This window comes from Micromonospora sp. NPDC049274, from assembly GCF_040678875.1.
Taxonomy (GTDB): domain Bacteria; phylum Actinomycetota; class Actinomycetes; order Mycobacteriales; family Micromonosporaceae; genus Micromonospora.
On sequence record NZ_JBFAQS010000015.1, the window covers coordinates 1 to 114183 of the forward strand.

The 114183-nt window shown below is 71.4% G+C and carries 99 protein-coding genes, 3 pseudogenes and 2 riboswitches (1 of these 104 only partly in view); of the genes and pseudogenes, 39 read left to right on the forward strand and 63 right to left on the reverse strand.

Annotation, left to right across the window (positions count from 1 at the left end):
• Nucleotides 1–343 precede the first annotated feature (343 nt).
• Complete coding sequence (locus AB0K10_RS24665; RefSeq protein ID WP_363687406.1) at nt 344–730, reverse strand: helix-turn-helix domain-containing protein; 387 nt, start codon at nt 728–730, stop codon at nt 344–346.
• A 96-nt stretch (nt 731–826) separates the two neighbouring features.
• Here AB0K10_RS24665 and AB0K10_RS24670 point away from each other — a divergent pair, with 96 nt between their 5' ends.
• From AB0K10_RS24670 to AB0K10_RS24685, 4 genes are all read left to right on the forward strand, one after another.
• The gene (locus AB0K10_RS24670; protein ID WP_363687119.1) at nt 827–1684 is read left to right on the forward strand and encodes an SDR family oxidoreductase; all 858 of its coding nucleotides are present in this window, start codon (nt 827–829) and stop codon (nt 1682–1684) included.
• A 328-nt stretch (nt 1685–2012) separates the two neighbouring features.
• On the forward strand, nt 2013–2954 hold the full coding sequence (locus AB0K10_RS24675) for an ion transporter (protein ID WP_363687121.1): 942 nt from the start codon (nt 2013–2015) through the stop codon (nt 2952–2954).
• Between the two features lie 78 nt (nt 2955–3032).
• Nucleotides 3033–3239 (forward strand): hypothetical protein, encoded by a 207-nt coding sequence (locus AB0K10_RS24680; RefSeq protein ID WP_363687123.1) that lies wholly within the window; start codon nt 3033–3035, stop codon nt 3237–3239.
• 6 nt (nt 3240–3245) lie between these two features.
• Complete coding sequence (locus AB0K10_RS24685) at nt 3246–3599, forward strand: TraR/DksA C4-type zinc finger protein (RefSeq protein WP_363687125.1); 354 nt, start codon at nt 3246–3248, stop codon at nt 3597–3599.
• A gap of 44 nt (nt 3600–3643) precedes the next feature.
• Here the strand turns inward: AB0K10_RS24685 and AB0K10_RS24690 are convergent, their stop codons facing one another.
• Nucleotides 3644–5038 (reverse strand): FAD-dependent oxidoreductase, encoded by a 1395-nt coding sequence (locus AB0K10_RS24690; RefSeq protein ID WP_363687127.1) that lies wholly within the window; start codon nt 5036–5038, stop codon nt 3644–3646.
• Nucleotides 5039–5052: 14 nt separating this feature from the next.
• Nucleotides 5053–5550 (reverse strand): N-acetyltransferase family protein, encoded by a 498-nt coding sequence (locus AB0K10_RS24695; RefSeq protein ID WP_363687129.1) that lies wholly within the window; start codon nt 5548–5550, stop codon nt 5053–5055.
• 98 nt (nt 5551–5648) lie between these two features.
• On the opposite strand from AB0K10_RS24695, the gene AB0K10_RS24700 reads away from it, so the two are divergent.
• The 5 genes from AB0K10_RS24700 to AB0K10_RS24720 all read left to right on the forward strand — a co-directional run bounded on the left by AB0K10_RS24700 (nt 5649) and on the right by AB0K10_RS24720 (nt 10149).
• A complete protein-coding gene (locus AB0K10_RS24700) occupies nt 5649–6032 on the forward strand; it encodes a metalloregulator ArsR/SmtB family transcription factor (RefSeq protein ID WP_363687131.1) in 384 nt (127 codons plus the stop codon).
• On the forward strand, nt 6029–7129 hold the full coding sequence (arsB, locus tag AB0K10_RS24705; RefSeq protein ID WP_363687133.1) for an ACR3 family arsenite efflux transporter: 1101 nt from the start codon (nt 6029–6031) through the stop codon (nt 7127–7129). The genes AB0K10_RS24700 and arsB overlap by 4 nt, the downstream gene beginning before the upstream one ends.
• Entirely contained in the window at nt 7126–7533 is a 408-nt protein-coding gene (locus AB0K10_RS24710) for an arsenate reductase ArsC (RefSeq protein WP_363687135.1), read from the forward strand. Before arsB ends, AB0K10_RS24710 begins: the two co-directional genes overlap by 4 nt.
• Before the next feature lie 490 nt (nt 7534–8023).
• Nucleotides 8024–9418 carry an L-fuconate dehydratase gene (locus AB0K10_RS24715; RefSeq protein ID WP_363687137.1) on the forward strand — a complete coding sequence of 465 codons (1395 nt, stop codon included), beginning with the start codon at nt 8024–8026 and terminating at the stop codon, nt 9416–9418.
• Between the two features lie 8 nt (nt 9419–9426).
• Nucleotides 9427–10149, forward strand: coding sequence for a FadR/GntR family transcriptional regulator (locus AB0K10_RS24720; protein WP_363687139.1), 723 nt, complete (start codon nt 9427–9429; stop codon nt 10147–10149).
• A gap of 286 nt (nt 10150–10435) precedes the next feature.
• Here the strand turns inward: AB0K10_RS24720 and AB0K10_RS24725 are convergent, their stop codons facing one another.
• Nucleotides 10436–10957 (reverse strand): hypothetical protein, encoded by a 522-nt coding sequence (locus tag AB0K10_RS24725; RefSeq protein WP_363687141.1) that lies wholly within the window; start codon nt 10955–10957, stop codon nt 10436–10438.
• Nucleotides 10958–10964: 7 nt separating this feature from the next.
• Entirely contained in the window at nt 10965–11672 is a 708-nt protein-coding gene (locus tag AB0K10_RS24730) for a DUF899 family protein (protein ID WP_363687143.1), read from the reverse strand.
• Between the two features lie 137 nt (nt 11673–11809).
• On the opposite strand from AB0K10_RS24730, the gene AB0K10_RS24735 reads away from it, so the two are divergent.
• Nucleotides 11810–12730 (forward strand): RNA polymerase subunit sigma-70, encoded by a 921-nt coding sequence (locus tag AB0K10_RS24735; protein ID WP_363687145.1) that lies wholly within the window; start codon nt 11810–11812, stop codon nt 12728–12730.
• 11 nt (nt 12731–12741) lie between these two features.
• On the opposite strand, the gene AB0K10_RS24740 is transcribed toward AB0K10_RS24735, so the two are convergent.
• From AB0K10_RS24740 to AB0K10_RS24755, 4 genes are all read right to left on the reverse strand, one after another.
• Nucleotides 12742–13080, reverse strand: a complete 339-nt coding sequence (locus tag AB0K10_RS24740; protein WP_363687147.1) for a hypothetical protein — start codon at nt 13078–13080, stop codon at nt 12742–12744.
• A 102-nt stretch (nt 13081–13182) separates the two neighbouring features.
• Nucleotides 13183–13992, reverse strand: coding sequence for an ATP-binding cassette domain-containing protein (locus AB0K10_RS24745; protein WP_363687149.1), 810 nt, complete (start codon nt 13990–13992; stop codon nt 13183–13185).
• Entirely contained in the window at nt 13992–15044 is a 1053-nt protein-coding gene (locus tag AB0K10_RS24750; RefSeq protein WP_363687151.1) for an ABC transporter substrate-binding protein, read from the reverse strand. Before AB0K10_RS24750 ends, AB0K10_RS24745 begins: the two co-directional genes overlap by 1 nt.
• Nucleotides 15045–15084: 40 nt before the next feature.
• The gene (locus AB0K10_RS24755) at nt 15085–16092 is read right to left on the reverse strand and encodes an ABC transporter permease (protein ID WP_363687153.1); all 1008 of its coding nucleotides are present in this window, start codon (nt 16090–16092) and stop codon (nt 15085–15087) included.
• A gap of 728 nt (nt 16093–16820) precedes the next feature.
• Here AB0K10_RS24755 and AB0K10_RS24760 point away from each other — a divergent pair.
• Nucleotides 16821–18248, forward strand: a complete 1428-nt coding sequence (locus AB0K10_RS24760) for an endo-1,4-beta-xylanase (RefSeq protein ID WP_363687155.1) — start codon at nt 16821–16823, stop codon at nt 18246–18248.
• Between the two features lie 166 nt (nt 18249–18414).
• Here the strand turns inward: AB0K10_RS24760 and AB0K10_RS24765 are convergent, their stop codons facing one another.
• From AB0K10_RS24765 to AB0K10_RS24810, 10 genes and pseudogenes are all read right to left on the reverse strand, one after another.
• Nucleotides 18415–19149, reverse strand: a complete 735-nt coding sequence (locus AB0K10_RS24765; RefSeq protein WP_363687157.1) for a GAF and ANTAR domain-containing protein — start codon at nt 19147–19149, stop codon at nt 18415–18417.
• 2 nt (nt 19150–19151) lie between these two features.
• The gene (locus AB0K10_RS24770; protein ID WP_363687159.1) at nt 19152–19865 is read right to left on the reverse strand and encodes a GAF and ANTAR domain-containing protein; all 714 of its coding nucleotides are present in this window, start codon (nt 19863–19865) and stop codon (nt 19152–19154) included.
• Between the two features lie 320 nt (nt 19866–20185).
• Complete coding sequence (locus tag AB0K10_RS24775; protein ID WP_363687161.1) at nt 20186–21850, reverse strand: ricin-type beta-trefoil lectin domain protein; 1665 nt, start codon at nt 21848–21850, stop codon at nt 20186–20188.
• A 293-nt stretch (nt 21851–22143) separates the two neighbouring features.
• A pseudogene (locus AB0K10_RS24780) lies at nt 22144–22476 on the reverse strand (glycosyl hydrolase); the annotation flags it as partial.
• Nucleotides 22477–22628: 152 nt separating this feature from the next.
• Complete coding sequence (locus tag AB0K10_RS24785; protein ID WP_363687163.1) at nt 22629–25025, reverse strand: RICIN domain-containing protein; 2397 nt, start codon at nt 25023–25025, stop codon at nt 22629–22631.
• A gap of 96 nt (nt 25026–25121) precedes the next feature.
• Complete coding sequence (locus AB0K10_RS24790; RefSeq protein WP_363687165.1) at nt 25122–25973, reverse strand: sugar phosphate isomerase/epimerase family protein; 852 nt, start codon at nt 25971–25973, stop codon at nt 25122–25124.
• Between the two features lie 8 nt (nt 25974–25981).
• Nucleotides 25982–27166, reverse strand: a complete 1185-nt coding sequence (locus AB0K10_RS24795; RefSeq protein ID WP_363687167.1) for a substrate-binding domain-containing protein — start codon at nt 27164–27166, stop codon at nt 25982–25984.
• A gap of 10 nt (nt 27167–27176) precedes the next feature.
• A complete protein-coding gene (locus AB0K10_RS24800; protein ID WP_363687169.1) occupies nt 27177–28154 on the reverse strand; it encodes an ABC transporter permease in 978 nt (325 codons plus the stop codon).
• 1 nt (nt 28155) lies between these two features.
• Nucleotides 28156–29130, reverse strand: coding sequence for an ABC transporter permease (locus AB0K10_RS24805; protein WP_363687170.1), 975 nt, complete (start codon nt 29128–29130; stop codon nt 28156–28158).
• A 118-nt stretch (nt 29131–29248) separates the two neighbouring features.
• Entirely contained in the window at nt 29249–30760 is a 1512-nt protein-coding gene (locus AB0K10_RS24810; protein WP_363687172.1) for a sugar ABC transporter ATP-binding protein, read from the reverse strand.
• 523 nt (nt 30761–31283) lie between these two features.
• On the opposite strand from AB0K10_RS24810, the gene AB0K10_RS24815 reads away from it, so the two are divergent.
• Complete coding sequence (locus tag AB0K10_RS24815; RefSeq protein WP_363687174.1) at nt 31284–34832, forward strand: ThuA domain-containing protein; 3549 nt, start codon at nt 31284–31286, stop codon at nt 34830–34832.
• A gap of 86 nt (nt 34833–34918) precedes the next feature.
• On the opposite strand, the gene AB0K10_RS24820 is transcribed toward AB0K10_RS24815, so the two are convergent.
• The 8 genes from AB0K10_RS24820 to AB0K10_RS24855 all read right to left on the reverse strand — a co-directional run bounded on the left by AB0K10_RS24820 (nt 34919) and on the right by AB0K10_RS24855 (nt 43130).
• Nucleotides 34919–35893 carry an aldo/keto reductase gene (locus AB0K10_RS24820; protein ID WP_363687176.1) on the reverse strand — a complete coding sequence of 325 codons (975 nt, stop codon included), beginning with the start codon at nt 35891–35893 and terminating at the stop codon, nt 34919–34921.
• Nucleotides 35890–36768 (reverse strand): amidohydrolase family protein, encoded by an 879-nt coding sequence (locus AB0K10_RS24825; RefSeq protein ID WP_363687178.1) that lies wholly within the window; start codon nt 36766–36768, stop codon nt 35890–35892. The genes AB0K10_RS24820 and AB0K10_RS24825 overlap by 4 nt, the downstream gene beginning before the upstream one ends.
• Nucleotides 36765–37526: an SDR family NAD(P)-dependent oxidoreductase gene (locus tag AB0K10_RS24830; RefSeq protein WP_363687180.1), complete on the reverse strand. Its 762-nt coding sequence runs from the start codon at nt 37524–37526 to the stop codon at nt 36765–36767. Before AB0K10_RS24830 ends, AB0K10_RS24825 begins: the two co-directional genes overlap by 4 nt.
• Nucleotides 37523–38551, reverse strand: a complete 1029-nt coding sequence (locus AB0K10_RS24835; protein WP_363687182.1) for an alcohol dehydrogenase catalytic domain-containing protein — start codon at nt 38549–38551, stop codon at nt 37523–37525. The genes AB0K10_RS24830 and AB0K10_RS24835 overlap by 4 nt, the downstream gene beginning before the upstream one ends.
• Before the next feature lie 263 nt (nt 38552–38814).
• Entirely contained in the window at nt 38815–40050 is a 1236-nt protein-coding gene (locus tag AB0K10_RS24840; RefSeq protein WP_363687184.1) for a mandelate racemase/muconate lactonizing enzyme family protein, read from the reverse strand.
• A 1-nt stretch (nt 40051) separates the two neighbouring features.
• A complete protein-coding gene (locus AB0K10_RS24845) occupies nt 40052–40879 on the reverse strand; it encodes a carbohydrate ABC transporter permease (protein ID WP_363687186.1) in 828 nt (275 codons plus the stop codon).
• A complete protein-coding gene (locus AB0K10_RS24850) occupies nt 40879–41727 on the reverse strand; it encodes a sugar ABC transporter permease (RefSeq protein WP_363687188.1) in 849 nt (282 codons plus the stop codon). Before AB0K10_RS24850 ends, AB0K10_RS24845 begins: the two co-directional genes overlap by 1 nt.
• A gap of 134 nt (nt 41728–41861) precedes the next feature.
• The gene (locus tag AB0K10_RS24855; protein WP_363687190.1) at nt 41862–43130 is read right to left on the reverse strand and encodes an extracellular solute-binding protein; all 1269 of its coding nucleotides are present in this window, start codon (nt 43128–43130) and stop codon (nt 41862–41864) included.
• Nucleotides 43131–43280: 150 nt separating this feature from the next.
• Between AB0K10_RS24855 and AB0K10_RS24860 the strand changes: the two genes are divergently transcribed.
• Together AB0K10_RS24860 and AB0K10_RS24865 are read left to right on the forward strand one after the other, a co-directional pair.
• The gene (locus tag AB0K10_RS24860) at nt 43281–44051 is read left to right on the forward strand and encodes a FadR/GntR family transcriptional regulator (RefSeq protein ID WP_363687192.1); all 771 of its coding nucleotides are present in this window, start codon (nt 43281–43283) and stop codon (nt 44049–44051) included.
• Nucleotides 44052–44470: 419 nt separating this feature from the next.
• The gene (locus AB0K10_RS24865) at nt 44471–46288 is read left to right on the forward strand and encodes a family 43 glycosylhydrolase (RefSeq protein ID WP_363687194.1); all 1818 of its coding nucleotides are present in this window, start codon (nt 44471–44473) and stop codon (nt 46286–46288) included.
• 144 nt (nt 46289–46432) lie between these two features.
• On the opposite strand, the gene AB0K10_RS24870 is transcribed toward AB0K10_RS24865, so the two are convergent.
• Together AB0K10_RS24870 and AB0K10_RS24875 are read right to left on the reverse strand one after the other, a co-directional pair.
• The gene (locus AB0K10_RS24870) at nt 46433–47428 is read right to left on the reverse strand and encodes a ribonucleotide-diphosphate reductase subunit beta (RefSeq protein ID WP_363687408.1); all 996 of its coding nucleotides are present in this window, start codon (nt 47426–47428) and stop codon (nt 46433–46435) included.
• A gap of 38 nt (nt 47429–47466) precedes the next feature.
• Entirely contained in the window at nt 47467–49839 is a 2373-nt protein-coding gene (locus tag AB0K10_RS24875) for a ribonucleoside-diphosphate reductase subunit alpha (protein WP_363687410.1), read from the reverse strand.
• 154 nt (nt 49840–49993) lie between these two features.
• Nucleotides 49994–50213, reverse strand: a riboswitch (cobalamin riboswitch).
• A 197-nt stretch (nt 50214–50410) separates the two neighbouring features.
• A riboswitch (cobalamin riboswitch) is annotated at nt 50411–50485 on the forward strand.
• 58 nt (nt 50486–50543) lie between these two features.
• Here AB0K10_RS24875 and AB0K10_RS24880 point away from each other — a divergent pair.
• The 3 genes from AB0K10_RS24880 to AB0K10_RS24890 are packed head-to-tail and all read left to right on the forward strand — an operon-like array spanning nt 50544 to nt 52080.
• A complete protein-coding gene (locus AB0K10_RS24880) occupies nt 50544–50747 on the forward strand; it encodes a CbtB domain-containing protein (RefSeq protein WP_363687196.1) in 204 nt (67 codons plus the stop codon).
• Nucleotides 50738–51502: a CbtA family protein gene (locus AB0K10_RS24885; protein ID WP_363687198.1), complete on the forward strand. Its 765-nt coding sequence runs from the start codon at nt 50738–50740 to the stop codon at nt 51500–51502. The genes AB0K10_RS24880 and AB0K10_RS24885 overlap by 10 nt, the downstream gene beginning before the upstream one ends.
• Nucleotides 51499–52080: a histidine phosphatase family protein gene (locus AB0K10_RS24890; protein ID WP_363687200.1), complete on the forward strand. Its 582-nt coding sequence runs from the start codon at nt 51499–51501 to the stop codon at nt 52078–52080. Before AB0K10_RS24885 ends, AB0K10_RS24890 begins: the two co-directional genes overlap by 4 nt.
• Nucleotides 52081–52222: 142 nt before the next feature.
• On the opposite strand, the gene AB0K10_RS24895 is transcribed toward AB0K10_RS24890, so the two are convergent.
• The 3 genes from AB0K10_RS24895 to AB0K10_RS24905 all read right to left on the reverse strand — a co-directional run bounded on the left by AB0K10_RS24895 (nt 52223) and on the right by AB0K10_RS24905 (nt 56539).
• Nucleotides 52223–53683, reverse strand: coding sequence for a GTP-binding protein (locus AB0K10_RS24895; RefSeq protein WP_363687202.1), 1461 nt, complete (start codon nt 53681–53683; stop codon nt 52223–52225).
• The gene (locus AB0K10_RS24900; protein WP_363687412.1) at nt 53680–55533 is read right to left on the reverse strand and encodes a dynamin family protein; all 1854 of its coding nucleotides are present in this window, start codon (nt 55531–55533) and stop codon (nt 53680–53682) included. The genes AB0K10_RS24895 and AB0K10_RS24900 overlap by 4 nt, the downstream gene beginning before the upstream one ends.
• A 115-nt stretch (nt 55534–55648) precedes the next feature.
• The gene (locus tag AB0K10_RS24905; protein WP_363687204.1) at nt 55649–56539 is read right to left on the reverse strand and encodes an IniB N-terminal domain-containing protein; all 891 of its coding nucleotides are present in this window, start codon (nt 56537–56539) and stop codon (nt 55649–55651) included.
• 297 nt (nt 56540–56836) lie between these two features.
• Between AB0K10_RS24905 and AB0K10_RS24910 the strand changes: the two genes are divergently transcribed.
• The 8 genes from AB0K10_RS24910 to AB0K10_RS24945 all read left to right on the forward strand — a co-directional run bounded on the left by AB0K10_RS24910 (nt 56837) and on the right by AB0K10_RS24945 (nt 65802).
• The gene (locus AB0K10_RS24910) at nt 56837–58102 is read left to right on the forward strand and encodes an Hsp70 family protein (protein WP_363687206.1); all 1266 of its coding nucleotides are present in this window, start codon (nt 56837–56839) and stop codon (nt 58100–58102) included.
• A 5-nt stretch (nt 58103–58107) separates the two neighbouring features.
• Nucleotides 58108–60681 carry a LuxR C-terminal-related transcriptional regulator gene (locus AB0K10_RS24915; RefSeq protein ID WP_363687208.1) on the forward strand — a complete coding sequence of 858 codons (2574 nt, stop codon included), beginning with the start codon at nt 58108–58110 and terminating at the stop codon, nt 60679–60681.
• Between the two features lie 43 nt (nt 60682–60724).
• A complete protein-coding gene (locus AB0K10_RS24920; RefSeq protein WP_363687210.1) occupies nt 60725–62857 on the forward strand; it encodes a nitrate- and nitrite sensing domain-containing protein in 2133 nt (710 codons plus the stop codon).
• On the forward strand, nt 62854–63303 hold the full coding sequence (locus AB0K10_RS24925) for a roadblock/LC7 domain-containing protein (RefSeq protein ID WP_363687212.1): 450 nt from the start codon (nt 62854–62856) through the stop codon (nt 63301–63303). The genes AB0K10_RS24920 and AB0K10_RS24925 overlap by 4 nt, the downstream gene beginning before the upstream one ends.
• Nucleotides 63281–63661 carry a DUF742 domain-containing protein gene (locus AB0K10_RS24930; protein WP_363687214.1) on the forward strand — a complete coding sequence of 127 codons (381 nt, stop codon included), beginning with the start codon at nt 63281–63283 and terminating at the stop codon, nt 63659–63661. The genes AB0K10_RS24925 and AB0K10_RS24930 overlap by 23 nt, the downstream gene beginning before the upstream one ends.
• A 102-nt stretch (nt 63662–63763) precedes the next feature.
• Nucleotides 63764–64465, forward strand: coding sequence for a cellulose binding domain-containing protein (locus AB0K10_RS24935; protein ID WP_363687216.1), 702 nt, complete (start codon nt 63764–63766; stop codon nt 64463–64465).
• A gap of 44 nt (nt 64466–64509) precedes the next feature.
• Nucleotides 64510–64890 carry a YccF domain-containing protein gene (locus AB0K10_RS24940; protein ID WP_363687218.1) on the forward strand — a complete coding sequence of 127 codons (381 nt, stop codon included), beginning with the start codon at nt 64510–64512 and terminating at the stop codon, nt 64888–64890.
• A 114-nt stretch (nt 64891–65004) separates the two neighbouring features.
• The gene (locus AB0K10_RS24945) at nt 65005–65802 is read left to right on the forward strand and encodes an SAM-dependent methyltransferase (protein WP_363687220.1); all 798 of its coding nucleotides are present in this window, start codon (nt 65005–65007) and stop codon (nt 65800–65802) included.
• Nucleotides 65803–65830: 28 nt separating this feature from the next.
• On the opposite strand, the gene AB0K10_RS24950 is transcribed toward AB0K10_RS24945, so the two are convergent.
• Nucleotides 65831–66577: a cellulose binding domain-containing protein gene (locus tag AB0K10_RS24950; protein WP_363687222.1), complete on the reverse strand. Its 747-nt coding sequence runs from the start codon at nt 66575–66577 to the stop codon at nt 65831–65833.
• Between the two features lie 384 nt (nt 66578–66961).
• On the opposite strand from AB0K10_RS24950, the gene AB0K10_RS24955 reads away from it, so the two are divergent.
• Together AB0K10_RS24955 and AB0K10_RS24960 are read left to right on the forward strand one after the other, a co-directional pair.
• Nucleotides 66962–68041 carry a hypothetical protein gene (locus AB0K10_RS24955; RefSeq protein ID WP_363687224.1) on the forward strand — a complete coding sequence of 360 codons (1080 nt, stop codon included), beginning with the start codon at nt 66962–66964 and terminating at the stop codon, nt 68039–68041.
• 118 nt (nt 68042–68159) lie between these two features.
• Entirely contained in the window at nt 68160–69086 is a 927-nt protein-coding gene (locus AB0K10_RS24960; protein ID WP_363687225.1) for an acetamidase/formamidase family protein, read from the forward strand.
• Nucleotides 69087–69093: 7 nt separating this feature from the next.
• Here the strand turns inward: AB0K10_RS24960 and pdxY are convergent, their stop codons facing one another.
• The 12 genes from pdxY to AB0K10_RS25020 all read right to left on the reverse strand — a co-directional run bounded on the left by pdxY (nt 69094) and on the right by AB0K10_RS25020 (nt 81663).
• Nucleotides 69094–69945 carry a pyridoxal kinase PdxY gene (gene pdxY / locus AB0K10_RS24965; protein WP_363687227.1) on the reverse strand — a complete coding sequence of 284 codons (852 nt, stop codon included), beginning with the start codon at nt 69943–69945 and terminating at the stop codon, nt 69094–69096.
• Nucleotides 69946–70038: 93 nt separating this feature from the next.
• Nucleotides 70039–70203, reverse strand: coding sequence for a hypothetical protein (locus tag AB0K10_RS24970; RefSeq protein WP_363687229.1), 165 nt, complete (start codon nt 70201–70203; stop codon nt 70039–70041).
• A 141-nt stretch (nt 70204–70344) separates the two neighbouring features.
• Nucleotides 70345–71472, reverse strand: a complete 1128-nt coding sequence (locus AB0K10_RS24975; RefSeq protein WP_363687231.1) for an LLM class flavin-dependent oxidoreductase — start codon at nt 71470–71472, stop codon at nt 70345–70347.
• A gap of 18 nt (nt 71473–71490) precedes the next feature.
• The gene (locus AB0K10_RS24980) at nt 71491–72558 is read right to left on the reverse strand and encodes an LLM class flavin-dependent oxidoreductase (RefSeq protein WP_363687233.1); all 1068 of its coding nucleotides are present in this window, start codon (nt 72556–72558) and stop codon (nt 71491–71493) included.
• A 29-nt stretch (nt 72559–72587) separates the two neighbouring features.
• Nucleotides 72588–73922 carry an NtaA/DmoA family FMN-dependent monooxygenase gene (locus tag AB0K10_RS24985; protein ID WP_363687235.1) on the reverse strand — a complete coding sequence of 445 codons (1335 nt, stop codon included), beginning with the start codon at nt 73920–73922 and terminating at the stop codon, nt 72588–72590.
• A gap of 14 nt (nt 73923–73936) precedes the next feature.
• A complete protein-coding gene (locus AB0K10_RS24990; RefSeq protein WP_363687237.1) occupies nt 73937–75151 on the reverse strand; it encodes an LLM class flavin-dependent oxidoreductase in 1215 nt (404 codons plus the stop codon).
• Complete coding sequence (locus AB0K10_RS24995; RefSeq protein WP_363687239.1) at nt 75148–76803, reverse strand: ABC transporter ATP-binding protein; 1656 nt, start codon at nt 76801–76803, stop codon at nt 75148–75150. Before AB0K10_RS24995 ends, AB0K10_RS24990 begins: the two co-directional genes overlap by 4 nt.
• A complete protein-coding gene (locus AB0K10_RS25000) occupies nt 76803–77690 on the reverse strand; it encodes an ABC transporter permease (protein WP_363687241.1) in 888 nt (295 codons plus the stop codon). The genes AB0K10_RS24995 and AB0K10_RS25000 overlap by 1 nt, the downstream gene beginning before the upstream one ends.
• Nucleotides 77691–77694: 4 nt before the next feature.
• Entirely contained in the window at nt 77695–78630 is a 936-nt protein-coding gene (locus AB0K10_RS25005; RefSeq protein ID WP_363687243.1) for an ABC transporter permease, read from the reverse strand.
• A gap of 1 nt (nt 78631) precedes the next feature.
• Nucleotides 78632–80275: an ABC transporter substrate-binding protein gene (locus AB0K10_RS25010; protein WP_363687245.1), complete on the reverse strand. Its 1644-nt coding sequence runs from the start codon at nt 80273–80275 to the stop codon at nt 78632–78634.
• Between the two features lie 459 nt (nt 80276–80734).
• Nucleotides 80735–80929 carry a DUF397 domain-containing protein gene (locus AB0K10_RS25015; RefSeq protein WP_358105771.1) on the reverse strand — a complete coding sequence of 65 codons (195 nt, stop codon included), beginning with the start codon at nt 80927–80929 and terminating at the stop codon, nt 80735–80737.
• A complete protein-coding gene (locus tag AB0K10_RS25020) occupies nt 80917–81663 on the reverse strand; it encodes a DUF5753 domain-containing protein (protein WP_358105768.1) in 747 nt (248 codons plus the stop codon). Before AB0K10_RS25020 ends, AB0K10_RS25015 begins: the two co-directional genes overlap by 13 nt.
• Before the next feature lie 222 nt (nt 81664–81885).
• Here AB0K10_RS25020 and AB0K10_RS25025 point away from each other — a divergent pair, with 222 nt between their 5' ends.
• Both AB0K10_RS25025 and AB0K10_RS25030 read left to right on the forward strand, forming a co-directional pair.
• Nucleotides 81886–82158, forward strand: a complete 273-nt coding sequence (locus AB0K10_RS25025; RefSeq protein WP_363687414.1) for a hypothetical protein — start codon at nt 81886–81888, stop codon at nt 82156–82158.
• A gap of 23 nt (nt 82159–82181) precedes the next feature.
• A complete protein-coding gene (locus tag AB0K10_RS25030) occupies nt 82182–82427 on the forward strand; it encodes a hypothetical protein (protein ID WP_363687247.1) in 246 nt (81 codons plus the stop codon).
• Nucleotides 82428–82570: 143 nt separating this feature from the next.
• Here the strand turns inward: AB0K10_RS25030 and AB0K10_RS25035 are convergent, their stop codons facing one another.
• On the reverse strand, nt 82571–83104 hold the full coding sequence (locus AB0K10_RS25035; RefSeq protein WP_363687249.1) for a flavin reductase family protein: 534 nt from the start codon (nt 83102–83104) through the stop codon (nt 82571–82573).
• A 211-nt stretch (nt 83105–83315) separates the two neighbouring features.
• Entirely contained in the window at nt 83316–84257 is a 942-nt protein-coding gene (locus AB0K10_RS25040; RefSeq protein WP_363687251.1) for a hypothetical protein, read from the reverse strand.
• A gap of 284 nt (nt 84258–84541) precedes the next feature.
• Here AB0K10_RS25040 and AB0K10_RS25045 point away from each other — a divergent pair, with 284 nt between their 5' ends.
• Together AB0K10_RS25045 and AB0K10_RS25050 are read left to right on the forward strand one after the other, a co-directional pair.
• Entirely contained in the window at nt 84542–85522 is a 981-nt protein-coding gene (locus AB0K10_RS25045; RefSeq protein ID WP_363687252.1) for an ATP-binding cassette domain-containing protein, read from the forward strand.
• Complete coding sequence (locus AB0K10_RS25050) at nt 85519–86346, forward strand: ABC transporter permease (RefSeq protein WP_363687254.1); 828 nt, start codon at nt 85519–85521, stop codon at nt 86344–86346. Before AB0K10_RS25045 ends, AB0K10_RS25050 begins: the two co-directional genes overlap by 4 nt.
• Here the strand turns inward: AB0K10_RS25050 and AB0K10_RS25055 are convergent.
• Nucleotides 86343–89522 (reverse strand): BTAD domain-containing putative transcriptional regulator, encoded by a 3180-nt coding sequence (locus tag AB0K10_RS25055; protein WP_363687256.1) that lies wholly within the window; start codon nt 89520–89522, stop codon nt 86343–86345. The genes AB0K10_RS25050 and AB0K10_RS25055 overlap by 4 nt on opposite strands.
• 181 nt (nt 89523–89703) lie before the next feature.
• Here AB0K10_RS25055 and AB0K10_RS25060 point away from each other — a divergent pair, with 181 nt between their 5' ends.
• Together AB0K10_RS25060 and AB0K10_RS25065 are read left to right on the forward strand one after the other, a co-directional pair.
• Nucleotides 89704–91164: an SDR family NAD(P)-dependent oxidoreductase gene (locus AB0K10_RS25060; RefSeq protein WP_363687258.1), complete on the forward strand. Its 1461-nt coding sequence runs from the start codon at nt 89704–89706 to the stop codon at nt 91162–91164.
• A gap of 35 nt (nt 91165–91199) precedes the next feature.
• Nucleotides 91200–91676 (forward strand): heme-degrading domain-containing protein, encoded by a 477-nt coding sequence (locus AB0K10_RS25065; RefSeq protein WP_363687260.1) that lies wholly within the window; start codon nt 91200–91202, stop codon nt 91674–91676.
• A gap of 13 nt (nt 91677–91689) precedes the next feature.
• Here AB0K10_RS25065 and AB0K10_RS25070 read toward each other — a convergent pair whose 3' ends face one another.
• Nucleotides 91690–93066 carry an FAD-dependent monooxygenase gene (locus AB0K10_RS25070; RefSeq protein ID WP_363687262.1) on the reverse strand — a complete coding sequence of 459 codons (1377 nt, stop codon included), beginning with the start codon at nt 93064–93066 and terminating at the stop codon, nt 91690–91692.
• 167 nt (nt 93067–93233) lie between these two features.
• Here AB0K10_RS25070 and AB0K10_RS25075 point away from each other — a divergent pair, with 167 nt between their 5' ends.
• The gene (locus AB0K10_RS25075; protein ID WP_363687264.1) at nt 93234–94616 is read left to right on the forward strand and encodes a serine hydrolase domain-containing protein; all 1383 of its coding nucleotides are present in this window, start codon (nt 93234–93236) and stop codon (nt 94614–94616) included.
• 16 nt (nt 94617–94632) lie between these two features.
• Here AB0K10_RS25075 and AB0K10_RS25080 read toward each other — a convergent pair whose 3' ends face one another.
• Complete coding sequence (locus tag AB0K10_RS25080) at nt 94633–95856, reverse strand: MFS transporter (protein WP_363687266.1); 1224 nt, start codon at nt 95854–95856, stop codon at nt 94633–94635.
• Nucleotides 95857–95897: 41 nt separating this feature from the next.
• On the opposite strand from AB0K10_RS25080, the gene AB0K10_RS25085 reads away from it, so the two are divergent.
• The gene (locus AB0K10_RS25085) at nt 95898–97034 is read left to right on the forward strand and encodes an ROK family protein (protein ID WP_363687268.1); all 1137 of its coding nucleotides are present in this window, start codon (nt 95898–95900) and stop codon (nt 97032–97034) included.
• A 12-nt stretch (nt 97035–97046) separates the two neighbouring features.
• Here AB0K10_RS25085 and AB0K10_RS25090 read toward each other — a convergent pair whose 3' ends face one another.
• Nucleotides 97047–97424, reverse strand: a complete 378-nt coding sequence (locus tag AB0K10_RS25090; protein WP_363687270.1) for a MerR family transcriptional regulator — start codon at nt 97422–97424, stop codon at nt 97047–97049.
• A 113-nt stretch (nt 97425–97537) separates the two neighbouring features.
• On the opposite strand from AB0K10_RS25090, the pseudogene AB0K10_RS25095 reads away from it, so the two are divergent.
• Nucleotides 97538–97690: pseudogene (locus AB0K10_RS25095) on the forward strand (SDR family NAD(P)-dependent oxidoreductase); the annotation flags it as partial.
• 208 nt (nt 97691–97898) lie between these two features.
• Here the strand turns inward: AB0K10_RS25095 and AB0K10_RS25100 are convergent.
• The 7 genes from AB0K10_RS25100 to AB0K10_RS25130 all read right to left on the reverse strand — a co-directional run bounded on the left by AB0K10_RS25100 (nt 97899) and on the right by AB0K10_RS25130 (nt 108186).
• Entirely contained in the window at nt 97899–98876 is a 978-nt protein-coding gene (locus AB0K10_RS25100; protein ID WP_363687272.1) for a hypothetical protein, read from the reverse strand.
• A gap of 32 nt (nt 98877–98908) precedes the next feature.
• The gene (locus tag AB0K10_RS25105; RefSeq protein ID WP_363687274.1) at nt 98909–100438 is read right to left on the reverse strand and encodes a plastocyanin/azurin family copper-binding protein; all 1530 of its coding nucleotides are present in this window, start codon (nt 100436–100438) and stop codon (nt 98909–98911) included.
• 8 nt (nt 100439–100446) lie between these two features.
• Entirely contained in the window at nt 100447–104394 is a 3948-nt protein-coding gene (locus tag AB0K10_RS25110; protein ID WP_363687276.1) for a ThuA domain-containing protein, read from the reverse strand.
• 18 nt (nt 104395–104412) lie between these two features.
• Nucleotides 104413–105417: a multicopper oxidase domain-containing protein gene (locus tag AB0K10_RS25115; protein ID WP_363687278.1), complete on the reverse strand. Its 1005-nt coding sequence runs from the start codon at nt 105415–105417 to the stop codon at nt 104413–104415.
• A gap of 234 nt (nt 105418–105651) precedes the next feature.
• On the reverse strand, nt 105652–106491 hold the full coding sequence (locus AB0K10_RS25120) for an amino acid ABC transporter ATP-binding protein (RefSeq protein WP_363687280.1): 840 nt from the start codon (nt 106489–106491) through the stop codon (nt 105652–105654).
• A 5-nt stretch (nt 106492–106496) separates the two neighbouring features.
• Nucleotides 106497–107291 (reverse strand): amino acid ABC transporter permease, encoded by a 795-nt coding sequence (locus AB0K10_RS25125; protein WP_266241319.1) that lies wholly within the window; start codon nt 107289–107291, stop codon nt 106497–106499.
• A gap of 76 nt (nt 107292–107367) precedes the next feature.
• The gene (locus tag AB0K10_RS25130; protein ID WP_363687282.1) at nt 107368–108186 is read right to left on the reverse strand and encodes a basic amino acid ABC transporter substrate-binding protein; all 819 of its coding nucleotides are present in this window, start codon (nt 108184–108186) and stop codon (nt 107368–107370) included.
• Nucleotides 108187–108539: 353 nt separating this feature from the next.
• Between AB0K10_RS25130 and AB0K10_RS25135 the strand changes: the two are divergent.
• A pseudogene (locus AB0K10_RS25135) lies at nt 108540–108926 on the forward strand (helix-turn-helix domain-containing protein); the annotation flags it as partial.
• Nucleotides 108927–109032: 106 nt separating this feature from the next.
• Here AB0K10_RS25135 and AB0K10_RS25140 read toward each other — a convergent pair.
• The 3 genes from AB0K10_RS25140 to AB0K10_RS25150 all read right to left on the reverse strand — a co-directional run bounded on the left by AB0K10_RS25140 (nt 109033) and on the right by AB0K10_RS25150 (nt 111796).
• A complete protein-coding gene (locus AB0K10_RS25140) occupies nt 109033–109941 on the reverse strand; it encodes a hypothetical protein (protein ID WP_363687284.1) in 909 nt (302 codons plus the stop codon).
• A 77-nt stretch (nt 109942–110018) separates the two neighbouring features.
• Nucleotides 110019–110681, reverse strand: coding sequence for a response regulator transcription factor (locus tag AB0K10_RS25145; RefSeq protein ID WP_363687286.1), 663 nt, complete (start codon nt 110679–110681; stop codon nt 110019–110021).
• Entirely contained in the window at nt 110678–111796 is a 1119-nt protein-coding gene (locus tag AB0K10_RS25150; protein WP_363687288.1) for a histidine kinase, read from the reverse strand. Before AB0K10_RS25150 ends, AB0K10_RS25145 begins: the two co-directional genes overlap by 4 nt.
• A 218-nt stretch (nt 111797–112014) precedes the next feature.
• Here AB0K10_RS25150 and AB0K10_RS25155 point away from each other — a divergent pair, with 218 nt between their 5' ends.
• Nucleotides 112015–112452, forward strand: coding sequence for a DUF6223 family protein (locus AB0K10_RS25155; protein WP_363687290.1), 438 nt, complete (start codon nt 112015–112017; stop codon nt 112450–112452).
• 7 nt (nt 112453–112459) lie between these two features.
• Here AB0K10_RS25155 and AB0K10_RS25160 read toward each other — a convergent pair whose 3' ends face one another.
• A complete protein-coding gene (locus AB0K10_RS25160; protein WP_363687292.1) occupies nt 112460–112837 on the reverse strand; it encodes a hypothetical protein in 378 nt (125 codons plus the stop codon).
• A gap of 297 nt (nt 112838–113134) precedes the next feature.
• Nucleotides 113135–113560: a DUF6069 family protein gene (locus AB0K10_RS25165; RefSeq protein WP_363687294.1), complete on the reverse strand. Its 426-nt coding sequence runs from the start codon at nt 113558–113560 to the stop codon at nt 113135–113137.
• A 153-nt stretch (nt 113561–113713) separates the two neighbouring features.
• Here AB0K10_RS25165 and AB0K10_RS25170 point away from each other — a divergent pair, with 153 nt between their 5' ends.
• Nucleotides 113714–114183, forward strand: partial view of a MarR family transcriptional regulator gene (locus AB0K10_RS25170; RefSeq protein ID WP_363687296.1) — the 5' portion only. It continues 25 nt past the right edge of the window; the window shows 470 of its 495 coding nt (coding positions 1–470); the start codon lies at nt 113714–113716; its stop codon lies beyond the right edge, outside the window.

Here is a 114183-nt window from a genome sequence, read left to right on the forward strand (position 1 = left end):
TCCCGCCAACGCACCGAAACCCTCCCGGCCAGGACCCGGACGACCACCAGGACGCCGCAACTCACATCCCGCCACCCGCCACGACGTCCACATCGCCACCAGGACAAACCAGCCGAACAGCACAACCAGAAAGAAGACCCCGACCACCCCACGACCCCGCCGCACGGGTTAAAACTCAAGCTAGGGCCTGTTTCGTAAGGGCGGTCGAGCCGAGGCGGAGTCCGGGCGGCGATCGAGCTAGGTGCGGTGTGGTCCGGATACCGGTGTTGCATCCGGACCACACCGCAACGCCGCCGGTCGTCGTCGGGGCCCGCCGCAGGCCGGCCAGTTCATGAAGCAGGCTCTAGTTCCGCTCGCGTGCGCGGGCGGTCTGCAACTCGGGCACCGAGGCTTCCAGCAGGTCGGCGAGGCCGCGCAACTGCTCGGCGACCCGGGCGCCGAGGGGAGTCAGCGAGTATTCCACGCGCGGTGGGATCGCCGTGAGCACCTCGCGGGTGAGCATGCCGTCGCGTTCGAGGGTCTGCAGGGTCTGGGAGAGCATCCGCTCGCTGACCCCGTCGACGCGCCGTCGCAGGGCGTTGAACCGGTAACCGCCCTCACCGAGCGCGAGCAGGACGAGCGAGGCCCACTTCGAGGTGACGTCCTCGAAGGCCGCCCGGGAGGTGCAGCCGCGCGCGAAGACATCGCTGACGAGGTCCTGGGTAGGCCCCTCCAGGCCCGGGGCCGGCATGTCGCTCACCTCACCAGCCTACCCGACGCTTACCTGAACGCTTGTGCTGTAGATTCGTAAGTGCTTACGATTTGTCATCGACGCTCGGAGGTCCCCATGCCCACGTACGCCGTCACCGGTGCCACCGGCCGGCTGGGCCGCCTGGTGATCGAGCAGCTGCTCGACACCGGCGTGCCCGCCACCGAGATCGCCGCCATCGTCCGCAGCCCGGATAAGGCCGCCGACCTCGCGGCACGCGGGGTCGAGATCCGCCGGGCCGACTACGACGACCCGTCGACGCTGCCCGGCGCCGTGGCCGGCGTCCGCCGCCTGCTGCTCATCTCCGGCGACACCCCCGGGCAGCGGACCGCCCAGCACACCGCCGTCATCGATGCCGCCAAGCTCGCCGGGGTCGAGCGCCTCGTCTACACCAGCATCCTCAAGGCGGACACGACCACGAACCCGCTCGCCCCGGAGCACAGGGCCACCGAGGAGGTCCTGGCCGCGTCGGGCCTGCCCCACACGGTGCTGCGCAACGGGTGGTACACCGAGAACTACACCGACCAGCTGCCGCAGTACCTGCAGAGCGGCACCATCCTCGGCGCCACCGGCGGCAGCAAGGTCTCCGCCGCCGCACGGATCGACTACGCGGCCGCCGCCGCGGCGGCACTGACCCGGGACGAGGACGGCAACGCCGTCTACGAGTTGGGCGGCACCGCGTTCACCTTCGACGAGCTGGCCGACGCCGTCACCGAGGTGACCGGCACGACCGTGATCCACCGCGATCTGTCGGCGGCCGAGCTGGCCTCCACGCTGGAGACCATCGGGCTCGACGCCGGCACCGCCGGGTTCGTCGCCGCGCTCGACCACTCGATCGCCATCGGCGAGCTGGCCACCGACAGCGACGACCTCAGCCGGTTGATCGGCCGGCCGAGCACGCCGCTACGCGACGCGCTCCGGGCCGCGCGGGCCTGACCGGCCGCGACCGATCGGGCGGGTGACGAGGGTACGTCCGCGTCGCCCGCCCGGCCGAACGCCGCGACTCGGGACCACCTCGGGGTACGCCCCGGGTCAGCCCATCTCGGGCGGCGTGGCTCGCAGACCGCGCAGCGTCCGCTCGAAGAGGTCCGTCCGGGGCGCCGGCGGCGCGGGCTGGCGGAACGCGGCGACCAGATGCGGGTACGCGGCGAGATCGCAACCTTGATCTTGGTTAGGGTGGTGTCATGCCGCCGCGCCGCCACCACGACGACCGGAGACGGGCCACCGCGACGGCCTCGGCGCGCGCCGGCGGGATGGCCGCCGGATGAGCGGACCGCCCGCGCAGCGAGGCGCACCGTCCACCCGCGAACGCGGCCGGCCCGCACTGGCCGACGCCTGCGCGCGCCTCGCCCGGTCCCGTCCCTTCGAGATCGGCATCGTCGTCGTCATCCTCGCCAACGGGATCGTCCTCGGCCTGGAGACGTACGACGGTCTGGTCCCCGCGACCCGGGCGCTGCACGGGCTGGAACTGCTCTTCCGCGCCGTCTTCGTCGTCGAGATCGGCATCCGACTGGCGGCCTACGGCCGGCGTCCGCAGGACTTCTTCCGGCACGGCTGGAACGTCTTCGACTTCGTGGTGATCGCGGCCATCTTCGTTCCGGGCCTGCACGGCGACTCGGCGCTGCTGCGCGTGGTGCGGGTTGCCCGGATGGTCCGGCTGGTGCGCTTCTCGCCGGGCCTGCGGACCATCGTGTCCGCGCTGTGGCGCAGTCTGCCCGGAGTCGCCGGGTTCCTCGCCCTGGCCGTGGTGACCCTCTACGTGTACGGGATGGCCGGCTGGCTGATCTTCGGCGACAGGTATCCGGACGAGTACGGCGACATCGGCCGGTCGCTACTGACGTTGTTCGTGCTGCTCTCGCTGGAGACACTGCCGGACCTCATCGAGCAGGGCCTGACCATCTCGCCGTGGACGCTGCTCTACTACGTCAGCTACGTGGTGATCACCGTCAACCTGCTGCTCAACATCCTCATCGCGGTCATCGTCAACTCCATGGAGGAGGCCCGTCGCCTGGAGATGACCGAACGGTTGGCCCCCGGCTACGACGCCGACGGCGACGGCGTACCCGACGAGGTGGACCGCATCGCGCTCACCCAGCGACTGGACGACCTGCGGGCGGTCATCGGCGAGTTGGAGCGGGAGCTGCGCATCGACCGGGACGACACGAACGGCCGCACGCGCCGCGAGGACACGCACTCGCGACGGTGACAGCACGGTCTCGATCACCGCCGTCACGACGCCCTGGCCGACACCGCGGGCCTCAGCGCGGACGTCTTCGACGCGCTGGTGGTGCTCGCGGCGGGCGGGTGGAACCCCGACGACGTGGCCGCCGGCTTCGAGCATGTGCGCGCGCGGCAACAGGCGATGGACCAGGGCCGCCAGCGCCGCCTCGTCCGGCTGGGTTTCCGACCGGACGAGGCGACCGCGCTGTCCGCCCTGCACACCCGCAACTTCATGGAGACGCGGCCGGGTCCGCGGGCCGCGTACCGTTGAATCATCATGCCCACCGATTCCCGCGCGGTCCGTGCGGACCTGCTGCGCCGACGCGACGAGACCGCCGCCGAGGCCGCCGCGCTGGAGGGTGACCTGCGGAGCCTCTTCGAGGCCTCCCGGTCGTCGAATGCCGACGACGAACACGACCCCGAGGGCAGCACCATCGCGTTCGAACGGGCGCAGCTCAGCGCCGTTCTGGACGCGGCACGTCGACGCCTCGCGGAGCTGGACGAGGCGGTGGGCCGCGTCGACGCCGGCACCTACGGCGTCTGCGAACGGTGCTCGCGCCCGATTCCGGCCGAGCGGCTCGCCGCCCGCCCGTCGGCGCGTACCTGTGTCGCCTGCGCCAGCCGACGGTGACGACGGCGGCGCTGGGGGTCGGCGGGTGTCCCACCGCAATGCCGTCAGCCGGCGCAGCAGCCATCGGCGGACGCGGTGTCGACGGCGACGAGGCTGAGCAGCCCGCCGGGAACGCCGGTGGCCAGCCCACGGTGGACCGGCTCGGCGGGCGGCGTCGGGCCGCAGCAGCCGTCGCCGCTCACCGAGTCGCCGACGTTGCTGCTGCACACGCCGGTCTCGGGCAGGTCGAGCTGGACGTCGCGGGCGCCGGCCCAGTCTCCGGCAAGGGCGGCGACGACCGAGCGGACCTGCTCGTAGCCGGTGGCCATGAGGAACGTCGGCGCCCGTCCGTACGACTTCATCCCGACGGCGTAGTAGCCCGCCTCCGGGTGGCCGAGCTCGTCGACGCCGTGCGGAGGTACGGTGCCACAGGAGTGCTCGTTCGGGTCGATCAGCGGGGCGAGCGCGCGGGTCGCGCCCAGCACCGGGTCCAGGTCCAGCCGGAGCTCGGCGGTGATCGAGTGGTCCGGGCGGAAGCCGGTGGCCGCGACGACGCGGTCCACGAGCACCGACTCCTCGCCGCCGTCGGCGTGCCGGACGACCACCCGGACGCGCCCGTCGACAGGTGTGAGGGCGTGCACCCAGAAGCCGGTGAGCAGCCGGACCCGGCCGGCGTCGACGTGCCCCCGTAGCCGAACGCCGAGAGCGCCGCGCGCCGGCAGGGCGTCGGCGTCTCCACCGCCGTACGTCCGCGCGGGTGAGGCGGTGCGGATCGCCCAGGTCACCTCGGTGCCGGGCTCGGTGGCGGCCAGTTCCGCCAGGGACAGCAGGGTGTTCGCCGCGGAGTGACCGGCGCCCACGACGAGCGTGTGGCGCCCGGCGAAGCGGTCCCGGTCGGCGCCGAGCACGTCGGGCAGCGCGTGTTCGAGGTACGCGGCGACGTTGACCTCGCCCCGGGCGGGCAGGCCGGACGCGCCGAGGACGTTCGGGGTGCCCCAGGTGCCGGAGGCGTCGATCACGGCACGGGCCAGCAGCTCGTCGCCGTCGGCGAGGCGGACCAGGAAGGGCGTGGTGTCGCGGCCGGCGGTGCGCAGCCGGTCGAGGCCGAGGCGGCTGATCGCCTGGACGCGGGCACCGTAGCGGACGTGCGGCGTGAGCGGGGGCAGCTCCGCGAGCGGCTGGAGGTACGCGCGGACCAGCTCCGCTCCGGTCGGCAGGGCCTCCGGGTCGGGGGCGACCCAGCCGGCGTCGTCGAGGATCCGGCGGGCGGCCGGGTCGATGTTGTAGCGCCAGGGCGAGAAGACCCGTACGTGCCCCCACTGGGCGACGGCGGCGCCCGGGGTGTCGCCGGCTTCGAGGACGACGAAGGGCAGGCCGCGTTCGTGCAGGTGGGCGGCGGCGGCCAGGCCTGTCGGGCCAGCGCCGACGACCACGACGGGAAGGCTGTGCAGGGCGTTCATCGGGTGACTCCTCGTCAGGTGATGGTGGGGCTGCGGCGTTCGAGCAGGACGACGTCGCGCCAGCGGTCGTGGTGGCGGCCGATCCGCTCCCGGACGCCTATGACACGGAATCCGGCCCTCCGGTGCAGGGCCAGGCTGCCGGTGTTCTCCGGGAAGATGCCGGACTGGATGGTCCAGATGCCTGCGGCCTCGGTCGAGGTGATCAGCGCGTCGAGCAACACCCGGCCGACGCCGCGCCCCTGGGCCGCCGGGTCGACGTAGACGGAGTGCTCGACCACCCCGGCGTAGACCGGGCGACTCGATGTCGGTGTGACCGCGACCCAGCCGAGGATGGCGCCGCCGTCGTCCACGGCCACGAAGCGGTGCGCGGGCAACCGGGTGGCGTCGAACGCCTCCCAGGTCGGCGCGGTGATCTCGAAGCTGGCGTCACCGCCGTCGAGGCCCGCCTGGTAGATCGTCAGGACGCGGTCGGCGTCGGTGGCGGTCATCGGGCGCGTGGTCAGGTCGGTCATCGGCGGGCTCCGTTCCGGTCTCGGACCGCGAGACACTGTCTCGACGTCTGTCGAATCAGACAGTTGCACGCTGATTAGATGTCTGTCAACCTAGACGAATGTCGAAACAAGCGGCCGTCGACGTGCGGTGCTGCCCACCCCTGTCCGAGCGGCGCGTGCCGGCCGAGACCGCCGCCGCGCTCGCCCCCGCGTTCAAGGCCCTTGGCGACCCGGTCCGCCTGCAGCTCATGTCGATGATCGCCTCCGCCGAGGGCGGCGAAATCTGCGTCTGCGACCTCACCCCCGCATTCGACCTGACCGGCCCGACCATTTCGCACCACCTGAAGACGCTGCGCGAGGCCGGGCTCGTCGACGCCGACCGTCGCGGCACCTGGGTCTACTACCGCGCCCGGCCGACGGTGCTGGGCCAACTCGCCGCGCTGCTCACCGTCGTACCGACCGGTGCCGACGCCGCTCCCGCCGCCCGGCCGGAGTGCTCGTGAGCACCCTCACCCGCCAGACCGACACAGCCGCGAGCGCCGTCGTCGGTCGCCTCTCCCGACTCGACCGGTTCCTGCCGATCTGGATCGGGCTGGCCATGGCCGTCGGACTGCTCCTCGGCCGCCTGATCCCCGGGCTCGGCGACGCGCTGGACGCGGTGGCGGTCGGCGGGGTCTCACTGCCGATCGCGCTCGGCCTGTTGGTCATGATGTACCCGGTGCTGGCGAAGGTCCGCTACGACCGACTCGACACCGTGACCGGCGATCGCCGCCTGCTGGTCTCGTCGCTGGTCCTCAACTGGCTTGTCGGCCCGGCCGTGATGTTCGCCCTGGCCTGGGTCTTCCTGGCCGACCAGCCCGCGTACCGCACCGGGTTGATCATCGTCGGCCTCGCCCGCTGCATCGCCATGGTCGTCATCTGGAACGACCTCGCGTGCGGCGACCGCGAGGCCGCGGCCGTCCTGGTCGCGCTCAACTCGGTCTTCCAGGTCCTCGCCTTCGGCCTGCTCGGCTGGTTCTACCTGTCGGTGCTGCCCGGGTGGCTCGGGTTGCCGGGTGCCGAGCTGCGCGTCTCGGCCTGGGAGATCGCCCGCAACGTGCTCGTCTTCCTCGGCATCCCATTGCTGGCCGGTTACCTCACCCGCCGCCTCGGCGAGCGTGCCAGGGGTCGTGACTGGTACGAATCCCGCCTCCTGCCGCGCATCGGCCCGGTGGCCCTGTACGGGCTGCTGTTCACCATCGTGATTCTGTTCGCCCTGCAGGGCGACGCCATCACCGGCCGGCCATTCGACGTCGCCCGCATCGCCCTGCCGCTGCTTGTGTACTTCGCGCTGATGTGGGCCGGCTCCTACGCTCTCGGCCGGGCCCTCGGCCTCGGGTACGCGCGCACGACCACCCTCGCGTTCACCGCCGCCGGCAACAACTTCGAACTCGCCATCGCCATCGCGATCGGCACCTTCGGCGTGGCCTCCGGCCAGGCGCTCGCCGGGGTCGTCGGGCCGCTGATCGAGGTGCCCGTGCTGGTCGGCCTCGTCCACGTCTCGCTCTGGGCGCGCCGCCACTTCTTTCCCCCACCCCTCCACCGAGAGGCGTCACGATGAGCGACAAACCCAGCGTACTGTTCGTTTGCGTCCACAACGCCGGCCGTTCCCAGATGGCCGCCGGCTGGCTGCGACACCTCGCCGGCGACACCGTCGAGGTCCGCTCGGCCGGCTCCGCTCCGGCCGAGACGATCAACCCCGCCGCCGTCGAAGCCATGCGCGAGGTCGGCATCGACATCACCGACCAGACCCCAGAGCTCCTGACGTACGCCACAGCGGAGTCCTCCGACGTCATCGTGACCATGGGCTGCGGCGACGCCTGCCCGGTCTTCCCCGGCAAGCGCTACGAGGACTGGAAGCTCGACGACCCGGCCGGCAAGGACGTCGAGGCAGTGCGTGGAATCCGCGACGACATCCGCACCCGGGTGGAGCAGCTCCTCGCCGGCCTGGCCGCGCGCGTCTGATCCGGGACGAGGCCGACATACGCCACCACTGACCGAGACCCACCGACGGCACCCGGTGGCCACAAAGATGCGATGTATCAACTGGGCTGCACCTGCAACACCTCCCGGAGCCGCCGTCGACAGTAGCGGTGAACATCTAATCTTCATCGGGCCTCATCGACGTCTTCGGCACCGCCCGGCTCCGACCGGGGCAATGCCCGCCTGCCCAGCCCACGACGCGGCGGAGCAGGCCGGTGACCGCGCGAGAGGGTCAGCAAGCAGCATCGGCACCCTCTGGCATGGTCGCGACTTCCCCCGCACGGGGTCGCCCTGCGGGTACGGCGGACGCTCCGCCGGCAGGAGAACGGAAGCGGTCATCGGACGCCGCCGGAGCGCACAAAACGTTGGATCTATATTGGCACAGGTCGATCGATGTCGTTGACGCACCCGATCGGGCCTCCGTATACTCCAAATGATCATCAGATCTTTAGCCTAGTCGGGCGAGGAGCGCATGCCGCAGATCACTGGCGTCACCGTCGAGGACGTCCGCTTCCCCACCTCGCTGACCGCTGACGGGTCCGACGCCATGAACAAGGACGGCGACTACTCGGCGGCCTATGTCATCCTGCACACCGACGGCGTCGACAGCACCGGGGCGCCGCTGGCGGGCCACGGCCTCACCTTCACCATCGGCCGGGGCAACGACATCGTCGTCGCGGCGGCGGTGCACCAGGCCCACCGCCTGGTGGGCCTGGACGTCACGACGATGGCCGGCGACATGGGTGCTGTCTACCGGCTGCTCACCTCCGACTCCCAGCTGCGCTGGCTCGGTCCGGAGAAGGGCGTCATCCACCTGTCGTTGGCCGCCGTGCTGAACGCGGCGTGGGATCTGGCCGCCCGACTCGCGGCCAAGCCGCTGTGGCGGCTGCTCACCGACATGTCCCCCGAGCAACTCGTCGACATCGCCGACCTGCGCTACCTGTCCGACGCGCTGACCCGGGACGAGGCACTGGCCATCCTGCGCGCCAAGCAGAGCACGAAGGCCGACCGCCTCGCCGAGTTGGCGCGCACCGGCTACCCGGCGTACACCACCTCGGCGGGTTGGCTCGGCTACGGCGACGACAAGCTGCGCCGGCTGTGCCAGGAGGCCGTCGACTCCGGCTACGGCTACGTCAAGCTCAAGGTCGGCGCGGACCTCGAGGACGACATCCGGCGGTGCCGGATCGCCCGCGAGATCCTGGGCCCGCACCGCAACCTGATGATCGACGCCAACCAGGTGTGGGACGTCGACCAGGCCATCGAGTGGGTCAAGGCCCTCGCCCAGTTCTCGCCACTGTGGATAGAGGAACCGACCAGTCCGGACGACATCCTGGGCCACGCTGCCGTGCGCCGTGCCGTCGCTCCCGTCGGCGTCGCCACCGGCGAGCACTGCCACAACCGGGTGATGTTCAAGCAGCTTTTCCAGGCCGAGGCCATCGACTTCTGCCAGTTGGACACCGGCCGGCTGGCCAGCATCAACGAGATCGTCGCCGTGCTGCTGCTCGCCGCGAAGTTCGACGTCCCGGTGTGCCCGCACGCCGGCGGTGTCGGGCTCTGCGAGATGGTCCAACACGTGTCGGTGCTCGACTACGTCGCGATCTCGGGGGATCTCACCGGCCGTGTGACCGAGTTCGTCGACCACCTGCATGAGCACTTCACCGATCCGTGTGTCGTCCGGGACGCCGGCTGGGGCAGCGGTTACGTGCTGCCCAGTACGCCCGGCTACTCCACCCGGATGCACCCCGAGTCGATCGCGCGGTACCGGTTTCCCGACGGCCTCTACTGGGCCGAGGCGGAGCCGGCTACGGTGTCATCTCCGGAGCCGTACGTCATCGCGGGTGGGACGGCCACCCCCGCCGGCCGCTAGGAGGTGTCATGTCCCGCACCGACGAAGTGGTAAACGGCATCAAGCGGATGATCCTCGAAGGGACGTTCAAACCCGGGGACCGGCTGCCCATCGAGAAGGATCTCGCCGAGTCTCTCGGCGTCTCGCGGGGATCGCTGCGCGAGGGGATGTCGGCGCTGTCCATCCTCGGCATCGTCAACATCCGCCAGGGCGACGGCACGTACGTCACCAACCTCGACGCGCCGCAACTGCTGGCCCCGATGGGCTTCGTCGTCGACTTCCAGGGCCAGGGCGACGGGCGGCACATCCACACCGTTCGCCGTCTCCTGGAGTGCGAGGCCGCCTGCCTGGCGGCGACCAGGATCACCGACGAGGCACTGGCCCAGGCGGGCGAACTGCTCGAGGAGGCGGCCCGGCTGGTCGGCCAGTCACCGCCGGATCACGAGCGGATCATGGAGATCGACATCGCCTTCCACCGGATCATCGCCGTGCACGCGGAGAACCCGGTTCTCGTCGGCCTCATCGAAGCCTTCGCCGGACGCACCATCCGCGGCCGGCTCTGGCGGAGCCTGCACGAGGAGGGCGCGGACCTGCGCACCCATCACGAACACGTGGCGATCCTGAAGGCCCTCGTGGCGCGCGACCCGGAACGGGCCCGCACCCGGATGGCCAACCACCTGATCGGTGTGGAGGAGTCGTTACAGGGGCTGCCCGACGAAGCGGAGACAGGCGTCGACGCGCAGGCGCAATGATCGCCCGCCCGCTCCGGGCGCCAGCGGAAACGATGCCGATCAATCGCGCCCGGTCACGGGCGGGCGACCGCCGTCACCGCTAGGGCCTGTTTCATAAGGGCTGGCCGGCCTGCGGCGGGCCCGGACGACGACCGGCGGCGTTGCGGTTTCGTCCGGATACCGGTGTTGTATCCGGACGAAACCGCGCCTTGCCGGATCGCCGCCCGGACTCGCCTCGGCTCGACCGCCCTTATGAAACAGGCCCAAGTACTCCAACGTCACTTGATCTGCCGGCTGGCTTACTCGGCTAGCTCATGAAGAAGATCATGGCCGCGAGGCTTGCCCCCATGGCCAGGTGCTCCCAACGGAGCAGGTCCGTGATCGGTCGATTGCGCAGCCGGACGAGTGCGGCCGCCATCCAGCAGAGGTAAGCCGCCGTGGCGGCGCGTAGCAACACGAGCGCCGCGTCATGGCCGGTGACGGTGCCGTGGTCCATCCGGGGCCCGGCGGCCATGTGGTGGATAGCCATCGACCCGCCGTGTTGATGCATCAGCACGGCGAGCGCCATGAGCACGGCCCCGGCCGTACGGTGCCACTGCACCTCCGGGCCGCGTTCGGTCGGACCGCTGGTGACGAGTGCCACCGCGAAGGCGAGGAGCAGCAGCGCGCCCGCGTACTGCACAACCGGTGCGGCGTCGAGGGTCACCGCGACCATGACAGCCACCATCGCGCCCGCGAGCATCCGGGCTCCGCGGGACGCGCCCGCCCGCGGCACGACGCAGCAGCAGGCCGACACCGCGGCCGACCCGAGCATGATCACCTCGATCATCAGGACGTCATCGCGGTGCGACGCCGGGGCGTGACCATTGCGCGGTGGGGCGGCCGTTGAGCCGCCACGGGTGCCCGGGGACCCGCGGCCAGCCTTCAGGCGAGTTTTCCCAGTTTTCCTGCCGGCCGTACACCGTGAGGTCCAGGGCGTGGTAGCTGGTCGTCAGCGCCTCCACGCCCCGCCCGGTGGTCCAGTAGGTCTCGTAGACCTGGTCGCCGTCGCGCAGGTAGCAGGCGATGAATCCGAAGTCACGACCGTCGGCCAGAGCCGGGTCGGAGTCTTTCGCCGAATACCAGGGGAACGGGTAGCCCATGAACTCCGCGAATGGGGCACTTTCGTCGTAGGGGCCCTGGCAGAACACGGCGTAGGTGACGTCCCGGGCGTGCAGGTAGTCCAGCATCTGCATGTGACAGGTCGAGAAGGTGCACCCCTCACACTGATGCTCGTGCGGCTTGCCGTCGTGCCACATGTGGAAGTAGGCGATGAGCATCCGGCGGCCCTCGAAAACCTCCACCAGCGGGGTGTCCCCGCCGGGGCCCTGGACCGTCACCGTCGGCATCAAGGTCATCGGCAGCTGACGACGAGCGGCTGCGATGGCGTCTCCTTCGCGGGTATGGGCCTTCTCCCGGGCCAGCAGTTCGTTGCGCTCGCGCAGCCAGGTCTCCCGGTCGACGACCGGGGGCGTGGCGGCGCTGGACGCGGGGGTTGCCGTCATGGCTGTCTCCTTCGTGGGGTGGGGATTGGTCACAGGTACAGACGACCGAGTCGGCGATCGTCATCGGTGACCGATGACGGATGGGGTCCGCGGTCGTCAGTACGGTTGTGAGGACCACTCAGCCCCGGGGAGATCACATGTCCGACTCGCCTGACGAGCAGGCGGTCTGGCTGCAGCGCGCCTTCGACGAGCACCGGCGCGAGCTACACGTGCACTGCTACCGCCTCGCAGGGAACGTCACCGACGCGGACGACCTGGTGCAGGAGGCCTTCCTGCGTGCCTGGCGGGCTCGCGACCGCTTCGAGGGTCGGGCGTCGGCGCGCACCTGGTTCTACCGGATCGCCACGAACGTCTTCCTCGACAGCCGCAAGGCGGCCGGTCACCGGACGGTTCCGTATGGTGACCCGCTGGAGTGGTCCACCGAGCTCGGTCCCTATCCAGACGCCCTGTTGGCCGACGATCCGCAGACCGGTCTCGCCGCTCGGGAGACCGTCGAGCTGGCCGTGATCGCAGCGCTCATGTACCTGCCGCCGCGGCAGCGGGCGGCCTTCGTGCTGCGCGACGTCCACGGCTGGACGCCGCAGGAGATCGCCGGCGCGCTCGACACCGCCGTAGCGGCCGTCAACAGCCTCCTTCAGCGGGCCCGCCACACCCTCCGGCAGCGCGCTCCGTCGGACCCACAGGACTGGCGCCGCCCGCAGCTCACCAGCGAGGACGAAGAGATCCTGCGCCGCTACGCCAACGCGAAGGACCCGCAGACGGTCCGGGCACTGCTCGCCGAGGACGTACGGATCACGATGCCGCCCGAGCCGCCGGTCGTCGGGATCGACGCGGTCGCGGAGTTCCTCGGTCGACCGCTCGACTGGCGCACCTTCCCCACCTCGGCCAACGGGCGCCCGGCACTGATCAACTATCTCCGCCGGCCCGGTAGCCCGCACTATGAGGCGCTGGTCGTCGACGTACTCCGGATCGAGAACGGGAAGATCGTAGAGAGCAACGCCTTCATCGGTGCCCGTCACGTCGCCGCCTTCAGCATGCCCGCCACGCTCGAGCCCTAGACGAGTAAGTCTCAAGCTAAGTGGCCGAGTCTGCGCTGGTAGTGGGACCGCCGGGCTCGGGCTTGGGATGTTCGTCGCCAGGTGGACCAGTGCAGGGTGTGCGCTGGGGGTAATGGCAGGGCGAGGACGAAGGCGTTGAGGAGTCGGCGGATCTCGGCGACGGTCAACGCGATGATCTCCGGGTCGGGGTCGGGGTCGGGCTTACGTTCCACGCCCGACAGCAGCCATTCCACGAACTGCCCGGCGGTCCGACGTGGCTCCGCCCGCACGAACCGGTCCGCGACACGTGTCACCGCCTCGTCCAGGATGACCCGCCACCCGGTCGGGTCTGCGCTGTGGCACACGGCCACCGCACGATCTTCGATTGTCCTCACAAACCATCGATGATCAACGCGGTGGCCGTCCTCATGCCCACGCCACGCCCAACGCCGAAGCCAAGTGACGTTGGAGTACTAGTCCCGCTCCGCGCCCGTGCTTCCGGTCATCGCCGCGACCAGGTCGTCGGTGGTGACCTCGTCCGCGCGCAGCCGGGCCGCCCGCCGGCCGAGGCGCAGCACCTCCACGCGGTCGGCGATCTCGAGCACCTGCGGCATGTTGTGGCTGACCAGCACCACCGACATGCCGGCATCCCGGGCACGCCGGACGACGTCGAGCACCCGCCCGGTCTGCACGACGCCGAGCGCGGCGGTCGGCTCGTCGAGGATCACCACGTTGGTCGCCCAGATGATGGCACGGGCCACCGCGACGCACTGTCGCTGCCCACCGGACAACATCGCGATCGGGGTGGTGACCCGGGGAATCCGCACACCCAGCTCGTCGAGGGCCGCGGCGGCGCCCTGACGCATGGCGCGCTTGTCGAGCAGCCCCAGCCGGCCGAGCGGCCCGGAGCGCAGGATCTCCCGCCCGAGGTAGAGGTTGGCGGCCACGCTGAGGTCGTCGGCGACGGCGAGATCCTGGTAGACGGTCTCCACCCCCGCGCGCCGGGCGTCGACAGGCGTGGCGAACTGGACCGGACGACCATCCACCCGGATCTCGCCCTCGTCGGGCGGGTGCACACCGGACAGGGTCTTGATCAGCGTGCTCTTTCCGGCGCCGTTGTCGCCGATGAGCGCGACGACCTCGCCCCGGTGGACGGTGAAGTCCGCGCCACGCAGCGCTTCGACGTGGCCGAACCGCTTGACGATGCCACGGGCTTCGAGGACAGGCTGCCTGTCGGCGGCCGGCTGGCCGTTCTCGGCGGTGGCCGTTGCGGCGGTGGCCATCACTGCACCGGGGGGTTGGCGCAGCTGGGCTCGAGCACCGCCTTGATCTCCGCGGAGTCGATGTTCTTCTTGGTGACGAACGTGACCCCGGTGTCAGCCGACGCCAGCGGCGCCTTGTCCCGCAGGTGCTTGACCATCTTGTCGACGCCGAAGTAGCCCATCTTGAACGGGTTCTGCACGACAAGCGCGGAGATCTGGCCGCTACGCAGCCCGGCGACCTCGTCCGGGGCGGCGTCCCAACCGATGATGACCACCTTGCCGGATTTGCCCGCCGCCTGGATGGCCTGCGCGGCGCCGAGCACGCTCGGTTCGTTGGCCGCGAAGATGCCGGCGAGGTTCGGGTTCGCGGTGAGGATGTTCTCGGTGACCCGCCGGGCCTCGTTGACGTCGCTGCGGCTGGGCTGCTGGCCGACAAGCTTCAGGTTGGGGAACTGGGCGAGGCCGGCCTTGAAGCCGTCCACCCGCTCGGTGTTGGTCTGCGAGCCGGGCTGGAACTCGACGAGAGCCACCTGGTGGTTGCCGGGGCCGAGTTCGGTGGCGAGCAACTTCGCCGCCTCGGTGGCCGACGCACGGTTGTCGGTGGCGAAGAGGGGCACCCCCGACGGCTGCGGGCTGGTGCCGGAGTCGATCATCGCGACCGGGATCTTCGCGGCGAGCGCCTGGTCGGTGGCGGGTGCCAACGCGCTGGAGTCGGTCGCCGCGTAGACGATGCCGTCGACCTTCTTGGTGACGAAGTTCTGGATCAGGTTGACCTGGCCCTCGACATCGGTCTCGGTGGTCACGCCGTCCCACTGGACGGTGACGTCCCCGGCGCGCTGCGCGGCGCACTCCGCGCCCGCCTTCACCGTGTTCCAGTAGTCGGCGCCGACGGCCTTCGGCACGACGGCGAGCTTCAACGGACCGCTCGCGTTCTTCGTCGCCCCGTCGCCCCCGTCGCGGACCTCGACCCCGCTACAGGCGCTGAGCAGGGCGGTCGCCGCGGCTGCGGCCAGAACGGCCCGTACACCCAGGATCGACCGTCGCGTCCGCCGGCTGGTGGTGGTGTGCGCCATGGTGTGTGTCCTTCCTCGTTCGGACTCTCGGAATGGCATGTCAACCCCGTGATTCCAGCCGCCGACGGCGGTACTGGTCGAAGTAGACGGCGGCCCAGATGATCAGGCCGACGATCACCTGCTGGTAGTGGATGCTGATGTCGAGCAGGACGGCGCCGTTGCGGACCAGGGCGATGAGGAAGGCGCCGATGATGGTCCCGACGATCCGGCCCTGCCCTCCGAACAGGCTGGCGCCGCCGATGACCGCGGCGGCGATGACGTCGAGCTCCAACGAGATGCCGTAGTTCGGCTGGCCGGAGTTGACCCGGGAAGCGGCGATCATGCCGCCCAGACCGACAAGCACACCCGCCAGGACGTACACGTAGGTCAGGTTCCGGCCCACCGCGATGCCCGAGCGGCGGGCGGCCTCCAGGTTGGACCCCATCGCGTACGTGTACTGGCCGAAGCGGGTCTGCGAGAGCAGGAACGCCACCCCGACGGCGACCACCGCGGTGATCACCACGGCGAACGGGATGCCGATGATCTCCCCGTTACCGAGCAGTTGGAACGACCGGGGCAGACCGTAGACGCCGACCGCCCCGGTCATGATGAAGACCAGACCCCGGCCGACCGACATCGTGCCCAGCGTCGCGATGAACGGGGGAATCCGGGCGACTGTCACCAGCAGCCCGTTGAGCAGCCCGGCCAGGGCACCGACGCCGATCGCGACCGCCGTCGCGGCCAGGAGCGGGAAGCCCAGGTCGCGGACGACCATCGCTCCCGCCACACCGGCGAGCGCGGCGACCGAACCGACCGACAGGTCGATGCCCCGGGTGATGATGACCATCGTCTGCGCGGCGGCGATGATGGCGATCACCGCGGTCTGCGCGCCGATGTTGAACAGGTTGTCCGCCGTCAGGAAATAAGGACTGGCGAAGCTCAACGCGATGAACAGGACGACGAGCGCGGTGGCCGCGGTGAACTCGGAGAGCGCGTGGGAGATGCGCTCCCGCAACCAGTCGTTGAGCGCGCCACCCGGGGCGTCCGTCGTTGCCTCGACCGCACTCATCGTCGGACCCGACCTTCCTCCACTGTGTTCCCGGCACGACCCGCGTCTGCGCCGGCGAACAACACACTCCTCAGCAACCGGACCTCCCCAGGAAGTCACCCACGGGCCACACCCGCAGCGCCTCGCGCGATAGATCGGATGTTTCCCGCGATCAGGCGTTACCTTGCCATGGTCACACTCATGTTGCCAAGGTCTTACCGCCATGTTTTGGCATCGTTGTGGCCCACTTCGGACGGCATACGTCGGACCAAACATGACCACCTGCGACCGGCCGCCGCATGCGCCCTGCCGGGAGCCGGCCGTCCCGCCGTCGTGCCGTTCCCCGATGGCGACGACCACCCCGCGTGGGCGCCAGCGCCGCAGACCCGCGCCGCCGGGCCGCCGCTCATCTTGAGCATGTTATCGATAACATGCTATGTTCCGCCAAGGAGTCGAGGGCACGTCCCTCCCGTTCGGAGTTACCGACACCTCGAAGGGCATCGGGTCCCGCGACCCGGTCGACGGTCGGTGACCTGTCCGAACCACACCTGTCCGGCGTACGCCTGATCCCGCGTCCCGCGGTCGCTCGCTTCGTGACGTCCGCTCTCAGGTCATCGCTGTTGGCAACCTGTCCGGTCGCACCCGGGTCCCTGCACGCAGCCCGAACAGATCGCGACGGGCAGCCCACCACCGGTCGAGCAGGTCGACCCCTCGCCTCCGGCCGCCACCATCTCGAAAGGCAGAACCCCATGGACAAGATCCCCGACGACGACGCGCCACGACCCCGGTTCCGGGGTCGTCGGGTGCTGGTGCCGCTCGCGGCCACCCTCGCGGCCGCCGCCGCGACGGTGGCGATGACCTCCGCCGCCAACGCCGGCACCACCCTTGGCGCCTCGGCAGCCGAGAAGGGCCGTTACTACGGCGCAGCGGTACCCGCCTTCAAGCTGTCGGACAGCCAGTTCGCCAGCATCGTGAACCGGGAGTTCAACCAGCTCACTCCCGAGAACGAGATGAAGTGGGACGCCACCGAGCCGCAGCAGGGCCGGTTCACCTACGGCGGCGGGGACCAGATCGTCGCTCACGCCCAGTCGCACGGCATGCTTGTCCGCGGTCACACACTGCTGTGGTACCAGCAGCAGCCGGGCTGGGCGCAGGGCATGTCCGGCACCGCCCTGCGCAACGCCGCGATCAACCACGTCACCCAGGTCGCCACCCACTACCGGGGCAAGATCTACGCCTGGGACGTGGTGAACGAGGCGTTCGCCGACGGCGGCAGCGGCGGACGCCGCGACTCCAACCTGCAGCGCACCGGCAACGACTGGATCGAGGTCGCGTTCCGTGCCGCCCGCGCCGCCGACCCGGGCGCGAAGCTCTGCTACAACGACTACAACACCGACGGAATCAACGCGAAGTCCACGGGCATCTACAACATGGTGCGCGACTTCAAGTCCCGCGGCGTCCCGATCGACTGCGTCGGCTTCCAGTCCCACCTGGGCACGTCGGTGCCCAGCGACTACCAGGCCAACCTGCAGCGCTTCGCCGACCTCGGCGTCGACGTGCAGATCACCGAGCTGGACATCACCCAGGGCTCCAACCAGGCCAACGCGTACGCCCAGGTCACGCGGGCATGCATGGCCATCGCTCGGTGCACCGGGATCACCGTGTGGGGCGTGCGGGACAGCGACTCGTGGCGCGGTAACGACAACCCGCTGCTGTTCGACCGCTCGGGCAACAAGAAGGCCGCGTACACCTCGGTCCTCAACGCCCTGAACTCCGGAACGCCCATTCCGACCACCGCGCCGCCGACGACCCCGCCGCCGACGACCCCGCCGCCGACGACTCCGCCGCCCACCACCCCGCCGCCGACGACCCCGCCGCCAACGGGTAACGGCTGCACGGCCTCGGTGTCGCTGAACTCCTGGAACGGCGGCTTCGTCGCCACCGTCAAGGTCACCGCCGGGTCGACGGCCCTGCGGGGTTGGACGGTCCGGGTCACGCTGCCCTCGGGTGCCGCCGTCACCAACACCTGGAGCGCGCAGGCCAGCGGCTCGTCGGGCGCGGTGGACTTCCGCAACGTCGACTACAACGGCCAGGTCGGCGCGGGAGCCAGCACCGAGTTCGGCTTCCAGGGCACTGGCGCAAGCCCGTCCGGCACCCCCACCTGCACCGCGAGCTGATCCGTCCCCTCTCAGCTCACTCCGGCACCCCCGGGGCGTCGCGGACGTACCGCGCGCCCCGGGGGTGCCGCCCCTTGTCGGCCGTCGATCACCTCGGATGTCTTGCACGCCCCGGTGTCGACACCCGTGCCCGAGGCGCGATCCCGACGGGGCCCGACGTCAGCCGTCAGTTCAGGTGTTGACGGAGGATGGCCGAAGCCGTGCCGGTCAACGAGCTGCCGGAGGTGGTCGCGTCGACCAGCCGCCGGTAGGCCGGCCCGACGGCCACGTTCTCCCGGTCCATCAGCACACCGAGCGCCCGTTGGACGAGGTCGCGGCAGCGCAGCGCCTCCGCGAGCCCCGCGAGAAGCTGCTCGCTGCCCGCGTCCAGCCGAGTGGTCGACGCGGAGTCGCCGGCGTAGCAGGATTCGACCCGCTGGATCAGCTGTCGCATGGCACTGACGTCGCGGGCGTAGAGGTTCAGCCCGGCGACCGGTGCGCCGCTGCCGGCGAAGAGCGGGATCGACAGCGACGCCCGCACCCCGTACCGCCAGGCCACGTCCCGGAAGCCGGGCCAGACCACCACGCCGGCCAGGTCGGGCACGCCGACAGTCGTTGCCGAACGCAGTGCCGTGAGGCAGGGCCCGGCGTCCTCCGCGTACTGGGCGAGGTCGATCTCCTCGGCGGCGTCGGCGCTGGACGCCTCGGTGCGCGGACCCTCCGCTGCCGACACGGTCACCGAGGCGAAGTCGACAGGGCCCACCACCGCGGCGCTCAGCGCGACGATCGTGCGCAGGTGCGCCGGCAGCGCCGGAGATTCGTCGGGCAGGCCGGCGAGGGCGAGCAACGCCCGTCGCAGTGCCTCGGGCGACTGCTCAGGCGTCGGCGACAACACATCGTCTCCCTGGTCGGTGGAACCCACGATCACACCCGAGCACTCTGCGCCGCCCTGGCGACGAGGGCCTCGGCCACGTCACGCACCTTGCGGTTGGTGTCCTGGGAGATCTTCGACAGCAGCGCGAACGCCTCGTCCGGCGTGCACCGCCGCTCCCCCATGATGATCCCCTTGGCCTGCTCGATCACCGCGCGGCTACGCATCGCCTCCTGCATCTGCTCCGCCAGGGTGGCGGCGCTGTCGTACAGGTGGGCGTTGGCGAGCGCCACCGCCGCGTACGCGGCGAATTGTTCCGCGACCGCGACCGCCGGGGGATCGAAGGCGTTCGCCGGGCCGCCGTAGACGTTGAGGGCCCCCACCACCGACTCCTGGATGGGCAGCCCGATCGACAACGAGCTGCCCACGCCCGCGGCGCGCGCCCGCTGCGCCCACTGCGGCCAGCGCTGCTCGACCGTCATGTCCGGCAGGGAGAGGGTGTCGCCGCTGGCGGAGGCGTCCAGGCACGGACCCCGTTGCTGCTCGTACTGCCACTCGTCCAGCTCGCGGGCCAGGTCGCCGGTGAACGCGGCGGTCCAACCGAGCTGAGCCCGGACGAGGGTGACCGAGACCTCCCTGGCGCCGGGCACGCTCCGGCTGGCCAGCGTGGCCACTCGGAGCAGCATGTCGTCGAGGCTGACCTCGTCGAGTCGGATCCGGCTCAACTCGGCCAAGGCGTGGGTGGGGTCCGCTGTCGGCTCGCTCATCGCCGACGTCCGTGTCGGCCGGCGCCTGCCGGCAGGTGAGAGTCGCGCACAGCTGGTCACCCCGTCGGATCGTGGCAGCATCTCGTTGCATGGCCGCCGTCGACGTCCCCCTACCCCGTAGGGCGGCGACTCACACCGCTGAGGCCGACTCACACCGCTGAGGCCGGCTCGGGCGTCGAGGCAGGCGCGGATCGCAGCGGTGAGCCGATTGGCGCGCTCGACGCCCGCCCCACGCAGGTCCGGGCCGGGGCGACTTCGCCCCGGCCCGGACCTGTCGGCACTGCCGCGAGGGCCTGTGCCGCACGTGTGAGAACTGACCTCTAGCGCTGGGTCCAGCGCTGGTTGGTGGCCCCCGTGCAGGACCAGAGGAGCACCGTGGTGCCGTTGGCGGTCCCGTTGTTGTTGACATCGAGGCAGAGGCCGGACTGCGCCCCGCTGATCGTGCCGTTCGAGTTGAGGGTCCACCGCTGGTTGGCCCCGCCGTTGCAGTCCCAGATCTGGACCTTGCTGCCCGCCGTGGCGTTGGTGGGCGCGTCCAGGCACTTGCCGAGCGACTGGAGGTTCTGCCCGTTGGCCGTCCAGCGCTGGTTGGCGGCCCCGTTGCAGTCCCAGATCACCGGCTGGGTGCCGTTGGTGGTGTTGCTCGCCGGGATGTCCAGGCAGCGGTTCGAGGCCACACTGGCGAGCGCGAAGGACGTGCTCGGCGGCGGGGTGGTGGTGGGCGGCGGGGTGGTGTTGCCGCCACCGCTGACCCGGTACACCACCGTGCCGTGTCCCGGAACGCTGGCGGAGATGGCGCCGGTGCTGGTGGTGGTGGCGTTGCTCCAGGCCTCCACAAGGGTGAAGGAGCTGCCGGACTTGCCGACGGCGGCGGCCGTGGTCGAGATCGTCGTCGTGGAGCCGCCCTGGTTGAACAGGGCGACGGCGACGTCACCGTTGGCCAGCCTCTTGGCGAGCACGCGGCGGGTGCCGTCGAACGAGACCTGGCTGCCCTGCAACCCGAGGGTGTCCTGGTTGATGGCGATCAGGTTGGCGTTCTTGAGGATGGTCTGCGTCGCGGAGTTCATGTTGCGCACGTCGTTGCCGGCGATCAGCGGCGAGGCCATGATTGCCCACATCGCGAAGTGGCTGCGCATCTCGGTGTCGGTCATTCCGCCCCGGCCCACCTCCATCATGTCCGGGTCGGCGAAGGCGCCCGGACGCGCGTACGGCGCCAGGGGGACGGTGACGTTGATGATGTTCTGGATGCCCATCGGGTAGCCGTTGGTCTGCCCGGTGTCCCACGCGTTGGTGATGTCCTCGGTGGTCCGCCACATGTTCGACACGTCACCCCAGTCGCGCTGCGGGCCGGTCTTGGCGTGGATGCTGTTGGGGTTGATGCTGTAGACGATCTGCCGGCCGCTCGCGGCCAGTGCGTCACGCATCTTGGCGAACGTGGTGACCTGCTCGCTGATGCTGCCGCTCGGCGAGCACCAGTCGTACTTGAGGAAGTCGACGCCCCAAGCGGCGAACTGCCGGGCGTCCTGCGCCTCGTGGCCCCGGCTGCCGGTCGCGCCGGGGTAGCTGTTGAAGTACTGGGCGCAGGTCTTGTCGACGGGCACCTGGTAGAGGCCGAACTTCAGCCCGCGGGCGTGCAGATAGTCGCCGAGCGCCTTCATCCCGCTGGGGAAGCGGGTCGGGTCGCCCTGGAGGTTGCCGGAGCTGTCGCGGTTCGGGTTGAACCAGCAGTCGTCGACCACGACGTACTGGTAGCCGAGGTCGCGCATGCCGTTGCTGACCATCGCGTCGGCCGTCTGCCGGATCAGCCCCTCGTTGATGTTGCACCCGAAGGAGTTCCAACTGTTCCAGCCCATCGGGGGCGTCCGTGCGACGCCGTTCTCCAGTGCCTGTGCCCCCGGGGCGCGCAGGCCCACGAGGGCGGCAGCCACGAGCAGTCCGGCCGCCGCTGCCCGCCCCCAGTGCCGGGCTCGGACGTTTCGCTTCATACGGGAGCATCCCTTCGTGATGCCGTCCACCAGGGACAGCGGCCCGGATGAGGCGGGCGCCATGATGTCTACGAGCCCACTGTTAGCGTTAACAGCCGACGCCGGTCATATTACGGAGCCGTTACGTTGAATTCAACTACTTCCATGTCTTGCCGCACGGCTCCCCGACGCCACAGGGGCGGCACCCGGTCGCGTGACCGGACACCGCCCCTGCCCGCGAACTGTCAACCGGCCACCGCGCGTCGACGCTCAGACATCGACGCGACGGTGTCGCGGTCGGCGAGCGGAATCGCTCAGAACTGCGCGAAGAACCGCCACACCTCACCCTTGGCCCAGGTCGTGATGCCGCTCTCGGCGTACGTGCCGTCCACCGGCCCCGGCAGGTGGCCGTTGTCGAACGCCGCCCACTGCACCGGATATCCGGCCCGGCAGCCGGAGTAGGCGGTGGTGACGTGGGTGCGGCTGCCCGAGGCCGGCTCGCGCGGGCTCCGCGCGGTGCGGCCGTTGTTGCGCACGAACGTGTCCCGCAACGACCGCCCCGAGGAGATGTTGAGCACCGAGTCGGTGATGCCGTGCAGACCGAAGTACGCGCTGGGCCAGGTGCCGCCGCCGCACCCGCTGAGCTGGGGTACACCCGCGGGGACGTGGGTGACCTGTGCGGGTTAGCGTTAACACAGCCGCTGGTCGATGACCGGCGGCAATGGGTGGGCCCTGCCGGTCGGCGGCCCGCCGCCGGGACGCCCCGGCCGGGGTGCGGCCGGCCGGGGCGAACCAGATGTCAGCTGCGCAACTGCCACTGCTGGTTGGTGCCGCCGCTGCAGGCCCAGAGGATGAGCTTGGTGCCGTTCGCCGTCGCGGCGCCGTTGGCGTCCAGGCAGAGGCCCGACTGCACACCGGTGATCGTGCCGTTGGAGTTGACGTTCCACTGCTGGTTGGTGCCGCCGTTGCAGTCCCAGATCACGACCTTCGTGCCGTTGACGGTGCCCTGGCCGGAAGCGTCCAGACACTTGGTGCCGTAGACCATCAGCTGCCGGCTCGCGGTCTGGGTCCACCGCTGGTTGGCGGCGCCACTGATGCAGTCCCAGAGCTGGGCCTGCGTGCCGTTGGTGGTGCTGGAGTTGCCGATCTCGGCGCAGCGACCCGACTGGACGCCGACGAGCTGCGCGCCCTGCGGGTTGGGGTTGCCGCCGCTCTGCACGCCGGCGGAGTTGATGACCGTCTGCGCGCCGGACGGCCAGTTGCCGTTCGAGACCGTGGTGTTGCTGTTGACCACGTTGCCGCGGTCGCCGTTCGTCACGTTCGTGCCGCTGCTGGTCGACCAGTTGTTGGTGACCGTGAAGTTGCCCATGTTCTCCGCGTAGAAGTAGTTGGCGGTGGCCCAGGTGCCGACGGAGGAGAACACGTTGTTGCGGGCGGTGTAGTAGCGCGAGCCCTCGTCGAAGTAGAGCCCGAACCAGCCGTTGGTCCGCAGGCAGTAGTTCTCGGAGATCAACCCGCCCGGGTTCGCCGACAGCGTGTAGATGCACCCGCCGTCGGTCATCTGCTGCATGACGTCGTGCACGTAGTTGCCGATGACCTGGTTGTTGGCCGCGGTGGTCGCCGTCGAGTAGCGGGGCTGGTAGTTGTACAGGCCCCGGTTCGCGTAGTGCTGGCTACCGCCGGCGTCGTTGGCGCCCCAGCCGTAGCCGACCGACATGCCGGTGTACGGCATGTTGTAGACCTCGTTGTGCGAAACCAGCGAGGTGTTCACGTAGGTGGTCAGGATCGAGACGACGCCCCGGTACTCCAGACCGAGATCGTGCACCTTGTTGTTGCTGATCGTGACATTGCGGTTGACCATCCGCTGGTCGCTGGGGTGGTGGGCGTCGGCGCGCACGCCGCCGACCACGACGCCGCCGGCCGAGTTGCGGGCGATCTCGGAGCGGGTGACGGTGATGTTGTTGACACCGAGACCGACGCCGCTGGCGTGGGCGTTGGCGTCGTTGCCGATACCGATGGCCGTCTGCCCCAGGTTGACGAACTGGGAGTCACTGAAGGCGATGGTGTTGGCGGCGGAGACCTGCACGGCGGCCGGCATCTGCGCCCAGCTCGGGCGGGTGGCCTCGAACAGCGGGCAGCCCTCCTGGCAGGAGGTCAACGCATCCGACGGACGGGCCCAGGTGCCGACGATGTGCGCGCCGGTCTGCTGGTCGGCGAAACCGTTGCTGCCGCTCGGGCCGAGCCAGCTGGTGCCGGTGAAGGTGATGCCGCTGAACGAGATGTGGTGCGCCGGCGCGTCGTAGGTGCCGCCGACGTTGACCAGGGACTGCAGCTGCGGCAGCTCCACGCTCACGGAGCTCATGTTCTGCCCGGAGAGGGGGATGTAGTTGAGCTGACCGCTGCCCGGGTTGAGGTACCACTCTCCCGGGGAGTCGAGGAACTCGTACGCGTTGGCCAGGTAGAACGGTCCGGCCCGGTGCGGGCGGGACAGGGTGTCGAAGCCGAACGTGTTGTTGTTCCAGGCCGGCTGCTGCATGGTCAGGAAGTTGCCGCTGATGCTCTGCACCGGCGAGTACCGGTCGGTGAACGAGCCGACGCTCTCCACCTCGACCCGGTTCTGGTTGCCGACGTTGTTGAGGTAGCTCAGCGCGCTGTTGCTGAACCGCATGCCCGACGTGGTGAAGGTGAAGTCGGACCGGTTCACGGCCGTGCGCGCCCGGGTGGCGATGGCGCCGTTGACGTAGAGCTGACGGCTGTCGAGCCCGGCCGGGACGCTGGCCCGCCAGATGTTCTTGCCGGAGTCGACGAGGGACCAGCCGGTGACCGCCCGGGCGCCGCTGATCGTCGGGCGGGCCGAGGCCGCGGCCCGCCAGATCACCTGGTAACCGTTGTTGCCGGAGTCGGCTGCGGTCAGCCGGAACGGCGCCGCGAGCCGATACACGCCGTCGGCCAGCTCCACCACGATGTCGCCGGACATCGTGCTGTTGAGCGACCGCACGGCGGTCTGCGCGCCGGTCAACGAGCACGGCTGGGCCGACGTGCAGGTGGTGCCGGTGCCGGTGGGGGACGCGTAGAGGGTGGTGGTCGCCGCGAGGGCCGGGGACGCCGAGGCGGTCACGGCGACCAGAGCGGTCACCGCCGCCGCGGCGCCGCCGGCCAAAAGCCTGCGGGCTGCGGGAAGGAAGCGAACGGACACGGGACGGTCTCCTGACACTGTGGGGGTGGTGGGGGACGCCTCAACGAGGCGGGCTTGGTGGGGCGGCGTTAGCGCTAACACCACTGTCGAGCCGGCTCATGCGACGACCTTCCGCAGATGGTGCAGGCCGTCGAGGGCGAGGCGGTCCTGCGTGGGCGCCAGGGGACGCCAGATCGACGCAGCGGTGGCGATGGTCTCGTTGTCGGCCGTGAACGACTCGATGCAGACCGCACCCTGGTAACCAGTGCCCCGCAGGGCGGTGAAGAAGCGGGGCCAGTCGAAGTGATCCGTGCCCGGGGCACCACGGTCGGTGCCGCTGACCTGGACGTGCTTGATGTGCGGGCCGGCCAGCGCGAGGGCGGCGTAGGGATCGGCCTCCTCGATGTTCATGTGATATGTGTCGATCATGATGCCGACGTTCGCCGGAAGACCGTCGATCAGATCGATGGTCTGCTCGATGGTGTTGACCACGCTCGTCTCGTAGCGGTTCAACGCCTCGACACCGATGCTCACGCCGCACTCCCCGGCCCGCTCGGCCACCGGCGTCAGGGCCCGCCGAAAGTCGGCGTAGCACGCCGCGCGCGCCGCCGGCGACATCCGCCAGGTGCGGCCGACCGCGGCGTACACCGGACCGCCGACACACGGCGCGCCCACGGCCGCCGCGCTCGCCACACACCCCATGAGGTACGCGACTGTCGACTCGACAACTGCCGGCGGGGCGTCCACCAGATCCCGGCCGGGCGGGGTGACCGCGCAGACGCCGGCCGCGACGAGACCGTGCGCGGCCAGCAGGTCCCGGGTGCGTGCCGGGTCCCAGTCGCCGGGCTGCTCGATCGGCAGTTCGACCGCGTCGAAGCCGAACGAGGCGATCCGCGGGATCAGCTCGGCGAGGGCCTCGTCGTCGACCGGCGAGGCCCACACCCAGGGGTTGACGCCGATGGCGTACACCGCGAACCCTACTTCCAGCGCTGCGGGTAGCCGGGCAGGTCGGTGCAGCCGCACATCGCGTAGTGCAGCGGCGGCATGCTCGCGTCGAGGTACTGGTCCAGGTTGTCCTGGGTGATCGTCGGCTGCGGCAGCTTCCACGGGTTGGACACCTGGGCACCGTCGAGAATGCTCAGCGCGGCGATGATCGGGGTCCGCCACTGGTACGTCGGGTACGTCGGCGCGATGGCGGTGAGCTTCTTGTCCTTCCACAGCTTCAGGAAGTCGAGCTGGTCCTCGCCGTTCATCGGCGGGACGGGCTTGCCGGCGTCCTGGAACGCCTCGACCGCCGCGACGGCTACCGCTCCGGCGTCCATCCAGACCCCGTCGATCGTGCCGTACCGCTGGATGTAGTCGTTCACGATCTTCTTGGTCTTGGCGGGGTCGCCGTCGGTGAACTCGACCCCGACGACGTCGACCTTCGCCTTGTCCAGGGCGATCTTCGCAGCCGACCAGCGGGTCTCCAGCACGTCGACGCCGGGCAGGATGCGCAGGGCCAGCAGCTTGCCGCCGGGCTTCATCTTCTGGCTGACGAACTCAGCGCCCACATGGCCGAAGCCGTAGCCGCCGACCGGGTTGATGAACGTAACCGGGCAGGTGGTGTTGACCCCCCGGTCGAAGACGACCACCGGAAGACCCGCCTGGCAGGCGGCCTCGACCGCCGGGGTGAGCGTGGCGGTGGTGTTCGGCGAGACGATGAGGGCGTCGCACTTCTTGCCGAGCAGGTCGTTGATGTCGGCGATCTGCTTCTGGTCCTTGCCCTCGGCGTCGACGTGCACGAACTCGCTGATCCGGCTCTTCTGCGCCTCGACCTCGGCCTGCATCGTCTTGAACCCGACCTGCCGCCAGGGGTTGTTCAGCGCCGCGTTGGAGAAGCAGATCTTGTGCTTGCCGGACTTCTTGAACTTCGCGGTGTCCACCATCTTCGGGTTGAGCACCTGCTCCCACGGCTTGTCGGCCGGGCCCGTCGGGGCGGCGTCGAGCAGCGCCAGCTCGTTGTCGTAATCGGCCTGCACGAAGAACTTGGACTGCTCCCCGGTGCCCGATCCGGCCTGCGCGGAGGCGCTGCCGGAGGGGGACGCGGTCGGCTCGTCGGTGGCGCATCCCGCAAGCACCAGGACACTCACCGCGGCCAGGGCGGTCATGGATCGTCTCATCGAATCACCTTTATCGGGAGGAGGAGGAACGCAGGGACGAGACCGCCACGGCGAGCAGGATGATCACGCCCTGGACGGTGGATCTGAGGGCGCCGGAGACGCCTGTGAAGTTCATCAGCGCGAAGAGCGTCTCGAGGGACAGCGCGCCGAGCATCGCCCCGACGACCGAGCCGCGACCACCACCGAGGGCGACCCCACCGAGCACGACCGCGGTGATCGCCCCGAACTCCAGGCCGACACCGGCCTGGAACGACACGCCGCTGTACCCGCCCAGGAGGATCGCCGCGACCGCCGCCGCGAGACCGCTGAGCATGAAGGCGATCGTCTTGGTGCGCGCGACCCGTACACCGCTCAGCTCGGCGGTGCGCGGATTGTCGCCGACGGCGACAAGCGTGCGGCCGAAGTCGGAGCGCGTCAGCACGACGGCGATCGCGGCGACGACCACCAGAACGAGCAGCGCGTACGGAATCCGACCCAGCAGCGGCACGTCCTCGATGGCCCGCCGACCGAAGCGGCGGAACTCCTCGGAGAGCCCACCCTTCGGAGCGCCGTCGGACCACAGGTACACCGCGCCGACGAGGATCAGGAACATGCCGAGAGTGGTGATGAAGGACGGCACCCGCAGCAGCGTGGTGACCAGGCCGTTGACCAACCCGACGAGCGCACCACCGGCGAGCAGCAGCACGACCACCGGCCAGGTGCGTGACGGGTCGCCGTCGATGAGCCGCGCGGCGACGACCACCTGCGCCGTGACCAGGGAACCCACGGAGAGGTCGAACTCCCCGCAGACGATCACGAAGTACTGACCGGCGGCGAGCAGGATGATCGGTGCGGAGCGCCCGAGGAACGACATCAGCGACGGTGGCGCGAGGAAGTCGGGCTGGACGAACGCGACGAGGATCAGCAGAACCGCCAGGAGCGCCACGATCGGCGCGATCCCGTCGGTGCGGATCCGCAGCGGCAGCGGACGACGTTCGGCGACCCGCATGTCAGGACCCCGCCTTTCGCATGGCCCGTCGGGCGTAGACGGCGACGGCGGCGATGATGATCACGCCGCGGATCACCTGCTTGAAGAACGCGTCCACCTCGAGCTGGTTGAAGACCGCGTCGATGCTGGCGAGCAGCAGCACGCCGCCGACCGTGCCGAGGACTCCCCCGCGTCCGCCGGCGAGAGCGGTGCCGCCGAGGACCACCGCGGCGATGGACTCCAGGTCGTAGAGCCCCTCGGTGCCCACCCGCGGGGCGCCGGAGCCGAGTCGGCTGGCCAGGTAGACACCGGCCAGGCCGGCGCAGAGGGAACACAGCATGTGCGCCGTGATGAGGACCCGGTCGTTACGGACGCCGGAGAGCCTGGCGACCTCCGGATCACCGCCGACGGCGACCAGATGGTGGCCGAAGCGGGTACGCGACAAGGCAAACCAGGCCGCCGCGGTCACCGCGAGCAGCAGCAGGAAGGACACTGGGACCGGGCCGATCCGCTGGTAGCCGAGAATCCGCACGAGAACCGGAGCGCTCTCACCGGCCGGGCCGTCGTAGCCGTTGTCGAGGTAGCCCTTGAGCAGCAGCCCGACCCCGAGGGTCGCGATGAACGCGTTGATCCGCAGCTTGGTGACGAGAAGCCCGTTGAGCAGCCCGACGGCCGCGCTGACCGCGAGCGCCAGCCCGATCGCCGGGAGCACCGCGCCGTCGCTGCCGTTCATCGCCTCGGCCGCCACGAGGGTGCTCAGGCTGATCACGAACGCCACCGACAGGTCGAGCGAACCGCCGAGGATGACCAGGGTCTGCCCGACGGCCACGAGCCCGAGGCCTGCGGCGACGTGCAGCAGGCTCACCGTCGTCGACTGGTTGAAGAGCTGGCCGCCGTCGAGCAGAACGACCAGCCAGCCGATGACGAGAGTGAGGGCCAGGGCCACGAACACACCCGGTACGGCGCGTCTGGCCGGCCGAAGCGACAGGGCGGTCATGCTGAACCCTCTTTCGTTCGCGACTGCGGGGCTCGCAAAACCGGCTCACTCCTCGCGCTCACCGAACCCTCTTTCGTTCGCGACTGCGGGGCTCGCAAAACCGGCTCACTCCTCGCGCTCACGCGGCGGCCTCCCGGACGGCGCCGACGGCGAGGGCGACGACGTCCTCCTCGGTCGCGCCGGCGGGCAGCTCGCCCGCGATCCGGCCGTCGCGCAGAACGACGATCCGATCGCTCATGCCGAGCAGCTCCGGCAACTCCGACGAGATCATCAGGACGGCCGCGCCATCGCTGGCGAGGCGGCGGACCAGATCGTGGATGGCCGACTTCGCGCCCACGTCGATGCCGCGGGTCGGCTCGTCGAAGAGCAGGATCCGTGGTGTCAGCGCGAGCCACCGGGCCAGGACGACCTTCTGCTGGTTGCCGCCGGAGAGGAAGCGGATCTCCTGGTCGTCGCCGGCGGCGCGGACCTCCACGGCGTCGAGCAGTTCACGCACCCGTGCGGTGCGGGCGGCACGACCGGACCGCGCCGCGAACACCGCCCGGCTGGCGAGCAGCGCGTTGTCCAACACCGACTGCCGAGCCACGATGCCCTCACCCTTGCGGTCCTCGGTGACGTACGCGATGCCGGCCCGCATCGCGGCGCGCGGCGAGCGCAGCCGCACCGGTTCGCCGTCGACCTCGACGTCGCCGGTCGTGAACGGGGCCACCCCGAAGAGCGCACGGGCCAGCGCCGATCGGCCGGAACCCTGCAGGCCGCCGACGCCGAGCACCTCACCGGCGCGCAACTCGAGATCCACCGCGCGCAGCTTCCGGTTGCCCCCACCCCGGACGGTGAGGCGCACCGGCCCACGGTCGTCGGGGCCCGCCCGCTCGGGGTAGTAGCTGGAGAGCTCGCGGCCGACCATGTGCCGCACCAGCTCGTCCGAGTTGGTCTGCGCGGTGTCCACGGTGGTCACCCGGCGCCCATCCTTGAGGACCGTGATCCTGCTGGACAGGTCGAAGACCTCGGTGAGCCGGTGCGAGACGTAGAGCAGGCCGATGCCGCGTTCCTGCAGCCGGCGCACCAGCCCGTAGAGCAGCTCGACCTCCTGGTCCGCAAGCGCGGCGGTCGGCTCGTCCATGATGAGCAGCCGCGCGTCCAGGGCGAGCGCCTTGGCGATCTCGACGACCTGTTGCTGGGCGACACCGAGCCGCCCCACCCGGGAGTCGGCCGGCAGCGCGGTCTCCCCGATCGAGGCCAGCAGGCGCCGGGTGCGCTCCAGCATCTCGCGGCGGTCGACCAGCCCGCGCCGGACCGGCTCGTGGCCCAGGTAGACGTTCTCCGCGACGGTGCGCTCGGGCAGCAGGTTGAACTCCTGGTGGATGATGCCGACGCCGGCTCGCTGCGCGTCGCGGGGGCCGTGGAACGCGCGGGGTTGACCGGCGAACTCGACGGTGCCCTCGTCCGGGGTGTACGCACCCGAAACGATCTTCATGAGGGTCGACTTCCCGGCGCCGTTCTCACCGACGACGGCGTGCACCTCGCCCGGCGCCACATCGAGGTCGACATCGCCGAGGACGCGTACGCCCAGAAAGGACTTGCCGATGCCCCGCAGGGCCAGCAGCGGTGCCGGTTGTGGATCTGCCATCCCGATAGCCCTTACACATAGTAGTCATCGACAAGATCCGTACACCGGCCGGTAGGCCGTCGAACGCGCTGAGCGACGCACTTTCGCAGGTCCCTGCGGAACTTGCGTTTTTATGGTGCAAACATTTCCTTGACATCGAGGAAACATCACACGTATGAAGATAGATGTTTGGATCCGGCTCCGCAATCCTCGATCTGCGGTGACTGCCAGGCCCGGCACTCGATCGGCTCGGGTGGCGGCTTGGCCGAGTGGAGCCGGTCACCCCTACTGGGGGGTAACATCAGGCGTTCCACCGTTACATTGACACCGATCGATGGATAGCCCATCCTGACCTCGCAGACCATGGACGAACACACAGCCCACGTCACGCTGCGTGACGTCCTGCGGGGCTGACTGCCGTTTCGGCGGACGGCATGACGACCGCGACCAGCACACCCGTGGCCCCCGCGCGTCCAGGCACAACCTGGCGCGTGTCGGACCCGTGCTCGCAAACGGAGTTGCCCGCCCAGACCTAGGAGACGGCATGCGTCGCCCCACCATGATCGTAGGAATCATCGTCGGCCTGTTAGTGGCCCTCGGCCTGGCCCCACCGGCGTCCGCCGCCCCGGCCTTCCGTGCCCTGCTGTTCACCAAGACCGTCGGCTACCGGCACGACTCGATCCCGGCCGGAATCTCGATGGTGCAGCAGCAGGCGGCCGCGAACAACTTCGAGGTGGTGGCGACCGAGGACGCGAGCGTCTTCACGCCCGCCAACCTCGCCACCTTCGACGTCATCATCATGCTCCAGACCTCCGGCATGGTCTGGACCTCGGCCGCCCAACGCCAGGCCGTGGAGGGTTACCTCGCCAGCGGCAAGGGCATCGTCGGCATCCACAACGCCCTGGACATGGGCATCGAGGGCGAGTACCCCTGGTGGGACCAGACCCTCAACGGCGGTGCCCACATGCCCGAGCACTCCCCCGGCGTGCTGCCCGGCACCGCCATCGTCGCCGACAAGCAGCACCCGTCGACGACCGGTCTGCCGGATCGCTGGAACCGCAGCGAGGAGTGGTACAACTTCGACTCCAACCCGCGCGGCAACGTGCACGTCCTGGTGACCGCCGACGAGCGCACGTACAACCCAGGCTCGCGGGCGATGGGCCCGGACCACCCGATCTCGTGGTGCCGTAACGCCGGCGGGGGCCGGGTGTGGGCCACCGCGATGGGCCACGCGAGCGAGTCGTACAGCGAGACGAACTTCCGCAACCACGTCCTCGGTGGCATCAAGTGGGCCGCCGGCAACCAGCCCGGCGACTGTGGCGGGACCGTCTGGAGCAACTTCGAGAAGCGCACCCTGGACGACAACACCGCCGACCCGATGGCGCTGGCCGTGCTGCCCGACGGCCGCGTGCTCTACGTCCAGCGCGGCGGCCAGGTCAAGATCTTCAAGCCGAGCACGAACAGCACCGTCACCGCCGCCACGCTGAGCGTCTACACCGGCGGTGAGGACGGCCTCACCGGCGTCGCGATAGACCCGGCGTTCGCCAGCAACGGATACGTGTACGTCTACCACTCGCCGGCGAGCAGCACTACCGACGTCAACCGGGTCTCCCGCTACACGCTCACCGGGGACACCCTGAACCTGTCCACCGAGGCCCGGATCATCGACATCCCGGCGTACCGCGACCGGACCTTCGCCGAGCCCGGCCACACCGGCGGCTACATCGAGTTCGGCCCGGACGGCAACCTCTACATCGGCACCGGCGACGACACCCCGCCCAACCTCGACCCCAACTGGCAGGGCTACGCCCCGCTGGACTGGCGGTCGGGCAAGGCCAACCTGGACGCCGCCCGATCGGCCGGCAACACCAACGACCTGCGCGGCAAGCTGCTGCGCATCACGCCGTCGGCCACCGGTGGTTACACCATCCCGACGGGCAACCTCTACCCCCAGGGGACCGCGCAGACCCGACCCGAGGTCTACGCCATGGGCTTCCGCAACCCGTTCCGCTTCTCGATCGACGCGGCCACCGGCTGGGTCTACCTGGCCGACTACGGCCCCGACCGCAACCCGCCGACCACCAACCGGGGTCCCGAGGGGCTCGTCGAGCTCAACGTGATCAAGGCGGCCGGCAACTACGGCTGGCCGTTCTGCCACGGCAACAACCAACCGTACGCGCCGTTCAACCCGGACACCGGCGTCGTCGGGGCGAAGTTCAACTGCAACGCCCCGGTCAACAACTCGCCCAACAACACCGGTCTGGTCAACCTCAAGCCGATCGTCTCGCCCAACATCTGGTACGGCTACCCCGCGTCGACGACCTTCCCGGAGCTGGGCTCCGGCGGATCGGCGCCGATGGGTGGGCCGGTCTACCGCTACAACGCGGCGAACCCGTCGGCGACGAAGTTTCCGGCCTACTACGACGGCGTGCACTTCTTCTACGAGTGGTCGCGCAACTACATCAAGGAGACGCACTTCGACTCCTCGACGGCGGTCACCCGGACCAACTCGTTCATGCCCGGCGGCAACTTCAACAAGCCGATGGACATGGAGTTCGGCCCGGACGGCTCGCTCTACCTGCTGGAGTGGGGCTCCAACTTCGGCGGCGGCAACAACGACTCCGGGCTCTACCGCATCGACTACATCCAGGGTGGACGCTCACCGATCGCGAAGGCCGTCGGCACGCCCACCAGCGGCAGCTCCCCGCTGACCGTCCAGTTCAGCAGCGCCGGCACGGCGGACCCGGACGCCGGCAACACCCTCAGCTACCAGTGGACCTTCGGTGACGGCGGCACGTCCACGGCAGCCAACCCGGCACACACTTACACCACCAACGGCAACTACACGGCGCAGCTGAAGGTCACCGACAACACCGGCAGGACCGGCTTCGCCAACGTGCAGATCACCGTCGGCAACACCGCCCCGGTCGTCACCATCAACGTGCCGCCCAACGGCGGCATGCTGAACTTCGGCGACAAGGTCTCGTACACGGTCAGTGTCTCCGACCCCGGCGGCGCGGCCATCGACTGCTCGAAGGTGCTCGTCAACCCGGCTCTCGGCCACGACGACCACGCGCACGAGACCACCGAGTACCCGGGCTGCTCGGGCACCATCTCCACCGACCTGCTCGGCGGACACCCCGAAGGCGCGAACCTGTACTACGTGCTCAACGCCCGCTACACCGACGACGGTGGCTCGGGTGGGGCGGCGCCGCTGACCGGCTACGCGACGGCGATCCTGCAGCCCAAGCACAAGCAGGCCGAGTACTTCAGCAGCCAGTCCGGCATCCGGGTCGTCGACCAGACCGCCGCCGAGAGCGGCAAGCGCGTCGGCGACATCTCCAACAACGACTGGGTGGCGTTCAACCCGATGAGCCTGTCGGGCATCAGCAACGTCAGCTACCGACTGTCGTCGCCGAGCGGTGGAGGTTCCATCGAGCTGCGGGCCGACTCGCCGACCGGCACCCTGCTGGCCACCACGACGGTGCCCAGCACCGGTGGCTGGGACAACTACCAGTCCACGTCCCCGGTGTCCGTGGCGGCCCTGTCCGGGACGCACACGCTCTACATGGTGTTCAAGGGCTCCACGACGAACTGGTTCGACCTCGACTCGTTCACCTTCGGTGGCAACGGCGTGGGGGTCCCCAGCAGCGGCGGCGGGATCGCCGGCCGGACCTGGACCGTCGCGGCGCAGCACAGCGGCAAGCTGATGGACGTCAGCGGCAACTCCACCGCCGACGGCGCCCAGGTCGTGCAGTGGGCGGCCACCGGCGGTAACAACCAGAAGTGGCAGGCGGTGGACGCCGGCAACGGCGCCGTCTACCTCAAGGCGGTGCACAGCGGCAAGTGCCTCGACGTCGTCGGCGGCTCCACCGCGCAGGGCGCCTTCCTGCAACACAGCACCTGCACCAACTCCAACCAGCAGAAGTTCACCGTGACGGCGACCGGCACCACGGGGGTCTACACGGTCAAGAGCGCGCTCAGCGGGCTCTGCGTGGATGTCAACGGCGCCTCGACCGCCGACGGGGCCCGACTGTTGCAGTGGGGCTGCCACAGCGCCACCAACCAGCAGTGGCGGTTCACCGCGGTCTAGCGATGAGGCCGTAGCTCCGAAAAGGGCGCCGGCCACCCGATCGAAGACGATCGGGTGGCCGGCGCACCGCGTTCAGCTGTGTGTCGTCATCCGCCGAGCAGCCCGGCGTCGCGCAGCGCCGCCCAGAGCTGGTCCGGCACCTCCACGTCCGACCGGCGCAGGGTCTCGGTCACCTGGGCGGCGTCGCGCAGGCCGACCACCGTCGAGACCACTGTCGGATGCCGACGGACGAACGCCAGCGCCGCCTGCGGCAGCGTGACGCCGTACGCCGCACAGATCGCGGCGATCCGCCGGGCCCGCTCGATCAGCTCCGGTGGCGCCTGCTCATAGTTGTAGACCGCGTCGGCCGGCGGCTGGTCACGCGCCAGCAGGCCCGAGTTGTAGACCCCGGCGATCACCACGCCGACGCCACGGGCCTGCGCGGCGGGCAACAGGTCGTCGAGCGCGCCCTGTTCGAGAAGGGTGTACCGGCCGGCGCACATGACCACGTCGACGTCGGTCTCCTCGACGAACCGGGCCAGCATCGCCGACTGGTTCATGCCGGCCCCGATCGCGCCGATGACGCCCTGGTCGCGGAGCTCCACCAGCGCGGGTACCGCCTCGGTCGCCGCCTGCTCCCAGTGCTCGTCCGGGTCGTGCAGGTACACCACGTCCACCCGGTCCAGGCCGGTACGTTCCAGGCTGGCGTCCAACGACCGACGTACACCGTCGCGGCTGAAGTCCCAGACCCGCCGGTGGTCGGCCGGCACGTCGAAGCCCTCCGAGTCACGCTCCCCCGCGGTCTCCGGCGAGGGTACGAGCAGCCGCCCGACCTTCGTCGACACCACGTACTCGTCGCGGGGCCGGGACCGCAGCGCGGCGCCCAACCGCCGTTCGGACAGGCCGAGGCCGTAGTGCGGCGCGGTGTCGAAGTACCGCATGCCGGCGTCCCAGGCGGTGTCGACGGCGGCGGCGAACTCGTCATCCGACGTCGCCCGGTACAGGCTGCCGCCCTGCGCGGCGCCGAAGCCCAGCGCGGTGAGGCGGACCTCCGGCCGGCGGGGCAGCGCCCGGCCCATCATGATGCCTCCAGCCGGTACGCACGGTGGACGGTTCCCCGCCAGATCGCCGCCTGCTCCGCGTCGCCGAGTGACTCCACCAGGTCGGCGAGCACCCTGACCCACCGGGTGTAGGAGCTGGCGAGCAGGCACACCGGCCAGTCCGAGCCGAACATGAGCCGGTCCGGACCGAAGACGGCGAGCGCGTGGTCGACGGCAGGCCGCAGGTCGTCGGCCGTCCAGGACGACCCGTCCACCTCGGTCACCAGACCGGAGAGCTTCGCGGTGACGTTCGGCTCGGCGGCGAGCGCCCGCAGATGGGCCGGCCAGTCGCCGAGGCCCCCCGTGCCGAGCGCCGGTTTGCCGAGGTGGTCGAGGACGAACGACACCTCGGGCAGGTCGCGGACGAGCCGGGTGGCCGCCGGCAGTTGGTGGTCGCGGACCAGCAGGTCGTAGGCGAGACCAGCCGCGCCGACGGCCGCGATGCCCCGCCGGACGTCGCGACGGTCGAGGTACGCCGGGTCGGGTTCGGACTGGACGAGGTGCCGGATGCTGACCAACCGCTCCCCGCCACGCACCGCGCGGAGCCGGTCGAGGCGCTCGTCGATGTCGTCGGCGGTGAGGTTCACCCAACCGACGACCCCGCTGATGAGCGGGTCGTCGGCCGCGATGCCCAGCAGGTGCTCCGTCTCCGCCACGGAGGCGATGGACTGCACGACGACGGTCTCGGTGACGCCGGCGGCCCGTGCCGCCGGGGCGAGATCCGCCGGGGTGAAGTCGTTGTCGATCGCCGCCATCGTGTCCGGGTCGATCCAGGGTTGCGGGTGCCGCGCACGGACCCAGAGGTGGTGGTGCGCGTCGACGATGCCGTGGCGCCCGGCCGGCGAGGTCTGCGTCATCGGCCCAACCAGCCGCCGTCGACGGGTAGGACGGTGCCGTGCACGTAGTCCGAGGCCGCGGCGGCAAGGAACACGGTGGCGCCGGCCAGGTCGTCGGCGCGTCCCCACCGGCCGGCCGGGATCCGGCCCAGGATCGCGTCGTTGCGCGTCGGGTCGTCACGCAGCGCCTGCGTGTTGTCGGTGGCGATGTACCCGGGCGCGATCGCGTTGACGTTCACCCCTCGGCCCGCCCACTCGTTGGACAGGGCCTTGGTCAGCCCGGCGAGGCCGGACTTCGCCGCGGTGTAGCTCGCGACGTTGATGCCGCCCTGGAAGCTCAGCAGCGAAGCGGTGAAGATGATCTTGCCGCGACCGCGGTCGACCATCTTCCGGCCGATCTCCCGGCTCAACACGAACTGGCTGGACAGGTTCACCTCCAACACCCGGTCCCACATCTCGTCCGGGTGCTCGGCGGCCGGCGCCCGGGCGATCGTGCCACCGTTGTTCACGAGGATGTCCACCGGCGCCACCGCCTCGGCCTCCTCGGCCAGCCGGTACACCGCGGCCCGGTCGCCCAGGTCCGTCCGGAAACCGGTGAACCGGCGACCGGCCGCCTCGACTCGCCGCTGCACCTCACTGCCCTCGGCCTCCAACTGCGCCGACACCCCGATGATGTCCGCGCCGGCCAGCGCCAGGGCCTCGGCCATCCCCAGGCCGATCCCCCGCCGGGCGCCGGTCACCAGCGCGGTACGTCCCGTCAGGTCGAACAGGGCGCTCATCGGCCCTCCTCCCGCCAGTCGAGCAGCACCTTCATGACGCCGCCGCCACCTTCCAGAGCCGTGAACGCGTCGGTGACGCCCTCCACGGGAAGCACTCGGGAGATCAGCTCCTGGGTCGGAATGACACCCGCCGCGACCAGCCGGATCGCCTCCACCACGTCCTCGCGCTGGTACAGCCGCGCGCCCAGCAACTCCAACTCCCGCCAGAAGAACCGGTGCAGGTTCACCGGACGCGGCTGCGGGTGGATCGCCACCATGACCAGCCGACCCCGAGTGGTCAGCACGTCCACGGCCGTGCCGACCCCGGCGGCGGAACCGGACACCTCGAACGCGACGTCCGCGCCCGCGCCCCCGGTCCGCTCGTCGACGAGCGCCACCACGTCGGTGGGCCCCGGGTCCACGGCCTCGATCCCGATCCCCGACGCGACTCCGCGCCGGAAGCCGTCCGGCTCGACGAGCAGGACCTCCGCCCCCCGTGCTCGGGCGACGGCGGCGATGAGGACGCCCACCGGGCCGCCGCCGACGACGACCACGTGCTCTCCGGAGGCCACCTTCGCTCGGCCGACGTCGTGCACCGCGACCGCGACCGGCTCGACCAGCGCCGCGTGGTCCAACGGCAGGTCGTCGGGGAGCGGTAGCACCAACTCGGCCGGCACGGTCCACGACGACTGCATCGCGCCGGGCGAGTCGATGCCGAGGAAGTTCATGGCGTGGCAGATGTGCGAGTTCCCACGGCGGCACGCCGCGCACCGCCCACAGGCGCGGGTCGGCATCACGGTGACGGGCTGCCCGACGGTCAGACCGCTGACGCCGTCGCCCAGCGCGGCGACCCGGCCGGACATCTCGTGCCCGATCACCGCCGACGCGCCCACCCGGGCGTCCATGTCGCCGTGGAAGATGTGCAGGTCCGTACCGCAGATCCCGGTGTAGGCCACCGCGATCCGCACCTGGCCGGGGCCCGGCGGTTCTGGGGCACGGTCCTCGATCCCGAGATCACGCGCACCCCGGTAGACAACTGCCTTCACTGCTGCTCCGCTCAACGTCGTTGGGTACCTGTGCTGGAACGCGGTGGTGGGTACGCCGCCGTGACGACGCACCCACCACCGAAGATCGCTAGCTCACCTGAATGTCGCTGAAGTGGTGCCGCCACCCGGCCGGTGTGGCGAGCGGACCGGCGGGGGCGCCGGCCACGAGCACGGCCGCGACCGCCACCGGGAGAGTCCGTCTGGAGGGTTCGAGCGAGAATGACACTCGGTTTCCTTTCGGAAGAGGTGCGGTGGTGCGAGGTTCAGTGCCTCAGGGGCGCCACGTCGTTCTGCGCGCCGACGGCATCGGCGAGCAGGGCCTCGACCCGTACCGGTGGGACGGTGGGCGTCTGGTCGGCCACCGCCAGCAGGCGTTTGCCCGCCCGCTCCGGTCGGACGTTCGGGCTGTGGGCGGCCGGGCTGCCGGCTCGGTGTCCTGCGGCCGCGATCGCCACCTCGTCGATCCGGATGCCCAGACCGGGTGTGTCGCCGAGGATGAACGCGCCGTCCTCGATGTGCAGGTCGAGGCCGATGCCGGCCGGCGGCCGCAGATCCTGTAGCTCGCTGACCAGGTGGTTCGGCACCGAGGTGGCGGCGTGCAGCAGCCCGACCGGAATGTTGCCGATGGGGCTGACCGGCAGGTCGTGGGCGTGTGCCAGGGCCGCCACCCGCAGGAAGTGGGTGACACCCCAGACGGCTGCCATCTGGACGATGTCGACAGCGCCCGCCCCGATCAGCGGGCGGTACTGCTCCAGGCCGGTGAGGTTCTCGCCGGTGGCGACCGACGCTCGAACGCCCCGGCCGACGGCGGCCAGACCCTCGGCGTCCCAGCGGCGGACCGGCTCCTCGATCCAGATCAGATCGAGGGTACGTTCCAGCTCGGCCACGTGCCGGACGGCCTGCTTGCGTGACCACGCCTCGTTGACGTCGAGCATCAGACCGGGACGCCGGCCGTGACCCGCCTCGGTGAGCACCTCCCGCACCAGGCCGAGCCGGTGCCGGTCCCGCTCGATGTCGAGGCCGCCCTTGAGCTTCGCGGCACGCAGGCCGTACCCGGCGTAGATCTCGTACTCCGCGACGAGCTCGTCGTCGGTCAGACCGATGTCGAGGCCGGACGCGTAGGCGGGGACACGCCGGTCCCGCCCGCCGAGCAGCCGCCAGAGCGGCTCGCCGGCCAGCTGCGCCTTGATGTCCCACAGGGCCGTGTCCAGTGCGCCGATCGTCCCGAACACCGGACCGCCGTGACCGGCCTTGAAGGTGTGCCGGAGCATCCGGTCGTACAGGGTGGTCACCGCGCGGGGATCTTCTCCCTCGATGGCCGGGAAGATCTTCTCGATCTCCACGTGCGGGCCCAGGCCGACGCCGCTGATCCCGCCGTCGGTCTCGACGATGGTGATCGGCACCGTCGTGACGCCGTCGGGGAACACGCCGTTGGCGTCGCCGACGGGCCGGCCCCACTCCTGGACCGTGGTGAGGGTTCGATACCCGGTGATACGCATGTCAGCCTTTCGTGGAACCAGCGGCGACGCCGTCGGCGATCTGGCGCTGAAGGAACAGGTAGACCGCCAGGACGGGGATCGCGGCGATGAGCACCCCGGAGGCGAACGTGGGAATGTCCTCGGAGTACTGCCCCCGTAGCGAGGTCACCCCGACCATCAGGGTGCGGTGGTCGGCCGACGGCATCAGCAGCAGCGAGATCAGCACGTCGTTCCAGCAGAACAGCGTGTTGAGGATGCCGACCGAGAGCAGCGCCGGAGCACCCAGCGGCAGCATGATCCGCCGGTAGACGCCGTACACGGTGTTGCCGTCGATCCGGGCCGCGTCGACGATCTCGGCCGGGATGGTCTTGTAGTAGCTGGTCATCAAAAAGACCGTGAAGGGCAGGAACTGCGCGACGTACGCGAGGATCAGACCCGGGTACGTGTCGACGAGGCCGCTGTCCGCCATGACCCGGGCCAGCGGCACCATGATGACCTGGAAGGGGATGAAGAGCGCCGCGAGGCAGCCGATGAACAGCGCGTTCGAGCCCCGGAAGCGCAGTTGACTCAGCGCGAAGCCGGCCATCGACCCGAACAGCAGCAGCAGGAACACCGAGCACGCCACCACGACGATCGAGTTGGTCGCGTAGCGGCCCATGCCGACGCTTGTCCACGCGGTGGTGATGTTCTCGAAGCGCAGCGAGTCCGCCAGTGAGAACCGGTCGAGAATGTACTCGCGGCGGGTCTTCATGGCGACGTTCGCGGTGAACAGCAGCGGGTAGATCGTCGCGAGCGCGAGGAGCCCCATCGGGATCACGAGCAGCCATCTGCCCAGTCGGACGCGGGACATCAGTCTTCCCTCCCCGCTCGGCGGAGCAGCTTGAGTTGCAACAGCCCGACGACGAGCATGATGACGAAGAGGACGGTGGACGCGGCCGACGCGAGCGCAGGCCGGTTCATCTGCCCCTGCTGGATCCAGATGTAGTACTCCGGCAGGTACGTCGAGCCCTCCGGGCCGCCACTGGTCATGACGTAGAGCAGGCCGAACATGGACGTCAGCATCCCGATCATCGTGGTCACGAAGACGAACTGGATGGTGCGGGTGAGGCTGGGGATGATCACGTGCCAGATGACCTGGGACAGGGATGCCCCATCCACCCGAGCGGCGTCCAGCAGCGCGGAGTCCAGGGTCGCGAAGCCCGCGAGGAACACGACCAGGGCCATACCGAAGGTCGCCCACACGTGCACGCCGACGACAGCGAACATGGCCACGTCCGGGTCACCGAGCCAGTCCACGGGGCCGATGCCGACCGCGCCGAGAATGCTGTTGACCGGGCCGTCGAACGAGAGCAGCAGGTTGAAGATCGCGCCGACGATGACCGGGGACAGCACGGCCGGGAAGAAGTAGACGCTGCGGTAGAACCGGTGGCCGGGGACGCGCAGGTAGATGAAGGTGGCGAGCAGACCCGGGATGGCCACCGCCACCGGCAGGAGCAGCACCAGCAGCCCCACGTTGCGCAGTGCGCCCTGGAACAGCGGGTCCTGCAACAGGTCGACGTAGTTGTCGAAGCCGACCACCGCCCCGTCGCGGTCGCCGTCGCCGGTGAAGGAGAAGTTGACGCCGAGCAGCAGCGGGTACAGCCGCAGCAGCACGAGGATCAGGACGGCCGGAGCGACCAGCACGAAGGGCGCGAGCATCTCGGCGCGACGGCCGCCGGCGACGCGCCGGGGAACGGCACGGCGGCCTGACGGCTGTGGTACGGGCGGGACCCCGCCGGCCCGCCCGGCCGAAGCCGAGCGGACCGACGGGAGCGAGTTACCGATCGACACGATCAGCCCGCCGTGTCCGCGGCGGCCATCTGCTTCACGACCTCGTCGACGCTGATCGAACCGCTGAGCAGCTGCTGGGAGAGCCTGCCCATCAGGTCGAGCGCCTTCGAGGAGAGCGCCACGTGCGGCGCCGGCTTGCCGGTCTTGAGCGCGCCGACGATCGTGGTGACTGCCGGCCCGGACTGCGACACGTCGATGGTCGTGTCGGCGGTGATCGCGCCGGCGTTGGCGTAGAACGCCTTCAGGGCGTCGGTGGAGGTCAGCGAGCGCACCAGGTCGGCGGCCACCTTCGGGTCCTTGGTCCACTTGGCGACCGCGTAACCGATACCGCCGTCGTACGGCAGGCTCGGGGTGGCGCCACTGGTCACCGTCGGGGCCATCATGACGCCGAGCTTCTCCGGCGTGATGAACTCGTTGAAGTCCTTCCAGTGCCCGATGTCGGACATCAGACCGATGATGTGGGCGGCCTTACCAGACTGGAAGACGGCGAAGGCGTCGTTGAACATCGCGGTGGAGTTGGCCCCGTCGTTGTTCAGCTTGGCGGTGCCGGTCTCCTTCCACAGCTCGAAGATCTTCTTCACGTTCGGCGACTTCCAGTCGCGCTTGCCGGCGATCCAGTTGTCGTACTCCTGCGGGGTGAGGACGCCCGACGCCATGGCCGACAGGAAGAACTGGATGCCGATGCCCTCCTTGTTGCCCTGGGCGAAGCACTTGGCGCCTGTCTTCTGGGTGATGGTGGCGCAGTTGGCGACGAACTCCTCCCACGTCGTGGCCGGCTTCGCCGGGTCGAGGCCGGCCCGCTCGTAGAGCGCCTTGTTGTAGTAGATCGGGTGGCCCTGCAGGGTCACCGGAGCGGCGTAGGTCTTGCCGCCCTTGGCGAACGCCTCCCAGCCGGCCAGCCGCTGCCGGTCCTCGCCCACGTACTCGTCGAGCGGCTGGAGCGAGTCAACCCGGTCGCGGATCTGGCCGCCGCCGTTGAACAGGATGACGTCGGGACCCTTGCCCGACTGGATGGCCGCACCCAGCAACGTGTAGTACTGATCGAACGGCTGGGCCACAAATTCGACCTCGACGTCCTTATGCTTCTTGGCGAAGTCCGCCTTGGCCTTCTCCACGTACTGCGCGGAGCTGGCCTCGCCGGACTTCCAGTCCCACACGACCAGCTTCTTGGCCGAGCCTCCGGACGACGAACCCGAACCTGTCGCGCTACCACAGCCAGCCAGGGCCAGCCCTGCAACGAGGACCGCGGCCCACACTGCTCGTTGCTTCATCGTTGCTCACCTTCATATGGGGAGTGGCCGAGAACCGGCCGTCGATGCAAGATTGACGAGAACGTAACTCGTATGACGTCTGACGTCAACGGTTGCCCTTACACTGGGGCGGACTCGTGGGCCCGCTCCCGCGGCTACGCGGAGGTGAACGTGACGACATCGAACCAGTCGACCGTCAACGGCACGACGGCACCGGCCTGGGCCCGTCGCCCGACCAACCTGGCTCAGGCGATCACGGCCGAGCTGGTGACCCGGATCGTGCAGGGAGTGCACCCCTCGGGCACACCGCTACCCCCCGAGCCGGTGCTCTGCGAGACCTTCTCGGTGAGCCGGACGGTCATCCGCGAAGCGGTGAAGATCCTGCAGGAGAAGGGGCTCGTCCAGGTCCGCCAGGGCAGCGGCACAATGGTCACCTCGCCCTCGGCGTGGGACATGCTCGACGAGCTCGTCCTCGCGGCCACCATCGCCGTGGACGACACCCTGGCGATCCTCGACGATCTGGTGGTCACCCGGCGGGTGCTGGAGTCCGACATGGCGAACGTGGCCGCCCGACTCGCCGACCAGGAGACCATCGACCGGCTGCGCGCTCTGGTAAACCGGATGGACGAGCTGGTGGACGACCACGTCACCTACCACGAGCACGACCGCGCCTTCCACGACACGGTGATGCAGGCGTCCGGAAACCGCATCGCCCGGGGCGTCGTCCGGTCCCTGGAGAGCCAGGTCGTCAACACCGCGCGCTACATGGGCAAGACCGAACGAGCCCTGTGCGTGGCATCGAACCAGGGGCACCGGCGCATCTTCGAGCGCATCGCCGCCCACGACCCCGACGGCGCGGCCCAGGCGATGTTCACGCACATCACCGAGGCGTGGCTCGTCCGGCGCAGCGGGCCGGGCAGCCCGACGCGGCTGCAGCGCTGACAATCCGGCGCCGAGGCGCTCACGACCTGGCCACGTGCCGCGCGCAACCCGGAGCCAACCGGCCCGCGACGACGACGTGGAAATCCAGATCCGTCCATCGCTTGAGAATGTTAGCGATAACAGACTACCCTCAGGCCGCAGAGGCGAAGGGCACGCTTCACCACTCCACTCGATCCGCCGAGGTCGATGGAGTCGCGCACGACCAACGCCCGCTGGTGGGTGTCCGGGCCTCCCTCAGGGACGTTGACCACCGCCGCTGACGACGGCGGGCCGCCGCGCGTGGGAGCCATGGTGGACGACCGGTCCCGCCTGCCGTTCTCGCCGCACGGCCACCATCGAGGCCCGAAGCGACACGCGGCGCCCCACCGGCGAGACCGACGGACCGTGCCCTCCCGTCGTGACCCACCCTGGAGGTACCGATGCACCCCGCACCGCCACCGCTCACGAGGAACCGGCTCCGACGCGGCGCCGCCTGGCTCGTGAGCCTGCTGCTCATCTCGACGCTGACTCCGGCCACGGCCGCCCACGCGGACAACCCCATCGTCCAGCACATCTACACCGCCGACCCGGCTCCCCTGGTGCACGACGGGCGGGTCTACCTCTACACAGGCCACGACGAGGACGGCTCCACGTACTTCACCATGAAGGACTGGCGGGTGTGGTCGTCGGCCGACATGGTCAACTGGACCGACCACGGCTCGCCCCTGAGCCTCAACACCTTCAGCTGGGCGAGCGCCAACGCGTGGGCCGGCCAGGTCATCGCCCGCAACGGCAAGTTCTACTGGTACGTGCCGGTGACCGCCCGGGCGACCAACTCGATGGCCATCGGCGTCGCGGTCGCCGACAGCCCCACCGGGCCGTTCCGGGACGCCATCGGCCGGCCACTGGTGGGCAACGGCGAGATCGACCCCACCGTCTTCATCGACGACGACGGCCAGGCATACCTGTACTGGGGCAACCCGAACCTGTGGTACGTCCGGCTGAACGCGGACATGATCTCCTACAGCGGCAGCGCCACAAAGATCCCGCTCACCACCGCCGGGTTCGGCACCCGGACGGGGAACGCGAGCCGGCCGACCCTCTACGAAGAAGGCCCGTGGGTCTACAAGCGCAACGGCATCTACTACAACGTGTTCGCGGCGGAGTGCTGCTCTGAGTTCATCGGTTACTCGACAGCGACCGGCCCGACCGGACCGTGGACCTACCGAGGGACGATCATGCCCCGCCAGGGGGCCAGCTTCACCAACCACCCCGGGGTCATCGACTTCAACGGCGGCTCGTACTTCTTCTACCACAACGGAGCGTTGCCCGGCGGCAGCGGCTACACCCGCTCGGTGGCAGTGGAGAAGTTCACCTACAACACCAACGGCACCATCCCGACGATCACCATGACCACGACGGGCGCGCCCCAGATCGGCACCCTGAACCCGTACGGGCGGCAGGAGGCCGAGACCATCGCCTGGGGCTCCGGCATCGAGACCGAGCCGGCCAGCGAGGGCGGGATGAACGTCGGGTGGATCGAGAACGGGGACTACATCAAGGTCAAGGGCGTGGGGTTCGGTACGGGCGCGACGTCCTTCTCGGCCCGGGTCGCCTCGGCCACGTCCGGCGGCACGATCGAACTGCGCCTCGGTAGCCCCACCGGCACCCGGGTGGGCAGCTGCTCGGTGCCGGGCACCGGCGGGTGGCAGACCTGGCAGACCGTCTCCTGCCCGGTCAGCGGCGCGACCGGCACCCAGGATCTCTACCTGCGCTTCACCGGCGGCAGCGGCAACCTGTTCAACCTCAACTGGTGGCAGTTCCAGGCCGGCGGCACCACGACGCCCACCCCGACCCCCACCGCGACGTCGTCGCCCACCCCGACACCGACGCCCACTCCGACGACGACCCCGACGTCCACTCCCACCCCGACGCCGACGGTCCCGGCTGGGCAGTCCTGCGCGGTGATCAACACCGTGGTCAACACCTGGCAGGGCGGATTCGAGGGGCGACTGACGGTCACCAACTCCGGGGCCTCCTCGCTGAGCGGGTGGCGGGTCACCTTCACCCTCCCCAGCGGCCAGACGGTGTCGCAGGTCTGGAACGGCGCCCTCACCCAGACGGGCAGCCAGGTGACAGTCGCGAACGCCGCCTACAACGGGCAGCTCGCGCCGGGCACGTCGACCACCGCGGGCTACCTGAGCACGAGCGCCACCAGCACGCCTCCGACCATCAGCCCGACCTGCTCCCCCGCCTGACAGTCACCCACCCCCAAGAACACCCCCGCCCCACCCCCACCTCGCCCGCCGCCGACGTTGATCATGCAGTTGGTGCCCCTGACACGCCGATAGGGAGCAACAACTTCCTGGTCGACGGGGTGGGGAGGGGGTGGGGTGGGGGTCCTAGAAGTCGTCGTCGAAGGCCACCGACCCGGTCACACCCACCTGGTACGCCGACACCCGCCGCTCGAAGAAGTTGGACAGCTCCTGCACGTCCTGCAACTCCATGAAGGCGAACGGGTTGGCCGACCCGTAGTGCCCGGCGATGCCGAGCTGGGCGAGACGGCGGTCGGCGACGTGCTGGAGATACTCCCGCATGTCCGCGAGAGTGAGACCGGGCACGCCCTGACCCACCAGGTCCTCGGCGAACTGGACCTCACACTCGACCGCTTCGATGAGCATCTGGCGGACCTGGTCGGCGAGATCGTCATCGAACAGGTCGGGCTCCTCGGCGCGCACCGTGTCCACCACGTCGAACGCGAACGCCATGTGCATCGACTCGTCGCGGAAGACCCAGTTGGTGCCGGAGGCCAGGCCGTGCAGCAGGCCACGGGAGCGCAGGAAGTACACGTACGCGAACGCGCCGTAGAAGAACAATCCCTCGATGCAGGCGGCGAAGCAGATGAGGTTGAGCAGGAACGCGCGCCGGTCGTCGCGGGTCCGCAGCTCCCGCAACTCCCCCAGCGAGTCGATCCAGCGGAAGCAGAACTCGGCCTTGCGGCGGATCGAGGGGATGTTCTCGATCGCGGCGAAGGCGGCGAACCGCTCGGTCTCGTCCGGCACGTACGTGTCGAGCAGGTTGAGGTAGAACTGGACGTGCACGGCCTCCTCGAACAGCTGCCGGGACAGGTAGAGGCGACCCTCGGGGCTGTTGACGTGCTGGTACAGGTTGAGCACCAGGTTGTTGGCGACGATCGTGTCGCCGGTGGCGAAGAACGCCACGAGGCGGCTGACCAGATGCCGCTCGGCCGGCGACAGCCGGTCCAGGTCGGCGAGGTCGGCGTGCAGATCGACCTCCTCGACCGTCCAGGTGTTGCGGATCGCGGCACGGAACCGGTCGAAGAAGTGCGGGTAGCGCATCGGGCGGAGAGTGAGATCCATCCCCGGATCGAGCAGCATGTGCGTGGTCCTCGTGTCGGTGGTGGCGTCGGGAGAGGTCACTGGCACGCCTCGCACGACTCGGGGTTCTCCAGCGAGCAGGCCAGCGCATCGGCGTCGGCGGCAACCGCGACGGCGACTGGTGCGACGGCGCTGACGGTGGCCTGCTGGATCCGCGTGGCGGGGCGTGAGCGCAGGTAGTAGGTGGTCTTCAAACCGGTCTTCCAGGCGTACAGGTACATCGAGGAGAGCTTGCCGATGGTGGGCGAGGCCAGGAACAGGTTCAGCGACTGGGACTGGTCGATGAACGGCGCGCGGGCGGCGGCCAGGTCGATCAGCGATCGCTGCGGCAGCTCCCACGCGGTGCGGAACAGCTCCCGCACGTCCGCCGGCAGCTCCGTGACTGTCTGCACCGACCCCTCCGCGCGGCGGATCGCCGAACGGATCTGCTCGGTCCACAGGCCACGCGCCTTCAGCTCGCCGACCAGGGCCGTGTTGACCTGGAGGAACTCCCCGGACAGGGTCTCGCGCTTGAACAGGTTGGACACCTGCGGCTCGACGCACTCGTAACAGCCGGCGATCGAGGCGATGGTCGCGGTCGGCGCGACCGCCACCAGCAGCGAGTTGCGCAGCCCGTACGCCCCGACCCGCTGGCGCAGCGCGGCCCAGCGCGCGGTCTGCGTACCCTCGACGCCCCACAGGTCGGGCTGGAGCTGGCCCCGCGCGGCCCGGGTCTGCCCGAACGCCGGGTGCGCGCCGAAGTCGCGCGCCAGGTCGGCGGAGGTCTCCAGCGCGGTCAGGTACAGCTCCTCGCTGATCCGCGTGGACAGCTCCCGCGCGGCCGGCGAGTCGAAAGGCATCCGCAGCGCGAAGAACACGTCCTGCAGGCCCATCAGCCCGAGCCCGACCGGCCGCCAGCGAGGGTTGCTCGCCGCAGCCTGCGGTGTCGGGTAGTAGTTGATGTCGATGACCCGGTCGAGGAACGTCACAGCCGTCCGGACCGTGGCGCGCAGTTGTTCCCAGTCGATGCCGCCGTCGGTCAGGTGGGCGGCCACGTTCACCGAGCCGAGGTTGCACACCGCGGTCTCGGCGTCGCTGGACACCTCGACGATCTCGGTGCACAGGTTGGACAGGTGCACCACGTTGCCGGGCTCGGCCGTCTGGTTGCACAGCCGGTTGGCCGCGTCCTTGAAGGTCATCCAACCGTTGCCGGTCTGGGCCAGGGTCCGCATCATCTTCCCGTACAGCTCCCGCGCCGGCACCTGCCGCACGTAGCGGCCCTGCGCCTCGGCCGCCCGGTACGCGGCGTCGAACCGCTCCCCCCACAGGTCGGGCAGCTCGGGCACCTCGTCCGGGTCGAACAGCGACCACACCTCGTCGGCCTCGACCCGGCGCATGAACTCGTCCGGGATCCAGTTGGCCAGGTTCAGGTTGTGGGTACGCCTGGCGTCCTCGCCGGTGTTGTCCCGCAGCTGGAGGAACTCCTCGATGTCCGGGTGCCACGGCTCCAGGTAGACGCAGGCCGCGCCCTTGCGTCGACCGCCCTGGTTGACCGCCGCGACGCTCGCGTCAAGGGTGCGCAGCCACGGCACGATCCCGTTGGACTGGCCGTTGGTGCCGCGGATCAGCGCACCCCGGGACCGGACCCGGGAGTACGCGATGCCGATGCCACCGGCGAACTTGGACAGGTTGGCGACCTGGGCGTAGCGCGCGTAGATCGAGTCCAGCTCGTCGCGCGGCGAGTCGACGAGGTAGCACGAGGACATCTGCGTGTGCCGGGTGCCGGAGTTGAACAGCGTCGGTGAGCTGGGCAGGTAGGCCAGGCTGGACATGAGTCGGTAGAAGTCCACGGCCTCGTCCGGCGTACGGGACAGGCCGCAGGCCACCCGCAGCAGCCAGTACTGCGGGGTCTCCAGCACCAGCCGGGTGGTGGGATGGCGCAGCAGGTACCGGTCGTAGACCGTGCGCAGGCCGAAGTACTCGAAGCGACGGTCACCGTCGGCGTCGACAGCGTCGTCGAACGTGCCGGCGTGCGCGGCGACGAACGCGGCGGTCTCGTCTCCGATCAGGCCCTCGGCGTGGCCGGCCCGGATCGCCGCGCTGAACGAGGTGACGCCCTGCCGGCGTACCTCTCGCTCGACGTGGCTGGCCAGCAGCCGGGCGGCGAGGCGCGAGTACTGCGGCTCCGTACCGATCATCTCGGCAGCGGTCTGGATGGTCAGCCGGTCCAGCTCGGCCGTCGTCGCGCCGTCGTACAGGCCACTGATCGTGCGGGTCGCCACCCGCAGCGGGTCGACGTCGGGCAGGTCGTCGGCCCAGCGCTCGACCGTGGCGACGAGCTTGCGCACGTCCACCGGCTCCCTGGCGCCGTCGCGGGTCTGCACCCGCGTCGGTGTACGCCGGAGGGCCGTGTCGCCGTCGGCCGGGGTCACCTCGGTAACTGTCACCACTCACTCCTCGCGAGTTTGAGGACCTGATGGCCCTCGGCACGAGGCGACCGACACCGGCGGACGCCACGCCGACGGCGGCGTGGATCCGAAAGGCGTCGGCCGTCCCACGCGGCCTCGGACCGCCGCCCACCCGGATGCGGGTACGCGGCGCGCTGGCAGGTCTTCGGACTCGCGGGCACGACCGGGGTCGCCCGGTCTCCTACTGGCCGTCGCTTCCCAGGCCAGATGGCGGCCCAGTGCTGATGACGGCTGTCGTTCCCACTCACCGCTGCGGGGCAGTCCCGGAATTCCACCGGGTTCCCTCTTGCCTCGGCCACCCTGGGATGAGTGGCCGAACCAGCTGCGATCGACACCATATATAGGGGCGGGAGGGTTTGTCACACCCCACATGTCGGGTCCGGGCGTGTCGCGGCCGCCGGCGACGGCCCTCGTCGATCCGGTCGACGCCCGCGGGCGAGCGGCCGTGGCGCGGCGTCGCGATCGGACTTCGCCGCCGGCTTGACCGAGGAGAACCGGCACCGATACGGTCGACCCACATCTGCGGCGACGCGAGGGAAGCCGGTGAGAATCCGGCGCGGTCGCGCCACTGTGAGCGGTCCCCGACCCAGGGGGCCGCGAGCCAGGACGCTCGGTCGTCCGCAGCCTTGCGATGGGGACGCGTCATCCCCGAGGAGGTTCGTGCACACATGTCCAGTTCCACGTCCAGCCAGCCGCTGGTGCACCCCGCTGTCCCGACCCGTCTCCTGTGGACGGTCCTGGCCACCGTCGCCGTGCTCACCCTGCTGGCCTATCTCGTCGCCTTCGACCAGGGCGCGGTCTCGCGCAGCGGGATGTTCCTGCACGAGCTGATGCACGACGGCAGGCACCTGCTCGGTGTCCCGTGCCACTGACCGGCACCGCACCCACCTTCGTCACGGTTCTCCTGCGCGGGCTGCTCGCCGGCCTGGTGGCCGGCCTGCTCGCCGGAACGTTCGCCTACGTCGTCGGCGAACCCCACATCGAGGCGGCCATCGCCATCGAGGAGGCGGCGACACACGCCGAACCCGCCACCGGTGGGCACCAGCACGACGAGGATGCCCTGGTCAGCAGGAACGGCCAGCGCGGCGGGCTGTTCCTGGCCACCGCACTGTTCGGCGTCGCGATGGGTGGCCTGCTGGCCGCGGCGTACGTCCTGCTGACCCGGCGGCGACGGACCCCTGACGACGGACGGTCCGGGCTGCTCCTGGCCGGCGGCGCGCTGCTCGGCGCGGTGATCGTTCCGTTCCTCAAGTACCCGCCGAACCCCCCGGCCGTCGGCGACCCGGCCACCATCAACCAGCGCACGGTCACCTACCTGCTGCTGGTGGTCCTCGGGCTGGTGGCGGTCTGGTCCGGTTCGCTGGGCTACCGGTCGGTCGGCGCACAGGCGCCGGTGTGGCTGCGCGCCAGCGCGGCGGTCGGCGGTTTCCTGCTGGTCACCGGCGTGGCCTACGTGGTGCTGCCGTCGTTCCAGGAGGTCCCGGGTGACTTCCCCGCCACGCTGCTGTGGAGCTTCCGGCTCGCCTCCCTCGGCACCCAGGTGGTGCTGTGGACCGGGATCGGCCTGCTCTTCGCAGCCCTGATGCACCGGCAGCGCGCGGTCGCCGACGCACAGCCGGCCGGGTGAGCGCCACCAGCCTGCGGCTGGTCGCCCACGGTCACACCGCCGCCCTGCGGCGAGCCCGCTTCGGCGGGGACGACGGACTGGACGAGGGCGGCCGGCGCGCCGCCCTCGCCCTGTCCGGGCTGGGCCGGTGGGCGCCGTCGAGCGACACCGACGCCTGCCTGTCCAGCCCCGCGGCGGCGGCCGTCCAGACCGCGTACGCCCTCGGCCTCGCGCCCGCCGTCGAGACGGCGCTTGTCGACTGCGACTTCGGCGACTGGACCGGCCGGTCACTGGAAGAGGTCGCCGCCGCGCAACCCGACGCCCTGCACGAGTGGATGTCCACCCCGGACGCCGCGCCGCACGGGGGCGAATCCGTGGCCGACCTGCGCGAGCGCGTCGGCCGGTGGCTCGACGAACAGCGCGGCGTCGGCCGACGGATCACGGCCGTCACCCACCCGCTCGTGATCAGGGTGGCGGTCGTGCACGCCCTGGGGCTGCCGCTGGCGACGTACCGGCAGCTGGACGTCGAGCCGTTGGCGATCGTCCGGCTCACCGACCACGGCCGACGGTGGCAGCTCCGGCTCACCTCGCGCCGGTGACGGTGAACGGTTCGGATACCGGCGTTGCCGACGTGGCACCGGACAGCGTCGCACTGGTCGCGCCCGGCTGCCGAATCCGGATTGATCGCAGGGAAACACGGTGACCACTGCGTCCCGCGTGGGCACCATGGGCGTACGGCGCTCAGCGACCGCCCGCGGCCAACTCGGCCAGCATCCCCTCACAACTGCGGACGACCACCTCCGCGCCCCGGCGCTGAGCCAGCGGGAGCAGCGGATCCTCGGCCCGGTCCCGCCACCGCCACTGCGCGTCGGCGGCGACCTCCCAGAGCCGCTGCACGGTCGCCTCGTGCTCGACGCCGAGCCGTGCGGCCAGACCCACCCCGTCACCACCGACGAGGCGCTGCGCCTCGGCGGCCAACTCGGCGTCGAAACCGAGGCGGGCGTTGCGCAGCGCCACCAGCAGGCGCAGCTCCCGGAACTCGTGTGCGCCCGCCAGGATCTGCTCGATCGCGCCGACCAACTCGTCGGCGCCGCGCACCGGCTCGGCCCGCACCAGGGCCTCCACGGCCGCCAGCGCCGAGCGTGCCTTGAGCGTGTCGCGACGATCGACGAAACATCGGGTCATCGACTCCCGCAGCTCGGTGAGCCCACTGCGTCGGATCAGCTCGGCCGACAGGGTCACCCGGGTATCGAACCCGCTGCGGACCAGGGTCGTCGCGAGCCGGATCCCGAAGAGTCCGAACCGGTCCAGCAGACCGGCGCGCACCTCCGAATCCAGGTGCACCGGAAGCTCGCCACGGACGAAGCGGTCGGCGGAGAGCAGGTGGGCCTCCAACTCGACGCGGGACGCCCCGGCCAGCGTCGCGAGCGCGGCGAAGTCGGATTCGCTCAGCATCCGGCCCGCGAGACCGATCGCCCCGCTGCACGCCACCACGTTCACGGCCAGCGCGCCCACCCGGGGGTCGCGGTGGTGCCGGCGGGCCAGCTGGCGGGCGGTGAGCAGCCCGTCGATCCGGCCGCCGCCCACCTCGTCCGCGCGGGACAACACCATGATCACGTTCACCGGGGCGGTCTGCCCGACGACACTGTCCCGCGCGGACTCCAACACCCGCAGGTCACTGTCGCGGCCGTCGCGGGTCAGAAACAGCACCGCGTCGGAGTCCCGCAGGACGCGATCCAGCACCGGCGCGTGGCCCTGCTCGTCGATCGCGGCGAGCGCCGGGGTGTCGATGAGCGTCACCTGCCGCAGCGCCCGCGTCGGCCACCGCACCACGATGTCGCGCACCTCCCCGATCCGCCAGCCCAGATCCACCCGCATCCCGGTCGCCGACTTGACCACCGTCAGCTCCTGCGGCGGCTGGCCGACCGGGTAGGCGGTGGCGTGCGGCGAAGGGCCGTCCTCGTACCAGGTGAAGACGCCCTCCGCGCCCTCGACCGGCGCGACCTCCTCCCCCATCAACGCGTTCAGCACCGTCGACTTGCCGGCACGCCACGGGCCGGCAACCGCGATCCGCAGCGGCTGCTCCAGCCGCGCCACCTGGTGCCGCAACCGCCCAACCGCCCGCGCGTCGTGCTGGTAGAGGTCCATGGCCCGGTGCAGCAGCCCCCACGCCGCCTCGTCCAGTCGCACCCCGACCGTCATGCCCCCGGCTCCAGCAGTACCGGGGTGGCGCGGGTGGCGGTCAACCGCTGGGACTGCTCGTAGAGCGCGGCCAGGCGGGTCATCTTCAGCCGGATCTCCCGCTGCCGCTGCTCGCGCAGGGCGACATCGGTGTCCGCCTCCTGCTTCGCGCTGCGAAACGACTGCACGATGGCCTCCTGCAACTCCTCGGTCAGCCCCGTGAAGTGGTCGCGCAGCATCCGCTGCACCTGCCGGGCGGCGTCGCGGCAGTCCCGGACCATCCGGACGAAGAACTCGTCCACATGCCGCTGGATGGCCGTCTTGACTGTCGCCTGCCGGCGGCGCAGCAACTGCTTGCCCTCGTCGCGGATGCTCTTGCCGCCGAAGAGCGCGCCGATGCCGACCGAGACCGGGTTGATCATCGGCATTCCGGCCAGGGTCGTCGCGAGGCCGAACATCAGCATGCCGCCGTACGAGCCCTTCATGCCGGTGAACAGCTTCTGACCCGTGGTGAACCTGTCGATCCGCGGCCGTTCCAGATCCGGCAGCCGGTCGCCGAGATCCTCAGGCATCGTCATCGACCAGGGCGGCAGCACGTCGTGTCCGTACCTGTCGAAGGTGGCGGCCACCCGGCGCGCGATCCAGTCGCAGCGCTGGACCAGCCACTCGTGGTTGGCCTCCGCGGCCTCGACGAGGCTGCGCTCCAGCCAGTCGGCGAAGGTGTCCCAGGCGGTGAGGGGATCGGCCGTGTCGAACGCCTCGTCGACGGCACGCAGGATCTGGCGAGTCCTGTCGCGCAGGTCGTACTCGATGTCAGAGAGCAGGTCGGCCATCTCGTCGGCGAGCGTGTTCTGCCAACGGGTGGAGCAGCGGCGCAGCTCGTCGACCTCCCGCTGCGCCGCGTGCAGCCGGGAGATCGGCCCGGACTGCTCCTCGGCCTCCTGCGTCGCCAGCTCGGCGCGCAGCGGCGCGGCCAGTTGCTCCACCACCGTACGGGCCACCGCCTGCACCGACGTCCGCGCCAGGTGGTCGGCCTTGCCGGTCAGGTCCCGCTGCAGGCGGGCGATCAGCGCCGGAAACCCGGACTCGGCGTTGAGGCCGCGATCGTCGGTCGCCGCCGCGCGCAACCGCAGGGTCGCCGACACCGGGATCAGCGGCGCCGCGACGCCGGCGTCCGCGAGGTGCTGCCGGTTGCGCTCGGCCACCACACGCCAGTCCGCAACGAGGTCGGTCTTGCTCTGCACCACCACCACGTTCGGCTGCGAGCGCGTGACGTGCAGCAGCATGTCCAGTTCGGCGACCGAGAGTTCCCTTGTCGAGTCGGAGACCAGCAGCACGGCGTCCGCGCGGGTGCAGGCAGCCACCTCCGCGGCTCCGCCGAGCGCCGCGACCTGGTCGGTGCCGGGAGTGTCCACCAGGACCAGTCCGGCGGCGAGCAACGCGCGGGGCAGGCCGACCTCGACGTACGCCGGACCGCCGCCCGGCCGCCGCCCAACCGTGCCGGCCACCCCGGCCGCGACCTGGTCGAGCGCCAGGGCCGTCCGCTCGACAAACGGCGCGGCCGGGGTACCCGCGGGTCGTCCCGCCGCCGGCGGTGCCTGGATCACGGCTGCGGAGGTGGCTTCGGCGTGCTGCACCACTGTCGGCAGGACCGTGGTACGACCGTCGCCGACGGGGCAGGCCGGCGCGTTGATGATCGCGTTGATGAGGTGACTCTTGCCCTGGTTCGGCTCGCCGACGACCAGGACGCGCAGCTTCGGGTCCAGCAGTTGGGCACGCTTCTGTCGGACCGTCTGGAGCAGGTCGCCGCGACCGTGTGTGTTGCACGTCCGGGCGATCTCGTCCAGTACGTCCAACCAGATCCCCGCCATCACCGCACCAAGTGTGCGGATTTCGGCTTAATTATCAAGAGGGACCGGAAGGGAACCTGGGAAGAGCCGGGCCGCCCGAGGCGACCCGGCCCCCCGCTTCCGACGAGAATCCCCGTCAGAGCAGACCGCCGGTGAGGCCCAGCAGCCCGTGGTCCGACGAGGCGGGCCCCCCGTCGTGCACGTCGCCGGTCACACCGTCGGTGACCCCTCCGGTCACGTCACCGACCGTGCCGGTGACACCGGGGAGGAGACTGTCCACGTGGTGCGTGACACCGCCCACCACGGACGGGACGTCGACAGGCGGCACCACACCGCCGACGGCGCCGCCGCCGAGGCCCAGGCCACCCAGGGTGTCGTGGACGCCGAGGGAACCGACGAGGCCGTCCACCTGACCGTGCGCGTCGGAGAGGACACCGCCGGTCAGGTCGCCGCCGAGGAGACCCGGGTCGGTCCCGCCGAGCAGGCCTGTCGGGTCGCCGACCGTGCCGGTCACGCCACCGAGCACCGGGTCGGCGATGCCGTCGACCGGCTGCACCACGTCCGCGTCGAGGGTGTGCGCCACGTCGGCCACACCGTTCAGGTCGGTGTCGAGGCCGCTCGGGCCGACGCCCAGGCCGACGCCCGGAAGCACTGTCACCCCGGCGGCGACGGTCGTCGGGTCGACGGCGATGGCGCCGAGCACACCGGCCTTGACGTCCACCCCCGCGGGCGAACTGGTGACGCTGATCTGCTGCGCCACGCTCTGCAACTGGCCGACCACGTCGGTGGCGTCGGTCACCAGCGGGTCGAATCCGAGCTGACCGACGGCCGGGACCAGCGGCGCGAGGCCCTGCCCCGGCGCGTAGTCGACCACCAGCGGCACCACGTCCTGCACGTCGGCGGCGGTGATGTCGCTGAGCCCCGCGGCGTGCAGCGCGCCCTCCGGATCGAGGTCGAAGGCCGACCGCGCGTCCGGGTTGGTCAGCAGGTCGAGCACGAAGTCGTGCAGGGTCTGTTGCGAGTCCATGTGCCGGTTCTCCTCGGATTGGCGTCGGCGACCGTCGTTCGTCGACAGTCACGCTATTGCGGGGGCCGACCCCGGACATCGGGGCTCGGCCCGCATCCGATCCCGCCGCGTTAGGGCCTTGATCGGCTCCACCGTTAGGGGGACTGGGGGAAACCGTCCCGGCCAGATTAGGGTCCCGACCAGGGAGCGATCTCTGGTACGAACGTAGGAGCCCGCGGGTTTCGCCGGGGGCGGGTCGCCGGGCAGCGCCGACGCCATCGCCACCAGAGGGCCAACTCGCGGAAAGAGAAGAGACGGATGCCGTACGTCCTGGGGATCGACATCGGAAGCACCAACACCGCCGCCGCCGTCGCACGGCGCGACGGCCGGACCTGGACGCCCCCGGAAACCGTCCCGCTGAACGCCGGCTCGCCTCTCGTACCGTCGGTGCTGCACCTGGCCGAGGACGGCGCGCTGCACATCGGCGGGCCCGCCACCGACGACGGCAGCCGCACCACCAGGGACTTCGTCCGCCGCATCGGCGACGACGTGCCCCTGCTGCTCGGAGGCGAGCCGTGCGCGCCGCAGACGCTCACGGCGGAGCTGGCCGCGTGGGTGGTGGAGCAGGTGCACGCCGCGGAGGGCGGCCCGGCCGAGGCGGTCGTGCTCAGCCACCCGGCGGGCTGGCAGCCGTACCGGCGGGAACTGCTGCGCCGGGCGCTCGTCGACCTCGGGCTGCGCGGCGTCACGCTGCTGCCCCGTACGGTCACGGTCGCCGAGAGCCACGCGATCCGCGGATTCGCAGGCACCACGGCCGCCGTCTACGCGTTGGGCGGCGCCAGTTTCGAGGCGGCCCTGGTGCGGCGCACCCCGCGCGGCACCTACGAGAGCTTCGGCACCCCGCAGGGCCTCGACCCGATCGGCGGTGCCGACTTCGACGAACTGCTGGCCGGCCACGTACGCACCGTGCTGTCCCGGGAACTGGCCGCCACCGGTCGCCGGGAACACCACGCCGCCCTGCGCGGGCTGCCGGCCGAGTGCGACCGGGTCAAGCGGGCCCTTACCGTCGAGCTGGCCGCCGACGTGGTGTTGAGCCTGCCGACCGGCCCGGCCCGGATACCGGTGACCCGCGCCCAGTTCGAGGCCATGATCCGCCCGACCGTGCAGGCCACCGTCGACCTCCTGTTGCGCACCGTGCACGGCGCCGGCCTGACACCGACGCAGCTCGACGGCGTCCTGCTCGCCGGCGGCTCGGCCCGCATCCCGCTGGTCACCGAGCTGATCACCGCGGCGCTTCCGGTCCCGGTCGAGGTGGAGCCGGACGCGCAGCTGACCGCCGCCACCGGGGCGGCGAGCGCGGCCTGCCAGGTGGTGTCGCCCCGCCCCCGGCCCCCGGCGCCGGTGCGCGATCCGGCGCCGGTCAGCGGCGTCGGCCGGGCCACCATCCCGGCGTCGCGCCGGCCCCGGGACCGCACCAGCGATCCGGGCGATCCGCCACCGCGCCCTCCGGTCCGGATCCTGCCCCTCGACCTGCCGAAGGCGTCCCGCCTGGCACTGACGCTCAGCCGGGGACGCGAAGGATGACCACAATGACCATGAAGCACGTCGTCGAGTCCCGGCTGGTGCTCGGCCGAGCGCCCCAGGCCCTGCTGGACCGGGTCGCCGACGATCCGACCGGCCCGCTCGTCGTCGGTCTGGCCGGTCCGGCGGGCCACGGCAAGACCGCGCTGCTCGCCGAGTTGACGCGCGTCCAGCAACGGGCCGGAGGCACCGTGCGTACGGGCGTCCCGGCGCCGGGCGATCTCGTCGACGAGGCCGAGTTGCTGCTGGTCGACGACGCGCACCTGCTCGACGACGAGCGGGTCGGCGTCCTGCTGGGCCTGGTCGCCACCCGCCGGCACCGACTGGTCGTCGCCCACCGGCCCTGGCCCCGGTCGGCGGCGCTCACCGAGCTGACCGACGCGCTGCGCCGCGACGGGCAGGCCGTGCTGCTCGGCCCGTTCGGTCGCGAGCAGACCGCGGCTCACCTCGCCGCCGCGCCCGAGCTGGCCCACCGTGGCGACCTGGTCGATTTCGTACACACGCAGACAGGTGGCGTCCCCCGCGACGTCGAGCGGTTGACCCGTGGTCTGCGCGCGGCCCCGAGCCTGACCGGCGCCCCGGCCGAACCGCCCCGGTCCGTCATCGGAGAATTCGCGCCGGAGCTGGAGATCCAGCCCACCGCCGTACGACGGCTGCTGCTCGCGGTCGCGGCCGGCGTACCGCTGCCGGTGGCCATGCTCGGCCCGCTGCTCGACCAGGAACCGGAGGCGGTCGACGAGCTGATCGCCGCGACCCGGGCGGCCGGGCTGATCGGCGCCGACGGCCGGCTCACGCCCATCGTCCGGCGGGCCGTCACCACGCTCGGCCCGGCCACCGAGCGCAGCGCGGTCTGGCGTCGCCTCACCGAGTTGCAGCTCGCCCGGGGCGGCCCGGTGCTGCCGCTGGTGCGCTCGCTGCTCGCGGTGGGCGTACTCGCCGACTGCCCGGCCTCGACGCTTGCCGCGGCGGCGCAGGAGGCGCTCGCCGACGAGCCGGCCTTCGCCGCCGACCTGTTCGCCGCCGCCACCGCGGCCGGACACCCGACGAGCGCCCGGCAGGCCCGCGCCGCCGCGCTCGCCGGCAACCTCGACGACGCCCTGCGCCTCGCGGACCGGCTGCTGACCGCGACCGACCCGACGGACCGCGCGGAGGCGGCCGTGGTGGCCGCGACCGCTCTGGCGCACCGCGGCCACACCGGCCGCAGCGTCGAGTTGTACCGGTGGTCCGGCACCGCCTCGTCGGTGGCGTTCGCCACCGTCGGCGGGATCGCCACCGGCGACCTGACCACAGCCGGGCCGGAGGTGGACGAGCCCGCAGGCGAGCCGCCCACCCTGCACGCCAGCGCCGCCCGGCTGATGGCCGAGGGGGTACGCGAGAGCGTCACCGGCACGCCGAGCGCGGCGCTCTCCGCGCTCGTACAGGCCGCCGCCCTGCTGGAGCCGGACGGTCGGGCGGCGCTCCTGCCGGACAGCCCGGCCGCGCTCGCCGCCCTGACCGCCGTGCACTCCGGCGAGCTGGACATCGCCGAGCGGGTCCTGCACCGGGCGGAGGCGGCAGGCGTCGGCGGTCCCCTGATGGCCCGCCGCCACCGGCTGTTGCAGGCCTGGATCCTGATGGTCCGGGGCCAGACGGCCGCGGCGGCCGAACGCCTCGCCACGGTGATTGCCGACGAGCGGCCGTTGGAATCACGTGACCTGCTCTTCGCCGCCGCGCTGCGGATGGGCATCGGCCGGCGCACCAGCGACCTGGCCGCCCTCAAGCGGGGCTGGGGCCAGGCCTTGGAGGCGGTGGTCCGCCATCCCGTCGACCTGTTCACGCTGCTGCCGCTGGGCGAACTCGCCATCGCGGGCGCCCGGCTGGGCGAGGCGGCCCGACTGGCCCCGTACCTGCGGGAGGGCCGGGAGCTGCTCGACCGACTGGACGCACCGACACTGTGGAGCGTCCCGCTGCACTGGAGCGGGCTGCACGCGGCCATCTTGAGCGGTGAGCCGACGGCCGCCGACGGCCACGTCGCCGCGCTGCTGGCCGCCGCGGACCACAGCCGCTACGCCGCCGTGGTCGCCGCCGCCGCCGAGAGCTGGGTCGAGGTGCTGCGCGGCGCGGTCGATCCGGTGCGGGTGGAGGCCGCCGCCCGTGGGTTGCACGACACCGGCCTGTGCTGGGACGGCGCGCGCCTCGCCGGACAGGCCGCGATCCGCACCTCGGACCGGCGGGCGATGACCACCCTGCTGGAGTGCGCCCGGGTGCTTCAGGGCCGGTCGGCCGCCGCCACCGGCGGGCCGCGACCGACCGCCGGCGAGAGCACCCCGCAGGCGACCGACGCCATCGCCGCACCCACCCAGCAGGGGCTCAGCGACCGGGAGTACGAGGTCGCCGAGCTGGTGCTGGCGGGGCTGACCTACCGGGAGATCGGCGATCGGCTCTTCATCTCGGCGAAGACCGTTGAGCACCACGTGGCCCGCATGCGCAACCGGTTGAACTGCGCCAACCGCGCGGAGCTGCTGGCGCTGCTGCGGACCGTCGTCGCCGACCGGGCCAGCGACACCGCCGGGCAGCCGTGGCCGCAGCGGTCGGCGCGATGAGCCGGCCGAACCACGGGTCGCAGCGGATCGCGTGGAGCGCGTCGTGACGCGCACCGACGAACGACGGCTGCGGGTCCGGCTCGTCGCGGCGGCGGCGGTGCTCCTCACGCTCTGGTCGTACGCGGCCTACCTGACCGGTCAGGACGCGGTCGACCTGCTGCGGGTGCGGACCCTGGCCGACACCCTGGGCCAGCCCATCGACCGGCTGATCCTGAGCCTGCAGACCGAGCGTCGGGTGACCGCCGAGTCGCTGGCCGGGTCGGCGCGGGCGCGGCCCGCGCTGGCCGGGGTGCGGGAGGTGACCGACCGGGCCGCGACGGAGGTGCGGGCGTTCCCGGCCGGCCGAGATCCGCGCCTGCTCAGCGCGGGGGCGGTGCGCGACCGGGCCGAGGCGCTCGTCCGGCGGTTGAACGGGCTGGGCGCCGTCAGGTCCCAGGTGGACTCCGGGTACCTCGACCGTGCCGGGGCGATCGACGGGTACGACCAGCTCGTCGACGTCGCCTTCGACGTGTACGGGCCGGAGTGGGGCGCGTACGAGAGCAGGTTGGCGGTCGAGACCCGCGCGGTGATCGCGCTGGCCCGCGCCCGCGAGCTGCTCGCCCGGGAGGACACCCTGGTCACCAGCGCCGTCGTGAGCGGTCGGCTCAGCGCCGAGGAGCGGCGGCGGCTGGTCGAGCTGGTGACCACCCAGCGGTACGCCCGCGCCGAGGCGGCAGCCGGCCTGCCGGCCGGCGGCCGGGACGCGCACCAGCGGCTCGCGGCGGGCCCGGAGTTCGCGGGTCTGCGCGCCGTGGAGGACACACTGCTGCGGTCGGACCGGGCCGACGTGCTGCGCGGGATCAGCGTGGCGGCCTGGCGGGAGGCGGCGGACGTCGCGCTCGGCGCGCTGCACGAGTTGGTGAGCGCCACGGCCCGCGGCAGCGTCGAACGGGCGACGCCGGGCGCCGCGGTGATCGTCGGGCGGACCGGCGCGGTGGTGGGGCTCGGGCTGATCGCCGTGCTGGCGGTGCTGCTCGGCGGGGCCGCCACCGTGCGCCGCCTGACCGACCAGCGGACCCGCTCGGAGTCCCGCCCGAGCCGGCCCGAACCAGTCGCGGCGGCCCTGCCGGCTCCACCCGCCGACGAGCACCCACCCGGCGACCAGGCCGGCGGCGCCCCGACCGGCGGCGACCCGACCGGCGGCGGCGCGACCGGCGGCGACCAGGCCGGCGGCGACCCGACCGGCGGCGGCCCGACCGGCGGCGGCGCGACCGGCGGCGGCCACACGGACGGCGGGCCGGTCGAGGACCATCGCTTGGGGGAGCTGTTCCTGCGGGTCACCCGGCGCAACCAGGTCCTGCTCCGCGACCAGCTCGACCTGCTGGACGCGATGCAGCGGCGGGAGCGCAGCGCCGAGGAGGCCGACGAGCTGTTCCAGCTCGACCACCTCACCACCCGCATCCGCCGCAACGTGGAAAAGGTGATCACCCTCGCCGGCGCGACCCCGGCCCGCCGCTGGCGACGCCCGGTCCCCCTGCTCGACGTCACGCGCGGCGCGGTCGCCGAGGTGCCGGAATACCACCGCGTCCTGGTCGCGCCGCACTGGCCGTGGTCGCTCGCCGGGCCCGCCGTCACGGACGTCGTGCACCTGCTGGCCGAGCTGATCGAGAACGCCCTGACCTTCTCGGCCACGGACACCACCGTCCGGGTCGCCGGTGAGCACCGGCCGCACGGCTGCGCGGTCGTGGTGGTCGACGACGGTCCCGGTTTCGACTCGACCACGCTGAGCGCGGTCAACGACCTGCTCACCAGCCCGCCGACCCACCCACCCGCCGACGCCACGGGGTTGCACATCGTCGCCCTGCTGGCCGCCCGCTGCGGCGCCCGGGTCACGATGCGGCCCAGTCGACGCGGCGGGACGGCCGCGATCGTGGACCTGCCGGCGGATCTGGTCACGGTGACCGGCGGCCCGGCCGGGGCGGTCCCCCGGCCCGCGTACTCCCCGGCCCGCAACCGACCCGCCGTGCCCGACGCGCCCGCGATGGGCGGGGCGGGCGGTGCTGGCGAGCTGCCGACGCGGGTCCGCCAGTCCCGGGCCGCCGGGCCCGAGCCCGGGCCGACCGGCCCAGAACCCGGCAGCACCGGCCCCGACACGATCGAACTGCCGGTCACGAGAGCAACGAGGAGACATCGATGACGCATGCAGTGGTCACCGCGGACAGCCTGACCGGCGCGCTGGACCGCCTGGTCGACCGGGTACGCGGGGCGGAGTTCGCCGTGGTGCTCTCCCCGGACGGGCTCCCACTCGGCAATTCCCGCCGGGTCGAGCCGAAGCTGGCCGACCAGGTCTCCGGCATGGTCGCCGGCCTGTTGGCGTTGGGGCTCGCCGCCACCCGGACCTGCGACGCGGGCGGGCTCCGGCAGATCGTGGTGCAGATGTCGCGGGCGTTCCTGTTCGTCGCCACCATCGCAAACGGGACCATCCTCACCGTCCGGATCGCCGGTGACGAGATCGAGGTGGGCGACATGGCGTACGAGGTCGCGCTCTTCGTGGGGCAGGCCGAACGGCATCTGCCAATCGCCCTGGGCCCCGCCTCCGCGGCGAGAAGCGGGGACTCTGGTGCACAGCGCCGGCTCGGCTGACGAGGCGTGGTACGACGACGACGCCGGTCCGGTGGCCCGTCCGTACACGATGACCGGCGGGCGCACCGCATCGGAGCGAGGCCGGTTCGATCTCATCTCGCTTGTCGTCGCGCGGCGACCGGCCACACCGCCGACGGCGCTCTTCCCCGAACAGGCGCGGATCGTCGAGCTGTGTCACCATCCAGTGTCGGTGGCCGAGGTCAGCGCCGAGCTGGATCTGCCCCTGGGCACCGTCCGGGTCCTCCTCGGTGACCTGCTCGGGGCGGGTCTGGTCGAGACGCACGAACCGCCGACGCTGTCGGAGCTGCCGTCGCAGGAGCTGCTCGAGTCGATACTTGTCGGGCTACGCGCCCTGTGACGGGTCGGGTGCCGCCGTGACCCATTGGTCGCGTGTGGACGCCCGGCGATGAAGTGAAGGGGAGAGGCAGTGCCGGCAACACCGCCGCAGCCACGACGTACTGTGGCGATCATTCTGCTGGACCGGATCGTGGCCGCCGCCGCAGCCGTACGGCGGGTGGTCACCGGCCGGGGCGGTGTGTCGCGGGCCACCTGGATCGCCGTGCTCGCGGCGCTCGGGGTGGTGGTGGCGACTGTGGTCTCCGTCATCGGTGTGGTGCGTACGCCGGAGCGTCTGGCACCGGTGACCCTCGACCCTCCCCCGTCGGTGGACCAGTTGGGCACTCCGGAGGCCGGTACGCCCCGGGGGCAGGCGAGGCCGGCGGCCAGCAGCCCGCCCACGTCCGCGCCGCCGTCGGTCAGCGCGGCCCCGCCGCCCGCCCCGCCGCCGACCAGCGCGCCGGCCGCGACCCTCTCGTCGTCGTCGCCGACCCCGGCCGCGCTGGGCGCCGACTTCGCCATCGAGGAGAAGGCCCTGCTCAGCTACGGCGCGGCCGTGACCGTCACCAATCCGGGGCCGTCGCCGGTGGCGCGGTGGACGCTGGCCGTCACGCTGCCCCGGGAGTCGTTGCGGGTCAGCGCGGTGCAGGGGGCGCGGGTCACGCAGGCCGGCGCGGTGTGGACGTTCGTGCCGGACGGGAGCTCCGGTCAGGTGCCGGGCGGCGGCTCGGTCCGGGTGACGTTCCGGGTCAACGGCGCGGCGGTCGGCGCGACGCCCACGGCGTGCACGATCGACGGGGTCGCCTGCGGCGGGCTGCCGGACTGATCGCGGCCCAACCCCCGGTGGCGCGCGTCGCGCATGCTGAAGGGGTGATTCGCTTCGTCCTGAACGTCCTGTGGCTCGTCTTCGGTGGTGGCCTCGTGCTGGCGATCGGTTACGGCTTCGCCGCGCTCGTCTGCTTCGTCCTGGTCGTCACCATCCCGTTCGGCGTCGCCTCGCTGCGCCTCGCCGTCTACTCGCTGTGGCCCTTCGGCCGCACCCTGGTGCCCAAGCCGGGCGCGGGCGTCGGCTCCGGGCTGGCAAACGTGTTGTGGGTGGTGCTGGCGGGCTGGTGGCTCGCGCTGTCGCACATCCTCGCGGGCATCGCGCTCTGCGTCACGCTCATCGGGATCCCCTTCGGCATCGCCAACTTCAAGCTTGTCCCGGCCGCGTTCTGGCCGCTGGGCCGGGAGGTCGTGGACGCGCCGTGAGGTGTCACCGGGTCGCCCACACCGTCACGGGCGACCCGGTCCGGGGCACCGCCGTCGATAGTGGACAATCCCGGGTGTCACCCACACCGACGACCCCCTCGACAGGAGCCTGCCATGGCCGGCCCGGACGCCGAACTCACCGCGACCCTGCAGCCCGAGGTGCCGCACGCGGCGCGGATCTGGAACTACTGGATGGGCGGCAAGGACAACTTCCAGTCCGATCGGGCGGCCGGTGACGCGGTGGCCGAGGTCTACCCGGAGATCGTCGTGATGGCGCAGCAGTCCCGCGGTTTCCTGGTGCGGGCCGTGCGGCACCTGGCCGCCGAGGTGGGCATCCGGCAGTTCCTGGACATCGGCACGGGCCTGCCCACCATGCAGAACACCCACGCGGTCGCCCAGGGCATCACGCCCGACGCGCGGATCGTCTACGTCGACAACGACCCGATGGTCCTCGTGCACGCCCGCGCGTTGCTGGCCAGCACGACCACGCAGGGCGTCACCACGTACGTGCCGGCCGACTACCACGACCCGGAGAGGATCCTGGCCGAGGCGGCGCGAACGCTGGACTTCGACCAGCCGATCGCGGTGATGTTCATGGGTGTGCTGGGGTACGAGCCGGACCTGGAGGTGGTGCGCTCGATCGTCGGGCGGACGATGGACGCGACCGCGTCCGGCAGCCACCTGGTGCTCTGGGACGGCACCAACACCAGCCCGGCGGTGGTCTCCGGTGCGCAGCGGTTGGCCGACAACGGTGGCGTGCCGTACATCCTGCGCAGCCCGGAGGATCTGGCCAGTTGCTTCTCCGGGCTGACGATGGTGGAGCCGGGCCTCGTACCGATTCCGTTGTGGCACCCGGACGACGCCGACGCCGTCGGAATCGACGCCTACGGCGCCGTGGCCCGCAAACCCTGACGGGCGCGGACCACGGCCGGTTGACCGGTCAGCGGTTGCAGGCCAACGTCAGCCCGTCGGGCACCGCGCTGGTGGTCACGAGCAGACCGAACGTCGTCACGCCACCCGGCGCGAGTGTGCCGTTGTAGGAGGCGTTGCGGATCTTCACGTCGGCGCCGGCCGTCTCGGCGACGCCGCGCCAGACCGTCTGGATGCGCTCGTCGCCGGCCCACCGCCAGGAGACGCTCCACCGGTCCAGCGTCTGCGTCCCCGTGCTGCGCACCGTCACCGTGGCGACGAAGCCCGTGCCCCACTGGGAGTCGATGGTGGCCGTCGCCGAGCATGCCTCCAACGCGGCGGTCCGGACCGCCGCGATCCAGTACGGGTCCCGCCGGCCCTCGGCGTCGCTGAACCGGTACCAGTACTCGGTGTCCGGCGTCAGCTGGTCGACGGTGACGGCCCCGTAGCGCTCGGGTCCGGTGACGGCCTGGGCCACCGGAGCCCGCCACTGTTGGGCGTCCTCCCGGCTGGCGAAGAGGCTGACGGTCATCGGCGGGTCGTAGCCGCAGGGCGGGCGGAAGAAGATCGAGTACGACAGCGTCACGCTCGTGGTGGTCACCGCGGTCACCGAGGCGCCGATCGGTAGGGCCGGCGGGCAGGTCGGGGTCGGTGACGGCGACAGGGTGGGTGTGGGCGTGACCGCCGGCGCCGGTGCCGGCGCGGCCTCGGCGACGCCTGTCGTGCCGGCCCAGCCGGCCAGCGCCATGGTCGTGACTGCCAGGAAGATGCGGAGCATCGGGACCTCCGGGGGAACCGTCGCCGTCGCGGCCGAGGATGGGCGACCGACCGTACGGGGCCGGACGTGCGCGGCGGCCGCCCGACGGCGATCGGCATGCGGCCGCTGACGGGGACTGCCCGGCGCGGGTGGCGTGGCCACCTCGCGCGTCCCCGCATCCGGAGAGGATTGGGCGCGCTGGCTCCCGAGCGCGACCGACCACAGCATCGCATTCGACAAGCATCAATACAAGCTCGTCCGTCGGCGGGGGACGGCGGCACCGGCTCGTCGGACGCGAACCCGTCGAAAAGCGGCTGCCCGCTCGTCGCCGCAGGGACACGTACCGGGCCCCTGAACCGACGATCATCCATCGTGTCCTGTCAATTCGACACGGGAGAGCACACGATGCGCGACAGATTCACCACGAACCGGCGAACCCGGGTGGCGAGGGCACTGACCGCGGCGGCCGCCGTGTCAGCGCTGGCGGTCGCCTCACTCGCGGCACCGGCACCGGCACCCGCCACCGCCGCCGTCAGCCGGGCCGAGCTGGCCCTGCGCTGGGCGCCCGTCCACTACCAGGACGTCGACGCCACAGGCGCGCACGCCCTGGGCGGTCAGTCCGACTATCTCACCGCCGTGGACTTCGACGGCAACCTGAACGGGCGCGACAACTGGGACCGCGCTGGCGCGTCCGGCACCTCGCTCGCCGCGCACGTGTACTACTCCGTCGTGGAGACGAGCACGCACTGGTACCTCACGTACCTGTTCTTCCACCCGCGCGACTGGACCGACCACCCGTTCTTCGAGACCGAGCACGAGAACGACGGCGAGGGCGTCCTCTTCGCGATCGAGCGCGACGGCTCCCCGTACGGCGTCCTGCGCGGCGCGGTCACCGTCGCGCACAGCGACTTCTACTCGTACGCGCCGGCTGGCAGCACCTGGACCAGCGGCCGGGAGGGTATCGACGGCACCCTGCAGTTCCAGACCTCGCCGCACGACTCGTTCTCCCATCCGGTGACCGCGCAGGAGGCGCAGGGGCACGGCCTGAAGGCATACCCGCAGTACGCCATCAACGGCGACGGCCTGGTCTACTACCCGTCCACAGTCGCCGAGACGCCGAGCAGCGGCGACGACCGCGACGTGCGGTACCAACTCGTCGACATCTTCGCCGCCGGGGGCCTGTGGGCGCAGCGGTCCAACGCGAACCTGTTCGCCGGCCTGGGCACGTTCGCCGGCGACACCTCCGGCGACTGCGGCTCGGGCACCTGGAGCTGCTCGGCGAACTCCGCGAACGCCCCGTGGGGCTGGGACGACGGCAACGACGTACCCGCCCGCGGCGAGCTGGCCAGCGACCCGGCGAAGCTGTCCGCCGATTACTTCACGGTCCCGGCCGGGCTGGCGCGCAGCTACAGCTACAACCCGTACGCCGGGGCCGCCGCCGCGCTGGCCGAGGCGGCCAGGACTGCAGCGCCGACAGTCGACTGACCGGGGGTCGAGGTGCGCGGCCGGGCCGGGTCGGGCCGGCCGCGCACCGGCTCGCGAGCTGTCGTCGGGCGAGCGCGCGCGGGTCGCGCCGCGCCACGTCGACACGTAGCCTGCCCAGATGCGACACACCCTCGCACCGGGCGACGAGACCCTGCACGGTCACTTCTCCCCCGACCTCGCGCCGGTGCTCACCATCGACTCCGGCGACACCGTCACCTACCGCACGCTGGACTGCTGGTGGTCGGCCGGCCCGTACCCCGGCGGGCCGAACCGGGACCGGCCCCGGGCCCCGCAGTACCGGCCCGACCACGGGCACGCGCTGATCGGGCCGGTCGCGGTCCGCGGTGCGCGCGCCGGTCAGACCCTCGCGGTACGCGTCGACGCGATCGTCCCCGGCACATGGGGTACGACTGTGGCCGGCGGGTGGCCGAGCGGGTTCAATCAGCGCTACGGCATCGAGTCCGACGGTGTGGTGCACGCCTGGGAGCTGGACCCGGTGGCGCTGACCGGCCGCAACCAGCACGGCCAGACGGTGCAGCTGCGCCCGTTCATGGGGGTGCTCGGCATGCCGCCCGCCGAGCCGGGACGGCACTCGACGATCCCGCCTCGGCCCTGCGGCGGCAACCTGGACTGCAAGGAGCTCACCGCCGGCAGCACCCTGCTGCTGCCGATCCCTGTCGACGGGGCGCTGTTCTCGGTAGGCGACGGGCACGCCGCGCAGGGCGACGGCGAGGTCGGCGGTACGGCGATCGAGTGCCCGATGGACGAGGTGACGCTGACCTTCGACGTCCGCGACGACTTCCCGGTCACCGGCCCGGTGGCCCGTACCGCCGACGCCTGGCTGACGCTGGGCGTGGGCGCGTCCCTCGACGAGGCGACGTTCCTGGCGCTTGAGGAGATGCTGACCCTCATGCAGCGGCTGCACGGCCTGAGCCGCCCGGACGCGGTGGCGCTGGCCAGCGTCGTCGTCGACGTGCGGGTCACGCAGATCGTCAACCAGACCGTCGGCGCGCACGCGGTGCTGCGCGACGACGCGCTGCGCTGAGCCGCGCTCAGCGCAGCTTGCGGGCGGTGAACCTCGCGGGCGGCTCGGCGATCGCGTCCTGCGCCGCGATCAGCTGGATCTCCCGGGTGCCCGCCGCGAGTGTCGCCTCGAGGACGGCGAAGACGGAGGAGATGGTGCGCTCCAACGCGGTCGCCGGTGAGCCGGAGGTCCGCAGGTGCGCCAGGTACAGCGCCGCGGTGACGTCACCCCCGCCGTTCGGGTTGATCGGCAGCAGCGGCGTGGTGACCGCCCAGGCGCCCTCGTCGGAGACCGCCACCACCTCCAGCGAGCCCGCCGGAACGTCGCCGTGCAGCACGCTGGTGACCAGGACGTGCCGCGGCCCGGTGGCGCGTACGACGTCGACGGCGTCCAGCACCTCCGCCAGCGAGGACGTCGTGCGACCGGCGAGGAAGTCCAGCTCGAAATGGTTCGGCGTGATGATGTCGGCGCGCGGCACGACGGTGTCGCGTAGGTACTCCGGGATGCCGGGCCGGACGAACATGCCCCGACCGAGGTCGCCCATCACCGGGTCGCAGCAGTACACCGCGGCCGGGTTGGCGGCCTTGACCTGGGCCACGGCATCCAGGATCACGGCACCCATCGCCGGATCACCCTGGTAGCCCGAGAGCACCGCGTCGGCGTCACCGAGTACCCCCCGGTCGGCTATCCCGGCGATCACCTCCGCCACGTCTGCGGCCGGCAGCAACGGCCCACGCCACGCGCCGTACCCGGTGTGATTGGAGAAGTGGACCGTCAGGACGGGCCAGACCTCGTGCCCGAGCCGCTGGAGGGGAAAGACGGCGGCCGAGTTGCCGACGTGGCCGTAGGCGACCGACGACTGGATGGACAGGATCTGCACCGACCCATCATGGCCGCCGCCGCCGAGGCCGAACGCGCGGCCTGCCAAATCTGTCGGCTGGCCCACTCGCCCTCGCCGGGTCGCGTCCCCGCCTTATCGGGCCGAGGCGTCGTCGTCGCGCCTGCCACGCCGATCCGAACGACGGCCACGGGCCGCGCCGACGGCAAGGAGGCTGACCACCGCAGCGGCCAGTTGCAACGCGGCGCCGAGCAGATCGACAAGGCTGGAAAGGGCGCTGGTGTCGGGGACAAGATCCATCGCGGCCTCCGGGTTGGAACCCCACCATCCGCGCTGCGCGGAGGGCTTCCCCCGGGCCCGGCCGTATCGACGGGCGCCACAGTCATTATGGCAGCACCCGACGACCGGGGGAACAGGTAGCGTCGCCGGCGAGAAGCGCGGTCAGTCCCGCCACTCCTTGGCGAGCAGCTCGTAGGAGCTGACCCGGTCGGCGTGCGCGTGCGTGATCGTGGTGATCAGCAGCTCGTCGGCGGCCGTGACGTCCCGCAGGGTACGCAGTCGCTCGGTGACCGTGCCCGGCGATCCGACGAACTGCGTGTCCACCCGGTCGGCGACGAGTGCGCGATCTTCCTCCGTCCAGGGCAGCGCGGCAGCCTGTTCCGGGCTGGGGAACGGCATCGCGCCCTCGCCACTGCGGATGCTGCGTACCCAGGGCCCGTACGGCGCGGCGAGACGGCGCGCGGCCTCGTCGGTCTCGGCGACCACCACGTCGGCCGAGACCACCACGTACGGCTGGGTCAGCACGTCGGAGGGCCGGAAGGCGGCCCGGTAGGCGGCGACCGCTTCGAGCACCGAGGAGGGGCTGACGTGGTAGTTGGCGGCGAAGGGCAGCCCCAGCGCGCCGGCGAGCTGTGCGCTCTCTCCGCCGCTGCTGCCCAGCAGCCACACCCGCAGATCCGCGCCCTCCCCCGGAACGGCGTGCGCGTCCAGGCCGTCGGCGTCGGTGTAGTCGCCGCGCAGCAGGGCGAGGACGTCGGCCAACTGGTCGGCGAAGGCCGGCGGCTGCGCGCCCGGCTGGTGCAGGAGCGCGCTGGTCAGGGCGAAGCGTGGGGAGGCGAGCACGCTGGCGTAGGAGAACTGCGGTGGAATCAGCAGTCCGTCGACCACCCGGGCCTCGGCCTCCGGCGGCGGGGCAGGCGTGCCGAGTTCCCGGGCGGCCTCCACACGCCGCTGTCCGGACCGGCCCAGGCCGAGGTCGATCCGCCCCGGATACAGGGCGGCGAGGGTGCCGAACTCCTCGACCACCGACAGGGCGGTGCGGTGGCCGACCTGGACCGCGCCGGAGCCGACGCGGAGCACGCTGGTGGCCGCGGCCACCTGTCCGATGAGCACGGCCGGCGCGGAGCTGGCCACGCCTGCGGCGAGGTGGTGCTCGGCCAACCAGTAGCGGTGGTAGCCGGACTGCTCGACCCGGCCGGCCAGGTCGACTGTGTTGCGCAACGCGTCGGTGACGGTGCCGCCGGCGGGAACCGGGGAGAGATCAAGAACGGACAGAGGGGTCGCTGACATGGTGGTCCCCGTTTCTGGTCAGGCCGACGCGCAGGCGGTCACCGGCGCGCGGAAGGGGCGGCTGGGGATCTCCCGGCGCAGCACCGGCGCCACCTCGGCCTGGAAGAGCTCCAGGCTCTCCCGGTGCTGCTTGTCGGTCAGCCCGTCGTGGTCGGCCTGGAGGTGGATGACCTCGTGGCCGAACTGCTCGTGGTAGCGCAGCACCTTGTCGATGATCTGCTGCGGGCTCCCCACAAGCATCGAGCTGCGCTCGATGGCGTCGGACAGAGTGTGGAAGACCGGCTGTATCCCGAGCCTGCGGAACGCGGTGAGCCGGGCGTCGAAGATCGGCCGATACCTCTCGACAGCCTCCTGCGACGTGCGCGCCACGTGGAACCCCGCGGTCCCCGCGCCGACGAGAGCGTCGGCAGGGTCGTGTCCGTAGTGGACCCACCGTTCCCGGTAGTGGCGGATGAGCTCGGCGTAGGGCTCGATGGGGTTGGTGACGTTGGCGGAGAAGATCGGGTCGCCGTAGCGCGCGGCGAGGTCGACCGATTCTCTGCTGGTGGCACTGCCGTGCCAGACCCGGATGGGCTGTTGCAGCGGACGCGGCCAGGTCTCGGCCTCGGTCAGCGACGGCCGGTACGTCCCGGACCAGGTCACCCTGTCCTCCCGCCAGAGCCGGCGAAACAGCTCGTAGCCCTCCCGGTTGCGGTCCCACTGGTCGTCGGCGGTGACGTGGAAGAGCTGGGCCTGCGCGGCGCCGTTGCCCTTGCCGATGATCAGTTCGAGTCGCCCGTCGGAGAGGTGGTCGAGGGTGGCGTAGTCCTCGTAGGCGCGTACCGGGTCGAGCAGGCTGAGGGTGGTGACCGCGGTGAAGAGCCGGATCGTGGAGGTGCGGGCCGCGATGTGGCTCAGCACGACCGGCGGTGAGGACGAGATGAAGGGGCGTTCGTGCCGCTCACCGACTCCGTACCCGTCGAAGCCGAGCTCCTCGGCGAGAACGGCGGTGTCGACCACCTCCCGGAACCGGGCGGTGGTGCTTCTGCGCTGGCCGGTGACCGGGTCGGGCAGATGGGTGATGAGGGTTATCAGCAGGAACTTCATGCGGGAACCGTCACTCTCGGCGGAAGGGGTCAGGGGCGGGCGGGGCCGAGGCCGAGGTGGTCACGCAGGGTGGTTCCGGTGTACTCGGCGCGGAACACGCCGCGCTCCTGCAACAGCGGGACGACCTGGTCGACGAACCCGTCGAGACCGGCCGGGGTCAGGTGCGGCACCAGGATGAAGCCGTCGGCGGCGTCGGACTGCACGAAGTGGTTCATCCGTTCGGCGACCTGCCGCGCGGTGCCGACGAACGACTGCCGTCCGGTGACCTCGATGATCAGGTCGCGGATGCCGAGCCCCTTCTCCTCGGCCAGGGCCCGCCACTGCCGGGCGGTGGCGACCGGGTCGGGGTACATGCCGGCCCGGCCCCTGCTGATGGTGTCGGCGGTGACGTCCGGGTCCTCGGCGGGCAGTGGACCGTCGGGGTCGTACCCGGACAGGTCCCGGTTCCACAGCTGCTCCAGCAACAGGATCGCGGTCTGCGGGCTCACCTGCTGGCGGCGGATGTGGTGGGCGCGTTCCTGCGCCTCGGCGTCGGTGTCGCCGAGGACGAAGGTGACCCCTGGAATGATCTTCAACTCGTCGGGGTGACGGCCGTACCAGGCCAGCCGGGACTTCACGTCCCGGTAGAACTCCTGGCCGGCCTCCAGGGTGCCGTGTCGGGAGAAGATCGCGTCGGCGCTGGACGCGGCGAACTCGCGTCCGTCGGGCGAGTCGCCGGCCTGCAGGATCACCGGGTGCACCTGCGGGCTGCGCGGGACGGTGAAGTGCCCGGCGATGTCGAACTGGTCGCCGTGGTGGGCGAACGCGCCCGGGTGGGCGTCCGCGACGTAGCGGCCACCGTCGCGGTCCCCCACGATCGCCTCCGCCGGCCACGACTCCCACAGCGTCCGGGCGGCACGCAGGAACTCGGCGGCCCGGTCGTAGCGCAGCGACCGGTCGAGGTAGCCGCCCCGGCGGAAGTTCTTCCCGGTGAACGCGTCGGAGGTGGTGACGACGTTCCAGGCGGCCCGCCCGCCGGAGAGGTGGTCGAGGCTCGCCAACTGGCGGGCCAGCTCGTACGGCTCCCGGAAGGTGGTGTTGAGCGTGCCGGCCAGGCCCAGGTGGGTGGTGACCGCGGCGAGGGCGGCGAGCACTGTCAACGTGTCCGGGCGGCCGACCACGTCCAGGTCGTGGATGCGGCCCCGCTGCTCGCGCAGCCGCAGCCCTTCGGCGAGGAAGAAGAAGTCGAACTTGCCGCGCTCAGCCGTGCGAGCCAGGTGGACGAAGGAGGAGAAGTCGATGTGGCTGCCGGAGTCCGGATCGCTCCAGACGGTGGTGTTGTTCACGCCGGGAAAGTGCGCGGCCAGGATGATCTGCTTGGGCATGGCGGTCTCCAGACTCAGGCGGTCGCGGTCGCGGTCGCGGCGTAGCGGCTGGCCGGTCGGGTCAGGCCGAGCAGGCCACGCAGCGTCCCGCCCGGATAGCCGGTGCGGAACAGACCCCGTTCGCGCAGCGCCGGCACCAGTGCCCGGGTGATCGCGGTCAGATCGTCGGGGAGGACCGCCGGCCGCAGCCGGAAACCGTCCACTCCGGCCCGTTGCCACTCGACCAGCAGGTCGACCAACTGCCTCGGGGTACCGGAGAAGAAGGCCGCGTCCGACGCGAACTCCGCGCCGAGCAGGTCGTCGAGGCGGGTCCTGCGCCGGCGGGCCAGCGTCGGTGTCTCGTCGAGCAGCACGACCAGATCGGCGAGGACGCGCAGCGGTGGCTCGCTGCGACCGACGGTCTCCTCGACCGCCCGGACCTCGCCGACGGTGGCGGCGACGTGCCCGGGGTCGGTAGGGGTGACGAAGACGACGTCGGCGTGCCGGGCGGCGAAGGCGTACGGCACCGACGAGTGGGCCAGCGCGGCGACCACCGGCTGTCCCTGTGGTGACCGGGGCACGATGGAGGGCCCCTTGACCGAGAACCACCGCCCGGTGAAGTCGACGTAGTGCAGCCGGTCCCGGTCCACGAAGCGGCCGGTCGCCACGTCCCGGATCTCGGCGTCGTCCTGCCAGCTGTCCCAGAGTCGGCGGACCACCTCCACCGCGTCGCCGGCCTCGGCGATGAGGTCGCCGACGAGCCGCACCGTCTCCGGTTCGTCGAGCCGGGACGGGTCCAGTACGGGGATCTCCCGGCGGCCGAAGTGCCCGGCTTCGGCTCGCCGGGCCGAGACCCGGGGCCGCCAACCGGCCCGCCCACCGCTGATGTGGTCAAGGGTGGCCACGGCCGTCGACAGGTGGAACGGTTCGGTGTGGGTGGTGCTGGTGGTCGGGACCAGCCCGATGTGCCGGGTCAACGGGGCGACCCGCGCCGCGATCTGCACCGCGTCGAGACGTCCCCGGAGCTGATCGGTGCGGCCGTCCGGGCCGTCGGACCGCGACGACTGAAGGTCGAGGCTGTCCTCGATGGTCAGCAGGTCCAGGGCGGCCTTCTCGGCCTCACCGGCGAGCCCCGCCCAGTAGCGGGCGGTCAGCGGCGCGGACGCTCCGGCACGCGAGAGCCGCCAGGCGGCCGGGTGCCAGCCCAGTCCGTCCAAGGCCACGGCCAGGTGCAGGGTCTTCTCGGTCATGGGCGTACCTCCTGCGGTCGGCCGGTTGTGACGAGCGTGGGCAACGCGTCGAGCAGGGACCGGGTGTAGTCGTGTCGGGGGTAGGTGAAGACGTCGCCGACCGGGCCCTGCTCGACCACCGCGCCGTCGTGCATGACCAGCACACGGTCGCTGAGGTGGTGCACCACGCCCAGGTCGTGGGAGATGAAGAGCAGAGCCGTGCCGTCGGTGGCCCGCAGATCGGCCAGCAGGTCAAGGACCTGGGCCTGGACCGAGACGTCGAGCGCGGAGACCGGCTCGTCGCACACGATCAGGGTGGGTCGTGGGGCGATCGCGCGGGCGATGGCGACCCGCTGCCGCTGCCCACCGGAGAGCTGCCGGGGGTGCCGGTCGAGCAGGTCCGGCCCGAGGCCGACGCGACGCAGCAGGTCGACGACCCGGTCGCGGCGATCGCCGCGACCGACGTCGGGGTCCAGGTTCTCCCCGACGACCTGGGCGACGCGGTAGCGCGGGTCGAAGGAGCTCAGGGGGTCCTGGGAGATCAGTTGCAGCCGGCGGCGCAGCGGGCGACGGACCCGCTCGGGCACCTGCGACCACGGCGCCCCCTCGAAGGTGACGGCGCCGGAGTCGGCGGCCAGGAGACCGGCGACGATCCGGGCAAGGGTGCTCTTACCCGACCCGGACTCCCCGACCAGCCCCAACGTCTCGCCCCGCGCGATGGAGAAGGAGACGTCACGCACGACCGTGTGGTCGCCGTACCTCCTGGTCAACCCGACCGCGTCGAGCAGCGTGTCGTCCGGGCGGACGTCGGGACGGGCAGGCAGCGCCTCCCGACGCGCGACGCCGCCGTCGCGCCCGACCGCGGCGGCGGCGAGCCGGTGCCCTCGCGACGACGCCGAGGGCACCGCCGCCAGCAACTGCCGGGTGTACGGATGTGCCGGCGACCGCAGCAGCCGTGCGGTGGGGCCGTGCTCGACGATCCGACCGTCCCGCATGACGAGCACCCGGTCGGCGACCTGGGCGACCACCGCCAGGTCGTGGCTGATCAGCAGCAGGCTGACCCCGGCGGCCCGCCGCTCGGCGAGCAGCCGCAGGATCTGGGCCTGCACTGTGACGTCCAGCGCGGTGGTCGGCTCGTCGGCGATCAGCAGGGCAGGTTCCCCGGCGATCGCCGAGGCGATGAGCGCCCGCTGTCGCAGACCTCCGGAGAGCTGGTGCGGATATTGCCGGGCGCGGCGCTCCGGCTCCGGGAGGTGGACCTCGTCGAGCAGATGGGTGACCCGGCCGGCTCGTTCGCGGCGGCCGACGATGCCGTGGGTGGCGAGCACCTCGCCGATCTCGGCGCCCACGGTGCGCAGCGGGTCGAGGGAGACCAACGCGTCCTGCAGGACGAGCCCTGCCAGTCGTCCGCGTACCCGCCGCCAGTCCCGTGGGCCGTGGCCACGGACATCCTGACCGGCGAGGTCGAGCCGGGCGGCGCGGACGGTCGCGCCGCGGCCGGCGAGGCCGACCAGGGTACGTGCGGTGACGCTCTTTCCGGACCCGGACTCGCCGACGATGGCCACGCACTCACCGCGCTCGACGGTGAGGCTGATCCCCCGGACCGCGGCGACCCGTCCGGTGGGGGTGTCGAAGTCGACGTGCAGGTCCTCGACCGCGAGCAGGGGGGCCATCAGCGCTGCCGCCCGTCGAAGCGGGCCTGCCAGTGCCGGCCGACGACTGTCAACGCCACCACTGTCGCGGTGACCGCGACGCCGGGCAGGACGGTGATCCACCAGGCCACCTGGAGGTAGTTGCGTCCCTCGGAGAGCATGGCGCCCCACTCGGGCGACGGCGGCTGTGGACCCATGCCGAGGAAGCTCAGCCCCGCGGCGATCATGATCGCTTCGCCGAGTCCGATCACCGCGAGAACCGGCACCGGGCCGATCACGTTGGGCAGGACGTGCCGCGCGACCAGCCGGGGTCGGGACAGGCCGAAGGTCACCGCCTGTTCGACGTACGCGGCGCGGCGGACGAGCAGTGTCTGACCACGCACCACCCGGGCGTGGTGCGGCAGGGTGGCGACGCCGATGGCGATGATCAGGCTGACGGTGCCCGGCCCGGCGACGGCGATGAACAGCAACGCCAGGAGCAGGATCGGAAAGGCCGAGATGGCGTCGAAGGCGCGGCTGAGGGTCTCGTCGGCGAGCCGGTGGGTGAGGCCGGCGAGCAGACCGAGCAGCACACCGCCGGTGACCGCGATGGCCGTGGCCGCCAATCCGATGGTGAGCGAGTGCCCGGCACCGTGCACGACGCGGGTCCACACGTCACGGCCGAGGTGGTCGGTGCCGAGCCAGTGCGCGGCGCTCGGCGCTTCGAGCACCCCCAGCGGGTCCGCCGCCAGCGGGTCACCGGGCGCCAGGGCAGTCGGCCAGACCGCGGCGACCACGAGCAGGATCAGGTACGCCCCGGCGGCGAGCAGCCCGGGTCGCCACCTGCGGCGGCGGACGGTCGGGGCGGGCGGGGTGGACGGGTGGGGTGTGTGCGTGTCGATGGTTGCCGGGGCCAGGGTGACTGTCATCGGGTCAGCTCCTTCTCAGGCGCGGGTCGACCAGCAGGTACGTCAGGTCCGCGACGGTGTTGACCGCCACGTAGACGGCGGCGGACAGGGTGACCACCGCCAGCACCACCGGCATGTCCTTGCTGGTCACCGCCGTGAGGGTGACCTGGCCGAGGCCGGGTCGGCCGAAGACCTGCTCGACGATGACGGCGCCGCCGAGCAGGATGCCGAAGAGCCAGCCGGCCAGGGTGACGGCCGGCAGCAGCGCGTGCCGCAGCGCGTGGCGCAGGAGCACCGTTCGTTCCCGTACGCCCCGGGACCGGGCGGTCAGCACGAACGGCTCGTCGAGTGCCCGGTCGAGCCCGTCGCGGAGCACCTGGGCGAGCAGTCCGGCGATGGGCAGCGCCAGGGTGACGGCGGGCAGCACCAGCGCGCCGACGCCCTGGTCGCCGGAGACCGGAAAGAGTCCGAACCGGAACGACAGCACGCTGAGCAGCACGACGCCGATCAGGAAGGGCGGGGTCGAGACCAGCAGCAGTTCGACGCCGGAGCTGGCCCGCCGCAGCCAGGGACGGCGGTCCCCGGCGGTGGCGACCGCGAGGACGACGGCGAGCAGCACCCCGAGGCCCGCGGCGGCGAGGGCGAGGGTGAGGGTGGGTGCGAGCTGTTCGCCGATCACCTCGACGACGGGCCGTTGCAGCAGGTACGAGCGGCCCAGGTCGCCCCCGGCGAGCCGCCGCAGGTAGTCGAGGTACTGGACGACGGCAGGTCGGTCCAGGCTCCACTCGGCGATGATCTGGGCGCGGATCTGCGGGGTGTCCGCGCCATCGCCGACGATGGTGTCCACGGTGTCGCCGGGTGCGACCAGCAGGGCCAGGTACGCGGCGGTGGCGGCGGCCCAGAGGACGACAAGTCCGGCGGCGAGCCGGCGAGCCGCCGCGCGCAGGGGTGAGCTGAACATGTCACCTGCCGATCCACAGGTCGTACGCGCTGGCGGGAACCCCGGCGGTGGGCTCGAAGCGGACGCCGCCGACGCTGGTGCTGGCCGCGATCTGGTCGGCTGGCGCGTAGAGCGGCAGCACCAGGGCCTGCTCGGCGACGACCCGCTGTTGGAGCTGCGCGTAGATGCCGGCCCGCTTCGTCGGATCGCCGGTTGCCTGACCGGATTCCAGGAGCTGGTCGATGCGGGGATCGTTGGCCCGGGTGCGGTTGATGCCGCCCTTCGAGTGCAGCAGCAGGTTCAGCGCGGCTCCGGCGTCGGTGTCGGCCCGCGAGTTGTCGAAGACCTCGTACTCGTTGCGTTCGAACGCCTGGGTGGCGCTGCCCTGGTCGACCAGCGCGATCTTCAGGTCGATGCCGGCGCTCTGCTTCACGGCGGCCTGCACGGCCTGCGCGAGGACATCGCGGCGGTCGCGGACGTACGGGGCGGCCTGCACCAGTCGTACGGTCAGCCGCCGGCCGTCGCGCACCCGGAAGCCGTCCGCGTCGCGGGTCGCCCAGCCGGCCTCGTCGAGCAGGGCGTTGGCCTTGGCGACGTCGCCGCCGTACCCGCCGTCGAGGCTCTTGTCGTAGAGCGGGCTGGACGGGCTGATCACGCTCCACGCGCGGGTGGCGGTGTCGCGGTAGACCGACCTCAGCACGGTGTCGACGTCGACGGCCTCCCGGAACGCCTGCCGGACCCGCAGGTCGTCGAAGGGCGCGTGCGAGGTGTTGAAGTAGTACGAGTAGGCGGAGCCGGAGTTCAGCTCCCGGGTGAGGCGCAGCGTCCGGTTGGCGGTGACCAGGGGCTGGTCGGTGGCGGGCACGCCCTCGACGAGCTGCACCTGGCGGGAGGTGAGGGCGCCGACGCGGACCGCCGACTCCTTGAGGAAGCGGTAGGTGATCTCGTCGAGGTAGGCGGGGCCGGTGTGGGTCGCGGTCGGCGGCGCCCAGTCGTAGCGAAGGTTGCGCCGGTAGTGCAACTCCTGGCCGGGGACGTAGCGGTCCAGCACGAACGGCCCGGTGCCGACGACGTCGACGCCGCCGGCCTTGAGGTTCTTCGCCTCGCGCAGCGACTTCGGCGAGACCTGAGCGCCCTGCGGGGAGGCGAGGAAGTCGAGGATGAGCACGTCGGGCGTGGTGAGGGTGAGCCGTACGGTGCGCGGGTCGACCACCTCGGCGGCCGTGAGGTTGCGCAGTTGCACGGCGGCGACACCAGGTGCGTACCCGGGCTCGCGGAGTTTGTCGATGTTGGCCTTGACGGCCGCCGCGTCCAGCGGCGTCCCGTCGGTGAAGGTCACCCCGTCGCGCAGCGTCAGGGTGTACGACAGGCCGTCCGGCGCGGCCTGCCAGCCGGTGGCCAGCCAGGGCACCAGCTTCCCCTGCTTGTCGTACGTGAGCAGGGACTCGAAGGTGTTCCAGACCAGGAGGCGGGCCTTGGCCTGGGCGTACTGGTGGGGGTTGAGGGTGATCGGCTCGGTCTCCACGGCCCAGGTGAGGGTGCCCCCGGCACGGGGCTGGCCGGCCGCCTCGGCGGCGGGGGCGGCGCCGGTGGAGCAGCCGGCGAGGACGGCGAGCAGCGGGGCGAGGGTGGCGGCGGCGAGGGTTCGCAGACGGCGCGCGGGCATGATCGGGTCTCCTGTCCAGGCAGGCGGATGCGGGTACGCCGACACCCGGCCCTCGCACGCGTGGCGGGCCGGTCAGGGGGTGTCGGTGCGGATGGCGCGGCGGTCGGCTCGGCGGTGAGCCCCACCTCGGCGGCCGGTGTGGCGGGCCGGGTACGGGCGAGGGTGCCGGGTCAGGCCAGACAGGAACTCGACCACACCCGACCGAAGTCGATGTGGCCGCGGATCGTCAGCCGCAGCTCGCTGGACATGAGCCGAGTCCACCGCCACCGCCGGGGTGGTGTCAACGAATCGATCGACGGATGTCGGCTATCGCACGTGGCGGGGCTGATTCGTTGACGCAATGCATACTAAAGCTATAGGATTTACAGGGATTGTGTCCGCTGGACCGGGCCGCTGGTCGGTGCAGCGCAAAGCGCCCGCCCCAATCCTGGGGCGGGCGCTTCGATGTGACGCGGTCGGTTACGGCCGCTCGGCGACCTGGCCGACGAACGCCACCCACGCGGCCGGAGGGAAGGCCAGCGCCGGACCCGATGGGTCCTTCGAGTCGCGCACCGCGACGACGTCCGGAAGGTTGTCGGCAACCTCGACACAGTCGCCGCCGTTGGAGCTACTACGGGTGCTCTTACGCCACAGGGCGCCGGTCAGGTCAGCCATGATCTTGCCTCAAGGTAGTCGATGGTTTGACGGCGCGAGAGAGCCACCGAACGCAGCGTATCCCAGGTGGCCCAAAGGGTAGCGGTGTCATTCGTCAGCCGTCCCGCAGCCTGATCATCGAGATAAGCGACATCGCCGTCTTCAGTGGTGGCAATGACGAACGGCCCTGCTTGCCCGGGGTGGAGGCCGGCGTCCAGCGGCAGCACGTGTAGAAGCACGTTCGGCCGCCGAGCCATCTTTACCAGGTGGTCTAGCTGCGGGTTCATGATCTCGGGGTCGCCACGACGAAGGGCGAATTCGTCAATCACCGCGACGAAGAGCGGGGGCTTGCGTCGGTCGAGCACCGCCGTTTGCCTGCGTAGCCGGGTCTCGACGTAGTCCGCGACATCGTCCGGGTCGAGCACCCCACTGGCCAGCACCGCCGAAGCGTAATCGGGGGTTTGCAGCAAGCCCGGGATGACCGCCACCTGAAAGGCACGCAGGGCGGACGCCTGAAGTTCGGTCTCCACCCACGGGCGCAGCCACGCCGGTTCACGCCGCTTCAAGACGTCCGGCCAAATGTCCTCAGCCTCACGGCCGAGGACAGCCGCTGCGGCTGCGCGGTGGCGCGGGTGTGGAACTCGGCCTGGGTTGACCCAGCGCGCGACCGTCTTCGGGTCTACGCCTACCTGCTCGGCAAGACTTTCGACGGTCTCACCCGTGTCGGCCAACGCCGCTCGTAGCGCCTGATTCATGCCCACCTCCGAGCGAACGTCTTCAACGTCTATAGAACGTATAGCTACGTGGTGTAGCCGTCCAGCTCCAAGGGGCAAGGTGCTCTGTAGAAGGCGCGGCCGCCAGGGACCCGAACCCGGCAGACGCGTTCGTACCGGGGCAGCCCTTGCCGGGTAAGCACTCACGGCCCCTCCAAAAGCGACGATCAGGGGAGCGCCTTGCCGGACAAGCCGATCGGGAAGATGAAGGCCGGCGACGTGGTCCTTTTGACCACCGCCGCGAGTGTGCAGTTCCTGCGCCCGATCTTCGTGCGCGTCATTCGCGAGTTCCCCGAGCGGTATACGTACGAGGGGTGGGTGTGGATCGACGGTTACGACCTGAACGCGGCAGGTGACGCGGTAGCCCGGCGGGAGCTGTACGTGAATCGCGACGGGTTACGCCTACAGGTTCAGTCCCCACGCCGCGCCAACGACCCCCGCCGCCCGATCCGGCGCACTCCGCAGCGGGTTGACTAGTGCCGGCCCGCCCGCACCAACCGATGCGCCCCGCGTGGCTGTGCCGCAACTGCGCCGCGCCTTGGCCGTGCTCCCCGGCGCAACTCCACCTCGCCACCGAGTTCTACGGCCATTCGATCGCCCTCGCGTTCTATCTCGCGTCGAACCTCTACGACGCCATCGACGACTTGCACGCACTCGGCGTGCGCCCTGATCTGCCGGCGCTGCACGCCCGGTTCCTCGGGTGGCTGTCAGTAACCCGCCGACACCGACGCGCCGAGACGCTCTGACCCACGGCTACTGACCTCGCGTGAGGCTGCACCGGGACACCCCTCGCGTGGGCCGGACCGTTGGCGGGGTCGGAAGCTCAGTCGGCCGGAGCCCTCGACGGTGTCCGGCGCCACGACGATGGCGGCATGGCATCACCTGCCGATCAGGCGGCGACGCGACGGCCGGTCGGGTCCGCGGTGTCCGCGAGACCTGCGTAGCGGCCTCGGTGATAGAGCAACGGCGAGCCCACGTCGACGTGGCGCAGCAGTTCCGGTTCGGCCAACACCACGACGTGGTCGCCGACGGGCACCCGATCGACGACCCGGCACAGGAGCCAGGCCAGGGTGCCGTCGAGAATCGGCACCCCCTGCGGGCCCGGCCGCCACCGGGTGGGCGCGGCGAACCTGTCGATGTCGCTGGTGGCGAAGGTCCGGGCCAGCTCGGACTGGTCATGGGAGAGCAGGTGCACCGCCACGTGTCGGGCCCGCGCCAGCGTCGGCCAGCTCGACGAGCCGAGGTTCAGACAGAACGAGACGATCGGTGGCGTCAGCGACACCGAGGTGAACGAGGTCGCGGTGAAGCCGACCGGCGGTGCGCCGGGGGCGGTGACCACCGTGACGGTGCTGGCCTGGTGGCGCAGCAACGTCCGCAGCGCGTCGGCGTCGGCGTCGGTCGGGTCGTCGGTGGACGACGTCATGGCGTTCCTCCCGAGGGATGGGTCCAGGCGGCAGGGGCGGCCCGCTCAGGCCGGGCTGGGCGCCGCCGGACAGAGCTGCGCCGCGACCCTCATCAGGTCGACGACTCGGCGGGAGGTGAACAGCCGAACAAGCAGCATGAATCGATTTTCCTATCAGACAGGTAGGATTTCAAGTCCCGGGCGCGGACATCCCGCCGCCCGACGTCCCGCCTCACCGTGGGACGGACTCCTGGGCAGCCAGGACGACCAGCTCGTCGGCGCGGGCCGCCAGCGGCGCCTTCGCACCGTCGGGCCAGACGAGATAGCCCACCGGCGGACCGGACGAACCCCAACGGGCGCCGACGATCGTGGCCATCCCCGCCTCGTTCGACTGGTCGAGCAGGCGTACCCGGGTGCCCGGAGCATGCCCGTCGTCGGCCACGATGAGCAGCGCGTCGAGGATCTGGCGAACACCGGTGACGGGCAGCCCCGCCACGTACGGCTCGCCCGCCGGCCCCACCCGCGGGGTCATCATCACCCGCAGGAGTGCCGCGTGCCGGATCGCCTCCTCGCGGACCGGCCAGTCCGGGCCGCGCTCGGCGCGGACCAGCGCCTGTTCGATCATCGACCAGAGCGACACCGGCTCCCTGTCGAGCAGGCGGCGGGCCTCGCGGTCCACCTCGGCGCAGGCCGTGTCCAGGGCGGTGTCCTCGCCCAGCTCCGCGATCCAGACCAGATCCCCCACGTCGGGCAGCAGCCCCGGCGACTCGGCCGCGACCACGAGGTAGAGCATCGCGAGCAGTTCCGTGCGACCGTCGCCGTGATAGAGCGCTCCCACTCCGGTGCCCCCACGTCCCCGACTGGGCGGGAAACGGTCGACAAGGTGGTGGGCACGGCCGGTCGGCAGGGCCGCGGCCCGCCGTGTGTCCGTCACCCGCTCCTCGAACGAGCGCCGCTCTCGGCGTTCCACGAGCAGCTGGCGGTGCGGGTCGGAGCCGATCGGATAGATCGTCCGACCGAACGTGGCGAGCGTCTCGCCGGGTCCCAGCCCGAGCGACTCGAGGTGCCGGGCGGCCACCGAGTAGGCGACGCCGGTACGGGCCGCCTGTTCCCGGATGGCGCGCTTACGGGCACGTCCCGGGGTCGGGGGGCGGCGGGGGTGGTGATCAGACATGGCGCCTCCGGTGCAGCCCCACGCACCTCACCGAACGGGCGGCGTGACGGACACACCGATGGTCGACACGACGGCGCGGAGTCGGCGACTCTTGGCCCCAAACATGTGGTCGGGCGTGGGCCACCACATCGGGCTCGGGCAGGCGCTCTGCCACGGCCAGCATATCGCCACCCCGGGCCGTCGGTCGCCCTGCCGGCAGCCCCGGTCCCGCTGTCAGCCCCTGTCGACGGGGGTGTCGGTGCCGTGTCGGCGCGGTGTCAGGCGACAGGCGCACGCTCTGAGGCATGACAACCGACCTGGTGATCGAGGCCGAGGGCCTCGTCAAGACATTCGGGAAGACGAGGGCGCTGCAGGGCGTGGACCTCGCCGTACCCCGGGGAACCGTGCTCGGCGTGCTCGGCCCCAACGGCGCGGGCAAGACCACCGCCGTCCGGATCCTGTCCACGCTGCTCACCCCGGACTCCGGCAGCGCCCGCATCGGCGGCTTCGACGTCGTCCGCGACGCCGAGCGGGTCCGGCAGAGCATCGGCCTCACCGGCCAGTACGCCTCGGTCGACGAGGACCTGACCGGGCGGCAGAACCTGGAGCTGTTCGGCACGCTGCTGGAGCTGGGCCGCGCCGGCGCCCGCCGACGGGCCGCCGAACTACTGGACTGGTTCGACCTGACCGACGCGGCGAACCGGCAGGCCAAGACCTACTCCGGCGGAATGCGGCGGCGGCTGGACCTGGCCGCCAGCCTCGTCGGCTCCCCCGACGTGATCTTCCTGGACGAGCCGACGACCGGGCTGGACCCGGCCAAGCGCGAGGACATGTGGGATGTGGTCCGGTCGCTTGTCACCAACGGCTCGACAGTGCTGCTCACCACGCAGTACCTGGAGGAGGCCGACGCGCTCGCCGACGCGATCACGGTGATCGACCACGGGCGGGTCATCGCCCACGACACCCCCGAAGGGCTCAAGCGGGTGGTCGGCGGGCAGACGCTGGAGGTCCGGCCGTCCGACCTCGCGGACCTGCCCCGGATCGCGACGATCCTGTCCGAGGTCGGCTCCGGCGCCCAGGCCGACGAGATCCGCAAGGGCGTGCTCGCGGTGCCGGTCACCGACGACACGGCCCTGACCGAGAGCGTCGCGCGGTTCGCCGCCGCCGGCATCTCCGTCACCGAACTCTCCCTGCACCTGCCGAGCCTCGACGAGGTGTTCTTCACCCTCACCGGGCGTACGGCATCCGAGGACGACACCACTGAGCGCGTGGAGGTAGCGGCATGAGCACCCTGGTAGGCACAAAACCCACCGCGAGCCCCGCCCTGTCCACGGCCGCCCCGAATCCCCGACCGTTCCGGCTCGTACGGCACTCGTTGGCGCTCGCCAAGCGCAGTCTCATCAAGACCTGGCGGACGCCCGAGGCACTTATCGACGTCACGCTGCAACCGGTGCTGTTCCTCATCATCTTCGTCTATATCTTCGGCGGCGCGGTCGCCGGTTCGACCCACGACTACCTGCAGTTCCTGCTGCCCGGAATCCTGGCGCAGACCATCGCCACCGGGGCCATCGCGATCGGCGTCAACCTCAACACCGACATCGCCAAGGGCATCTTCGACAGGTTCCGGTCGCTGCCGATCCCCCGCTCCGCGCCGCTGGTGGGCGCGGTCCTGGGCGACGTCGTCCGGTACGTGATCGTCACGGTCTCGACCCTCGCGATCGGGTACCTGATGGGTTTCCGGATCGACACCGACCCGTTCCGGGCGATCGCCGGGTGCCTGCTCGCGGTACTGTTCGCGCTCTGCCTGAGCTGGCTGCCCGTCTACGTGTCGATGAAGGTCCGCACCCCCGGCGCCGTGCAGGGTCTGATGTTCGCGCTGATCATGCCGCTGAGCTTCGCTTCCAACGTGTTCGTCGGCGCGGACACCCTGCCCGGCTGGATGCAGGCCTTCGTGGACGTCAACCCGATGACCCACCTGGTGGCGTCGGTACGCGGGCTGTTCCTCGGTACCCCGCTCGACACGCACGTGTGGTGGACCCTCGCCTGGTGCGCCGGCTTCGTGGCGGTGTTCATGCCGCTGGCACTGCGCGCGTACCGCAAGAAGATCTAGACCAGCAGGTCCTCCATCAGCTCGCGGATCCGGCTGACGGCCGCGGCCACCGGCCGGGCACGCCAGACCGCCAGCGACGACTCACGCTGCTCCTCGTTCCCGAGGGCGGCGTCGAGTCGTTCGCTACGCCCGCTCGGGAGGAACAGCTCCATGTGCGTGCCGAGCCGCTTCGCGAGCGCGGACAGCTCGCGGGCGGTGTCGACGTCGCCCCGGTACGCGGCGAGTTCCGCGCCGCTCGACGCCCACGCCCCGATGACCGGCAGGTCCTTCGAGGTGAGCGCGTCGTCGCGGGCGAGCGCCAGCAACGCGGCCGCCTGGGCGGCGGCCTCGGTGCCGGCCACCCCCCGCGCGTCGGCCACCCGCAGGTACAGGACCGCCACCGAGGTCCGGAGCATCACGCGCGGCTGTGGTGGCGGTCCGGTCCAGCCGGCGAGGGCACGGTTCACCTCGTCGGCGTGGGCGAGCGCCTCGTCGTAGCGCTCGCGCTGCCAGGCGAGGTGCGCCAGGCCGAGAAGCGCCTGCGCGAGGTCCATCTGCTCGGCCTGGCCCGGCGTCGCCGTCTCACCGAGTCGCCGCTCCGCGTCCGCGTCGCCGGCCAGGGCGAGTTGCACGTCCAGCCGCACCCGGATCGACCGCGCGTCCTGCTGGGCGCCGACCATCTCCATGTGTCGGACGCTGCGCGCCAGCCACTCGGCCGACCGTCCCTCCCGGCCGGGCAGCAGGAACTGCCCGACGGCGCCGGCGGCCATCGCCATGCCCCAGTGGTCGCCCACTCTCTCGAAGCGGTGGTACGCCTGCTCGGCGTCGTCGATCGACGCCTCGGGCAGGCCGCTGTTCTCCCGTACCGCCGCGCGGGCGATCAGGCCGAGCGCCTGCACGTACGGGTCCGGGTGCGCGATCATCTCGGTCGCGCTCTTCAGGCTCTGGTCCAGGTCGGACTTGTCGAAGCCGGGCAACGCCGCCGCGAACGCGGTCAGCCGCGGCGACACCTCGGCGGGCCGTTCCGCGAGCAGCGTCCGCAGCGCACGTCGACCGAGCACGGCGGGTCGCAGGTCGGCGCTGATGCCACTGTTCACGCTGATCAACAGGCACGTCCAGGCGAGCCGGTCGGCGTGCGGCAGCGGCCGGCCGCTGGCCCGGCCTCGCAGGATCGCCGAGCGTCGACGCCGCTGCGGCTCGTCGACGTGCAGCAGCCCGCGCGCCCATGCGAGGACCTCCAGGTGCAGACCGCGCACCGTCCAGAGGTGCAGCAGCGCGGTGGCGACGTCGACGACGGCGGGCTCGTCGTCCTGCTCGAGCGCCCACCGCAGACCGGCGACCAGGTTGTCCTGCTCGGCGGCGCAGCGGTCGAGCGCCTCTACCTGGCCGGGGCCCACGAGGCGACCGGCCAGGCCGACCGCCTCGTCCCGGGCCCAGCCGACCAGACCGGCCATCGCCGCGGTCCGGTCACCGGACGCGTCAAGGCGGGCCTCGCCGTACTCGCGGACGGTCTCCAGCATCCGGTAGCGCGGCGGACCGTCCCCCTCGACCAGGGTCAGCAGGGACTGTTCGACGAGCCGCGCCAGTCCCCGCCGTACGTCCGGGGTCTGCGCGACCGCGGCGGCGAGGTCCGCGGTGAACGGCGCGGGGATGACCGCGACCCGCGCGAGCAGCGTGCGGTCGTCGGGGGCGAGCAGTTCCCGGCTCCAGTCGACCATCGCCCACAGGCTCGCGTGGCGTTCCGGCAGGCCCCGCAGCGCGTCGTCGAGCAGCGCGAACCGGTCGGTCAGACCGGCGAGCACGTCGTCGATCGGCATGTGCCGCAGTCGCGCGGCGGCCAGTTCGAGGGCCAGCGGCAGGTTGTCGAGCCGGTTGCACAGTGCGAGGGCGCGCGTGGTGTCCCAGGTCGGCACCGCGCCACCGGCCCGCGCCCGGGACTCGATCAGACCGAGCGCGTCGGAGTCCGGCAGGGCGGTCAGGCGGTGCACCCATTCGCCGGCCAGGCCCAGCGGCGCACGACTGGTCGCGAGCACCGCGACCTCCGGGGAGATCACCGCGAGCAGGTCGGCGACCACGACGGCCACCGCGTCGAGGACGTGCTCGCAGTTGTCCAGCACGACCAGCCCGTCGAGGTCCGGCGCCAGGGCCCGTAACCGCTCCTCGGGGCTGAGCACCCGCCGTTCCAGGCCCAGGTTGCCGCCGGTCGTCGAGGTGTCCGCGCCACCGAGCGCCGCGAGCACCGTGGGCAGCACCTCGTCGGGCGAGCGGAGCCCGGCCAGCTCGACCACGCGTACCGTCTGCCCGGCCGCCGCCGTGCGCCGCGTGACCTCGGCCGCGAGGCGGGTCTTGCCCGCGCCACCGGACGCCACGATCGTCACGAGGGCGGACTCGTCGAGCGCCGCGTCCAGGGCCTCGACGTCGCGCTCGCGGCCCACGAGGGCGGTCATCGGCCGACGCCACGCGGCGGGCAGGGCGATCCGCGACGGCGGGCGGGGTGGCGCGGCGACGGCCGGCGCGGTGAGCTCGCCGCGCAGCAGCGCCAGGTGCACCTGGGTGAGCACGGGTGACGGGTCGGTGCCGTAGCGCTCGGCCAGGTCGTCACGGAGGCGCTCGACCACCTCCAACGCCTCGGCCTCCCGCCCCTGCGCGGCCAGCACGCGCACGAGTAGGGCTGCGGACGGCTCGTCCGGGGGCGTCCGGGCGACGAGCCGGCGCAGGTCGGTCTCGTCGTACGGCCCGGCATCGGCGAGCGCCGCCTCGGCGCGCAGCGCGGCGACGTCGGTGAACAGGCGGGTGTCCTCGGTGGTGACGATCTCCGGGACCTCGGGGAACAGGGCACGGGCCCGGTCGGCCGAGTCGCGGGCCGCCCGCGCGTCGCCGGCCCGCAGGGCGGCACGCCCCCGATCGACAAGCGCCCGCGCCTCGACGGCGTCGACGCTGACCTCGTCGGCGGGCAGGCGGTATCCCCCGGGCACGGCCACCACGGGCAGCCCGAGACGGCGTACGCGGGACACGAGCGCCTGCACGGCGCCTGTCGCGTCGTCGGGCGGCGTCCCGTCCCACACCGCGTCCACGAGCAGACTGGTGGAGACCGCCCGGCCACGCGCGTCGACGAGCGCGCGGAGCACCGCCGCCAACCGCTCGCCCCGGACCGGTCGGCCGTCGACGGCGAGGGGGCCGAGGATGGTGATCTGCACGCAACCAGCATCCCCCACGCCGACCACGGCACCGAGCAGGGTGTCCGACGGCGCGAGGGTCACCCCGGGCGGGCGGCGCGGCGCGGGATGCGTCCGGGACGGCGCGGTGCGTACAGTTTCGGGTCGGACGTGGGGTGGGCCGGCGGAATCCGGCACGGGACATGGGACGAGACAACGACGCATGACAGTGGACAAGATCGCCCAAAACGGTCTGGACGGCATTGACCGGAACCGGCTGGAGACCTGTCTCAGCGTCTTCGAGGCGTTGGAGGCCCTTCCTCCCGACCACCCCGACGTGGTGCGGGTGCAGCGTGCCACCGCGAAGCTCTATAAGGTGATCAAGCAGCGGCGACGCGATGAGCGGCGCGACGCCGTCCTGGCTGCCGACCGGGCGGTGACGGAGGCCACGGCCACCGGCGCGCCCGGCCGGATCGACGACGAGACCCAGGGCATCCCCCTCGCCTCCCCCACCAGCGGCACGACGGCCGGATTCCTGCACAACCCGCGCGGCTGCTACGTCTGCAAGCAGCGCTACCGCGAGGTGGACGCCTTCTACCACCAGCTCTGCCCGTCCTGCGCCGCGCTGAACCGGGAGCGCCGCGACGCGCGTACCGACCTGACCGGCCGGCGCGCGCTGCTCACCGGCGGCCGGGCCAAGATCGGCATGTACATCGCGCTGCGGTTGCTGCGCGACGGCGCGCACACGACGGTGACGACGCGGTTCCCGCACGATGCGGTCCGCCGCTTCGCCGCGATGCCCGACAGTGGGGACTGGCTGCACCGCCTGCGGATCGTGGGGATCGACCTGCGCGACCCCGCCCAGGTGATCGCCCTCGCCGACTCGGTGAGCAGCCAGGGCCCCCTCGACATCCTGATCAACAACGCGGCGCAGACCGTCCGTCGCTCGCCCGGGGCGTACGCCCAGCTCGTCGCCGCGGAGGCCGCGGCGCTGCCGGACGGTCCCCTGCCGGAGCTGATCACGTTCGCCAAGCCGACCGCTCCGGGTGGCCCGGCCGGGAGCCTGACCGCCGGCACGGAGTCGACAGCCCTCACCCCGCACGCGCTCACCGCGTTGGCCTTGACGAGCGGATCGGCCTCGCCGGAGCGGATCGCGGCGTCCACCGCCATCGACGCCGGCGGCCTCGTGCCGGACCTCGACTCGGTCAACAGCTGGGTCCAGCGGGTGCAGGAGGTCGACCCGGTCGAGCTGCTCGAGGTGCAGCTGTGCAACGTCACCGCGCCGTTCGTGCTGGTCAGCCGGCTGCGCCCGGCGATGGCCGCCGCGCCGGCACGCCGCAAGTACGTGGTGAACGTCTCGGCGATGGAGGGCCAGTTCGGCCGTGGCTACAAGGGGCCCGGGCATCCGCACACCAACATGGCCAAGGCCGCGCTGAACATGCTGACCCGCACCAGCGCCCAGGAGATGCTTACCGACGGCATCCTGATGACAAGCGTCGACACCGGTTGGATCACCGACGAGCGGCCCCACCCGACGAAGATGCGGCTGGCCGACGAGGGGTTCCACGCACCGCTGGACCTCGTCGACGGCGCGGCCCGGGTGTACGACCCGATCGTCCGCGGCGAGCTGGGCGAGGATTTGTACGGGGTCTTTCTGAAGGACTACGCGCCCTGCGCCTGGTGAACGACGTTTCCACCCGCTCGACGAGGAGAAGGTACATGTCATCCGACCATGACCAGTGGCCGACGCTGGACGAGCTGCTGCGCGAGGAGAGCGAGCTGGAGCTCGCGGGCCTGACCGAGACGGACGCGTTCGAGTTGGGCGTGCTCGCCGTCACCGCCGCCGCACAGCAGCGGCTCCCGATCTCGGTGGGCGTGTGGCGCAACGGACGCCAGCTGTTCCACAGCGGTCTGCCGGGCTCGACGGCGGACAACGACGGGTGGCTGCGCCGCAAGGGCCGCGTGGTGATGCGGTTCGAGCACTCGTCGCTGTACATGGCCCGGCTCTGCCAGGACAAGCAGACGACGCTCACCGAGAAGTTCGGCCTGCCGGCCTCGCGGTACGCGGCGGCCGGCGGCGCGGTGCCCCTGCGCGTTCGTGGCGCCGGTGTCGTGGGCTGGATGGGCGTCTCCGGGCTCCCCCAGCTGGACGACCACCGCTTCGTCGTCGACATCCTGCGCGGGACACCGGGCTAGGCCCGCACGACCGTCAGCCCGCTCGCCGGTTCGCGCGCAGGGCGCCCAGGATCACGCCGGGTGTGGCCAGCGACAGCGGGTGCTCCCGCAGGGAGACGACCTCGTTGAACCGGCGGGCGATCGCCACGTCCGTGACGGTCGCCGTGAGGATCTGCCGGCTGACCCAGCTGGAGACCCGGTAGCCGCGCGGGTAGGGCCCGTCGACGTGCGGCAGCGCCAGGTCGGCGGAGGTCGAGGTCGACCAGGCGGCGTCGACCACGACCTTCTGCAGGTCGAGGAAGTGGCGAGCGGGAACGCTCAGGTCCGGATCGGAGAGCAGGTACGCCGACAGGCAGGCCGCGTGCAGGGCCGCCGCCGTCATCCCCTGCCCGTACACCGGGTTGAACGACGCGACGGCGTCACCGACGCTGACGAGCCGCGCCGGGAACCGTCGCAGCGCGTGGAAGTCCCGTCGGCGGCTGTCGGCGTGGTGGTAGGTCTGGACGTCGCCGAGCATCTCCTGCGCGGCGACCTCGCCGAACTCCGGCGGGAACTGCTCCCGCAGCCGTCGGACGAAGTCCTCGGCGGTGCGTCCCGGCCGGTCCTTCCCGTAGCCGGCCATCATGGCCATCCACCGGCCGTCCTCGATCGCGAAGAAGGCGGCGCCGGCGATGTCCGTCATGGTCCGCGGGGTGTGCAGGGCCAGGACGACTGTCGCCTCCGGAGTCTGCTCGGGGCGGCGGAAGAGGGCCGTCGCGTAGTTGAGGTGCACGGCCATCCGACGGGTGGTGGGCCGTTCCCAGCCGGCCTGCTCCAGCCAGTCGGAGAGCCGGCTGGACCGGCCCATGGCGTCCACCACCAGGTCGGCGGCCTCGACGCCGGGCACCTCATCGACCTCACACCGGACGCCGGTGACCGCGTCGCCGTCGAACACGAGACCCGTGGCACGGCCGGTGACCGTCTTGACGTTCGGCAGTCGGAGCACCTGCTGGCGGATCAGCCCCTCCAGGAGCGGCCGGCTGCCCGCCAGGCTGTCGTCGTCGTCCGGTACGACAACCTTCCGCCGGCCGTCGAGGTAGCTGCGCCGGGCGGCGGGCGGCGCCTCGATCGCCCCGTGGGCCAGCGCCTGCTGACGGAAGCCGGGGAACAGCTGCTCAAGCTGGAGCAGGCCGCCGGGCAGCAGCGCGTGCAGTTGCGTCCCCTGTGGCACGCCGGGCCGGGCGCCGCTGACCTGCGGGTCGTCCCGGTCGAGGAGAACCACGCTCTGCGCGTGGTCGGACAGGACCCGGGCGGCCAGGAGGCCGGCGACACTGCCGCCGACCACCACCGCCTTACCCAGGCGTGGGGTCGGCTGGTCGGGGGGTCGCACGGCGTTCAGCGCGGCGAAGACCCGAACCGGGGAGAGGGACATCGTGCTCTCCAAGGGGTTACGAGGTGTGGCACCGATCGTTGCACAGCGGCGACCGTCGACCCGACACGTCCGCCCGGGTGTCAGACACCAACCATGGCGCTGGACGCGGTCGACGTTCGGCTGAGCGAGGCTGGCGCGCCCGCTTGCGTCCTGTCAGCATCACCGGCATGCCTGTCGCACGTCGTACCCTGCTCGGAGCTGGCCTCGCCGCCGCGACCGGCGCCCTCACCGGCTGCGGTGACGGCGGCGGCACGGGCCCGGGCGGGGCCGACCTCGGCGACGCGGCGACCGCCACCGACGCCGCGGGAAACCGGGTGGGGTTCGGTGCGGCCGGGACCACCCCGGCGTCGGGCACTCCGAGCGCCTCCCCGTCGCCCGGCGGCGGCGCCACGGCGGCCAACCAGGCCCGGTACGCCCCGCAACTGACGGCCCTGCTGCGGCGTCACCTGCCCGCCTCGCCGCAGACCGTCCAGCATCACGGCTTCCCCGGCGCGGTCGCCGTCGTGCGTGTCGACGGGAAGACGACTGTGCACACCGCCGTCGGGGAGGCGCTACGCTACGCGGCCGGCCCGAAACTCCTCGCGGCGAGCCAACGCGTCGTGATGCGCCCCGACTCCGTCTTCGACCTCGCCTCGGTCACCAAGGTCTACACCGCGATCCTGCTGCTGCAGCAGGTCGAGAAGGGTCGCGTCGAGCTGGGCGCGCCGGTCCGCGACTACCTGCCCGGCTTCACCGGCGCCGGCAAGGACGGCGTCACCGTCGAGATGCTGCTCACCCACACCAGCGGTCTCCCGGTGGGCGCCAAGGTCACCGGGCTGCCCGACAACACCGCGCGCTGGAACGCCGTCCTCACCACCCCGCTGGTCTCCGGCGCCGTGCCCGGGAAGACGTTCCGCTATTCGAGCGTGGGGCTCATGGTCGCCGGCAAGATCGTCGAGAAGGCCACCGGCAGACGCCTCGACCAGGCGCTCAAGGCCAACCTCACCGGTCCGCTCGGCCTGCGCGACACCGGCTTCACACCCAGCACCTGGCTGTCCGGCAACGCACGGGCCACCCGGATGGTCGCGACCGACGCCCGGTCGTCCCGGGGCCTGCTGCGGGGCACCGTGCACGACGACGTCGCGAACCACCTCGGCGGTGTCGCCGGCCACGCGGGGGTCTTCGCCAGCGCCACCGACCTCGCCGCCATCGGTCAGATGCTCCTGGACGGCGGCACCTACCAGGGCAGACGGGTCCTCGCCGCCGGCACCGTGCGCAGGATGCTCACCAACCACAACGCGGGTAAGCCGGCCGTCGACCCCGAGCGCCCCCACCGTACGGCCGCCCACGGTCTCGGCGTGGTGCTCAACCAGCCCTGGTTCATGGGCCGGCTCGCGTCCGCGCGCACCTTCGGCCACACCGGGTTCGCCGGCCCCTCGTTCCTCGTCGACCCGGACCGCAGGCTCGTGCTCGCCCTGCTCACCAACCGGGCCCACCCCAACTGGTCCTGGGCGAATCCCGATCCCGTCCGCGCCGCCGTCGGCGACCTCCTGGCCGCCGCGGTCTCCTGAGCGGCAGCGGTGGCCGTCAGCCCGCGACGACTGCCGGTTTCCGGTCGCGGCGACGACCAGCGGCGAAGCTGACGATTCCCAGGCCCAGCCCCACGACCGCCAGGATCAGGCCCACCCGGGCCGGCGCGAGATAGCCGAGCCCGGCGGCGATGGTGACGCTGCCCAGCGCCGCGCCGAGGCTGTTGGCGATGTTCATGGCGGACTGGTTGAGCGCCGCGCCCATCAGTTGGGCCCCGGGCGCGACCGTGATCAGGCGTGCCTGCAGGACCGGACCGAGGTAGAGGCTCGTCGCGCCGACCAGGAAAGCGCCGACGAACAGGCCCACCCGGTTCGACGCGACGAGGCTGAACACGCCGATGCTGACGATCATGGCGACGAAGCCGATCATCATGCTGCGGCGCAGGTCCCGGTCGGCGAGCCAACCGCCCAGTGCGTTGCCGACGGTCATGCCGAGACCCACCGCGACCAGCACCCACGGCACGGTCGCGGCGGAGAGGCCGGCGACGTCGGTGGTGACCGGCGCGATGTAGGAGTCGACAGCGAAGAACCCGGCGAAGCCGATCGCCCCGGTGGCGGCGACCAGCCACACCTGCGAGGTCCGCAGCGCCCGCAGTTCGGCGGCCGGCGAGCCGTCCGCCGCCGCGGCGACCTCCGGAACGACCGCCAGCACCGCCAGCAGCGTGAGCAGGAAAACCCCGGCGATCACCAGGTACGCCGCACGCCAGCCGACCGCCTGCCCGAGCCGGGTGATCAGCGGTACGCCCACCACGTTGCTCACGGTCAGCCCGCCGAGCACGGTGGCGAAGCCCCGGGCCTCGTTGCCGGGGCCCATCAGGGTCGCCGCGAGCAGGCCGGCCGCGCCGAAGTACGCGCCGTGCGGCAGCGCCGCCACGAACCGCGCCACCAGCACCAGTTCGAACGTCGGGGCCGTGGCGGACGCGATCGTGCCGACGACGAAGAGGACGAGCAGTCCGAGGACGAGCCTGCGGCGGGGCAGGCGCGCGCTGAGGGCGGCGATCAGCGGGGCGCCCACGACCACGCCCAGGGCGTACGCGGTGATCATCCAACCGGCGTGGGCGACCGCGTCCGACGACGATCGGGCGTACTCCTGCGGGAGCAGGCCGCGTGCCATCTCGGGCAGCAGACCCATCGCCACGAACTCCGTCAGGCCGACCGCCACGCCGCCCAGGGCCAGGGCCGCCAACGCCGCCAGGCGCTGGCCTCTGCTCAGTCCGTTCACCGAGCGAATTTAGCAACAGCGTTGCGTAATAGGGTGGTGAGATGACGCGCACCACAGCCGACGTGACGTTCCTGCGCGGCTACAACCAGGCGCTGGTCATGGCCGTGGGGCGCACCGTACGGACGTTCGAGCGCTCCACAGTCGTTCACGCCACCGGCCTGACACCGCAGGCGGTCTCCAAGGTCATCGCCCGCCTGACCGCCGACGGGCTGATCCGTTCCGCTGGCGTCCGCCGCCCGGGTATCGGCAAGCCCGCCGTCGTCTATGAGCTGGTCCCCGACAGCCGGTACGCGATCGGCGCGCACGTCGCCCGGCGCACCCTGCGGCTGGTCCTGGTCGACCTGGCCGGCACCGTGCACCACTCCACGGTCAGCCCCCTACCCGCCGATTTCACCCCCGAGCAGCTCCTCGACGCCCTGTCCGTCGGCATCGGGGCGATCACCGCCGGCACCGAGCTGCGAAGCCGGCTGACCGGCGTGGGCATCGGCATGATCGGCCCACTGGACCACGCGCACGGGCTGGTCCGGGACGCGCACGGGCTGCGGCACTGGCACGACGTCCCGCTACGGGAGCTGGCCGAGGCGCACCTGGGCCTGCCGGTGCACCTCGACAAGGACGTCACCGCCGGGATCACCGCCGAGGCGTGGCGGCACGGCGCGACGTTCGGCGACGCGGCGCTCATCATGGTCGAATCCGGCATCGGCGGTGGCTTCTGGCTGGGCGGCACCGCTCACCGGGGCGCGCACACCAACGCCGGGGAGTTCGGGCACACGGTGGTGGACCTGGACGGGCCCCGCTGCGTCTGCGGACGCCTCGGCTGCCTGGAGGTCGTGCACCTGCGTGCCATCGAGGCGGGAGACGTCCCCCGCGCGGCCCGCGTCCTGGCCGTCGGCGTCGTCAACCTGCTCCAGACCCTCGACCTCGCCCACGTGGTGCTGGCCGGTGCGGATCTGCTGCGCCACGCGGACGTCTACCTTCCCGCGGTCGAGCGGGCCGTCCGCACCGACGTGCCGCGCGCGGACTGGCTGGCCCCGATGGTGACCCTGTCCCGCCTGGGCGCGGACGTCATCGCTGCCGGCGCCGCGGTGCAGGTGCTCGACCAGCTCTACGGCATTCCGGACCTCACCCCCGGCACCCCGCCCGCGATCGTCCGACAGCCCGTCGCCGGGGCGCACTGAGCACGGAGGCGATCACCGCGGGGTGGCGTCCGCATAGGCGCAGCCGTTGGCCGGGGCCTCGCTGGAGCTGATCACCGCGTCGAGTCGGGCCCTGACCTGGACGAGTTGGTCGATCTGCCGGTCGATGCGGTCGCGTTCGGCGTTCAGCAGGGCACGGGACTGCGGGGTGTTGACCTTCGCGTCGACGCAGGGCAGCAGATCGTGGATCGTCCTGCTGGACAGACCCGCGGCGTACAGCGTCTGGATGAGCTGGACGCGGTCGACCGCCGCCTCGTCGTAGTGGCGCTGGCCACCGCCGCTCCGGCCGGGGATCAGCAGCGCCTGCTCCTCGTAGTAGCGCAGGGCGCGCACCGACACACCCGTACTGCTGGCGAGTTCTCCGATCCGCACGACCCCTCCCCCGTGGCCGGTGACCCCCGCCACACAAACTTGTCTCTCACGTCAACGTCAGGTTCTAGCGTAGGTCGCGTACCGAGTTACGTCGAATCACAGCGGAGGACACCATGCAGATCTCAGGCTCGATCGCGCTGGTCACCGGCGCCAACCGTGGCATCGGCCGGCACTTCGCCCGACAACTGCTCGAACGCGGCGCGGCCAAGGTGTACGCCACGGCCCGCGACCCCGAACGGATCGACATCCCCGGCGTCGAGAGGCTCCGCGGCCAGTCCTGCCCTCCCGCCAGAAGCGAGAGGCTCTCCCCCGACCCGCCATGCCGAGGTGCTCTTGAGCGGTATACCTCAGAGGCATATTCATACCTCTGAGGTATACCGCTCACTACCGCAGCTGTCCCGACCGAGGTAACCGACGGTCACCGCCGGCCGCCGGCTGTGCCCACCGCCCCGGCAAGGGTCAGGACCTACTCCTCTAGAGCTTCGCGGCGCCGGCCGCCGTGGCCTCCTGAACCGCCGATGTACGACGGGTCTCCGCCCGCTGGTCGCCGGCGTCGTCCCGGTCGGCGTCGGCCATCCGGGCCGCCCGGTTGGCGCTCGGCGCGGCCTGGTCACCCGTCACGCCGCCGCGGATCCGGTTGTTCGCGGCCACCTGGGCGGCCGGGTTGTTGCCCGTCACCGTCAACCCACCGTTGATGATGTTGTCGTCGACTGTGACACCGCCGGCGGTGCTGGTGACGCTGACGTCCGCGCCCCAGTAGCCGCCGGAGGCGCAGCTGTCGAGCGCGCCGTTCGGGCCGAGCTGGACGCCGCCGAGGTTGCCGGCGAACGTGGCACGACCCCGGACAGCGCTGCCGCACACGACACTGCCGGTGGCGCTGTTGAGCACCGAGAGGGTGCCGTCGACGAACGAGTCGTGCACGTCGGTGTAGTAGGTGCCGGTGCTGCTGAGGTTGCGTTCCACCTGGGTGCCCCGGTCGAGCCGGACCTCGCCGGCGCCGACCGTGACGTTTCCGGCGATCGTCGCCGCCTCCGCGAACAGGAAGCTGTCGATGGTCGCCGTACCCTTCGGCCGCACAGTCACGGCGCCGGTCCGGGCGTCGGAGAGGTAGACGCCGTACCCGCCGGCGGCCAGCACCACCTGGCCGTCGACGCTCGTCTCGGTGGCGTCGAGGTAGCCGTCGGCGGCGACGCGTACCTCACCGCTGACCCGGCCACCGGTGACCACCAGGTTGGCCCCGGCGGCGACCGTGACGTTGCCGGTGATCGTGGTGCCGGTCAGCGCGCAGGACTCACCGGCCGGAACGAGCAGATCGTTGGGCACGGTCACCGCACCGCCGGTGCCGATGCAGTGGGTGACCAGGTCGGCGTGGGCGGTGGGTGCCACGGCCAGCACCGAGGCGGCGATGACGGCGGTCACGGTGGCCAGCTTGGCGACGGTACGTCCGGGCATCGTGGTACTCCCTGTCGATGAGATTCGGGTGCTCATGCGCCGACGTCCGATCGGGCCGCGGCCCGGACGATGGCGCCCTGCTGCCGCTTGTTGAGCGTTCCGCCGCTCACCAGCGCGGCGGTGACCGCCTCGACGTGCCGGACGAAGTCGGCGTGGCCGGGGTAGTCGGCGTGTTCGTCGATCAGATCGTTGATGGTGCAGCCGTCTCCGGTGTCGACGTTGGCCACGCCCGTGTCGTCACCGTCGATGACCACTGTGCCCCGCGTGTCGGACGCGGGGCAGGTGTCGGTGCCGTCGGCAACCACTGTGAACGTCGCCGACTGCTCGGCGGCGGCGTTCCCCGCGGTGTCGGTCGCCCGGTACCGCAGGGTGTGCGCGCCGACGGTGCGGACGCTGACCGGGCCGGCGTACGCGGTCCAGCCGCCGGTGTCGAGCGCGTACTCGACCGACGCCACGCCCGACCCGGAGTCGGTCGCGGTGACGGTGACGGTCGCGACGCCGACGTACGCACCGTCGGCGTCCCGCTCGCCGGTGACCGTGGCGGCCACGGTGGGCGGGGTGTCGTCCTCCTCCGGCGGGGCGACGACCGTGAAGTGGGCCATCTGCTCGGCCGAGGTGTTGCCGGCGACGTCGGTCGCCCGGTAGTGCAGCATGTGCATCCCGACCGCCGTCACCACGACCGGGCTCGTGTACGCGGTGAAGGCGCCGCCGTCCAGCGCGTACTCGATGGTGGCCACCCCGGATCCGGCGTCGGTGGCGGTGAGCGTGGCGGTGGCCGTACCTACGTAGTTGCCGTCTCCGTCGCGGTCTCCGGCCAGCGCGGCCGTGACCACCGGCGCGGTGGTGTCCTGCTCGGTCGGCTCGACGATCCGGAACGACACCGAGCCGACCGCGCTGGTGTTGCCGGCCTGGTCGGTGGCGCGGAACTGCACCGAGTGGTCGCCGACCGCGCTTACCTGCACCGGCTGGGTGTACGGCTGGAAGCTGGTGTCGTCGACCTGGTACTCGATGGTCTCCACGCCCGAGCCGGCGTCGGTGGCCGTGACTGTCACCGCTGCCGTACCGACGTAGTTGCCGTCCTGGTCCTGGTCGCCCGACACGGCGGCGGTGACCGTCGGCGGCGTGGTGTCGTCGCCTCCCCCGCCGTCGGTGACGACCAGTTCGCCGACCATCTGGCTGTGGCCGGGGATCGAACAGAAGTAGCGGTACCGGCCCGGGCTGAGCGTGACCGTCGCCTGGTGGCGGCCGTCGTTGGCGTCGAACGGGCTGGCCAGGATGTTGACCGTGACGTCGTGGTTGTAGCCCTCGGTGCTGGTGTCGAAGGTGAGCGTGTGCGGCATCCCCGTGGTGTTGCCGGTGGCCGCACTGTTTTCCCAGATGATCGTCGCCGCGCCGGCCACCGCCGTGGTGGGCACGGACTTGTAGCGGGTGGTGTTGTCGTCGGCGGTCCAGGTCAGCACCTGGTCCGCGGCGGCGCGCGGGGCGGCGGAGGCCTGTGGCGCGGCCAGCGGCGTGAGCGTGAGCAGGAGCGCCGCCACGGCGGCCGTGAGTCGTCGGATCATGGTCTCTCCTAGAGTTCCCGCACGCGGATGTTGCGGAACTCGGTCAGGTCGTTGTCACTGTGGTTCTGCAGGCCGATGAAGCCGCTGAGGAACTGCCGCAGGTCGGTCGGCGGGTCGCCGGCCCGGGAGGACTCCTTGCCCGGCGTGTTGTCGAACTCGTTGATCACCACGCCGTTGCGGATGATCGTGTAGTGCTGCCCGACCACCCGGATCTCGTAGTCGTTCCACACGTTCTTCGGCGTGACGCCGGCCTGGGCGAGCGGCACCGGGTCGAAGTTGTAGACCGAGCCGGTCTTCTGCGGCTCGCCGGTCTCCCCGTCGTAGATCTGGATCTCGTGTCCGCAGTAGATCGCCATCCAGGCCGGCGAGGTGCGGGCCGACCCGACCGTGCCGCAGCTGCCCGGCGGCCGCTGTTCCAGCGGCGTACGCAGGTCCGGGAATCGGATGAAGACGCCGGTGTTGGCGCGGCCGGTGCCCGGTGCGATGTCGCGGAACTGCACTCTCAGCGAGAAGTCGGCAAGCTCCCTGGTGTGCCAGAGCATGCCCAGGCCGCCGCTGGAGCGCAGCGCCCCGTCCGGCTGGATGCTGAACGATCCCGTCGGCGCCTGCTGCCAACCGCGCAGCGACTCGGCGGTGCCGTCGTACAGCGGCTCGTACCCGGTGCGCCCGTCCCGGCCGATGTCGGACGCGGCGGCCAGGCGGGTGAGCGTGCCCGCCTCGCGGGCGTTGAGCAGGCCGTCGTCCTGCAACGCGCCTGTCACCGCGCTCACGTGCCGGACGAAGGCGTTGTGGTCGGGCCAGGTGCTCTCGTCGTCGATCAGGTCGTTGATCGTGCAGCCCTGCCCGACCGTACGGCTGGGCACCGCGGTGTCCGTGTCGCCGAGCCACACCGTGTCCCGGGAGTCCGGCACCGCGCAGCCGACCGTGACAGTGGTCTGGACAGTCGCCGTCTCGCCGTCGGCGTACGTGACGGTGAGCTTCGCGGTGTAGACGCCGACCTTGGCGTACGTGTGGCGGGGGTCCGCCTCGGTGGACGTGGCGCCGTCGCCGAACTCCCACCGGTGGCTCACGCCGCCGGATCGGGAGCCGGTGAAGGCGACAGTCAACGGCTTGTTCTGCACGGCGACCGAGGTCGCCGCCGGCGCGGGGGTGGGCGCCCCGCCGGTGTAGGTGATCCGGATGAGCTTCTGGTTGGGGTTCAGGCTGAAGAACCCGCCTCCGTAGTCGAGCAGGTAGAGAGCGCCGTCCGGGCCGAACTTGGCGTCCATCCAGCTCTGCAGCCGGGTGTCGCCGTTGCCGCTGGGGATGATGGCGCGCAGCGACTCGGCGTACACCGGCGGAGTGGCCGTCGGCACGCCGGCGGGGTCGACGGTGACCGCGACCCGGTTGGCGGCGTTCGACTGGTCGCCGATGAACCACTTCTCGTCCCAGTACGCCGGCCACGCCACGGTGCTGGTCGGATCGACCCGGTCACGGTGGTAGGTGGGGCCGGACATGATGGCCTGCCCGCCGCCGCGCAGGTACGGCTGCGTGTAGGTGGCGTCCGCCGCGACGTACGTCGGTAGGCCGCTGCCGTCGGTGCGCTTCGGGAAGACCGGCCCGCCGCCGTCCGGTGAGTACCAGATCATGTTGTCCCGCGCAGCCGGGATGTCCACCAGTCCGGTGTTACGCGGCGAGGTGTTCTTCAGGTCGCCGCAGTCGTACCAGCCGGTCAGCACGGTCGCGTCGGTACTGCTGCGGTCGCGGTACGGCTGCCGGTTGCCCATGCAGTACGGCCAGCCCTGGTTGCCGGCCGAGGTGATGATGGTGGCGGTCTCGTACTTGGCCGGGCCCAGGGTGGGGCTGGGCGACGAGGCGTCCGGGCCGACCCAGCCGGCGGTCAGCCACTGGTGCTCCGGGTCGATCTGAAGGCGGGCGATGTTGCGCACGCCCATCACGTAGATCTCCGGGCGGGTCTTCTCGGTGCCCGGCGGGAAGAGGTTGCCCTCCGGGATGGTGTACGTGCCGTCGGCCTCTGGATGGATCCGGATGATCTTGCCGGCGAGGTCGTTGGTGTTGCCCGCCGTGCGGCGGGCGTCCTGGAACGAGATGCCCTGGTACTCCTGCGTCCAGTTGTTGCCGGAGTAGCCCTGCGACCCCTCGGAGGAATTGTTGTCGCCGGAGCCGACGTAGAGGTTGCCCTTCGCGTCGAACGCCATCCCACCGCCGGCGTGGCAGCAACTGTGGATCTGCACCGGGAACCGCAGCAGGTCCTTGCGGGTGGCCTGGTCGATGCTCTGCTTCTCGCGGTCGTAGGTGAACCGGGAGATGGTGCGCTGCCCGACCCGCTGCACCCGGTCGATCGACTCGTGCGGCATCCAGTAGACGTAGAGCCAGCCGTTGTCGGCGAACGCGGGGTCGGGCACGATGCCGAGCAGGCCCTCCTCGTTCTTCACCAACTCGGAGCCGCTGCCCCGGTTGCCCATCACCTCCAGGGTGGTCAGCAGCTTGACCTGCCTGGTCCGCGGATCCCAGGAGTGGATGGTGCCGCAGCCCAGGCCGACCTTCGGGTCGTTCCAGTCCGCGATCGGGCCGCTCGGGCAGGCCGCCTTGCCGACGTAGAAGACGGTGCCGTCCGGCGCGATGGTGAGCCCGTGCGGCTCGCCGATCTGGTCCAACTGCCCGGTCTGGTTCGCGGCGGTGAGTCGCTCCACCCTGTAGTTCGCGGCGATCGTCGCCTGGCAGTCGCCGCGTACGCGGCCTGTGGTCCAGTTCAGCGCCCCGGCCAGGTGCGCGCGGAACGCCTCCTCGCCGTAGCTGCCCTCGGTGTGACCCATGCCTGTGTAGAACGACCGGCCACCGTCGTAGTCCCGGCACCAGGACACCGGGTGGAACGGGCCGTTGGCGCCCGGTCCCGGGTCGTAGTGCCGCTCCTCGACCTGGGCGAGCGTGTGCACGCTGCCGATCGGGTTGGGGTCCCAGTTGTCCCAGCGGTCCGAGCGAGTGATCGTCAGGGGCAGCGACGCCGTGGCCGGGTGCTTCCGGTCCAGGATGTCGACCACCGCGCGATTCACGGGGGTCGGCGGCGGCGCGGTGGCCGTGCCGGTGAACAGGCGCAGGTCGGCGAGCTGGATCAGCGGCTCACCGCTGTTGGCGGTGATGTTCAGCCGGTAGCGGGTGAACTCCTGCGGCGTGGCGATGTCGAACCGGCGGGTCTGGAACCGCTCCGCGAAGGTCTGGTTGGTGCGCCGGTCCAGATCGGACCAGTTCTGGCCGTCGGTGGAGCCCTGCAGGGTCCAGTCCTTCGGGTCCCGTCCGACGAAGTCGTTTGCCGACGTCAGCGCGTACCCGGTGATCCGCTTGGGTGCGGCCAGCTGGTACGTCACCCACGCAGTCGGGGTGCGGACCAGCCACTTGGTGTTGGCGTCGCCGTCGGTCAGCTTCTCCTTGCTCTCGGTCGGCGGGTTCTCGCCGCTGGCGGTCACCGCGGCCACCGGCTCGGCGACCGGGATCGCGCCCGCCGGGCGGGCGCCGATCAGGCCTGTGAACCAGGTGGAGTCGACCTGCGCGCGGGCGGCGTCGGCGATGCCGACGAAGCCGCCGCCGGCCTTCATGTAGCCCTGCAGCGCCGACTCCTGGTCGCGGTTGAGCGCGGCGCCCGTCGCGGAGAGAAACACCACGCTGCGGTACGCGGACAGCCCGGTCTGCGTAAAAACGCCCGGGTCCGTGGTGGCTGTGACATCGATGTCATGACTGACCGCAAGCTGTCGGATGGTGTCGACGGCGCGCGACACCGGGTCCTGCTGATCGGCCACCGGCCCGTGGAACACGAGCACGGCGGTCCTGGACGGCTGTGCCGCCGGGGCGGCGGTCGCGGGTCGCGGCGCGGCCGTCGCCGCCGTGGCGGTTGCCGCGCCCGGAATCAGTGTGGCGAAGGCCGCTACCGCGGCGAGGGCTCGTCGTACGTCTCTGGTCATCCCCGTCCCCACCTTCGGTCAGCTTCCGTGCGTGTGGGTGTGGCCCTGGAACCGGTGGATCGCCTCCTCGGCGCCGGGGGGCATGCTGCCGTCGGCGTTGCGCACCAGGAAGATCCCGGCCATGCCGCCGTCGGAGTGGTTCTGCACGTGGCAGTGGTACATCCACGCGCCGGGGCCGACGCCCTCGCCGGCCAGCACCTGGAACCCGAACGAGCTGCCCGGGTTGAGGTCCTTGTTGTCGATGACCAGGCTCGGGTCGGCCGGCCCCTCCAGCATTCCGGTCCGGTTGTCCGCCCAACGGTGCGCGTGCAGGTGGAAGGTGTGGAACAGGTTGCCGTGGCCGATGGCGAGCCACTCCACCCGCTGGCCCAGGTTGGCCTCGAACATCGGCGTGTCCGGGGCCATCCGGTTGTTGATCGTCATGTCGTGGAACACGACTGTGAACTGCTTCTCCGGCAGGATGTCGCCACGGCGGCGGACGATCAGAGCCCCGTACAGGCCCTTCGCGACTCCGGCGGTGCCGTGGTCGGTGCCCATCGCGTGATCGTGGTAGTGCCAGTAGCCGGCGCTGCCCGGCATGTACCGGCGCCCCGCCGCGGCCACCATCTCGTGGGAGCGCCAGACGTACGTCCGGGTTTCGCCGGGGTTGTTGAAGGAGGCGTTGAGCGGGCTGCCGTCCGAGTCGGTGCTGTAGTCCACCCCGTGCGGGTGGATGGACAGCCGCTGGTCGGTGGTGTTGACCAGGGTGATCTCCAGGGTGTCACCCTCGTAGATCTCCAGCACCGGCCCCGGCACGGTGGCCTGGCCGGGGGCGAGGCCGTACCCGAACAGCCCGCCGGGCAACTGCTCGGCGTAGATGGTGACCTTCTTGGTCACTCCGGCGGCGGCCCGGGCCGGGCTGCCTCCGAACGCGCCACCGAGCGTGGGGGCGGACGCGCCCAACGCTCCGGCGGCGAGCGCCCCGGTCGCGATCAGTGATCGGCGGGACAGGTGGCGCTGGGAGCCAACGGCGTGATCGTCCATGGGTCTCCGTTCCCGACCGGGCGAAGACACGACGAGGGCAGGGTGCATCGACCGCCGAGCACAAGGCGGCAGCACGACTGCGGTGAGGATCGTCGCGGACTTCGCTCGGAAGACTCAGAACTTTCGATGGATGAACCCAACTTATGTAATCCATCGACGAAAGTACAGGTCTGGTTGCAGGAAGATTACCGCGAGATCACAACGTACGTCGATTGACCAGGCGTTGTGGCGTGGTCAGACGGTGTGGCGGCCGTCGGACGGCAGGCCGGGGGTCTCGGGCGGCTCCGGCGACTGGTCGGGCTGACCGAGCCGCTCCACCCGGGTCGGGTCGAGGACCCGGGCGAGGAACGCGCGGGTCCGTTCGTGCTTCGGCGCGCCCAGCACCTCCTGCGGCGGCCCCTGCTCGACCACGACGCCACCGTCCATGAACACGACCCGGTCCGCGACGTCCCGGGCGAACGCCATCTCGTGGGTGACCACCATCATCGTCATGCCGTCCTCGGCAAGCTTGCGCATGACGGTGAGCACGTCGCCGACCAGCTCCGGGTCGAGCGCCGAGGTCGGCTCGTCGAAGAGCATCAGCTTCGGCTCCATCGACAACGACCGGGCGATCGCGGCCCGCTGCTGCTGCCCGCCGGAAAGCTGCGCCGGGAACGCGTCGGCCTTGTCGCTCAGGCCGACACGCTCCAGGTTGGCCCGCGCGATCCGCTCGGCCTCGGCGCGAGGGCGCCGCAGCACCCGCCGCTGGGCCACGGTGAGGTTGTTCAGCACGGTCAGGTGCGGAAACAGGTTGAACGACTGGAACACCATGCCGATGCCCCGGCGTACAGTGTCGATCTCGACGTCCGGGTCGGTCATCTCGACGCCGTTCACCCGGATCGTGCCGGCGGTCGGCTCCTCGAGAAGGTCGACGCAGCGCAGCAGCGTCGACTTGCCGGAGCCGGACGGCCCGATCACGCAGACGACCTCACCCTGGCCGACCTCGAAGTCGATGCCCTTGAGCACCTCGAGCGCCCCGAAGGACTTGTGCAGATCGCGGATCTCGACGGCGGGACGGGACGGGGTGGTCGTCATGCGGGTCACCGGGCCTTGGCGTAGCGGAGTTCGAGGCGGCGCACCACCTGGGACAGTGGCAGGGTGATGACCAGGTACGCGAGGCCGGCCACCAGCAGCGGCGTGGCGTTCACCCGGTCGTTGAGCATGTCCCGGCCGAACTTGGTGACCTCGATGGTCGACGCCGTCACGCCCAGCACGTAGGCCAGCGACGAGTCCTTGGTGAGCAGGATGAGCTCATTCGTCAGCGGCGGGATGACGATCCGGAACGCCTGCGGGATGACGATGGTGCGCATGGCGGTGACGTGCGACATGCCGAGGGTGCGGGCCGCTTCCATCTGCCCCTTCGGCACGGCCTGGATGCCGGCCCGGATGGTCTCGGCCATGTAGGCGGCGGCGGTCAGGCCGAGACCGATGGCGATCGAGCCGAACACGCCGCCGGGAATCTCCCGCTCCGGGAAGGCGATGGGGATGCCGTACCCGACGAGGAACAGCACCAGCAGCGCCGGCAGGCCCCGGAACAGCTCGATGTACGCGGTCGCCAGCCAGCGGTACGGTGCCACCCGGGACAGCCGCATCAGCGCGAGGATGGTGCCGAACACGAGGCCGAAGGCGAACGCGCCCACCGTGTAGAGGATCGTGTTGCGCAGCGCCACTGTGATGATCGTCGGGAACATCGACTCGATGATGTCGACGCGGAAGAACGCGTCGGCCAACCGGCCCCAGTCCGCGGCGGCGAGCACCGCGACGATGATCGCGACGAAGACCAGGTACTGGATGCCGAGGGACAGTCTTTCCCGCTGGCGGCGTCGCAGCTTCACGTCGGCTCGTTGCCTTCCCGGAGTGTGTCGACGGCGAGGGCGCACAGCACGCGCGCCCTCCCCCACTGAGCTTCGATCAGGCGGTCGGCCGCTTGCCGATCCACTTCTCGTAGATCTTGTCGTACGAGCCGTCCTGCTTGGCCTTGGCCAGCGTCTCGTTGATCTTCTTGAGCAGTTCCGGGTTGCCGTCCTTCTTCACCGAGAACCCGTACTGCTCACCGGTGTCGAACTCGGCGGTCACCTGGAACCCGCCCGGGTTCTTCTTCAGGTACTCGCTCCACACCGGCAGGTCGTTGATGGCGGCCTCGACCTGGCCGTTGGCGAGCGCCTGCTGCTCGGCGGCGAGGTCCTCGAACTCGACGAGCTGCAGACCCTTTTCCTTCTCGAACTTCTTCGCGTAGTCACGGCCGGTGGTGGCCGCCTGCACGCCCACCTTCTTGCCCCGCAGGTCGTCGAGCGTCTTGTAGGTCTTGCCGCTCTTGACCAGCATCGCCTGGGTGGCGTCGAAGTACGGGTCGGAGAAGTTCATCACCTTCTGCCGTTCGGCCGTGATGGTCATGCCGGCGGCGGCCGCGTCGCACTTGCCGGTGTTCAGGTCCTGACCGGACTTGATCCCCTCGAACGGCGTGTCGATGATCGTCTGCTCGACGCCCAACTCCTTGGCCACGAGGTCCATCACGTCGACGTCGAACCCGGTGACCTTGCCACTGGCGTCCTTCGACTGGAACGGCGGGTACGGCAGGTGGGTGCAGACGGTCAGCTTGCCGGCCTGGACCAGCTTGACCCCGCTCGCCTGGACCTCGCTGTCATCCTTCTTGGCGCATCCCGCGCTCAACGCCAGAGCGGCGACCGCCGCGACGAGGCCGGCCTGACGGACTGCGCTACGGACTCTCACGAGTGTGTCCCTCCGGTGCGGCTCCCGCCGTGACGGGCAGCCAGGTTGGTGCGAAGACGGTGTGACAGGGGACGGTACCTGATTCGAGGAACGGTACCCAGACCACGCGGCGTAGCGGCAGTGCTGCGGCGACCGTCACAGTCCGTGAACCCGACAGCCGGCCACGAACGGGGCGAACCGCATTTGAGTATCCGGCGCACCTCGAACGAGTAGGCCGTCGGGTCGGCCGTCGCTGCGCCACCACAGAAGCTGATAGACGATCAGTGGTACCGCCGTCTTCGGAATGGGTGATCAGAACTGACCATCGAGCCGGGTACACCGAGGCGATCCCGGGTGGGAGGGCACGACTGAGGATGGACACCTACCCCATGACACCTCAGATGGCCTTCGCGCAGTTCGTTCGCCAGGCCGTCGACGATGCCCGCGAGGAGCACGGTTGGACCGTCGGCGACATCGCGCACCACACCGGCGTCAGCCGCTCGACGCTGTTCCGCTGGCTCGCCGGTGACTGGCAGCGCTACCCCGAGCTGGCGAAGGTCCGTAGCCTCTGCTCCACCCTCGGCCTCTCCATCGCCGCCGCGATCCGGCCGCTCGCGATGCCGAACGCCGCCGTGACGCCCCGGGCGCTGGCGGAGGTCGAGGCGGACATCGGCACCATCCGCCGGCGGTTGCTCGACGACACGGTCCCCGCCGCGGACAAGCGCCAGATCCGGGAGCTTCTCCGCCGCCTCGCGGGCCGGGATCTACCGGTCGAGGCGGCGTCGCCGTCCACGACCGGTTCCCGCGCCACCTCGCCCTCCCCGTCGCAGGCCGGAGCGTCGCGCCGGTAGCCCGACCGGCCCGGCCTCAGCGCGCGGCGCGGCCCGGCCGGCCCGGGCCGGTGCCGGAGCGTCGGGAACCGATGCGGGGCGCCCGCACCACCGGGGAACCGCCGGCCCCGGGGCGGAAGTCCCGTGCCGCGGCGGCCACCATCTCGTCGGGGTCGCCCTCGAGCGTCTGCCGGACGTGCGACGGAATGATCTCGGACGTGGCCATCGCCAGCCGGACCTGCACCGAACGATCGTCGACCAGGCCCGCGAGATCCTCCTCGCCCAGCTCCAGGGTGCGGACCAGCGCGGCCCGCACGTCGACAGCCGGGTCGGTGGCCAGGGCGCTGCGCTGCGCGGCGGTGGTCCGCGGGTTGCGGGCGAGCCCCTTGCGGACGCGGACGGTTCGGTCGGCCAGCAGGGCGACGATGACGTCGGGATCGTGGGTGTGGGTGGCGAGCCGTTCGCGTACCTCGGGTGAGACGTCGTCGACCAGCCGGGCGGCCAGCTCGGGCTCCAGGTCGCGGCTCTCGGCGAGCAGGCCCCGCAGCTCCTTGTCGGGTGCGGCCGCCATCACCCGGCGAACAGACTCGTCGCAGGCCGGGTTGCCGGCGACGGCCCAACGGACCCATCGGTCCGCGTCCTTGACCAGGCGCAGGAGATTGCCGACCGAGGTCGCGGGATTGCGCGCCACGGCCTCCCGGACGTGACGATCATGGTCGCGGGTCAACGACCGCAGCGCCTGCGCGGGCGCGTCCGGCCGCGCCGCGACCGCCTTGCGGACCGCGACCGACGCGTCGGACGCCAGGTCGATGAGGGTCATCTGTGGCGTTGTGGGGTCGTGTGCGACGGCGAGCCGCGCGTCCGCCCCATCACCGGTCGGACGGTCGGCAGTGGTTTCCAACCCGTTGTCCCGGTCGGCCCCGCCGACGTGCTGCTGCTTGCCCATGGGCGCAATCATGGCACGTGGCGAATCGGGCCCCCCGCGGCGAGCGCCCGCGCCGCCCCTGGTCCGCGCGCCGCCGGTTACTGGTGGCGCGGGGCCACCAGACCCGACTCGTACGCGACGACAACGAGTTGGGCGCGGTCGCGGACGTGCAGCTTGCCCATGGCCCGGTTGATGTGGGTCTTGGCGGTCAGCGGGCTGATCACCATGCGCGCGGCGATCTCGTCGTTCGACAGGCCCTGGGCGACGAGGACGACGGCTTCGCGTTCCCGGGTGGTCAAATCCCGCAGGCCGGTCGGCGCCCGCAGGTGGCGCGGCTCGGCGACGTACCTGTCGATGAGCCGGCGGGTGATCGACGGTGCGAGCAGCGCGTCACCTCGCGCGGCGACGCGTACGGCGTGCAGGAAGTCCTCCGGCTCGATGTCCTTCACGAGGAACCCGGCGGCGCCGGCGCGCAGCGCGTGGAAGACGTGTTCGTCGAGGCCGTAGTTGGTCAGGATGACGACGTGCACCCCGGCCAGGGCCGGGTCGGCGGCGATGAGTCGGGTCGCCTCGATGCCGTCCAGCACCGGCATCTGGATGTCGATGAGCGCGATGTCGGGCAGGTGACGCCGGGCGAGGGCCACTCCCTCACGACCGTCGGCGGCCTCGGCCACCACCTCGATGTCGTCCTCGATGTCGAGGAGCGCGCGGAAGCCACTGCGCAGGAGCGCCTGGTCGTCGACCAGCAGGACGCGGATCACGCGGGCGGGCCGACGGGGAGTTCCGCGTGGACGGTGAAGCCGCCCTCGTCGCGTGGCGCCGCGTGGAGGCGGCCGCCCAGGGCGGTGACCCGTTCGCGCATACCGAGCAGCCCGACTCCGGGCGTCGGCGCGGTGGCCAGCGTGGCCGTACCGTCGTCGTCGACGCGGATCGCGAGGGCGTCCGGCCGGTAGTCGACGCGGACCGACGCCGTGGCCGCGGCGGCGTGCCGGGCCACGTTGGTCAGGGACTCCTGCACGATCCGGTAGGCGGTCCGGTCCACGGCGACGGGCACCGCCTGTCGTTCGCCCTCGACAGTCAACGTCGTGTCCAGCCCGGCCAGCCGGGCCCGCTCCACCAGCTCGGGCAGGTGGTCGAGGCCGCGCGGCGGGTTCCTGCCGTCGTCGCGCAGGGCCTCCAGGGTCGCGCGCAACTCCCGGCTCGCCTCACGGCCGGCCTCCCGGATCGCCAGCAGCGCCTCCGGTACCGCCTCGCCACGCCGGCGGGCCAGGTGGACGGCCACCTCGGCCTGCACCTTGATGATCGAGATCTGGTGGGTGAGGGAGTCGTGCAGCTCCCGCGCGATGTGCAGCCGCTCCTCGTCGGCGCGGCGTCGCGCGGTCTCCTCCCGGGTGCGCTCGGCCTCGTCCGCCCGCCGCTCGGCCTGCCGCAACGCCTCACCCGCGGCACCGGCGGCGATCAGCCAGGCCACCTCGAGCGCGCCTCGGGCCCGGGCGAACGCCTCCCCCGGGGGCAGGTCCTGCGGCGGGGCGAGAGCGGTGAGGGGAAGGGCTACGAGCATCAGCACGGCGGCGACGACGGTGACGACGCGATGGCCCGCCCGCACGCCTGTGTACACAGCGAACAGGAAGGCGACGGCCGGCACGTCGAATCCGACCGCCTGGTAGCCCACCGCGCACAGCCCGGTGACGGCCAGGACGGCGACGGGCGCCCGGCGACGCGCCGCCAGCGCCAGACCGCTGGTCGCCAGCAGCGGATAACCCAGCAGCTCGCTGTCGATCGTGGAGTGGTCCGCGGACAGCCCGGCGACCAGCAGCACCGCCGCCACACCGACGGCGATCGCCCAGTCCCGCACACCGGCACGCCCTGTGCTCATGCGCGCACCCTAGCCCGATGCGCGGTGCGGGCGACTCCTGCGCACGAACGACAGGCGCCTACCGCGTCCGCGGTAGGCCGGCGGCGCCTGCGCCGTGCGTGGCAGTCGGCTACGCCGGTGGCGGCAGCGGGAAGAGCCTCCATTCGCCGGACGACCGGCGATCGAATCGGCGACAGGATCGAGCACAACCACCGAGACGTACGACGAAGGAGAAGCACATGTTCGCGTCGAGAAACCTGAAGCCGGCCCGTCTGCTGTGCACCGCTGCCGCGTCCGCCCTGCTGGGAGGATTCGGTCTCGCCGCGCCGGCCGCCGCGTACACCTCGTCCACGCCGTTGGCGGCAAGCGTCACCACCATGAGCGCCGGCCGACTCGGGGCGAGCGTGGCCTCCCTGCTGGGCCTGGCCGGGGTGATCGTCGGCGCGTGGGCCCTGGCCCGCCCCACGAGTCGCGTCGGCACCGGCAGCGGGCTGCTCGGCGCGACAGTGGCGTTGGCGGCGGGGCTGGTCGGCGTGGCCCTCGGCGCGCTGGTGGTGGCGACCTCCGACGGCGGCATCGGCACCGGCAACGGGCTCGGCGGGGCGTACGTGGCCCTCGTGGTGGGGTTGGCCGCCCTGGGCCTCGGCGGGCTGGCGCTGAGCCGCACCCGCAACTGAGGCGGGGTCAGCGGCCGAACGCCAGGTAGAGCCCCAGGCCGAAGTTCACGACCAGCACTATGGCACCGACGACGGCGACCCAGCGCTGCCACCTCGTCCACCGCATCGTAGTGCGGGAATCGAAGATGCCCGCCTCCTCTATCCGGACGGCAGCGATCTTGTCCCGCTCCACGGCGTCCCGACGCCCCGAGGCCACGTTCGCGCTCAGGAGGGAGGCGTTGGCGCGAAGCTCCTCGGTGAGAGCCTGCAACGCCTGCGTCATCGAGTCGATCGAACCGTTGATGTGGCGCAGATGCTCGTCGTGGCCCTGCAGACGCTGCTCGATCCGCCCTGCCCCCACACCGCGTTCGTACGCGGAGGACGGGCTCTCGCTGCTCTCCGTCACGGTCGTCCCGTCCCATGCGGTAGTGGGACGCCCGGAATCCGAGTCGGCCGGTACGGGGTCGTGCTGCCTCTGCGATGCACGGTCGGTACCTCCTACTGGACAGGACAGCGCCGACCGGATCGCCTGCCCCACTGTCGACGGCGCCACGGCTCCCACTCGGCGGACTCCCGGGTTTGTCTCCGCCGTCGCCTCCGTGCACCTAGTCGTACCATTCGCGGGGCGAGAAATCACCTGCTGAAATCCGACAAAGCCGCAGGTCAGAGCCCATGAACCCTGACCTGCGGCAGCCACTCGTCGTCAGCCGCGCCGGGCACCTGCCATGCGGAAGCCCAGGATCACGACCGCACCGACCGCCAGGTGCATCAGCACGAGGGCGACAGTGGTGCCGGCCGCCGCGTCGACCAGGGATGCCGGCACGAGCGACAGCGCGAGCACGGCGACGGCGATTCCGGTCCAGATGGTCGTGGCGCGCGCCGAGACCCGCTCGAGCACCGCGAGCAGGCCCCAACCGAGCAGGGCGGCGAGCGCGGACGTCACGATCACGGCGAGCACCGTGACGTCCTGGGGGCCGGCGCCCTGGTCGACGGTGAGCGGCGCGCCGGCGACGGTGGCGATCAGCCACACGACCACGGCGGCGAGCACGGCGACCACGAGGGCGACGGACCTGTAGCGCACCCGCGACGCACCGACGTCGGAGCGGGGGGTTGAGGCTTCCGTGGACATGAGACGACTCCTTTGTGGAGGAGAGAGGCTGTCGAGATCGAACCGTATCAGAAGGTTCCGATCTTTACTATCTCGTTCTTAACTTCCTGACAGGCGGGGAGATGCTCCGCTGCGAGATAGTTCGAGTCACGGACTAGTTGCTAGGCTGCCGTCATGACGACCGGCACCTCCGGCCCCGACGGCGCGACGCCCGACCTGATGTTCCTGATGTCCTGGGCCACCCACGCGCTGGCACAGGAGCACGCCGCCGCCCTCTCCGACCTGGGCATCTCGACGCGGGCCTACTGCGTGCTCGATCGCGGCCGCACCGGCGAGTTCACCCAGAGCCAGCTCGGCGACATGTGCGGCATCGACAAGACGACGATGGTCGTCACCCTCGACGAGCTCGAACGTGCCGGCCTGGTCGAACGCCGCACCTCGACGACCGACAGACGTGCCCGCATCGTCACCGTCACGCCCGAGGGCGAGCGGCTGGTCGCCGAGGCCCGACGGATCGTCGCGCGGCTGCAGGGCGACATCCTCGACGCGGTCCCGTCGCGCGACCGGAGGATCTTCCTGGACGTGCTCGGTCGACTCGTCGACGGCCGGCTGTCGACGTTCGTGCAGACCGACCGTCCGGCCCG

Bases quoted from the DNA above. Each gene is read 5' to 3' on its own strand.
- AB0K10_RS24975 (WP_363687231.1), bottom strand. From the start codon at position 71,472: ATGTCAGCGACCCCTCTGTCCGTTCTTGATCTCTCCCCGGTTCCCGCC.
- AB0K10_RS24995 (WP_363687239.1), bottom strand. From the start codon at position 76,803: ATGGCCCCCCTGCTCGCGGTCGAGGACCTGCACGTCGACTTCGACACC.
- AB0K10_RS24970 (WP_363687229.1), bottom strand. From the start codon at position 70,203: ATGGATCTTGTCCCCGACACCAGCGCCCTTTCCAGCCTTGTCGATCTG.
- AB0K10_RS24845 (WP_363687186.1), bottom strand. From the start codon at position 40,879: ATGTCCCGCGTCCGACTGGGCAGATGGCTGCTCGTGATCCCGATGGGG.
- AB0K10_RS24910 (WP_363687206.1), top strand. From the start codon at position 56,837: ATGCCGTACGTCCTGGGGATCGACATCGGAAGCACCAACACCGCCGCC.
- AB0K10_RS24815 (WP_363687174.1), top strand. From the start codon at position 31,284: ATGCGTCGCCCCACCATGATCGTAGGAATCATCGTCGGCCTGTTAGTG.
- AB0K10_RS24980 (WP_363687233.1), bottom strand. From the start codon at position 72,558: ATGAAGTTCCTGCTGATAACCCTCATCACCCATCTGCCCGACCCGGTC.
- AB0K10_RS24735 (WP_363687145.1), top strand. From the start codon at position 11,810: ATGTCCGACTCGCCTGACGAGCAGGCGGTCTGGCTGCAGCGCGCCTTC.
- AB0K10_RS24725 (WP_363687141.1), bottom strand. From the start codon at position 10,957: ATGATCGAGGTGATCATGCTCGGGTCGGCCGCGGTGTCGGCCTGCTGC.
- AB0K10_RS25155 (WP_363687290.1), top strand. From the start codon at position 112,015: ATGTTCGCGTCGAGAAACCTGAAGCCGGCCCGTCTGCTGTGCACCGCT.
- AB0K10_RS24950 (WP_363687222.1), bottom strand. From the start codon at position 66,577: ATGCTCCGCATCTTCCTGGCAGTCACGACCATGGCGCTGGCCGGCTGG.
- AB0K10_RS25060 (WP_363687258.1), top strand. From the start codon at position 89,704: ATGACAGTGGACAAGATCGCCCAAAACGGTCTGGACGGCATTGACCGG.
- AB0K10_RS24690 (WP_363687127.1), bottom strand. From the start codon at position 5,038: ATGAACGCCCTGCACAGCCTTCCCGTCGTGGTCGTCGGCGCTGGCCCG.
- AB0K10_RS24670 (WP_363687119.1), top strand. From the start codon at position 827: ATGCCCACGTACGCCGTCACCGGTGCCACCGGCCGGCTGGGCCGCCTG.
- AB0K10_RS24900 (WP_363687412.1), bottom strand. From the start codon at position 55,533: ATGGCGGGGATCTGGTTGGACGTACTGGACGAGATCGCCCGGACGTGC.
- AB0K10_RS25115 (WP_363687278.1), bottom strand. From the start codon at position 105,417: ATGGACGATCACGCCGTTGGCTCCCAGCGCCACCTGTCCCGCCGATCA.
- AB0K10_RS24710 (WP_363687135.1), top strand. From the start codon at position 7,126: ATGAGCGACAAACCCAGCGTACTGTTCGTTTGCGTCCACAACGCCGGC.
- AB0K10_RS25065 (WP_363687260.1), top strand. From the start codon at position 91,200: ATGTCATCCGACCATGACCAGTGGCCGACGCTGGACGAGCTGCTGCGC.
- AB0K10_RS24990 (WP_363687237.1), bottom strand. From the start codon at position 75,151: ATGACCGAGAAGACCCTGCACCTGGCCGTGGCCTTGGACGGACTGGGC.
- AB0K10_RS24800 (WP_363687169.1), bottom strand. From the start codon at position 28,154: ATGCGGGTCGCCGAACGTCGTCCGCTGCCGCTGCGGATCCGCACCGAC.
- AB0K10_RS25005 (WP_363687243.1), bottom strand. From the start codon at position 78,630: ATGTTCAGCTCACCCCTGCGCGCGGCGGCTCGCCGGCTCGCCGCCGGA.
- AB0K10_RS25030 (WP_363687247.1), top strand. From the start codon at position 82,182: ATGCGCCCCGCGTGGCTGTGCCGCAACTGCGCCGCGCCTTGGCCGTGC.
- AB0K10_RS24945 (WP_363687220.1), top strand. From the start codon at position 65,005: ATGGCCGGCCCGGACGCCGAACTCACCGCGACCCTGCAGCCCGAGGTG.
- AB0K10_RS24720 (WP_363687139.1), top strand. From the start codon at position 9,427: ATGTCCCGCACCGACGAAGTGGTAAACGGCATCAAGCGGATGATCCTC.
- AB0K10_RS24755 (WP_363687153.1), bottom strand. From the start codon at position 16,092: ATGAGTGCGGTCGAGGCAACGACGGACGCCCCGGGTGGCGCGCTCAAC.
- AB0K10_RS24840 (WP_363687184.1), bottom strand. From the start codon at position 40,050: ATGCGTATCACCGGGTATCGAACCCTCACCACGGTCCAGGAGTGGGGC.
- AB0K10_RS24805 (WP_363687170.1), bottom strand. From the start codon at position 29,130: ATGACCGCCCTGTCGCTTCGGCCGGCCAGACGCGCCGTACCGGGTGTG.
- AB0K10_RS24850 (WP_363687188.1), bottom strand. From the start codon at position 41,727: ATGCTCGCGCCCTTCGTGCTGGTCGCTCCGGCCGTCCTGATCCTCGTG.
- AB0K10_RS25015 (WP_358105771.1), bottom strand. From the start codon at position 80,929: ATGGCTGACCTGACCGGCGCCCTGTGGCGTAAGAGCACCCGTAGTAGC.
- AB0K10_RS24855 (WP_363687190.1), bottom strand. From the start codon at position 43,130: ATGAAGCAACGAGCAGTGTGGGCCGCGGTCCTCGTTGCAGGGCTGGCC.
- AB0K10_RS25105 (WP_363687274.1), bottom strand. From the start codon at position 100,438: ATGATCCGACGACTCACGGCCGCCGTGGCGGCGCTCCTGCTCACGCTC.
- AB0K10_RS24960 (WP_363687225.1), top strand. From the start codon at position 68,160: ATGCGACACACCCTCGCACCGGGCGACGAGACCCTGCACGGTCACTTC.
- AB0K10_RS25070 (WP_363687262.1), bottom strand. From the start codon at position 93,066: ATGTCCCTCTCCCCGGTTCGGGTCTTCGCCGCGCTGAACGCCGTGCGA.
- AB0K10_RS24715 (WP_363687137.1), top strand. From the start codon at position 8,024: ATGCCGCAGATCACTGGCGTCACCGTCGAGGACGTCCGCTTCCCCACC.
- AB0K10_RS25050 (WP_363687254.1), top strand. From the start codon at position 85,519: ATGAGCACCCTGGTAGGCACAAAACCCACCGCGAGCCCCGCCCTGTCC.
- AB0K10_RS24775 (WP_363687161.1), bottom strand. From the start codon at position 21,850: ATGAAGCGAAACGTCCGAGCCCGGCACTGGGGGCGGGCAGCGGCGGCC.
- AB0K10_RS24895 (WP_363687202.1), bottom strand. From the start codon at position 53,683: ATGACGGTCGGGGTGCGACTGGACGAGGCGGCGTGGGGGCTGCTGCAC.
- AB0K10_RS24810 (WP_363687172.1), bottom strand. From the start codon at position 30,760: ATGGCAGATCCACAACCGGCACCGCTGCTGGCCCTGCGGGGCATCGGC.
- AB0K10_RS24795 (WP_363687167.1), bottom strand. From the start codon at position 27,166: ATGAGACGATCCATGACCGCCCTGGCCGCGGTGAGTGTCCTGGTGCTT.
- AB0K10_RS25110 (WP_363687276.1), bottom strand. From the start codon at position 104,394: ATGACCAGAGACGTACGACGAGCCCTCGCCGCGGTAGCGGCCTTCGCC.
- AB0K10_RS24695 (WP_363687129.1), bottom strand. From the start codon at position 5,550: ATGACCGACCTGACCACGCGCCCGATGACCGCCACCGACGCCGACCGC.
- AB0K10_RS25000 (WP_363687241.1), bottom strand. From the start codon at position 77,690: ATGACAGTCACCCTGGCCCCGGCAACCATCGACACGCACACACCCCAC.
- AB0K10_RS24985 (WP_363687235.1), bottom strand. From the start codon at position 73,922: ATGCCCAAGCAGATCATCCTGGCCGCGCACTTTCCCGGCGTGAACAAC.
- AB0K10_RS25100 (WP_363687272.1), bottom strand. From the start codon at position 98,876: ATGCCCGGACGTACCGTCGCCAAGCTGGCCACCGTGACCGCCGTCATC.
- AB0K10_RS24820 (WP_363687176.1), bottom strand. From the start codon at position 35,893: ATGATGGGCCGGGCGCTGCCCCGCCGGCCGGAGGTCCGCCTCACCGCG.
- AB0K10_RS24880 (WP_363687196.1), top strand. From the start codon at position 50,544: ATGTCCAGTTCCACGTCCAGCCAGCCGCTGGTGCACCCCGCTGTCCCG.
- AB0K10_RS24825 (WP_363687178.1), bottom strand. From the start codon at position 36,768: ATGACGCAGACCTCGCCGGCCGGGCGCCACGGCATCGTCGACGCGCAC.
- AB0K10_RS25035 (WP_363687249.1), bottom strand. From the start codon at position 83,104: ATGACGTCGTCCACCGACGACCCGACCGACGCCGACGCCGACGCGCTG.
- AB0K10_RS25075 (WP_363687264.1), top strand. From the start codon at position 93,234: ATGCCTGTCGCACGTCGTACCCTGCTCGGAGCTGGCCTCGCCGCCGCG.
- AB0K10_RS25010 (WP_363687245.1), bottom strand. From the start codon at position 80,275: ATGCCCGCGCGCCGTCTGCGAACCCTCGCCGCCGCCACCCTCGCCCCG.
- AB0K10_RS25025 (WP_363687414.1), top strand. From the start codon at position 81,886: ATGAAGGCCGGCGACGTGGTCCTTTTGACCACCGCCGCGAGTGTGCAG.
- AB0K10_RS25085 (WP_363687268.1), top strand. From the start codon at position 95,898: ATGACGCGCACCACAGCCGACGTGACGTTCCTGCGCGGCTACAACCAG.
- AB0K10_RS24865 (WP_363687194.1), top strand. From the start codon at position 44,471: ATGCACCCCGCACCGCCACCGCTCACGAGGAACCGGCTCCGACGCGGC.
- AB0K10_RS24870 (WP_363687408.1), bottom strand. From the start codon at position 47,428: ATGCTGCTCGATCCGGGGATGGATCTCACTCTCCGCCCGATGCGCTAC.
- AB0K10_RS24685 (WP_363687125.1), top strand. From the start codon at position 3,246: ATGCCCACCGATTCCCGCGCGGTCCGTGCGGACCTGCTGCGCCGACGC.
- AB0K10_RS24750 (WP_363687151.1), bottom strand. From the start codon at position 15,044: ATGGCGCACACCACCACCAGCCGGCGGACGCGACGGTCGATCCTGGGT.
- AB0K10_RS25040 (WP_363687251.1), bottom strand. From the start codon at position 84,257: ATGTCTGATCACCACCCCCGCCGCCCCCCGACCCCGGGACGTGCCCGT.
- AB0K10_RS24665 (WP_363687406.1), bottom strand. From the start codon at position 730: ATGCCGGCCCCGGGCCTGGAGGGGCCTACCCAGGACCTCGTCAGCGAT.
- AB0K10_RS25120 (WP_363687280.1), bottom strand. From the start codon at position 106,491: ATGACGACCACCCCGTCCCGTCCCGCCGTCGAGATCCGCGATCTGCAC.
- AB0K10_RS24905 (WP_363687204.1), bottom strand. From the start codon at position 56,539: ATGGACTCGCAACAGACCCTGCACGACTTCGTGCTCGACCTGCTGACC.
- AB0K10_RS24700 (WP_363687131.1), top strand. From the start codon at position 5,649: ATGTCGAAACAAGCGGCCGTCGACGTGCGGTGCTGCCCACCCCTGTCC.
- AB0K10_RS25045 (WP_363687252.1), top strand. From the start codon at position 84,542: ATGACAACCGACCTGGTGATCGAGGCCGAGGGCCTCGTCAAGACATTC.
- AB0K10_RS25150 (WP_363687288.1), bottom strand. From the start codon at position 111,796: ATGAGCACAGGGCGTGCCGGTGTGCGGGACTGGGCGATCGCCGTCGGT.
- AB0K10_RS24955 (WP_363687224.1), top strand. From the start codon at position 66,962: ATGCGCGACAGATTCACCACGAACCGGCGAACCCGGGTGGCGAGGGCA.
- AB0K10_RS24675 (WP_363687121.1), top strand. From the start codon at position 2,013: ATGAGCGGACCGCCCGCGCAGCGAGGCGCACCGTCCACCCGCGAACGC.
- AB0K10_RS25165 (WP_363687294.1), bottom strand. From the start codon at position 113,560: ATGTCCACGGAAGCCTCAACCCCCCGCTCCGACGTCGGTGCGTCGCGG.
- AB0K10_RS24730 (WP_363687143.1), bottom strand. From the start codon at position 11,672: ATGACGGCAACCCCCGCGTCCAGCGCCGCCACGCCCCCGGTCGTCGAC.
- AB0K10_RS24770 (WP_363687159.1), bottom strand. From the start codon at position 19,865: ATGAGCGAGCCGACAGCGGACCCCACCCACGCCTTGGCCGAGTTGAGC.
- AB0K10_RS24745 (WP_363687149.1), bottom strand. From the start codon at position 13,992: ATGGCCACCGCCGCAACGGCCACCGCCGAGAACGGCCAGCCGGCCGCC.
- AB0K10_RS24760 (WP_363687155.1), top strand. From the start codon at position 16,821: ATGGACAAGATCCCCGACGACGACGCGCCACGACCCCGGTTCCGGGGT.
- AB0K10_RS25140 (WP_363687284.1), bottom strand. From the start codon at position 109,941: ATGGGCAAGCAGCAGCACGTCGGCGGGGCCGACCGGGACAACGGGTTG.
- AB0K10_RS24830 (WP_363687180.1), bottom strand. From the start codon at position 37,526: ATGAGCGCCCTGTTCGACCTGACGGGACGTACCGCGCTGGTGACCGGC.
- AB0K10_RS25020 (WP_358105768.1), bottom strand. From the start codon at position 81,663: ATGAATCAGGCGCTACGAGCGGCGTTGGCCGACACGGGTGAGACCGTC.
- AB0K10_RS24925 (WP_363687212.1), top strand. From the start codon at position 62,854: ATGACGCATGCAGTGGTCACCGCGGACAGCCTGACCGGCGCGCTGGAC.
- AB0K10_RS24915 (WP_363687208.1), top strand. From the start codon at position 58,108: ATGACCATGAAGCACGTCGTCGAGTCCCGGCTGGTGCTCGGCCGAGCG.